At 63.8% G+C, this 103,951-nt stretch carries 99 protein-coding genes, 2 tRNA genes and 4 pseudogenes; 63 read left to right on the forward strand and 42 right to left on the reverse strand.

What is annotated here, in order from left to right; genetic code table 11:
• The first annotated feature begins 353 nt into the window (after positions 1-353).
• The 4 genes from grxC to FAZ21_RS10965 all read left to right on the forward strand — a co-directional run bounded on the left by grxC (position 354) and on the right by FAZ21_RS10965 (position 2,611).
• Entirely contained in the window at positions 354-614 is a 261-nt protein-coding gene (gene grxC / locus FAZ21_RS10950) for a glutaredoxin 3 (protein WP_136773489.1), read from the forward strand.
• 98 nt (positions 615-712) lie between these two features.
• On the forward strand, positions 713-1,195 hold the full coding sequence (gene secB / locus FAZ21_RS10955) for a protein-export chaperone SecB (protein ID WP_136773490.1): 483 nt from the start codon (positions 713-715) through the stop codon (positions 1,193-1,195).
• Entirely contained in the window at positions 1,170-1,622 is a 453-nt protein-coding gene (locus FAZ21_RS10960; protein ID WP_136773491.1) for an SH3 domain-containing protein, read from the forward strand. The genes secB and FAZ21_RS10960 overlap by 26 nt, the downstream gene beginning before the upstream one ends.
• A complete protein-coding gene (locus tag FAZ21_RS10965) occupies positions 1,619-2,611 on the forward strand; it encodes an NAD(P)H-dependent glycerol-3-phosphate dehydrogenase (RefSeq protein WP_136773492.1) in 993 nt (330 codons plus the stop codon). Before FAZ21_RS10960 ends, FAZ21_RS10965 begins: the two co-directional genes overlap by 4 nt.
• Positions 2,612-2,686: 75 nt before the next feature.
• Here FAZ21_RS10965 and FAZ21_RS10970 read toward each other — a convergent pair whose 3' ends face one another.
• The 5 genes from FAZ21_RS10970 to FAZ21_RS10990 all read right to left on the reverse strand — a co-directional run bounded on the left by FAZ21_RS10970 (position 2,687) and on the right by FAZ21_RS10990 (position 6,463).
• Positions 2,687-3,328 (reverse strand): hypothetical protein, encoded by a 642-nt coding sequence (locus FAZ21_RS10970; protein ID WP_136773493.1) that lies wholly within the window; start codon positions 3,326-3,328, stop codon positions 2,687-2,689.
• 165 nt (positions 3,329-3,493) lie between these two features.
• Entirely contained in the window at positions 3,494-4,261 is a 768-nt protein-coding gene (gene bioH, locus FAZ21_RS10975; protein WP_136773494.1) for a pimeloyl-ACP methyl ester esterase BioH, read from the reverse strand.
• Positions 4,261-5,400 carry an 8-amino-7-oxononanoate synthase gene (gene bioF / locus FAZ21_RS10980; RefSeq protein ID WP_136773495.1) on the reverse strand — a complete coding sequence of 380 codons (1,140 nt, stop codon included), beginning with the start codon at positions 5,398-5,400 and terminating at the stop codon, positions 4,261-4,263. The genes bioH and bioF overlap by 1 nt, the downstream gene beginning before the upstream one ends.
• Positions 5,401-5,462: 62 nt before the next feature.
• Positions 5,463-5,774, reverse strand: a complete 312-nt coding sequence (locus tag FAZ21_RS10985; protein WP_136773496.1) for an AzlD domain-containing protein — start codon at positions 5,772-5,774, stop codon at positions 5,463-5,465.
• Positions 5,771-6,463 carry an AzlC family ABC transporter permease gene (locus FAZ21_RS10990; protein WP_169307361.1) on the reverse strand — a complete coding sequence of 231 codons (693 nt, stop codon included), beginning with the start codon at positions 6,461-6,463 and terminating at the stop codon, positions 5,771-5,773. The genes FAZ21_RS10985 and FAZ21_RS10990 overlap by 4 nt, the downstream gene beginning before the upstream one ends.
• Positions 6,464-6,799: 336 nt before the next feature.
• Here FAZ21_RS10990 and FAZ21_RS10995 point away from each other — a divergent pair, with 336 nt between their 5' ends.
• Positions 6,800-7,339, forward strand: coding sequence for a chorismate--pyruvate lyase family protein (locus FAZ21_RS10995; RefSeq protein WP_136773497.1), 540 nt, complete (start codon positions 6,800-6,802; stop codon positions 7,337-7,339).
• The gene (gene ubiA / locus FAZ21_RS11000) at positions 7,336-8,202 is read left to right on the forward strand and encodes a 4-hydroxybenzoate octaprenyltransferase (RefSeq protein ID WP_136773498.1); all 867 of its coding nucleotides are present in this window, start codon (positions 7,336-7,338) and stop codon (positions 8,200-8,202) included. Before FAZ21_RS10995 ends, ubiA begins: the two co-directional genes overlap by 4 nt.
• A 68-nt stretch (positions 8,203-8,270) precedes the next feature.
• On the opposite strand, the gene FAZ21_RS11005 is transcribed toward ubiA, so the two are convergent.
• The 3 genes from FAZ21_RS11005 to FAZ21_RS11015 form a co-directional block, all read right to left on the reverse strand.
• Positions 8,271-9,893 carry a methyl-accepting chemotaxis protein gene (locus FAZ21_RS11005; RefSeq protein ID WP_136773499.1) on the reverse strand — a complete coding sequence of 541 codons (1,623 nt, stop codon included), beginning with the start codon at positions 9,891-9,893 and terminating at the stop codon, positions 8,271-8,273.
• Between the two features lie 187 nt (positions 9,894-10,080).
• Positions 10,081-11,145, reverse strand: a complete 1,065-nt coding sequence (locus FAZ21_RS11010) for a FecR family protein (protein WP_136773500.1) — start codon at positions 11,143-11,145, stop codon at positions 10,081-10,083.
• 97 nt (positions 11,146-11,242) lie between these two features.
• Complete coding sequence (locus FAZ21_RS11015; RefSeq protein ID WP_136773501.1) at positions 11,243-11,758, reverse strand: sigma-70 family RNA polymerase sigma factor; 516 nt, start codon at positions 11,756-11,758, stop codon at positions 11,243-11,245.
• 451 nt (positions 11,759-12,209) lie between these two features.
• Here FAZ21_RS11015 and FAZ21_RS11020 point away from each other — a divergent pair, with 451 nt between their 5' ends.
• Entirely contained in the window at positions 12,210-12,944 is a 735-nt protein-coding gene (locus FAZ21_RS11020) for a hypothetical protein (protein WP_136773502.1), read from the forward strand.
• Positions 12,945-12,992: 48 nt separating this feature from the next.
• Here FAZ21_RS11020 and FAZ21_RS11025 read toward each other — a convergent pair whose 3' ends face one another.
• From FAZ21_RS11025 to FAZ21_RS11035, 3 genes are read right to left on the reverse strand one after another with little or no spacing between them, the layout of a single operon-like run.
• A complete protein-coding gene (locus tag FAZ21_RS11025) occupies positions 12,993-13,367 on the reverse strand; it encodes an ArsR/SmtB family transcription factor (RefSeq protein ID WP_136773503.1) in 375 nt (124 codons plus the stop codon).
• Positions 13,348-13,821 carry an SRPBCC family protein gene (locus tag FAZ21_RS11030; RefSeq protein WP_136773504.1) on the reverse strand — a complete coding sequence of 158 codons (474 nt, stop codon included), beginning with the start codon at positions 13,819-13,821 and terminating at the stop codon, positions 13,348-13,350. Before FAZ21_RS11030 ends, FAZ21_RS11025 begins: the two co-directional genes overlap by 20 nt.
• A gap of 20 nt (positions 13,822-13,841) precedes the next feature.
• The gene (locus FAZ21_RS11035) at positions 13,842-14,306 is read right to left on the reverse strand and encodes an SRPBCC family protein (RefSeq protein WP_136773505.1); all 465 of its coding nucleotides are present in this window, start codon (positions 14,304-14,306) and stop codon (positions 13,842-13,844) included.
• Between the two features lie 365 nt (positions 14,307-14,671).
• On the opposite strand from FAZ21_RS11035, the gene FAZ21_RS11040 reads away from it, so the two are divergent.
• Positions 14,672-15,979 (forward strand): SUMF1/EgtB/PvdO family nonheme iron enzyme, encoded by a 1,308-nt coding sequence (locus FAZ21_RS11040; RefSeq protein ID WP_136773506.1) that lies wholly within the window; start codon positions 14,672-14,674, stop codon positions 15,977-15,979.
• 83 nt (positions 15,980-16,062) lie between these two features.
• Here FAZ21_RS11040 and FAZ21_RS11045 read toward each other — a convergent pair whose 3' ends face one another.
• On the reverse strand, positions 16,063-16,455 hold the full coding sequence (locus FAZ21_RS11045) for a helix-turn-helix transcriptional regulator (protein ID WP_136773507.1): 393 nt from the start codon (positions 16,453-16,455) through the stop codon (positions 16,063-16,065).
• A gap of 288 nt (positions 16,456-16,743) precedes the next feature.
• On the opposite strand from FAZ21_RS11045, the gene FAZ21_RS11050 reads away from it, so the two are divergent.
• The 3 genes from FAZ21_RS11050 (at position 16,744) to FAZ21_RS11060 (ending at position 19,974) form a co-directional block, all read left to right on the forward strand.
• Complete coding sequence (locus FAZ21_RS11050) at positions 16,744-17,499, forward strand: GNAT family N-acetyltransferase (RefSeq protein WP_169307362.1); 756 nt, start codon at positions 16,744-16,746, stop codon at positions 17,497-17,499.
• Between the two features lie 113 nt (positions 17,500-17,612).
• The gene (locus FAZ21_RS11055) at positions 17,613-17,852 is read left to right on the forward strand and encodes a hypothetical protein (protein WP_136773509.1); all 240 of its coding nucleotides are present in this window, start codon (positions 17,613-17,615) and stop codon (positions 17,850-17,852) included.
• Positions 17,853-18,219: 367 nt separating this feature from the next.
• Positions 18,220-19,974: a GGDEF domain-containing protein gene (locus FAZ21_RS11060; protein ID WP_169307363.1), complete on the forward strand. Its 1,755-nt coding sequence runs from the start codon at positions 18,220-18,222 to the stop codon at positions 19,972-19,974.
• 24 nt (positions 19,975-19,998) lie between these two features.
• Here the strand turns inward: FAZ21_RS11060 and FAZ21_RS11065 are convergent, their stop codons facing one another.
• The 8 genes and pseudogenes from FAZ21_RS11065 to glgB form a co-directional block, all read right to left on the reverse strand.
• Complete coding sequence (locus tag FAZ21_RS11065) at positions 19,999-20,718, reverse strand: sugar isomerase domain-containing protein (RefSeq protein WP_169307364.1); 720 nt, start codon at positions 20,716-20,718, stop codon at positions 19,999-20,001.
• Positions 20,719-20,751: 33 nt separating this feature from the next.
• Complete coding sequence (locus FAZ21_RS11070) at positions 20,752-21,303, reverse strand: NUDIX domain-containing protein (RefSeq protein ID WP_136773512.1); 552 nt, start codon at positions 21,301-21,303, stop codon at positions 20,752-20,754.
• Between the two features lie 58 nt (positions 21,304-21,361).
• Positions 21,362-23,809 carry a glycogen/starch/alpha-glucan family phosphorylase gene (gene glgP / locus FAZ21_RS11075; protein ID WP_136773513.1) on the reverse strand — a complete coding sequence of 816 codons (2,448 nt, stop codon included), beginning with the start codon at positions 23,807-23,809 and terminating at the stop codon, positions 21,362-21,364.
• A gap of 84 nt (positions 23,810-23,893) precedes the next feature.
• Positions 23,894-25,318, reverse strand: a complete 1,425-nt coding sequence (gene glgA / locus FAZ21_RS11080; RefSeq protein WP_136773514.1) for a glycogen synthase GlgA — start codon at positions 25,316-25,318, stop codon at positions 23,894-23,896.
• Positions 25,319-25,448: 130 nt separating this feature from the next.
• On the reverse strand, positions 25,449-26,732 hold the full coding sequence (gene glgC, locus FAZ21_RS11085; RefSeq protein WP_136773515.1) for a glucose-1-phosphate adenylyltransferase: 1,284 nt from the start codon (positions 26,730-26,732) through the stop codon (positions 25,449-25,451).
• Between the two features lie 76 nt (positions 26,733-26,808).
• Positions 26,809-28,440 carry an alpha-D-glucose phosphate-specific phosphoglucomutase gene (locus FAZ21_RS11090; protein ID WP_136773516.1) on the reverse strand — a complete coding sequence of 544 codons (1,632 nt, stop codon included), beginning with the start codon at positions 28,438-28,440 and terminating at the stop codon, positions 26,809-26,811.
• On the reverse strand, positions 28,437-30,497 hold the full coding sequence (glgX, locus tag FAZ21_RS11095; RefSeq protein WP_136773517.1) for a glycogen debranching protein GlgX: 2,061 nt from the start codon (positions 30,495-30,497) through the stop codon (positions 28,437-28,439). Before glgX ends, FAZ21_RS11090 begins: the two co-directional genes overlap by 4 nt.
• 1 nt (position 30,498) lies before the next feature.
• Positions 30,499-32,664, reverse strand: a pseudogene (gene glgB, locus FAZ21_RS11100) (1,4-alpha-glucan branching protein GlgB); the annotation flags it as partial.
• A gap of 204 nt (positions 32,665-32,868) precedes the next feature.
• Between glgB and FAZ21_RS11105 the strand changes: the two are divergent.
• The 12 genes from FAZ21_RS11105 to FAZ21_RS11160 all read left to right on the forward strand — a co-directional run bounded on the left by FAZ21_RS11105 (position 32,869) and on the right by FAZ21_RS11160 (position 42,906).
• Positions 32,869-34,494, forward strand: a complete 1,626-nt coding sequence (locus FAZ21_RS11105) for an alpha-amylase family glycosyl hydrolase (RefSeq protein ID WP_136773518.1) — start codon at positions 32,869-32,871, stop codon at positions 34,492-34,494.
• Between the two features lie 146 nt (positions 34,495-34,640).
• Entirely contained in the window at positions 34,641-35,396 is a 756-nt protein-coding gene (gene cysE, locus FAZ21_RS11110) for a serine O-acetyltransferase (RefSeq protein ID WP_136773519.1), read from the forward strand.
• A 110-nt stretch (positions 35,397-35,506) separates the two neighbouring features.
• Positions 35,507-36,001, forward strand: coding sequence for a Fe-S cluster assembly transcriptional regulator IscR (iscR, locus tag FAZ21_RS11115; RefSeq protein WP_136773520.1), 495 nt, complete (start codon positions 35,507-35,509; stop codon positions 35,999-36,001).
• Positions 36,002-36,074: 73 nt separating this feature from the next.
• Complete coding sequence (locus FAZ21_RS11120) at positions 36,075-37,283, forward strand: IscS subfamily cysteine desulfurase (RefSeq protein ID WP_136773521.1); 1,209 nt, start codon at positions 36,075-36,077, stop codon at positions 37,281-37,283.
• Positions 37,284-37,415: 132 nt separating this feature from the next.
• A complete protein-coding gene (gene iscU, locus FAZ21_RS11125; protein WP_136773522.1) occupies positions 37,416-37,796 on the forward strand; it encodes a Fe-S cluster assembly scaffold IscU in 381 nt (126 codons plus the stop codon).
• Positions 37,797-37,817: 21 nt separating this feature from the next.
• Positions 37,818-38,141 (forward strand): iron-sulfur cluster assembly protein IscA, encoded by a 324-nt coding sequence (iscA, locus tag FAZ21_RS11130; RefSeq protein ID WP_136773523.1) that lies wholly within the window; start codon positions 37,818-37,820, stop codon positions 38,139-38,141.
• A gap of 123 nt (positions 38,142-38,264) precedes the next feature.
• Positions 38,265-38,795 carry a Fe-S protein assembly co-chaperone HscB gene (gene hscB, locus FAZ21_RS11135; RefSeq protein WP_136773524.1) on the forward strand — a complete coding sequence of 177 codons (531 nt, stop codon included), beginning with the start codon at positions 38,265-38,267 and terminating at the stop codon, positions 38,793-38,795.
• A 57-nt stretch (positions 38,796-38,852) separates the two neighbouring features.
• Positions 38,853-40,709: a Fe-S protein assembly chaperone HscA gene (hscA, locus tag FAZ21_RS11140; protein ID WP_136773525.1), complete on the forward strand. Its 1,857-nt coding sequence runs from the start codon at positions 38,853-38,855 to the stop codon at positions 40,707-40,709.
• A gap of 16 nt (positions 40,710-40,725) precedes the next feature.
• A complete protein-coding gene (gene fdx, locus FAZ21_RS11145) occupies positions 40,726-41,064 on the forward strand; it encodes an ISC system 2Fe-2S type ferredoxin (RefSeq protein ID WP_136773526.1) in 339 nt (112 codons plus the stop codon).
• Positions 41,064-41,549: a YbaK/EbsC family protein gene (locus tag FAZ21_RS11150; RefSeq protein WP_169307366.1), complete on the forward strand. Its 486-nt coding sequence runs from the start codon at positions 41,064-41,066 to the stop codon at positions 41,547-41,549. The genes fdx and FAZ21_RS11150 overlap by 1 nt, the downstream gene beginning before the upstream one ends.
• The gene (gene iscX, locus FAZ21_RS11155; protein WP_136773527.1) at positions 41,546-41,740 is read left to right on the forward strand and encodes a Fe-S cluster assembly protein IscX; all 195 of its coding nucleotides are present in this window, start codon (positions 41,546-41,548) and stop codon (positions 41,738-41,740) included. Before FAZ21_RS11150 ends, iscX begins: the two co-directional genes overlap by 4 nt.
• A 185-nt stretch (positions 41,741-41,925) precedes the next feature.
• Positions 41,926-42,906 (forward strand): HD-GYP domain-containing protein, encoded by a 981-nt coding sequence (locus FAZ21_RS11160; RefSeq protein ID WP_136773528.1) that lies wholly within the window; start codon positions 41,926-41,928, stop codon positions 42,904-42,906.
• A 67-nt stretch (positions 42,907-42,973) separates the two neighbouring features.
• Here FAZ21_RS11160 and FAZ21_RS11165 read toward each other — a convergent pair whose 3' ends face one another.
• On the reverse strand, positions 42,974-43,495 hold the full coding sequence (locus FAZ21_RS11165) for an EF-hand domain-containing protein (protein WP_136773529.1): 522 nt from the start codon (positions 43,493-43,495) through the stop codon (positions 42,974-42,976).
• 119 nt (positions 43,496-43,614) lie between these two features.
• Between FAZ21_RS11165 and FAZ21_RS11170 the strand changes: the two genes are divergently transcribed.
• Both FAZ21_RS11170 and FAZ21_RS11175 read left to right on the forward strand, forming a co-directional pair.
• Positions 43,615-43,926: a DUF2322 family protein gene (locus tag FAZ21_RS11170; protein ID WP_136773530.1), complete on the forward strand. Its 312-nt coding sequence runs from the start codon at positions 43,615-43,617 to the stop codon at positions 43,924-43,926.
• 55 nt (positions 43,927-43,981) lie between these two features.
• A tRNA-Thr gene (locus FAZ21_RS11175) sits at positions 43,982-44,057 on the forward strand.
• Positions 44,058-44,518: 461 nt separating this feature from the next.
• Here the strand turns inward: FAZ21_RS11175 and FAZ21_RS11180 are convergent.
• Complete coding sequence (locus FAZ21_RS11180) at positions 44,519-44,827, reverse strand: hypothetical protein (RefSeq protein ID WP_136773531.1); 309 nt, start codon at positions 44,825-44,827, stop codon at positions 44,519-44,521.
• Between the two features lie 374 nt (positions 44,828-45,201).
• Between FAZ21_RS11180 and FAZ21_RS11185 the strand changes: the two genes are divergently transcribed.
• On the forward strand, positions 45,202-45,615 hold the full coding sequence (locus FAZ21_RS11185; protein ID WP_136773532.1) for a hypothetical protein: 414 nt from the start codon (positions 45,202-45,204) through the stop codon (positions 45,613-45,615).
• Positions 45,616-45,644: 29 nt separating this feature from the next.
• Here FAZ21_RS11185 and FAZ21_RS11190 read toward each other — a convergent pair whose 3' ends face one another.
• Positions 45,645-46,178 carry a S24 family peptidase gene (locus FAZ21_RS11190; RefSeq protein WP_246038608.1) on the reverse strand — a complete coding sequence of 178 codons (534 nt, stop codon included), beginning with the start codon at positions 46,176-46,178 and terminating at the stop codon, positions 45,645-45,647.
• A gap of 3 nt (positions 46,179-46,181) precedes the next feature.
• A pseudogene (locus FAZ21_RS21260) lies at positions 46,182-46,352 on the reverse strand (helix-turn-helix domain-containing protein); the annotation flags it as partial.
• 384 nt (positions 46,353-46,736) lie between these two features.
• Between FAZ21_RS21260 and FAZ21_RS11195 the strand changes: the two are divergent.
• The 22 genes from FAZ21_RS11195 (at position 46,737) to FAZ21_RS11300 (ending at position 68,962) form a co-directional block, all read left to right on the forward strand.
• A complete protein-coding gene (locus FAZ21_RS11195) occupies positions 46,737-47,234 on the forward strand; it encodes a phage regulatory CII family protein (protein ID WP_136773534.1) in 498 nt (165 codons plus the stop codon).
• Positions 47,231-47,596, forward strand: a complete 366-nt coding sequence (locus FAZ21_RS11200; protein WP_136773535.1) for a hypothetical protein — start codon at positions 47,231-47,233, stop codon at positions 47,594-47,596. The genes FAZ21_RS11195 and FAZ21_RS11200 overlap by 4 nt, the downstream gene beginning before the upstream one ends.
• Positions 47,597-47,734: 138 nt before the next feature.
• Complete coding sequence (locus FAZ21_RS11205; protein ID WP_136773536.1) at positions 47,735-47,932, forward strand: hypothetical protein; 198 nt, start codon at positions 47,735-47,737, stop codon at positions 47,930-47,932.
• Positions 47,933-48,237: 305 nt separating this feature from the next.
• Positions 48,238-48,504, forward strand: coding sequence for a DUF7696 family protein (locus FAZ21_RS11210; protein WP_136773537.1), 267 nt, complete (start codon positions 48,238-48,240; stop codon positions 48,502-48,504).
• A 25-nt stretch (positions 48,505-48,529) separates the two neighbouring features.
• Entirely contained in the window at positions 48,530-48,769 is a 240-nt protein-coding gene (locus FAZ21_RS11215) for a hypothetical protein (protein ID WP_136773538.1), read from the forward strand.
• 60 nt (positions 48,770-48,829) lie between these two features.
• Positions 48,830-51,571 carry a DUF5906 domain-containing protein gene (locus tag FAZ21_RS11220; protein ID WP_136773539.1) on the forward strand — a complete coding sequence of 914 codons (2,742 nt, stop codon included), beginning with the start codon at positions 48,830-48,832 and terminating at the stop codon, positions 51,569-51,571.
• 828 nt (positions 51,572-52,399) lie between these two features.
• Entirely contained in the window at positions 52,400-52,810 is a 411-nt protein-coding gene (locus FAZ21_RS11225) for a hypothetical protein (RefSeq protein ID WP_136773540.1), read from the forward strand.
• Positions 52,811-52,930: 120 nt separating this feature from the next.
• Positions 52,931-53,110 carry a hypothetical protein gene (locus tag FAZ21_RS20580; protein ID WP_211243439.1) on the forward strand — a complete coding sequence of 60 codons (180 nt, stop codon included), beginning with the start codon at positions 52,931-52,933 and terminating at the stop codon, positions 53,108-53,110.
• Between the two features lie 64 nt (positions 53,111-53,174).
• Positions 53,175-53,348 (forward strand): helix-turn-helix domain-containing protein, encoded by a 174-nt coding sequence (locus tag FAZ21_RS11235; protein ID WP_211243440.1) that lies wholly within the window; start codon positions 53,175-53,177, stop codon positions 53,346-53,348.
• Positions 53,349-53,717: 369 nt separating this feature from the next.
• On the forward strand, positions 53,718-54,581 hold the full coding sequence (locus FAZ21_RS11240; RefSeq protein WP_136773542.1) for a peptidase M76 family protein: 864 nt from the start codon (positions 53,718-53,720) through the stop codon (positions 54,579-54,581).
• Positions 54,582-54,796: 215 nt separating this feature from the next.
• The gene (locus FAZ21_RS11245) at positions 54,797-55,063 is read left to right on the forward strand and encodes a hypothetical protein (RefSeq protein ID WP_136773543.1); all 267 of its coding nucleotides are present in this window, start codon (positions 54,797-54,799) and stop codon (positions 55,061-55,063) included.
• The gene (locus FAZ21_RS11250; protein WP_136773544.1) at positions 55,060-55,494 is read left to right on the forward strand and encodes a hypothetical protein; all 435 of its coding nucleotides are present in this window, start codon (positions 55,060-55,062) and stop codon (positions 55,492-55,494) included. Before FAZ21_RS11245 ends, FAZ21_RS11250 begins: the two co-directional genes overlap by 4 nt.
• Positions 55,495-55,526: 32 nt before the next feature.
• Entirely contained in the window at positions 55,527-56,273 is a 747-nt protein-coding gene (locus tag FAZ21_RS11255; protein WP_136773545.1) for a phage tail tube protein, read from the forward strand.
• A 291-nt stretch (positions 56,274-56,564) separates the two neighbouring features.
• On the forward strand, positions 56,565-60,509 hold the full coding sequence (locus tag FAZ21_RS11260) for a phage tail tape measure protein (protein ID WP_136773546.1): 3,945 nt from the start codon (positions 56,565-56,567) through the stop codon (positions 60,507-60,509).
• On the forward strand, positions 60,509-60,898 hold the full coding sequence (locus FAZ21_RS11265) for a hypothetical protein (protein WP_136773547.1): 390 nt from the start codon (positions 60,509-60,511) through the stop codon (positions 60,896-60,898). Before FAZ21_RS11260 ends, FAZ21_RS11265 begins: the two co-directional genes overlap by 1 nt.
• Before the next feature lies 1 nt (position 60,899).
• Complete coding sequence (locus FAZ21_RS11270; RefSeq protein ID WP_136773548.1) at positions 60,900-62,909, forward strand: hypothetical protein; 2,010 nt, start codon at positions 60,900-60,902, stop codon at positions 62,907-62,909.
• A gap of 4 nt (positions 62,910-62,913) precedes the next feature.
• Positions 62,914-64,524 carry a hypothetical protein gene (locus FAZ21_RS11275; protein WP_136773549.1) on the forward strand — a complete coding sequence of 537 codons (1,611 nt, stop codon included), beginning with the start codon at positions 62,914-62,916 and terminating at the stop codon, positions 64,522-64,524.
• Between the two features lie 13 nt (positions 64,525-64,537).
• Positions 64,538-65,695 (forward strand): hypothetical protein, encoded by a 1,158-nt coding sequence (locus FAZ21_RS11280; RefSeq protein ID WP_136773550.1) that lies wholly within the window; start codon positions 64,538-64,540, stop codon positions 65,693-65,695.
• Positions 65,695-66,465 (forward strand): discoidin domain-containing protein, encoded by a 771-nt coding sequence (locus FAZ21_RS11285; protein ID WP_169307367.1) that lies wholly within the window; start codon positions 65,695-65,697, stop codon positions 66,463-66,465. Before FAZ21_RS11280 ends, FAZ21_RS11285 begins: the two co-directional genes overlap by 1 nt.
• Positions 66,462-66,863 (forward strand): hypothetical protein, encoded by a 402-nt coding sequence (locus tag FAZ21_RS11290; protein ID WP_136773552.1) that lies wholly within the window; start codon positions 66,462-66,464, stop codon positions 66,861-66,863. The genes FAZ21_RS11285 and FAZ21_RS11290 overlap by 4 nt, the downstream gene beginning before the upstream one ends.
• On the forward strand, positions 66,856-68,748 hold the full coding sequence (locus FAZ21_RS11295) for a hypothetical protein (RefSeq protein ID WP_136773553.1): 1,893 nt from the start codon (positions 66,856-66,858) through the stop codon (positions 68,746-68,748). Before FAZ21_RS11290 ends, FAZ21_RS11295 begins: the two co-directional genes overlap by 8 nt.
• Entirely contained in the window at positions 68,741-68,962 is a 222-nt protein-coding gene (locus tag FAZ21_RS11300; RefSeq protein WP_136773554.1) for a hypothetical protein, read from the forward strand. The genes FAZ21_RS11295 and FAZ21_RS11300 overlap by 8 nt, the downstream gene beginning before the upstream one ends.
• Positions 68,963-69,262: 300 nt before the next feature.
• On the opposite strand, the gene FAZ21_RS11305 is transcribed toward FAZ21_RS11300, so the two are convergent.
• The gene (locus tag FAZ21_RS11305) at positions 69,263-70,327 is read right to left on the reverse strand and encodes a DUF928 domain-containing protein (RefSeq protein WP_136773555.1); all 1,065 of its coding nucleotides are present in this window, start codon (positions 70,325-70,327) and stop codon (positions 69,263-69,265) included.
• 46 nt (positions 70,328-70,373) lie between these two features.
• Between FAZ21_RS11305 and FAZ21_RS11310 the strand changes: the two genes are divergently transcribed.
• Complete coding sequence (locus FAZ21_RS11310) at positions 70,374-71,705, forward strand: caspase family protein (RefSeq protein ID WP_169307368.1); 1,332 nt, start codon at positions 70,374-70,376, stop codon at positions 71,703-71,705.
• A gap of 102 nt (positions 71,706-71,807) precedes the next feature.
• On the opposite strand, the gene FAZ21_RS11315 is transcribed toward FAZ21_RS11310, so the two are convergent.
• The 4 genes from FAZ21_RS11315 to FAZ21_RS11330 form a co-directional block, all read right to left on the reverse strand.
• On the reverse strand, positions 71,808-72,677 hold the full coding sequence (locus FAZ21_RS11315) for a hypothetical protein (RefSeq protein WP_136773557.1): 870 nt from the start codon (positions 72,675-72,677) through the stop codon (positions 71,808-71,810).
• A 217-nt stretch (positions 72,678-72,894) separates the two neighbouring features.
• Positions 72,895-73,656, reverse strand: coding sequence for a hypothetical protein (locus FAZ21_RS11320; protein ID WP_136773558.1), 762 nt, complete (start codon positions 73,654-73,656; stop codon positions 72,895-72,897).
• Positions 73,657-73,711: 55 nt separating this feature from the next.
• Positions 73,712-74,389, reverse strand: coding sequence for a hypothetical protein (locus FAZ21_RS11325; RefSeq protein WP_136773559.1), 678 nt, complete (start codon positions 74,387-74,389; stop codon positions 73,712-73,714).
• A 148-nt stretch (positions 74,390-74,537) separates the two neighbouring features.
• Complete coding sequence (locus tag FAZ21_RS11330; protein WP_136773560.1) at positions 74,538-75,140, reverse strand: response regulator transcription factor; 603 nt, start codon at positions 75,138-75,140, stop codon at positions 74,538-74,540.
• 17 nt (positions 75,141-75,157) lie between these two features.
• Here FAZ21_RS11330 and FAZ21_RS11335 point away from each other — a divergent pair, with 17 nt between their 5' ends.
• From FAZ21_RS11335 to FAZ21_RS11345, 3 genes are all read left to right on the forward strand, one after another.
• Entirely contained in the window at positions 75,158-75,778 is a 621-nt protein-coding gene (locus FAZ21_RS11335) for a CHASE domain-containing protein (RefSeq protein WP_136773561.1), read from the forward strand.
• Between the two features lie 89 nt (positions 75,779-75,867).
• Entirely contained in the window at positions 75,868-76,833 is a 966-nt protein-coding gene (locus tag FAZ21_RS11340) for a sensor histidine kinase (protein ID WP_169307369.1), read from the forward strand.
• 178 nt (positions 76,834-77,011) lie between these two features.
• Positions 77,012-77,512 (forward strand): DinB family protein, encoded by a 501-nt coding sequence (locus FAZ21_RS11345; protein ID WP_136773563.1) that lies wholly within the window; start codon positions 77,012-77,014, stop codon positions 77,510-77,512.
• A gap of 304 nt (positions 77,513-77,816) precedes the next feature.
• On the opposite strand, the gene FAZ21_RS11350 is transcribed toward FAZ21_RS11345, so the two are convergent.
• The 6 genes and pseudogenes from FAZ21_RS11350 to FAZ21_RS11365 all read right to left on the reverse strand — a co-directional run bounded on the left by FAZ21_RS11350 (position 77,817) and on the right by FAZ21_RS11365 (position 81,186).
• On the reverse strand, positions 77,817-78,554 hold the full coding sequence (locus FAZ21_RS11350; protein WP_136773564.1) for a hypothetical protein: 738 nt from the start codon (positions 78,552-78,554) through the stop codon (positions 77,817-77,819).
• A gap of 458 nt (positions 78,555-79,012) precedes the next feature.
• Entirely contained in the window at positions 79,013-79,414 is a 402-nt protein-coding gene (locus FAZ21_RS11355) for a DUF4124 domain-containing protein (protein WP_136773565.1), read from the reverse strand.
• A 598-nt stretch (positions 79,415-80,012) separates the two neighbouring features.
• Entirely contained in the window at positions 80,013-80,147 is a 135-nt protein-coding gene (locus FAZ21_RS21080) for a hypothetical protein (protein WP_281279761.1), read from the reverse strand.
• Positions 80,148-80,153: 6 nt separating this feature from the next.
• Positions 80,154-80,264: pseudogene (locus FAZ21_RS21265) on the reverse strand (DUF2059 domain-containing protein); the annotation flags it as partial.
• Complete coding sequence (locus tag FAZ21_RS20855) at positions 80,252-80,539, reverse strand: hypothetical protein (RefSeq protein WP_246038610.1); 288 nt, start codon at positions 80,537-80,539, stop codon at positions 80,252-80,254. The gene FAZ21_RS20855 and the pseudogene FAZ21_RS21265, both read right to left, overlap by 13 nt.
• Before the next feature lie 65 nt (positions 80,540-80,604).
• The gene (locus tag FAZ21_RS11365; protein WP_136773567.1) at positions 80,605-81,186 is read right to left on the reverse strand and encodes an LbetaH domain-containing protein; all 582 of its coding nucleotides are present in this window, start codon (positions 81,184-81,186) and stop codon (positions 80,605-80,607) included.
• Between the two features lie 422 nt (positions 81,187-81,608).
• Between FAZ21_RS11365 and FAZ21_RS11370 the strand changes: the two genes are divergently transcribed.
• The 3 genes from FAZ21_RS11370 to FAZ21_RS11380 all read left to right on the forward strand — a co-directional run bounded on the left by FAZ21_RS11370 (position 81,609) and on the right by FAZ21_RS11380 (position 86,279).
• Complete coding sequence (locus FAZ21_RS11370; RefSeq protein WP_136773568.1) at positions 81,609-81,923, forward strand: hypothetical protein; 315 nt, start codon at positions 81,609-81,611, stop codon at positions 81,921-81,923.
• A gap of 28 nt (positions 81,924-81,951) precedes the next feature.
• The gene (locus tag FAZ21_RS11375) at positions 81,952-84,243 is read left to right on the forward strand and encodes a nitric-oxide reductase large subunit (RefSeq protein WP_136773569.1); all 2,292 of its coding nucleotides are present in this window, start codon (positions 81,952-81,954) and stop codon (positions 84,241-84,243) included.
• A gap of 431 nt (positions 84,244-84,674) precedes the next feature.
• Positions 84,675-86,279 (forward strand): methyl-accepting chemotaxis protein, encoded by a 1,605-nt coding sequence (locus tag FAZ21_RS11380; protein ID WP_169307371.1) that lies wholly within the window; start codon positions 84,675-84,677, stop codon positions 86,277-86,279.
• 351 nt (positions 86,280-86,630) lie between these two features.
• Here the strand turns inward: FAZ21_RS11380 and FAZ21_RS11385 are convergent, their stop codons facing one another.
• From FAZ21_RS11385 to FAZ21_RS11410, 6 genes and pseudogenes are all read right to left on the reverse strand, one after another.
• A complete protein-coding gene (locus FAZ21_RS11385) occupies positions 86,631-87,284 on the reverse strand; it encodes a hypothetical protein (RefSeq protein ID WP_136773571.1) in 654 nt (217 codons plus the stop codon).
• A 241-nt stretch (positions 87,285-87,525) separates the two neighbouring features.
• Positions 87,526-87,808, reverse strand: a pseudogene (locus FAZ21_RS11390) (integrase core domain-containing protein); the annotation flags it as partial.
• Positions 87,809-88,219: 411 nt separating this feature from the next.
• Positions 88,220-88,313 (reverse strand) — tRNA-Ser (locus FAZ21_RS11395).
• 165 nt (positions 88,314-88,478) lie between these two features.
• The gene (locus tag FAZ21_RS11400; protein ID WP_136773573.1) at positions 88,479-89,702 is read right to left on the reverse strand and encodes an aspartate kinase; all 1,224 of its coding nucleotides are present in this window, start codon (positions 89,700-89,702) and stop codon (positions 88,479-88,481) included.
• Positions 89,703-89,808: 106 nt separating this feature from the next.
• Complete coding sequence (alr, locus tag FAZ21_RS11405; RefSeq protein ID WP_136773574.1) at positions 89,809-90,879, reverse strand: alanine racemase; 1,071 nt, start codon at positions 90,877-90,879, stop codon at positions 89,809-89,811.
• Entirely contained in the window at positions 90,876-91,502 is a 627-nt protein-coding gene (locus FAZ21_RS11410) for a DedA family protein (RefSeq protein ID WP_136773586.1), read from the reverse strand. Before FAZ21_RS11410 ends, alr begins: the two co-directional genes overlap by 4 nt.
• Positions 91,503-91,690: 188 nt before the next feature.
• Here FAZ21_RS11410 and lplT point away from each other — a divergent pair, with 188 nt between their 5' ends.
• The 6 genes from lplT (at position 91,691) to FAZ21_RS11440 (ending at position 100,857) form a co-directional block, all read left to right on the forward strand.
• On the forward strand, positions 91,691-92,995 hold the full coding sequence (gene lplT / locus FAZ21_RS11415) for a lysophospholipid transporter LplT (protein ID WP_136773575.1): 1,305 nt from the start codon (positions 91,691-91,693) through the stop codon (positions 92,993-92,995).
• Complete coding sequence (locus FAZ21_RS11420) at positions 92,988-94,139, forward strand: efflux RND transporter periplasmic adaptor subunit (protein WP_136773576.1); 1,152 nt, start codon at positions 92,988-92,990, stop codon at positions 94,137-94,139. Before lplT ends, FAZ21_RS11420 begins: the two co-directional genes overlap by 8 nt.
• Positions 94,136-97,228 (forward strand): efflux RND transporter permease subunit, encoded by a 3,093-nt coding sequence (locus FAZ21_RS11425; RefSeq protein WP_136773577.1) that lies wholly within the window; start codon positions 94,136-94,138, stop codon positions 97,226-97,228. Before FAZ21_RS11420 ends, FAZ21_RS11425 begins: the two co-directional genes overlap by 4 nt.
• A 317-nt stretch (positions 97,229-97,545) precedes the next feature.
• Positions 97,546-98,682, forward strand: a complete 1,137-nt coding sequence (locus tag FAZ21_RS11430; RefSeq protein WP_169307373.1) for a porin — start codon at positions 97,546-97,548, stop codon at positions 98,680-98,682.
• Between the two features lie 300 nt (positions 98,683-98,982).
• Entirely contained in the window at positions 98,983-99,876 is an 894-nt protein-coding gene (locus tag FAZ21_RS11435; protein WP_136773579.1) for a helix-turn-helix domain-containing protein, read from the forward strand.
• Between the two features lie 99 nt (positions 99,877-99,975).
• On the forward strand, positions 99,976-100,857 hold the full coding sequence (locus tag FAZ21_RS11440) for an AraC family transcriptional regulator (protein WP_136773580.1): 882 nt from the start codon (positions 99,976-99,978) through the stop codon (positions 100,855-100,857).
• A 6-nt stretch (positions 100,858-100,863) separates the two neighbouring features.
• Here the strand turns inward: FAZ21_RS11440 and FAZ21_RS11445 are convergent, their stop codons facing one another.
• A complete protein-coding gene (locus FAZ21_RS11445) occupies positions 100,864-102,612 on the reverse strand; it encodes an ATP-binding protein (RefSeq protein ID WP_136773581.1) in 1,749 nt (582 codons plus the stop codon).
• Positions 102,613-102,893: 281 nt separating this feature from the next.
• Between FAZ21_RS11445 and FAZ21_RS11450 the strand changes: the two genes are divergently transcribed.
• Together FAZ21_RS11450 and FAZ21_RS11455 are read left to right on the forward strand one after the other, a co-directional pair.
• Positions 102,894-103,256 (forward strand): DUF2946 family protein, encoded by a 363-nt coding sequence (locus FAZ21_RS11450; protein ID WP_136773582.1) that lies wholly within the window; start codon positions 102,894-102,896, stop codon positions 103,254-103,256.
• Positions 103,257-103,311: 55 nt separating this feature from the next.
• A partial coding sequence (locus tag FAZ21_RS11455; RefSeq protein ID WP_211243441.1) for a TolC family protein occupies positions 103,312-103,951 on the forward strand: 640 nt, incomplete at its 3' end.

Raw genomic sequence — 103,951 nt, forward strand, 5'->3', positions numbered from 1 at the left:
CGCATCGGCTGTAATTTGTTAAAGATCGGTTGCTTCGGACACTGCGCTTTTGAAACCTGCTAAACTCTTCGTTTCGCCTCGTTCTGCGCTGTGTCTGCTGCGGAGAAACCGAACTATACGGACGGCCCCTCATACCGTCAACACCCCGCTTCAACAAAATTGCCGGATGTTCGATAAGCGGCTGATTCATCAGGAATTATCCGCATCATTCTTTTCCTCCCCCTCCCGCACCGCCGATCTGCGCCCCTCGCGCGTTATATATATGCAAATTGCCGGCTCGAGCGCCCGACTTGAGAATCGGCCTTGCCGCCTCAAGCTATGGGGGGTCGATGTTTGCCTGGATGGTGCTCCCCATGAATAAAGTCCTGATGTACTGCACCGCCGTCTGCCCGTTCTGCGTGATGGCGGAGCGCCTGTTGCTGCAACGTGGGGTAACCACCATCGAAAAGGTGCGCGTCGATCTCGACACGACACAACGACAGGCCATGATGCAGCGAACCGGCCGGCGGACCGTGCCGCAGATCTACATCGGCGAAACCCACGTGGGTGGCTACGACGATTTATCGGCGCTCGACCGCGCGGGCGGGCTGCTGCCGCTGCTCACGGATGGCTGAACTGTCCGCTGTAACGGAATCGTGCGATGATTCCGGCCAGTTCCGGCGGGGCTGCCTTGCCGAGATCAAACTAAAACCAGACCTAGGAAGGAATCGCGATGAGCGAAGAAGCGCAACAAGAAGTTCAACAGCCGGTGTTTGCCATCCAGAAGCTGTACACCAAGGATATCTCGCTGGAAGTACCGAACACGCCCGCCGCGTTCATGGAAAACGAGCAGCCCGAGTTCAATGTCCAGTTCCGCAACAACGCACGCGGTTTCGACAATGGCTTCTATGAAGCCGCGCTGACGGTGACGGCTTCGGCCAAGGTTGGCGAGCGCACCGTGTTCCTGGTCGAGGTAACCCAGGCCGGCCTGTTCAGCATCGAGAACATCCCCGAGCCCGAACTCGATCCGCTGCTGGGCATTGGCTGCCCCAGCATTCTGTTCCCCTACCTGCGCGAAGCCGTCAGCGATCTGACCACCCGCGCCGGTTTCCCGCCGCTGTTGCTGCAACCGATCAACTTCGAAGCGATCTACCTGCAACAACGTCAGGCGCAGGCCGCACAGCAAGCCGATGGCGACGCTACCGTCACTCACTAAATCCGTCCTGTTGCTGGCCTGCGTCTTCGTGGCGCAGGCGGCAACGGCGGTCGATTTCCGCTCCGCGTCGCGGCATGGGGTGCTGCTTTACCAGCAACCCCAGGATGCCGCCGCCAAGTTGTTCGTCGTCAGCCGCGGTACGCCGCTGGAAGTGCTGACCGAGCAAGGCGAGTGGTTGCGCGTGCGGGATCGTCAGGGTTCGCTGGCCTGGGTGAAGAAGGCGGATCTGTCCGCCACCCGCCAGGTCGAAGTCCTTCGCTCGACCAGTGTCCATGGTCAAGCCGACAGCGCCTCTCCGGTTGTCTTCAAAGCCGAGCCAGGTTTGCTGCTCAACCTTCTGGATAACGCCCGCAACGGCTGGTTGCGTGTGAAGCATCAGGGCGGCCAGGAAGGTTTCATCCGTATCGAGGAAGTCTGGGGCGCATGAAACTTGCTGTTTTAGGGGCCGGGGCCTGGGGCACCGCGTTGGCGATCCGTTTCGCCGATCGGCATGCTGTCCATCTATGGAGCCGCGAGGTCGAGCAGGTCGCGGAACTGACTGTCGATCGCGAGAACCGGCGCTATCTGCCCGGTGCCGCGTTTCCCGCTACGCTTTCCATCACCGCCGATCTGGCCGAGGCCATTCAGGATGCTGGCGTGGTGCTGATCGTCACGCCGATGGCGGGGCTGCGCCCCACGCTGGAGCGGCTGGTCGAGCTGGGTAGCCGAGCACCGGTCCTCTGGGCCTGCAAGGGACTCGAAGCAGGATCGATGCTGTTTCCGCATCAGGTCGCCGAGCAGGTGCTGGATGCCGGGATCGCACGCGGGATGTTGTCCGGCCCGAGCTTTGCCCAGGAAGTGGCCAAGGGCATGCCGGCGGCGGTCACCATTGCGGCCAACGATGGCGATTTCGCGCGCCAGACGGTGGAAGCGCTCAATACCCCGGTGCTGCGCCTGTATGCCAGCGACGATCTGGTCGGCGTGGAAATCGGCGCCGCGGTGAAGAATGTGCTGGCCATTGCGGCCGGTGTCTGCGATGGCCTCAACTATGGGCTGAATGCCCGCGCCGCGCTGCTGACGCGCGGCCTGGCCGAGATGGCGCGCTTTGGCGCCGCGCTCGGCGCCAGGCAGGAAACCTTCATGGGGTTGGCGGGCATCGGCGACCTGATGCTGACCGCCACGGGCGATCTGTCGCGCAACCGTCGGGTTGGTCTGATGCTGGCGCAAGGGCTGAACCTCGACGACATTCTGGTCAACCTGGGGCATGTCGCCGAGGGCGTGCCGACCGCGCGTGAAGTGCTGCGTCAGGCCCAGCAACTGGGGGTCGACATGCCGATCACCCGTGCCGTATGCCGTCTGCTGTTCGACGGCGACCGGGTCGAGGATATTGTCGCCACCTTGCTGGAACGCGCGCCCAAAATGGAACGCGCCGACTGATCTGGCCGGCGCGCCATCGATGCGGGTTGGATTCGTTGGTTCGTTACACAGCGCTGCGCAACGAACCGTTCCGGGTCAGACCTTGTTGTCCGTGCCGCTATCTGCCTGCTGGTTCGACGGGGCGCCGGGCAGGCCGTCCTTCTTCCAGCTATCGAACTTGGCCATGATCGCGTCGTAGGTCTTGTTGCTGACATCGGGTAGCGTACCGCCCAGGATCTCCCTGGCGTCGTCAAAGCCCTTCTGCACCGCAGCGCGTATCTTTTCCAGCTTCTCCGGGTCGCCGCCAATCGCGAATTCGGCAAAAGCCAGGATGCGCTCGGACACCTTCTTCACGCCCCATTCGCCATCGTCGGAGATCGCCGCCTGCGCATCGGCGCGGGTCTTGTCGTCGATCTGCACCCAGTTGCCGCTGGCCGCGGTGGATGCCGCCCAGCCTTGCTTGCCCAGCACGCCGCGCAGCAGTTCCGTCAGTTGCCCCGCCTTGCGCTCCGAATCCTCGACCAGTTGCGCGAGTTCGGGACGTTCCTTCGCCAGTCGAGCGCGCGGGTTATCGTAGGTCAGTTCGGCGGCCTTGCCGCTGCCGACGCTGACCTTCTCCTGCACCGCCGCGCCCTGGGCGACCGTTCCTTCACTCTTGGTCTCGCCGGTCTTGCCAGTCTTGGTGGCGGCGCTGGGATAAGTCCCCTGCCCGCCGACCGATGAAATTCCGTTTGCCATGCTACGCCTCCTTGCAAATACCCCCGTCCACTGGCATATCGGCCATATCTTGCCGCACTTGAGACCGCTTATCTGTAGGACAGCAACCACGGCAATGATTCAATCATTCAGGCTTAGGGCGTGTCGTCACATCTCATTCGTAGCATGGCGCCGGGTGGCGGCCACTCAGATCGCGGCCAGAAAGCGGTGCTGCGTATCGACGAAGGCTGCCGAGTGCGATACGAAGGGCGCGTGCGCCGCCCCCCGATGCACGACGAACTCCGCACCGCGCTGCTGCGCCGCCAGCCAGGTGCCGGCCCCCAATGGGGTCAGCATGTCGCGATCGCCGTACTGGAGCAACAACGGCAGATCCAGCTCGTGAACCCGTACGCGCAGATCGGTGGTGCGCAACAGCTCCAGTCCGGCGCGCAACGCGTCCATCCGCGGCTCGCCGTGCGAGAACAGTTCATCGGTCAGCTCACGGGCAACGGCGCGGGCATCGGCATCGCCCATGGCCTGCAACGAGATGAAACGCTTCAAGGTACCGCGCCAATCGTGCTCCAGGTTCTCCGCGAATTGCCGCATCGTCGTCAGCGGCATGGCCGGTGCCCAGTCCGGGCGTTGCGCGAAGCACGGTGAACTGGCGGTCAAGGTCAGCGAACGCACTTTCTCGGGCCGGCTCAGTGCCCACTGCAAGGCCACCGCGCCCCCCAGCGACCAGCCCACTACGTGGACCGGCCAGGGGAAGGCCTGGTCCAGCAGGGCGACGCAGCCTTCCAGCGTCAGGGGGTTCAACGGCGCACTGCCGCCGTGGCCCGGCAAGTCCACTAGATGGCAGCAATAGTCGCCGGCCAGTTGCCGCGCAGTGCCGCGCCAGATGGCGCCGTTCATGGCCCAGCCATGCAGAAAGACCACGTCCGGGCCATGCCCGACGACTTCGCTGTACAGATTCATCAGGATTCCAGTTGGCGCAGCGCTGCGATCAGCGTGCTCAGGTGTTCGGGCTGGTGAGCGGCGCTCAGGGTGATGCGCAAGCGTGCGCTGGGAACGGTCGGCGGGCGGATCGCGGCGACCAGCAGGCCCTGGTCGGCCAGGCGCGCCGACCAGCGCAATGCCGTGGCGCTGTCGGGCGCCAGCAGCGGCTGGATCGGCGTGGTGGATGCGAGCAGACGCAGCGCGCTATCCGCAAGCCCTTGCCGCAGTTGCGCCACATGGCTTGCCAGCCGCGCCCGCCGCCAGTCGTCGCCCGCGATGCAATGCAGGCTGCATCGCAACGTTTCGGCCAGCATCGGCGGCGCGGCAGTGGTGTAGACATAGGGCCGCGCGAAATTGACGAGGTAATCGATCACCACCGTCTCGGCGGCGATCGCCGCCCCCGCGACACCGGCCGCCTTGCCCAGCGTCGCCATATAGATCAGGCGCTTGGCGTCGAGGCCGGCCGCGCTGCCACGCCCCTGGCCCAGCACACCGAAACCATGGGCATCATCCACGTAGAGCCACGCGTCGTGACGTTCCGCCAATGCCAGCAAGGCGGGAAGCGGCGCCAGATCACCGTCCATGCTGAACACGCCGTCCACCACGATCAGCTTGCGTCGCGCCTTGCTGGTTACCAGCAAGCGTTCCAGCGCATCCAGATCGTTATGCGGATAGCGCCGGAAATCGGCACGCGACAGCAAGCAGGCGTCGTTGAGCGAGGCGTGGTTCAGTTTGTCGGCGAAGACGGCGTCCTCGCGCCCCACCAGAGCGCAGATCGCGGCCAGGTTGGCCTGATAGCCGCTGGCCAGCGTCAGCGCGGCCGGCTTGCCGACAAAGGCGGCGAACTCGTCCTCGAAGGCCTGATGGGCAGCGGTGTGCCCCGTCACCAGATGCGATGCGCCGGAGCCGGCGCCCCAGCGCGCGGCACCGGCCTGCGCGGCCGCGATCAGTGCCGGGTCGCTGGCCAGCCCGAGGTAATCGTTGCTGCTGAAATTGAGCAATGGCCGGCCATCGATGCGCGCCTGCGCGCCGGGCGGGCTCTCCAGCACGCGACGGCGACGGTAAAGGTCGGCGGCGCGGCGGGCGGCGAGTTCGGCGGCGAGCGAGTCGAAAGACATGGTGGTTACGGCGGGAGGAAGGTTGGCATTGTAGCGGATGGCCGCCCGATGGACGGGGCTGCCTACAGCAGCCAGCGCCAGACGACGAACACGGCCAGTCCGGCGCCGATACCCAGCAGCAGGCGATGCCAGCGCCAGACAATGACGCCAGTGACCAGCGCCCCCGCCAGTTGCGGGTTGTTCCAGGAGGTGACCAGCGCGCCGTGTTGCAACAGCACCGCCGGGGCGACGATGGCGGACAACACAGCGATGGGTACGTAGTCGAGCGCGCGGCGGATCGAATCGGGGAAGCGATGGCTGTCGCCCAGCCATAAGCCGGCACGCACGCCGTAGGTGACCAGGAACATGCCTGCGATCATCCAGTAGGTGCTCATCGGCGGCGCTCCAGCGTGAGCCCGGCCGCGATGCCCGACAATGCCGCCAGCATCAGGCCCAGTTTGTAGGGCAGCCCGTCGGCCGCGACCGCGACGGTACCCGCCGCCAGCGCCGCGCCCAGTTGCGATCGCCCCTTGAGCAACGGCACCACGATCCCGACAAAGGTGGCGACCATGGCGAACTCCAGCCCCCAGTCCGCCATGCCGGGAATGGCATGCCCCAGCAGCACGCCCGCCAGGGTCCAGGTGATCCAGTTGCCATACATTGCCAGCGCGGAGCCGAGGTAGTAACGCGGCAGCTTCACCGGCGTGCCTTCGTTCAGCTTGTGGTAGACGATGGCAAAGGTTTCGTCGGTCAGGAAAAAGGCGCAGAAGGCGCGATACGCACGCGGCCAGCCGGTGACGTGGCGCCATAACGTCGCGCTGTACAGCGCATGCCGCAGGTTGACGATGAAGGTGGTGGCGACGATGACCCAGGCGCCGCTACCGGCTGCCAGCAGCGTGATGGCGATGAACTGGCTGGCGCCGCCGTAGACGAACAGCGACATCGCCAGGGTTTCCCATGGGGATAACCCTGCCGGCCCCGCCAGCGTGCCGAAGATCAGACCGAAGGGCGCCGCGCCCACCAGCATCGGAATGGTGTCGCGCGCGCCGGCCCCGAAGCCGGCGAGGAGTTCATGTTTGGGCATGGCGCGATGATACCGTCGCGCGCCGCAATACCCATCCCCGCTTTCCCTAGGGCGGATGCGAAAAGCAAATCCGGGGACACAGAGGACAGGGAGGGCACAGAGTACGCAGAGAAAACCGAAGGACGAGTGATTTATATCCTTCTGGGTTTCTCCGAGTCCTCTGTGTTCTCTGTGCGCTCTGTGTCCCCAGATGTTGCCTTCACTTGTCTTCACCACCCCGCCAATCCTTGCCGCTGCATGCCCCCGACATGCAACCCCGCCCTTTTCCGGGACGCTGGCGGAGCACGGCCGGGCCGCGTGGCATAATGCCGGCTCGCGTTTTACCCCTGTCGCCCCATGCCCCACCAGCACCGCTGGCATCATCCGCTCTGCCTCGCCCCCCGCCCGCTACGCCCCTGGCTGACCGAATCCGGCTCGCTCACCGCGCGCCTGATCGCCCACTACCCGTGCTTCAAGGTACGGGTACTGGCGCAAGGGCTGGCGCGGCCACATGACGACGAGCGCGCGACGCTGGGCCTGCCGCGCGCCAATGTGCGGGTGCCAAGCCGCGAGGTGCTGCTGTGTTCGGGCGATACGCCGCTGGTGTTCGCGCATAGCGTGACCACGCCGGCCGCGGTGCGACGCGGGTTTCGCAAGTTCCGCCATATCGGCGGGCGCTCGCTCGGTTCGATGCTGTTCGCGTCGCCCACCATCGCGCGCAGCATGCTGGCATGGCGCCGGGTGGATGCGCGCCACCCCTTGTGGCGCAAGGCACGCGCGGTGGTCGGCCCGTTGCCGGCACGGCTGTGGGCACGGCGCTCGGTGTTCTACACCGGGCCGGATCGCCTGCTGGTGACCGAAGTGTTCCTGCCGCCGCTTTTCCAGGAGTCCCGATGAATCTTGCCGCCAAACTCGATCAATACCTGCGCCTGACACGGTTGAACAAGCCCATCGGGATCCTGCTGCTGATGTGGCCGACGCTGTGGGGGCTGTGGTTTGCCGGGCAGGGCCGGCCGGAGTGGTGGGTGGCGCTGATTTTCGTCGTCGGCACGGTGCTGATGCGCTCGGCCGGCTGCATCGTGAACGATTATGCCGACCGGGATTACGACGGCCACGTGGCCCGTACCGCGCAACGCCCGCTGGCCACGCGCGAAGTGTCGGTCAAGGAGGCGCTGTGGCTGGCCACGGCGCTGGTCGTCGTCTCGTTCCTGCTGATCCTGCCGTTGAATCCGTTGACCCGCTGGCTGTCGGTGCCGGCGGTGTTCCTGGCGGCCAGTTACCCGTTTACCAAGCGCTTTTTCGCGATTCCGCAGGCGTATCTCGGTATCGCCTTCGGCTTCGGCATCCCGATGTCGTTCACGGCGCTGACTGGCGAAGTACCGCTGGCCGCCTGGGTGCTGCTGCTGGCGAATGTGTTCTGGAGCGTGGCCTACGATACCGCCTACGCGATGTGCGACCGCGAGGACGATCTGAAGATCGGCATCAAGACCGCCGCCATCACCTTCGGGCGTTTCGATGTCGCGGCCATCCTGCTGTGCCATGGGGTGTTTCTGGCATTGATGGCCTGGGTGGGGCTGGCATTCGGCCGGGGTGCGTTCTATTTCGCCGGCCTGCTCGGCGGCGCCGTCCTGGTGGCGTTCGATCAGTATCCGCGCATCCGGCAGCGCGATCCGCAGCGCTGCTTTTCCGCCTTCCTGGCCAACAACCGCATCGGCGGCGTGATTTTCGCGGGGCTGGTGTTCGACTATCTGTTCCTGTGAAAGCGCGGCAACCGGGTGCCTGGCGCTTTTTCGGCCCAGCGCTGCCGTGAAACATTGGATGGCACGCCCTAGACCTGGAACCGCACCACCTGCCCCTGTAGCGAGCGTGCAAGCGCATCCAGTTCTTCGCTGGCCCGGCTGACGCCCGCCACTTCGGCTTCGCTTTCCCCCATCAACGACGCAATGTCGCGCACGCCGGCCGCCGAATCGCCTATGGCGCCCGACTGATGCCGGGCGGCGGCGGCGATGTCATGCGCGTTGCGCAACATGTCGTCGGTACCGGCCACGATGCGCTGCTGTGCGCTGGCGGCGCCGGCCAGGCGTTCGGCACCATTCGAAACCTGGCTGCTCAGCGATTCGATGGCCGCCACCGTGTCCCGCATGCAATGACGGATTTCGTCGGTGATGCGCGAGATATCGCCGGTGCTCACGGCGGTGCGCTCGGCCAGTTTGCGCACTTCGTCGGCCACCACGGCGAAACCGCGTCCTTGCTCGCCGGCCCGCGCGGCCTCGATGGCCGCATTGAGCGCCAGCAGGTTGGTCTGATCGGCGATCTCGCGAATGGAGGTCGTCACCAGGTTGATGCGTTCGGCCGATTCCGCCAGTTGATTGATGCGTTCCACCGAGGTGGTGGCGGTATGGCGCAGGTCATCGTTGATCTGCATGGCCGCCTGCATGGCCTGCGCCGAATCGCGCGCCAGCGCGGCGGCATCGCCCGCCAGGGTGGCGGAGCTGGCGATCCGTTGCGTGACTTCTTCCACCGAGCCCACCAGCGCGCCGGAATCCTCGGCCAGCGAACGGGCCCGTGCGCTGGCCGCCTGCATCCGCTGCCGTGCGCTATCGGTCTGGCCGGCCAGTTGCGTGGCGGTCGCTGCCACGCGCTGCGCCGACTCCTGGGTCACGCCGATCAGCGACGACAACTGCGTGAGCAAGGCGTTGATCGAGCGCGCGATGTCGTCGGTTTCGTCGCGGCCGTGATCCACGCATCGCCGCGACAGATCGTTCCCCAGGGTGAGCATGAAGGTCTGGATGCGACGCAACGGTGGCAGGATGCTGCGGCACATCGCCCAGGACAGCCCTATCAGCAGCAGGACTCCCGCCACGGTGCCCCCCCAGGCCATGGTCAGCGCCGTCCTGCTCTGGGCGACTTCCGCCGCCAGCGCCTCCTGCGCGCGCCCGTCGATCAGATCGGAAAACCGCCCCATGCTGTCTTCCAGCTTGGTGAAGCTGGCCATGACCGGTTCGTAGAACCCGCCTTCGTCCTGACCTGCCCGATAACGCGCGATCAAGGTGCCCGCCTGCTGCACGTACTGCTCCAGATCGGGTTTCAGCGCCGCCAGCGCATTGCGTTCCGACTCGGACAGCGGCAGCGCTTCATTGGCGGCGACGTTTTTGCGCAACCGTTCCACGTGGGCCTTGAACTCGTTTTCCAGCGCCTGGAACTGCTGCGGCGTGGTATCCGCTTTCTGCGCGAAGTGCGCGGCCGCCAGGACATCGGCGCGGATTGCATCGTGCATCATGTCCGCGTCGCCCTGCTGCCGCTGCGCGCTGATGCTGATCGCCCCGGCCTGGATGCCCGCGGTCAGATTCTGGATACTCCAGAGCCCGATCAGGCCCAGCGCCAGGACGAACAAGGTGGCAAGGCAACCAAAGGCGATCAGGCGGGCACGGATGGTCAACGGTAACGACATGAAGTGCGTCCATGGCTATAGAAAATGCTTATCGGTTTATAGCCAAACGTAATCACTCGTGCGGTTGGAATGGGCACTTGCTTGCCCTGAGCCGGAAGCGAAACAAGCCGGAGCGTGCCAGCGTCGCACGCTTGGTGCTTGGTGCGTTTTCGGCCCAGCGCTGCCGCGATGCATGTGATGACGCGCCCTAGCGCCGTTCGATCTCGGTGCCGCCCGCGCCCGGCGTGAGCTTTACTGGCAGAACCCTGGGCAACGCGCGGGCAAAGCGGGCGGCCTGCGCGATGTCGAAGCTGCCCGTCACGCGGAGCGCGGCAACCTCCGGCTGGCGGATATGCAGCCCGGTGTCGCCGTAGCGGGCGAACTCCGCCAGGGCCTGGCCCAGTGGGACGTTGTCGAAAATCACCCGCCCTTCCCGCCACGGCGCGATCTGATCCGGCAATACGGCGCGCACCGGTGCCAGCACCTCGTCGACAGCGGCCACTGCCTGCCCCGGCGTCAACAGGACGCCTGGGCCCACCGCGTGGCCGTCGCGCCAGGGCTGTACGCGCACCTTGCCCTGCTCCACTTCCACTTCGACGTCGGCATCGATATGGCGCACCGAAAAGCGCGTACCCACCACGGTCACGCGTAGCGGGTCGGCGAACACCGAGAACGGATGCCGCGCATCGTGCGCGACGTCGAACATCGCCTGCCCGCCGGCCAGGCGCACCTCGCGCCGATCGCGGTAATACGCGACGTCGAGCCGGGTGGCGGTATCCAGATGCACCCGCGTGCCATCCGGCAGCGTCACTTTGAGCATCTGGCCACGCTGGCTGGCGTAGTGCGCCAGATAGGTCGGCCGGGCAAGGTATTCGGTCATTGCCACCCCGCCCATGCCCCCCAGCGCGGCCAGCACCGTACAGGCGACCAGGCCTTGTTTCAGCCAGCCGGCGCGGCGCGGGCGCACGGGCATGTCATTCGCGGCCGGGCCGCTGGAAAGGCCACGACGCTGCGCCGGATGGCCCGATATACGCAACGCATCGATGCGTTCGGCGGGCAACGCATCCAGCGCCTGCCAGGTTTGCGCCATCGCGGCCAATGCCCTGCCATGGGCCGGGTCCTGCGCCAGCCATGTCTGCATGGCGCGCGCTTCGGCGGCATCGAGCCCGGCTTCCTGGCGCAGCAGCCAGGCGGCCGCCTGTTCATCCAGCGTGTAATGCGCGGCGGGATCGAACACGACCTCGGAAGCGGATCGCGGAGCGGGCTTGGTCATTGAGGACAGGACGCACGGTGGCGGGCGTGCCGATGGTAACGCCAACCGTTTGTCATTGCAGTACGGCGGCGTGGGGCGCTGCGTTCGACGCAACGCATCAGCACATCCGGCCGATTGCGCTGGCCGGCTCGGCATCCTGACCAGCCAGGCTGCGCCGGCAGACCAGCATGGCGTTGATGACGTGCTTTTCCACCATGTTGCGTGAGATCCCCATCCGCTCGGCGATCTCGGCGTGGCTCAGCCCGTCGAACTTGTGCAGGATGAACGCCTCCCGGCAGCGCGGTGGCAGCGCCTCGATGACGCCCAGCAGCGCCTCGGTACGCTGGCGCGTGGCATAGCGGGCCTCGGGCTCCTGCGCGGCGGGCGCCGCGAGTTCCATGCTGTCCAGGTCGTCGTGATCACGGACCTGTGCGCGGCGATGCTGGTCGATCACGATATTGCGCGCGGTGCGATACAACAGCGCGCGAGGTTCGCGCACCGATTCGCCACCGGTGGCGGGTTGCAGCGCCAGCACCCGGGCGAAGGTTTCCTGCACCACGTCGGCCGCCGCATCGCGGTCCGCCAGGGATCGGGAAATGAAATTCAGTAATTCTTGGTAGTAACGCTCGAACACGACGGCGGCGACATCCCAGTGCGATCAGCCGTTTTCCCGCTGCGCCACAAGTTTAGTTGGTAATCGTTCTTATTATCTCGTAGTAAGCTGACACTGTCGAGGCGCGCCGTTGCGGGAAAACCCGCATGGATCAGCGGCTTAAGCCGCCCCTCCACCGCTGCGACGCCTTTGATACGCGGGCGATATCGGCCCGACAAGGCTGTGTTCGATGCGCGCGGCGCGGCTGTCCGTCTGGCGGCTGGCGTTCGATCCGCTGTCGATTGCCTATGCTGAGCGAGTCGAGGCTGCATTCCTTTGGCATGTTCATCATCAGGCTGCTTCCACCGGTTCCTTGGCATAGCGCAATGGATGGCCGCCTGATCGGACGGTGAAAACCGCTCCGGTGACCACTATCGTCGCCGGGCATTTCACTCGCCCCGCAGTCGATGCGGGGCCAGCACAGGATCAGAAGATGCCCAACGTTGCCCTTCTCGCCATCGAATCCCCCTGGTGGCTACCGCGCCACAGCACCGGCGTGGCCAGCTCGATCCCGTTTTTCGAGGGCGTGGCGCGTTATCACAACGAGAAGCAGATCACCGTCAACCTGTACCCGGCCTCGTTCTTCGATGCCGCATCGCTGGATGGCGCCCTGCTCCACCTGTTCCAGACCCACGAGAACTATCAGTTGCTGTGGATTGGCGCGCACGGCGTCAGTGAGCGGGTGACGGAAGCGCAGGTGAACAAGGTGGCAAGTCTGGTGCGTCAATATGGAAAACGCGTCAAGGGCGTGATCCTGAGCGCCTGCGAAGGTGCGAGCATCGGCCAGATCGAACAGGCCATGGCCTGCGATGAAGAACGTCTGGAACACGATTTCTATGGGCCGAACTGGGTGATCGCCTATCGCCACTGTGTGAACTGGTTTTCATCGGCGCTGTTCGAAACCGCGCTGCTGCAAGGCGCCGCATCGGCCTACGCAGCGGGCGGCGTCAACAGCAAGCCCCGCATCCTCGACATGCTGGCCGCCGCAGCGGCCGGCTTCAGCCTGGATGGCCCGTTCGGCACGAACGATGCGGGCGAGCCGGTACCCCTGGGCGATACCCTGCGGCTGTGGGTCCGGCCGCAACGCGCGCAGCAGCCAATGGATGCCACCGAAGAACTGCTCGACGCCATCCGCACCTTGCAAGGCCAGCAGGCGGCCAACTGGTAACCCGCCCCCGCCAGCGGGGCCATGCCGATCCGGATAGGCGGGGCGCCGTCAGAGCGACTCGGCGAATACCTTGAGTTTCTGCAACGCGGTATCCCATTCGCGACCAATCGCCTCCAGCGTCTGCCGCGCGGCCTCGACTTGCGCCGGCTCCAGTTGCCACAGACGCTCGCGTCCCTGCTTCACATCGCGCACGACGCCGGCCTCCGCCAGCACGTGCAGGTGCTTGGTCACGCCCTGACGGCTGATCTGGGTGTTGGCGGTGAGCTGGGCAATGGAAAAGGCGCCGCCGGCGCAAAGCACGGCGACGAGTTTCAGGCGGGTGGGGTCGCCCAGCGCGGCAAAGACATGTGCCAGCGCTTCGCTCGACTGGGTGATGGCGGATACGCCGCGCGGCGTATCCGGATTACTGCTGTGTGCTGACATAACGGCTGAGATTGTCCATTTGCGCACTCCAGCCCTGGCCGTTCATGCGGAACGCTTCCATGCGGCGGTGTGGCGGCACATTGTCGAAACCGGATTCGACCACTTTGAGCAGGGTCGCCTCACCGGGGACATCCTGAAGGGTGAAGACCACGCGCGTCGGCGGTTCCAGCTCATAGTCCACGTTCGGATCGATGGCGAACGGGTGCCAATGATAGGACAGCAGGTGCTGCGGTTCGACCCGCTCGATCACTACGTCGAAAAAGACATGCTCGAAACCGGAAATGGTAATGCGCCCCCGTGTGCGCTGGCCGGGCTCGAACGCCTGCCCCTTGAGGTCGGCGCCAAACCAGGTGCCAAAGGTTTCGGCCTGCGAGAGCGCCCGCCATACCCGCTCGCGCGGCGCGTTGATGACGATGCTGCGTTCGATGCGGTCGGTATCCGTGGCCGTATTCATCTGCGTATCTCCTGTGCGTATCAATGCGCCGTCACCGCCTCGGGTTCATAGGGAGTGCCCTGGCCGGTCTTCACATAGTGTTGCAGGCTGGCCAGAAAATGCCGCCAGCCGTTGCTGCAAAGATCGTAGCACTCGAACTCCGGCACCAGGCCGATGTGCTCGAACGCCAGCCGGGTGCCGCCCGCGCCGTCCGGGGCAAGGCGGAAGACCAGTTGAGTGCCGACCCATTCGTCGCGGCGAGTGGCGTGCCCGAAGTCGAGATGCGCAACGGTGCAAAGCCAACGTACTTCGCGCTCCGACTCCAGATGTTCGATGCGCATGTGCTTGTAGTGCGGCCCGAAGCGAAACTGCGACGTACCGCCCACCCCGGTGGCGACGTCGCAATCCCCGGTCCACCAGCCTCGCAGGCCGGCGGGCGTGGTAAGCGCGGCATAGACGGCGGCCGGGCTGGCCTCCAGGGTAAGGCTTTGCTGGTAGTGACTCATGGCGTGCTCCTTTTACGCAACCATATGGTTGCCAATTGGCAGTATGCAACGCGCCATCAAAAAAGCAACCAAAAGGTTGCTTTTTTGATGGCTGTCTTACCCGATGCCTGCTGTCGCCACGCTCCCGCGCCAGGCCGGGGCTGGCATACGCACTGTGGAGCCCCCGGCAATCGCCAGACAAACGGCGGATGGCCACCCGCATCAGCTTATCAGCAGATAACCATGAAGCTGTTGTTTTTTAACGAATTTTCCAAACAAAAGCCATGCCCCATTGAGCACGCGTCGCAGTGCTGGCACCTTGCTTCTGCCTGAGGAAAGACCGACGCCGATCGGCCCGGGCATCCCATCAAAACTGGAGGAATCCCATGAAGCAGCACGTACTCGCCGACGACGCCGTTCCACTATCGCCCCAGCGCGCGGGCGGAAAATGGCTCAAGCGGCTGTCCTATTCGATCCTGGCCGCGCTCGCGACGGCCGGCATGCAGGCGGCGCTGGCCGCCGCATGGAAAACGGGCGAAGCCTATGAGCAGGGCGATATCGTCAGCCACGGAGGTCAGGAATGGCAGGCGCGCTGGTGGAACCGTAACGACAGCCCCGGCGGATTGTCCGGGGCGTGGCAAGTGGCGCCCTCCGAGGACGCCCCGGCCTGGCAGGCTGCGAACACCTACCAGTCCGGCGAACTGACGCACTACGAGGGGCGGCTGTACCAGGCCCGCTGGTGGACGCGGGGCGATGTGCCCGGCGGCGCACACGGCGCCTGGCGTGCGCTGGGCACTGGGGTGACGCAGCGCCAGTTCGTACTGGTGCCGGGCGGCACCTTCACGATGGGCGCGACGATTGCCGGCCCTATCAACTACGACAATGAGTTCCCCACGCACCCCGTCACGCTGTCACCCTTTTACCTGAGCGCCACCGAGGTCACGTTCAGGCAGTTCGACCGCTATAGCCGCGCCACCGGGCAGCCGAAGATCAGCTCGCGGGATCTCGGGAATGTCGAACTGGGCCGGGGCGAGAACCCGGTGATCAATATCGCGTGGTTCGATGCCATCAAGTACATCAACTGGCTGAACCAGCAGCACGGCTGGCCCAAAGCCTACGACGAGACCAGCGGCGACCTGCTGGACGCCGCCGGCAGGCCCACCACCGATATCGCCCAGGTCGTGGGGTTCCGTCTGCCCACCGAGGCCGAATGGGAATACGCGGCGCGCGATCGCGGACAGGACATCATCAACGCCTGGGGCAATGGCCTGCCCCTGATCCAGGGCAAGCCCGCGGCCAATATCGCAGACCAGAGCCTGAAAGCGTATTTCGAGCCCATCAAAGGCCCACTTCCGGAGTGGATGGTGATCTGGGAAGTGAACGACGGCTATCCCGGCCTGGCGCCGGTGGGCAGCCTGATTCCGAATTCGCTGGGTCTCTACGATATGTCCGGCAACGCGTGGGAATGGACCACCGACCAGGAGCGCGTGTTCACCACTGCAGCACAGGTGAACCCGGTGGGACAGAGCGCCAGCCCGCAACGCATCCTGCGCGGGGCGAGCTGGGACAACGGCATGGAGATGCACCTGACCGACCGGGCACCGGAATGGCCCGATCGTTCCAGCCCGGCCACCGGGTTCCGCCTGGCGCGGTCCTATGTCGCCGGTAGCGGTTCCGGCAGCCACGGCCACTAGGCGCCGCCGAGCCGTACCAGGGCGCGACGTGCATCGCGGGCCGCACCGCCACCACTCACGGCCTGGGGCAAGCGGCCCCAGGCTCAACCCTTCTTGCGCACCTGTTCCACCTCGCCGTGCAAAATGGCGCTCTGGGGGTCGAGCCGGGAAGTCGGCGGCGGAGCGAGCGGTGTGGACTCGGAGCGCAAGGCGGCCAGTGCCGCGCCGCGCACCGGCGGCGATGCCGCAGCATAGGCGTCGAGGATGTCGTTCTGTTCCGAACTGAGCTGCGCCGGATGTCGAAGGCCGAGCACCACGAACTGGATATCCACGCCCAGCAGCGCCACTGCCGCGAGAAGCGCAGCATCGGGCACCCGCTCCCCGGTTTCGTAGTTGGTCTGGGTGCGTCGGGACACACCAGCCTTGGCGGCAAAGTCTTCCTGGCTCATGCCCAGGCGCAGGCGCTCTATCTTGAGCCGTTCGCCAATCGCGCTCATTTGTTCCCGTTTATCTTGACACGAGCAAATTAGTGCTCAAAAATGCAATGGCTGGGCAAATCGTCGGCGATCATAGCATTCGCCTCACGCAAACTCGGTGGGACGTCGCTCGTCTGGACGCTCGCCCAGTGCAAACCAAGGGTTTTAACCCTAGTGCACCAATCATGGCATCTGCCGGCTGTTTTGGCTCGGGTTGCGCGATGTTGCCCTGCGCAGCCGCGGCAAGCGCAACACACCGCACCATTCATGCGGCGCAAACCTGGTTTCCCACCAACAGGGATTTTCCTCATGATGATCGAACTGCGCCAGATTGCGGACATCGATCCTGATTCGCCTATCCCGTTTTGCGACCTGGCCTCGCCTGGCATCCTGGTGCTGGGCACGTTGGCCGATTCGCAAAGCCTGCTCAGCAGCGCCCTGGCGCTGGAGAAGGATTCGGAGCGCCAGATGCGCTTCGTCCTGCGCAACACGCTGACCTTGTTGCGCACGGCGGAGGAAACGCTGGAAACCGCCCTGGAAACCGCCAGCCGCCATGCCCGTCTGAGAACCCCGCATCCGTGCTTTACCCGCCCTTCCCGACAGGAGCCAGCCTTGTTCGTTCGCCCGCTTGCCATCACCGATGTGGATACGCTGGTGCCCGTGTTCATCCGCGCCTACAACGGTCCACCCTGGCACGATGCCTGGACCGAGGCCATGGCACGGCGCTACCTCGGGGGGCTGGCAGGCAACCCCCTGGCACGCGTGTTCGGCATCTTCGACGGGGAAACCCTGCAAGGCGGGCTGATCGCCCAGATCAAATACTGGTGGGAAGGCACCGAGGCATTCATCGATGAGCTGTTCATCGATCCGTCGCACCAGGGTCGCGGGCTGGGGCAAGCCTTGCTGGCCGGCGCGGAAACGATACTGATGGAAGAAGGCGTCACCGCGCTGACGCTGCTCACCCTGCGCGGCGGCGCCGCGGAGGGGTTTTACCGGCGCCAGCGGTTCGAAGCAAAGCAGGAACTGGGCTTCATGGTTCGCGTGTGTGAATTACAAAGCGGATAGGTAAGCTTTACCCACCCGGCGCGGCGAAGCCCGCTTCAGATGGCGCCTCCTGGATTGGCACGCTCCTTGCAACAGTGGACACGCATGCTTTGCCAATTTCAAGGAGTGACATCATGAAGCGCATCCTGACCTCGTTGCTGGCCGCCTCCGCCGTGATGGCCGCCACCGGTGCCATCGCCAACGACGCCGACACCTATCACCCCGAATCCAGCTCGATGAACCCGCCGATCGAACAGAGCCAGGATCTGCAAGTGGATCGCAGCTTCGGCAATTGGGGAACGTGGGATTCCAACCGGGACAACGCCGCCAGCCCGCGCACCAACGAATCGCTGGATAGCAATTCGGATCGTTGATCGCGCATGCAATACCCGATGGGGCGGCCCTGGGGCCGCCCCATTTTGTTGCAAGCCACCGCTGTCGCGGGTGGCCCGCCCCGACAGCCCATTGTCCGCCACGAAATGCGGGAGGATGCTGGGGCGAAACGAGTTTTGGACGTGGGAGCGAAGGTGGATTCGCCCTGCGGCGAACCAATATCAACCTTGGGAGGCAGCAATCGTGGAGCGGATGGGGATACGTCGCGTACCGCCCTGAAAGCCTTCCTGTCCACCCGCCGTGCAACGCGGCCCATGCCGACCGGGCAACCGTTTTCGGCACCTGATGGAAGTGCTTCCGGAGCAGCCATGCAATGGCTCGCCTTCCGGCCCCCCAGACAAGATTTCAATGCAAACCAAGCTCACGCTCAATCAGAAGTTCTGGATCAGTTCGATCCTGGTCATTGCTGTGTCCTGCACCCTGGCGGGGCAATGGGCCAGGAGCAACTATCAGGCTTACCAACTGGCGCAGCGCAGCCTGAAACACCTGACGCTCTATCAGACCGTCCTCTTGACCACCACCGGCATTTCCACCGAACGCGGGCTGATGCTGGCGCAAATGAGCCAGAGCCAGCCTTCCGACCATCTTCAGCAGGCATTGCACGCCCAACGGCGCTACAACGACCAGCGGTTCGACCGGCTGAACCGCTTGCTGAGCCAGAGCGGGCTGGCCAACGACCCGTTGATCCAGGACCGGTTGAAGCAGAGCCGCCGCGCGCTCGGGGCGGCACGTGCGGAGGCCGACAGGCTCTTCAGCCAGCCACGCGCAGCACGCCCGAAGCAGCGGATCACCGACAGCCTGCGGCAAATGATCGCCATCGTGGATGGCATGCGCACGGTGATCGACGATATCGGCACCCGCGCCATCGAATCGAACACGCGAATAACACGGGTCGTGGTGACCACCCGGACGATCACCCAATTGCGGGAATACGCCGGGCGAAGCCTGGCCCTGCTGGCGCCGCCGATGATGGAAGGCAAATGCCTGACCGGCGAGCAGCAAGGCCAGAGCGAGCAATTGCTGGGGCGCGTGAACGAATTGCAGGACCTGCTCGAAAGCCAGCTCCCCACCTATATGAACGAGGGTCTGGTCCGCAAGGCCAGGGCCGATGCCAATCGGCGCTATTTCAGCGATGTCTACGCCACCCTGGTGGAAGCCCGGCTTCAGTGCATGCTGAATGCCCCCTCCCCCATGTATCACGCATCCGAGTTCATCCTCCAGACCCAACCCAAGTTGCAATCGCTGGAGCGCCTGCGCGATGCCGTGTTCCAGATCGCCATCGAGGGGCTCCGCACCAGTCGCGAGGTCACGCGTCGCCAGATCATGCTGACCACTGCCATGACCATTGCCATCGGCCTGGCCCTGCTGGGGCAGGTGCTGCTCACGCGCCGCACCTTGATTGCTCCACTGCTGCGCGCCCGGAACGACATCATCGCCCTGGCCGAAGGCAATACCGGGTGCAACACGGCGACCTATCCCAGCGGCGTGGAGATGCGCGAACTGTTCCGGGCCATCGATATCCTGCGTAGCAGCCAGCAACGACGCAACATCCTGGAGCGCGAACGCGAAATCCTGACCACGCAACTCCAGCAGCAGGCGGAAACGGACGGGTTGACCGGGCTGATCAATCGCCGCGGGCTCGATAGCCAGTGCCAGCACCTGTTCGCCCGGAACGCGGTGCTGGGGCGTGCGGTGGGGCTGATCATGTTCGATATCGATCATTTCAAGCAGGTCAACGACGAACACGGCCACCTGGTCGGCGACCGGGTACTGCAAGCCGTGGCGCACATTGTGCGCAGGGTCTGCCGGGGGAACGATATCGTCGGGCGCTTCGGCGGCGAGGAGTTCGTCATCCTGGTGGAAGGGCTGGACGCGCCCGCCCTGCGCCACCTGGCCGAGAAAGTCCGGCGCGCCATCGCCGGAATGTCCATCACGCTCGAGAATGGCCAGCCCCTGACCGTGAGCGCCAGCTTCGGCGTGGCGCTAAGCCGCATCCATCCGCAAAGCACCTGGCCGCAACTGATCGAGATGGCCGACACCGCGCTGTACCTGGCCAAGAACGCGGGACGGGATCGGGTGATGATGGCGCCACCGGCCGACTGATGGCCGACTGGTGGCCGGCACGGTTCAGAGGTGGCGAATGCGCGGTTTGTAGCGGGCGAACAAGGCGTCGTTGCCGGTACGGCGATCGGTGTTCTGGCTCTGGTAGAGCGGCACCTCGATGCCGCGCTCGACGCAGCGGCGCACGGTTTCCGCCACCAGCGTCTGCGCGATGGCGATGCCCGACAGGCTGGAAAACGCCCCTGTGCCCAGGTCACCGTAGTGCAACAGCGCATCGCCATCGGGTGCGCCGTTGTCGATCACCAGATCGGCCACCTGATACAGCTTGGCCCCGCTGGCATGCCGCGCGGTATTGGCCTGCGACTGCTGCAACGAGGTTATGGCGATGCAGTACACGCTCTCCCTGCGCGCACGCTGCGCCATTTCCACCACGCTGGCATTCAGGCCGGAATTGGAGACGATCAGCATCACATCACCGGCCGACACGCCGAACTCGTCCCACAGGATGTCGGCCAGGCCGGGCAGGCGTTCCATCCGGCTGCTGCGGGTGGCGCCCGCGCCATTGAGTATGGTGTCGTCCAGGATGGCGGCGGCATTGGCCAGCCCGCCGGCGCGGCCGAACAGCTCCATCGGGATCATGTGCGAATGACCGGTGCCGAAGGCATAGATCAGCCGATCCGCCGCCACGGCCTCCACCATCCGTTCAGCCGCCTGCGACAGCGCGTCCTGCTGCCGTTCGATCAGCGCCTGCACACGCGGCAGGCTGGCGGTGATGTAGTCGAGCATGAAAGTCTCCATTGAAGGCCGCGCCACGGGCGTTCAGCGCACCCCGAGTTTCTTTTCCAGCCAGAAGATGCCGGAGATGGTCTTGCCGTCGGTGATCCGGCCATCGAGCACGCCGGCCACCAGCTCCGCCAGCGGTACGGCCAGGGTTTCGACGAACTCGCCTTCATCCAGTTGCGCCTCGCCCGCGGTGAGGCCGCGCGCCAGGAAGAAATGGATTTCCTCGTCGGAATAGCTGATCAGCGGATGCACCACGCCCAGGTATTCCCACTCGCGTGCGGTATGGCCGGTTTCCTCCAGCAACTCGCGCTGGCCGCAGGCCAGCGGCGCTTCGTCGGGGTCGAGCTTGCCGGCGGGGAACTCCAGGAACACGCGATCGAGCGGATAGCGGAACTGGCGTTCCATCAGGATGCGCCCGTCGTCCAGCACCGGAATCACCATCACGGCGCCGGGGTGGACGACATATTCGCGGGTGGCGGTGCCGCCGTCGGGCAGGCGTACGGTGTCGCGGTTGATGTGCAGCAGCGCGCCATCGAATACGCGGGCGCCGTCGGTTCGGGTTTCGATCAGGTGGTCGTCTTGGGGCATGGGCGGCAGGGTTGGGTCGGGTGAAGGGGCGGCACCGCGCCGCCCCGGACTGCAAAGATTACAACCGGACCGGCGCCACGTTCCAGATTTCCGCCGCGTATTCGCGGATGGTGCGGTCGGCGCTGAACTGGCCCATGCCGGCAATGTTGTGGATGGCGCGGCGGGTCCACTCGTCCGGCTTGCGGTACAGCGCATCCACCTTGTCCTGCGTATCGACGTAGCTGCGGTAGTCGGCGAGCAACTGGTAATGGTCGCCCCAGTTCACCAGCACGTCGAACACCAGCCGGAAGCGCTCGGGGTCGTCCGGGCTGAAGTAGCCCGACGCCAGCATGTTCAGTACCTCGTGCAGCTCCACATCCTGCTCGTAGAACGCACGCGGGTTGTAGCCGTCGCGACGCAGTGCCTCGACCTGTTCGGTGGTGTTGCCGAAGATGAAGATGTTTTCCTCGCCAACCTGCTCGCGGATCTCGACATTGGCGCCGTCGAGCGTGCCGATGGTCAGCGCGCCATTCAGCGCGAATTTCATGTTGCCGGTGCCCGATGCCTCGGTGCCCGCGGTGGATATCTGTTCCGACAGATCGGCGGCCGGAATGATGATCTCGGCCAGCGATACGCCGTAGTTGGGGATGAATACCACCTTCAGCTTGTCGCCCACGCGCGGGTCGTTGTTGATCTTCACGCCCACATCGTTGATCAGTTTGATGATCAGCTTGGCCATGCGGTAGGCGCTGGCGGCCTTGCCGGCAAAGATCACTACGCGCGGGGTCCAGTCTTTTTCCGGATGCTTGAGGATGCGGTTGTAGCGGGTGATGACGTGCAGCACGTTCAACAACTGGCGCTTGTATTCGTGGATGCGCTTCACCTGCACATCGAACAGTGCATGCGGATCGATCACTCCGCCCAGGCGCCGCGCCACGAAGCGCGCCAGCCGTTGCTTGTTGTCGAACTTGGCCTCGGCCACTGCCTTGACGAAGGCGGGGTAATCCATGTGCTGCTTCAGTTCGGCCAGTTCATCCAGGTTGCTGCGCCAGGTCTTGCCGATGTAGTGGTCGATCACCGACGACAGCGCCGGGTTGGCCTGGGCCAGCCAGCGGCGCGGGGTGATGCCGTTGGTCTTGTTGGTGAAGCGCTCGGGATAAAGCTTGGCGAAGTCGGAGAAGATCGACTGCACCATCAGTTCGGAATGCAGCGCCGACACGCCGTTCACCTTGTGGCTGGCAACCACGGCCAGGTAGGCCATGCGCACGCGGCGCTCGCCGTGTTCGTCCACCAGTGACATGCGGCTGATGATGTCGCTGTTGTCGCCAAACCTGGCGCGCACTTCTTCCAGGAATTCGTCGTTGATGTCGAAGATCAGCTTGAGATGGCGCGGCAATACGCGGCCCATCATGTCCACCGGCCAGGTTTCCAGCGCTTCGCTCATCAGTGTGTGGTTGGTGTAGCTGAACACCTTTTTGGCAATGCCCCAGGCTTTGTCCCACTCGACGCTGTAGTCGTCGATCAGCATGCGCAGCAGTTCGGGAATCGCCAGCACCGGGTGCGTGTCGTTCAGGTGGATCGCCACCTTGTCGGCCAGGTTGTCCACGCTGTCGTAGGTGCGCATGTGCCGGTGCATGATGTCCTGCAGGCTGGCGGAGACGAAGAAGTACTCCTGCCGTAGCCGCAGTTCCTTGCCGGAATAAGTGGAGTCGTCCGGATACAGCACGCGCGAGACATTCTCCGACAGGTTCTTTTCTTCCACCGCGGCGAAGTAATCGCCCTGGTTGAACTTGGTCAGGTTGATTTCGTTGGACGAGCGCGCCGACCACAACCGCAGCGTGTTGGTGGCGAGCGTGTCGTAGCCCGGCACGATGTGATCGTGCGCCATCGCGAAGACATCCTGGGTTTCCACCCAGCGCACCTTGCGCCCTTCGTCCTGCAAACGGCCACCGAAGCGCACCAGGTACTGCACTTCGGAACGCGGGAACTCCCAGGGGTAACCGTTGGCCAGCCAGTAGTCCGGCGCTTCGATCTGGTTCCCTTCGATGATGCGCTGCTTGAACATGCCGTAGTCGTAGCGAATGCCATAGCCGTAGCCCGGCAGGCCCAGCGTGGCCATGGCGTCGAGGAAGCACGCGGCCAGCCGGCCGAGGCCGCCATTGCCCAGCGCGGCATCCGGTTCGATGGCGTCGATTTCGTCGTAGTCGATGCCCAGGCCGTCGAGCGCGCCCCGCACGTCGTCGTACAGGCCCAGCGCCAGCAGGGCGTTGGTCAGCGCACGCCCCATCAGGAACTCCATCGAGAGGTAGTACACGCGCTTGCTTTCCTGCGAGTACTGCGCGCGGGTGGTCCGCATCCAGCGTTCCACCAGCCGGTCGCGCACGGCGAGCATGGTGGCAAACAGCCAGTCGCGCGGTTGCGCGGTGATCGGGTCCTTGCCGATGGCGAACACCAGCTTGTTGGCAATGGAGCGCTTGAGCGATGCAACGTCGGTGCTGGGGGAGTCGTGTACGAAATCCACGGTCATGGGAAAGCTCCGCTTGGTGTAGTTCTTGAACTGGTGCCCGGTGCCTGCGCGGCCGGTCCGTCACTTTCGGGGTGACGGCGGTTTTTACGCAAGAAGGCTTTGATACAACGCCACGTATGCCGTCGCCGAAGCCGACCAGCCGAAATCCTGCTGCATGGCGTTGCGGCGCACGGCCTTCCAGTCGCGCGGCCGGCCCCACAACGCATAGGCACGACGAATGGCCGCGCTCAGGCCAGCCACGCTGAAGTCGTCGAAGACAAAACCGGTGGCGCTGTCGTCCGCCAGGTTTTCCAGGCTGCTGTCCACCACCGTGTCGCCCAGCCCGCCCACCCGCCGCACCAGCGGCAGCGCCCCGTACTTCAGGCCGTATAGCTGAGTCAGGCCGCAGGGCTCGTAGCGGCTGGGCACCATGATGACGTCCGCGCCGGCCATGATGCGATGCGAATGAGCTTCATCGTAGCCGATGGTAACGGCGACCCGCCCGGGATACGCGGCGACATTGGCGCGGAAGGCCGCTTCCATGTGCGGGTCACCGCTCCCCAGCAGGACGAACTGCCCGCCGCCTTCGATCAGGCGGGGCAGCGCTTCCAGCACCAGATGCAGGCCCTTTTGCTCGGTCAGCCGGCTGACCACGCCGAATATGGGCGCGTCGTCCTGGAGGTCGAGGCCATTGTCGCGTTGCAGCGCGGCGCGGCTCTTGGCCTTGCCGGCGGGCTTTTCCGCGGTGTACGGCACTTCGAGCAAGGGGTCGCTGGCCGGGTTCCACACCGCTTCGTCCACCCCGTTGAGGATGCCCGACAGGCTGGAACCACGATCGCGCAGCAGCCCGTCCAGCCCGCAGCCCTGGTCCGGCGTGGTGATTTCGCGGGCATAGCTGGGCGAGACGGTGGTGACGTGGTCGGCGTAGAACAGGCCGGCCTTCATGAACGACACATTGCCGTGGAACTCCACGCCGCTCACGTCGAAGAAATGCGGCGGCAGCGCCAGCTCGCCGAAGGTCCAGCCACCGAACACGCCCTGGTAGGCCAGGTTGTGCACGGTGAACACGCTGCGCGCCGGGCGACCGCGCGCCGCCAGGTAGGCCGGCGTCAGGCCGGCGTGCCAATCGTGCGCGTGCACCACGTCGGGCCGCCAGAAGCCGTCCAGCCCGCTGGCCAGTTCGGCCGCGATCCACGACAGCAGCGCAAAACGCCGGTGGTTGTCGCCGTAGTGTTCGTCGTAGGGGTTGCCCGGCCGGTCATACAGCCCCGGCGCGTCGATGACGTAAAGGCCGACCTCGGACCCCGGCAGCCGGGCGTACCAAAGGTGCACGCGGCCGAAGGGCGTATCGACATCGGATACGTCGCCTTCGCCGGCCAGCGCGGCGTTGATGGCGGGAAAGCCCGGCACCAGCACGCGCACGTCGACGCCAAGGCGGCTGAGTTGCGGCGGCAGGGCGCCGGTGACATCGGCCAGCCCGCCGGTCTTGAGCAGGGGATACAGTTCGGAGCAGACGTGCAGCACGCGCATGGGACGATCCTGATAGGAAGACCAGCGCACAGTGTGGGCGGCGCGCTTGTCAGCCGTATGAAATGCGGCGGGCATGGCCCGCCGACGGATAACGACGCCCCGCCCTGCCGGGCGAGGCGAACCGGCCTTGCTACTTTTGCAACCGCGCCAGCATGTCGCGGGTCACCAGCACCACGCCGCCTTCGCTGCGATAGAAGCGGCGGGAATCCTCCTCCGCGTTCTCGCCGATCACCGTGCCTTCGGGAATTTCGCAGGCCCGGTCGATCACGCAGCGGCGCAGGCGGCAATTCCGTCCCACCGTCACCTGCGGCAGGATCACCGACGAATCGATGGTGCAGAACGAATGCACCCGCACCTGCGAGAACAGCACCGAGTTGATCACCAGCGAGCCGGACACGATGCTGCCGCCCGACACCAGCGAGTTGAGCGTCATGCCGTGGCTGCCGTTATGGTCCTGGACGAACTTGGCCGGCGGCAACTGTTCCTGATAGGTGCGGATCGGCCAGTCCTGGTCGTAGACATCCAGTTCCGGCGTGACCGAGGCGAGATCGAGGTTGGCGGCCCAATAGGCATCCACCGTACCCACGTCGCGCCAGTAATCGCGCCCGTTGGGGTCGGACTTCACGCAAGACAGCGAGAACGGATGTGCGATGGCGCCGCCTTCCTTCACCACTTTGGGGATGATGTCTTTGCCGAAGTCGTGGTCGGATGTCTCGTTGGCGAGGTCGTCGTCCAGATGGCGGTAGAGGTAGTCCGCATTGAAGACATACACACCCATCGACGCCAGGGCGATATCCGGCTTGCCCGGCATGGACGGCGGATCGGCGGGTTTTTCCAGGAAATCGGTGATGCGGCGCTCTTCGTCGATATGCATCACGCCGAAGGCCGTGGCCTCCATGCGCGGCACTTCGATGCAGGCCACCGTGCATTGCGCGCCGGACAGCACGTGGTCCACCAGCATGCGGGCGTAGTCCATCTTGTAGATATGGTCGCCGGCCAGGATCACCACGTATTCCGGGCGGTAGCTGCGGATGATGTCCATGTTCTGGTACACGGCGTCGGCGGTGCCGCGATACCAGTGTTCCTCGTCCACGCGCTGCTGCGCCGGCAGCAGGTCGACGAACTCGTTCATTTCGTTGCGCAGGAATGACCAGCCCTTTTGCAAATGCCGCAACAGCGAGTGCGATTTGTACTGCGTCACCACGCCGATGCGGCGGATGCCGGAGTTCAGGCAGTTGGACAGCGCGAAATCGATGATGCGGAACTTGCCGCCGAAATACACCGCCGGTTTGGCGCGGTGATCGGTCAGCGCCTTCAGGCGCGAGCCGCGGCCGCCGGCCAGCACCAGGGCCACCGCCTTGTTCGGCAGTTGGCGCGCCAGTGTGGCTTTGTCGATCAGTTGAGATTCTTCCATGCGACCTTCTCCCTATTCACGTGAGGGGTCCGACGGTACGTTGCCACCGGACCAGCAGTAATCGTGCCTGTAAAAATCAGGTCACAACGGTTGGTTCGGTATGGCCCGTATATCCAGCGATGTCGGCCAGTTCGCGCGAGATGGCGATCAGGTCGGCCAGCGCCTGCTGGGTGGGAACGGTGTGTTGCGCGGCATCCGGTTGATAACGTTCAAGATAGACCCGCAACGTGGCGCCTTCGGTACCCGTGCCGGACAGCCGGTACACCACGCGCGAGCCCCCCGCGAACACGATGCGCACGCCCTGCTTTTGCGACACCGAACCATCGACCGGATCGGTGTAGGCGAAGTCGTCCGCCTGTTCCACCGTGAGCCCGCGCAGCGTCTGGCCCGGCAAGGCGGCGAGCCGGTCGCGCAGCGCGGCCATCAGCGCGTCGGCCCGGTCGGTGGCGATGCCTTCGAAATCGTGGCGGCTGTAGAAATGGCGACCGAAGCGCGCCCAGTGTTCCTCGACGATTCGGTTGACACTCTTGCCGGTGGCGGCCAGCAGATTCAGCCAGCACAGCACCGCCCACAGGCCGTCTTTCTCGCGCACGTGATCGGAACCGGTGCCGTAGCTTTCCTCGCCACACAGCGTGACCTTGCCGGCATCGAGCAGGTTGCCGAAGAATTTCCAGCCGGTGGGCGTTTCGAACGCGGGGATGCCCAGGTGTCGCGCCACGGCATCGACCGCGCACGAGGTGGGCATGGAGCGCGCCACGCCTTTCAGACCACCGGCATAGGCCGGCACCAGCGTGGCATTGGCGGCCAGGATCGCCAGGCTGTCCGACGGCGACACCACCAGCTTGCGGCCGACGATCATGTTGCGGTCGGCGTCGCCATCGCTGGCGCCGCCGAAGTCGGGTGCGTCGTTGCCGTCCATCAGGCCGATCAGCTCGGTGGCGTACGCCGGGTTGGGATCGGGATGCCCGCCGCCGAAATCGGGCAAAGGCGTGCCGTTGATGACGGTGCCGCGCCGCGCACCCAGCGTCTGCTCCAGCAGGCGGATCGCGTAGGGGCCGGAAATCGCATGCATCGCGTCGAAGCAGGCAGTATGGCCGGCGGCGAACCAGGCACGGATGGCGGCGAAATCGAATAGCGATTCCATCAGTTCGGCGTAGTCGGCCACCGGATCGATCACCGCTACCTGCATGGCGCCCAGCGTGCTGTCGCCGACGATGTCGATGTCTACGTCCGGCGCATCGACGATGCGGTACTCGCTGATCTGCAAGCTGCGCGCATAGATGGCTTCGGTCACTTTTTCCGGGGCCGGGCCGCCATTGTCGATGTTGTACTTGATGCCGAAATCGCCATCCGGTCCGCCGGGGTTGTGCGATGCCGACAGCACGATGCCGCCCGAGGTGCCGTACTTGCGGATCACCGCGCTGACCGCGGGGGTGGACAGCAATCCGCCCTGCCCCACCAGCACCCGCGCCGCGCCATTGGCGGCGGCCATCTTCAGGATGATCTGCACCGCCTCGCGGTTGTGGTAGCGGCCATCGCCGCCCAGCACCAGTGTCTTGCCGGCAACACCGCCCAGTGCGTCGAAAATGCTCTGGACGAAATTTTCCAGGTAATGCGGCTGCTGGAACACGCCCACTTTTTTGCGCAGGCCGGAGGTGCCGGGCTTCTGCCCTTCGAACGGCCGCGTGGCCACGGTCTTGATTGTCATATCGCTTCCTCGGAATGAAATGGGCTGGCGAAGAGGCCCGGCTCGCAGGCATCCTCGATCAAAACGGTCAGGCTACGCGCCGCCACGCGGCATTCGCCCTGGTGCAACGCGGAGTCGCGATCCTCGGTGCTGGCCAGCCGCACTCGCCAGCAACCCGGCGGTAGCCGGAATGGCACCTGGTTGGCGGAGGCGTTGATCAGCACCAGGAAAAACCCGGAGAGCTTCACACCCAGCGCGCGGCCGGCGTTGTCTTCCCAATCGTGGGGACGCAGCGGCTCGCCGGACGGGTTGAACCATTCGACGTCGGGAAAACCGCTTTCCCGCGCCTCGCCCTGCCACCATTCGCCGCTGGTCAGTACCGGGCACTGGCGGCGCAACTGCACCAGTTCCCCAATGAACTCGGCATGCAGTCCTTCGCCGGTACCCCAGTCCAGCCAGGTGATGTCGTTGTCCTGGCAATAGGCGTTGTTGTTGCCGCCCTGGCTTTGGCCCAGCTCGTCGCCGGCCAGCAACATCGGCGTACCGTGCGACAACAGTAGCGTGGCCAGCAGCGCCTTTTGCGCACGGTGGCGCACCAGGGCGATGCCCTCATCGGTGGTTGGGCCTTCTACGCCGCAGTTCCAGCTCTGGTTCTGGTTATGGCCGTCGCGGTTGTGCTCGCCGTTGGCGAGGTTGTGCTTGCGGTTGTAGCTGGTCAGGTCGGCCAGGGTGAAACCATCGTGCGCGGTGACGAAATTGACACTCGCCCATGGCTTGCGCATGTGATGCTGGAACAGGTCGCTGGAGGCTGCCAGCCGCTGGGCGAACTGCCCGCGCGTGACGCCGTCGTGCAGCCAGAAGCGGCGCATGGTGTCACGATACTGATCGTTCCATTCGGCCCAGCCCGGTGGGAAATGCCCGAGCTGGTAGCCGAACGGGCCGATATCCCAGGGTTCGGCGATCAGCTTGAGACGGCCGAGCAACGGGTCCTGTGCGATGGCCGACAGCAGCGGCGCGGCATCGGAAAAACGCGGCGTCCGCCCGAGTATGGGCGCCAGGTCGAAACGGAAGCCATCGACGCGGCAGGTGTCCGCCCAGTAGCGCAGGCTGTCCATCACCAGCTGGATCACGCGCGGATGGCCCAGGTTGAGCACGTTGCCGCATCCGGTCCAGTTTTCGTAGCCGCCCTGGCTGTCGAGAACGTAGTAGCTCTTGTTGTCCACGCCGCGCAGCGACAAGGTGGGGCCGAGGGCGTCGAGTTCGGCGTAGTGGTTGTAGACCACGTCGAGGATCACCTCGATGCCGGCCGCGTGCAGCGCCTTGACCGCATCGCGGAACTCCGACAGCGGCGTGCCGCCCTGGCCCGACCAGTAGTGCGCCTCCGGCGCGAAGAACGACAGCGTGTTGTAGCCCCAGTAGTTGGACAACCCCATGCGTTGCAGGCGCGGCTCGTCGGCATGCGCATGGATCGGCAGCAACTGCACGGCGGTGATGCCCATCCGCTTGAGGTGCGCGATCACCGCCGGGTGCGCCAGCCCGGCATAACTGCCGCGCAGCTCCGGCGGCAGCGCCGGATGGCGCATGGTCAGGCCCTTCACATGCGCTTCGTAGAGCACGGTGGCGGACCACGGCGTTTCCGGGTGGGCGTCGTCGCCCCAGTCGTACAGTTCGTCGATCACCCTGGCCTTCGGCGCCAGCGGGCCGTTGTCCACCGGGTCCGGGCTGTCGGGATCGCCCACGTCGTCGCCGTTGAAATCGGGATGATCGAGATAGCTGCCGATCACATCGCGGGCGTAGGGATCGAGCAGCAGTTTGTTGGCGTTGTGCCGATGCCCTTCGCGCGGCGCCCACGGGCCATGGACGCGGTAACCGTAGATCGCGCCCGCCGTCAGCCCTGGCACCACGCCGTGCCATACGCCATGCGTATTCGCCGGCAGGTCGTGGCGCGCGATCTCCTCGCGGCCATTGGCGTCGTACAGACACAGCACCACCCGCGTGGCGTTGCTGGCGAACAACGCGAAATTGACCCCCTCCTCCACGACGGTGGCGCCCAGCGGATACGGGTGACCGGGGGTCATTTCAGCCTCGTTGCAGGTAAATGGTGGCCAGCGGGGGAATGGTCAGCAGCAGCGATTGCGCCTGGTTGTGCGCCGCCACCGCCTCGGTTTCCGCAGCAACATTGCCGGTGTTGCTACCGCCATAGTAGCTGGAGTCGGTGTTCAGCAACTCCAGGTAGCGCCCGGCCTGCGGCACGCCGACACGGTAGCCGGTGCGCGGTACCGGCGTGAAATTGCAGACCACGATCACCGGCTCGCTGCCATCATCGGCATGGCGCACGAAGGCGTAGACCGAGTTGGCCGCGTCATCGCCGATCAGCCACTGGAAGCCCTTCGGATCGAAATCGACCGCGTGCAGCGCGCGCTGGGCACGGTAGACATGGTTGAGGTCGCGCACCAGCGATTGCACGCCGGCATGCCACGGGCCACCCGCATCCGGGTCCAGCAGGTGCCAGTCCAGGCTATCGTCGTGGTTCCATTCGCGCCCCTGGGCGAACTCGCCGCCCATGAACAGCAGCTTCTTGCCCGGATGCGCCCACATGAAGGCGTAGTAGGCGCGCAGGTTGGCGAACTGCTGCCAGGCATCGCCCGGCATGCGCGACAGCAGCGAACCCTTGCCGTGCACCACTTCGTCGTGCGATAGCGGCAACACGAAGTTCTCGGTGAAGGCGTACATCAGGCCGAAGGTCATCTGGTTGTGATGGTGCTGGCGATATACCGGGTCTTTCGCCATGTAGTTCAGCGTGTCGTGCATCCAGCCCATGTTCCACTTGAAGTGGAACCCCAGCCCGCCCATGTCCGGCGGCCGGCTCACCGCCGGGAACGCCGTCGATTCCTCGGCAATGGTGGTGGCCTCGGGGCGCTCGACCCCCACCGTCTGGTTCATGCGGCGCAGGAAATCGATGGCTTCCAGGTTCTCGCGCCCACCGAACTCGTTGGGCACCCATTCTCCCTCCTGGCGCGAGTAGTCGCGATACAGCATCGACGCCACCGCATCCACGCGCAGGCCGTCGATGCCATAACGTTCGATCCAGTACAGCGCATTGCCGATCAGGAAATTGCGCACTTCGTTGCGGCCAAAGTTGTAGATCAGCGTGTTCCAGTCCTGGTGGAAGCCTTCGCGTGGGTCCGAATGCTCGAACAGGTGCGAGCCGTCGAAATAGGCCAGCCCGAACTGATCGCTCGGGAAATGGCCGGGCACCCAGTCCAGCAATACGCCCAGCCCGGCGGTATGCGCGCGTTCGACGAAATAACGGAAGTCGGCGGGCGAACCGAAGCGGCTGGTCGGCGCATACAGCCCCAGCGGCTGATAACCCCACGAGCCGTCGAAGGGATGCTCGCTGACAGGCAACAGTTCCAGGTGGGTAAAGCCCATGTCCACCGCGTAAGGCACCAGGGTGTCGGCCAGTTCGCGGTAGGTCAGCCAGCGATTGCCGTCCTCCGGCGCGCGGCGCCAGGAACCCAGGTGTACCTCGTAGATCGAGACCGGCGCATCGAGCGCGTTGGCCTGGCGCCGCGCCTCGCTGGGCGCCACCCAGTCCGGCAGGCCGTTGATGCGCGACGCCGTGCCCGGCCGCAACTCGGCGGCAAAGGCGTAGGGATCGGCTTTCTGGTAGATCGCGCCGTAGCGGTCGGCGATCTCGAACTTGTAATTCAGGCCGGGCGACAGGTTGGGGATGAAGATCTCCCATATGCCACATTCGCGACGCAGCCGCATCACGTGGCGGCGGCCATCCCACATGTTGAAATCGCCCACCACCGATACGCGCTGCGCGTTGGGCGCCCAGACGGCGAAGGCGGTGCCGCCGATGCCTTCCAGTTCGCGCCAATGGGCGCCAAGACGTTCGTAGGGGCGCAGGTGCGTGCCTTCGGACAACAACCAGACATCCTGATCGCCCAGCACCGGTGGAAAGCGGTAAGGGTCTTCCAGTTCGACTTCCACGCCGTCCCAGGTGACGGCCAGGCGATAGGCGAAGCGTTGTTTGCGGCGGGCGATGGCGCCCTCGAAAAAGCCGCGCGGATCGGTGCATTGCAGCTCGGCGACCCGCCGGCCGGTCTTGGCGTCGATCACCGCCACGGCGGTCGCGCCCGGTTGCAGCGTGGCGACCGTCAGCCGGCCTTCCAGCTCATGCATGCCGAGCACGGCGAACGGGTCGGTGTGATTGGCACGCATTAGCGCATCGATCGTGGAAGCGGGAAGGTAATAAGGCATGTCGAAATCCGGGGAACTTGGGTTGGAATCGGCTGACGACCCGACATTGTTTTATAGCGCGTGGTGCAGAATTGATATTTGCTGCATTACAACATCAGTGCCACATTATCTCGTCGTGGCTTAAGCGACAACCGCAGTGAATGCGAGGTCAGCTTAAGCGTCAATTCAAGGAGGGCGGTGGTGAAAAAGACGCAATGGTGGCGTGGCGGGGTCATCTATCAGATTTACCCGCGCAGTTTTAAAGACAGCAATGGTGACGGTATCGGCGATCTGCCGGGTATCACCGAAAAGGTGGGCTACCTGAAGTCGTTGAACGTGGACGCGATCTGGATTTCGCCTTTTTTCAAATCGCCGATGAAGGATTTCGGCTATGACGTCGCCGACTATTGCGACGTCGATCCCTTGTTCGGCACGCTGGCCGATTTCGACGCGCTGCTGGCGGAAGTGCATCGCCATGATTTGAAACTGATTATCGACCAGGTGCTGTCGCACAGTTCCGACCTGCATCCCTGGTTCGTCGAATCGCGTTCCAGCCGCGACAATCCCAAGGCCGACTGGTATGTCTGGGCCGATCCGAACCCGGATGGCACCCCGCCGACCAACTGGCTGTCGGTGTTCGGCGGCAGCGCCTGGCAGTGGGACAGCCGGCGCCGACAGTTCTACATGCACAACTTCCTGGCCAGCCAGCCCGATCTGAATTTCCACCACCCGGAAGTCCAGCAGGCGCTGCTCGACGCGGTGGAGTTCTGGCTGAAACGCGGCGTCGATGGTTTTCGCTTCGATGCCTGCAACTACCATTTCCACGACAAGAAGCTGCGCAACAACCCGCCGGCCGAGCACGCGGACCACACTAATGTGTCCGATGTGAACCCCTACGGCATGCAAAGCCACCGCTACGACAAATCGCGCCCGCAGAATCTGCTGTTCCTGCAACGGCTACGCAAGCTGCTCGACCGTTACGGTGCCTGCAGCATGGGCGAAATCGGCGACGACGATTCGCTGGGAAGGCTGGCCGAATACACCGGCGGCGACGACAAGCTGAACCAGGCCTACAGCTTTACGCTGCTGACCGAGGATTTTTCCGCCAGCTTCATCGAGGAACAGGTGTCGCACATGGAGCGCGCCTTCCACCGCTACCAGGTACCCGGCTGGGTCTGCTGGTCGATCGGCAACCACGATGTCCCGCGTGTGCTGACGCGCTGGGGCAAGGATACCCAGGACCCCGCCTGCCCCAAGCTGCTGACCGCACTGGCCACTACGTTGCGCGGCTCCGCCTGCCTGTACCAGGGCGACGAGCTGGGCCTGCCCGAGGCGGACATCCCCTACGAGTTGCTGCAAGACCCCTACGGCAAGGCCTTCTGGCCCGACTTCAAGGGCCGCGATGGTTGCCGTACGCCCATGCCATGGCACAAGGACGCCCCGGCGGGCGGCTTTACCAATAGCCAGCCCTGGCTACCGGTGCCCGCCGCGCACCTGGCGCGCGCGGCGGATACCCAGGAAACACCGTCCGATTCCATCCTCAACTTCGTGCGCGCGTTCCTGGCCTGGCGTCGCGGCCAGCCGACGCTGATCCTGGGCGAGATCGAGTTCGTACGCGCGCCCGAGCCGTTGCTGATCCAGATTCGTACGCTGGGTAATCAGCGTCTTTGCGGCATGTTCAACCTGAGCGGCGCGCCGCAACGCTGGTCGCTGCCCAAGCAGTTGCAAGGTGCGCAGCCACTGGCGGGGCATGGTCTGTCCGGCGCGAGCATCGACGGCAAGGTATTGCAGTTCGCCCCCTGGGGCGGCGGTTTCTGGACCTTGTGAGCCGGTACGTCGAGGGGTTACGTCGAGGCCGCGGCAGCGACGTAACGCGCCAGTGGCGCGGGCCCCTCGCCGCGATGCCCCACCTTACACAGCGTGCGGAAAGTCGAGTAAAATACTCGGCCTTTCCCCCACCTCGCCTGCTCGCCATGCTCGACCGCCTGCGTGAAAACATCCGTGTGGTCTTCGACCGCGATCCCGCCGCCCGTACGGTCTGGGAAGTGGTCACCTGTTACCCCGGTTTTCACGCACTGAGCCTGCATCTGGTCTCCAACGGGCTGTGGCGACGCGACTGCAAGTGGCTGGCGCGCTTTGTCTCGCACCTGGGGCGCTTCTTCACCGGGATCGAGATCCACCCCGGCGCCACCATCGGCCGTCGCGTGTTCATCGACCACGGCATGGGTATCGTCATCGGCGAGACCGCCGAGATCGGCGACGATTGCACGCTGTACCACGGCGTCACGCTGGGCGGCACATCGTGGAACCACGGCAAGCGCCACCCCACGCTGGAAGCCGGCGTGATCGTCGGCGCCGGCGCCAAGATCCTGGGGCCGGTCACCATCGGCAGCGGGGCCAAGGTGGGCTCCAACGCGGTGGTGGTCAAGCCGGTTCCGCCCGGCGCCACCGCGGTCGGCATTCCAGCGCGGGTGATCGAGGCCGACGAGCAGCAGTCGGCGCGCGAGGAAAAGGCCGAGGCGCTGGGCTTCTCCGCCTACGGCATCTCCGGCGACATGAACGATCCGGTGGTCAAGGCCATCCACGGCATGCTCGACCACTCGGTCACCACCGATCACAAGATCGACGCCATCCTGAAGAAGCTGGAGCAACTGGGCATCGATTGTGCCGAGGAACGCGCCACGGCGGATCGTTTCGATCCCAACTATCTGAACAAGATCGTCGATTGAAGGCCCGCGCCGGCTCCGCAATACCCGAGTGAACGAGTCAGTCTTTTAGTTGACTAAAACACTAGGTTATTTTACGATACGCCCGAACCAAGCCACCCTGAGACACCGCGATGCGCCTTACCACCAAGGGCCGTTTTGCCGTTACCGCTATGCTGGACCTCGCCATGCGCGAAGCCAGCGGCCCGGTGACGCTGGCCGGGATCAGCGAGCGCCAGCATATCTCGCTGTCCTACCTGGAGCAGTTGTTCGGCAAACTGCGCCGCCGCGAGCTGGTGGACAGCGTGCGTGGTCCGGGCGGCGGCTATTGCCTGGCACGCCCGGCCGCCGAGATCACTGTGGCAGCCATCATCTGTGCCGTGGATGAACCGCTGGATGCCACGCAATGCGGTGGCAAGGAAAACTGTCTGGACGACCGTCGCTGCATGACGCACGACCTGTGGGCCAGTCTGAACCGCACCATCTACGACTACCTGTCGGGCATCACGCTGGCGCAGTTGCTGGCGGAGCAGCAGGAGAAGCAGCGCCGCAAGGCCGAATGTGCCGGCGTGCTGCATGACCAGCGCCACAAGAACATCGAACGTACCGGGGCGACCACGCCGTTGTAAGCGCCGGCCCCCGAACACGCACAGCATTGAATCGGCCCGGCAGGCCGAGACGAAAATTGGAGCAACCCGCCAGATGAAAACCCCGATCTACCTCGATTATTCCGCTACCACGCCGGTCGATCCGCGCGTGGCGCAACAGATGATTCCCTGGCTGACCGAGCATTTCGGCAACCCGGCGAGCCGTTCGCACGCCTTCGGCTGGGAAGCGGAAGCCGCGGTCGAGGAAGCGCGCGAACAGGTTGCGGCCTTGCTCAACTGCGACCCGAAGGAAATCGTCTGGACCTCCGGCGCCACCGAATCGGACAACCTGGCGCTCAAGGGCGCCGCGCATTTCTACCAGGACAAGGGCCGCCACCTGATCACGGTGAAGACCGAGCACAAGGCGGTGCTGGACACCATGCGCGAACTGGAGCGCGAAGGGTTCGAAGTCACCTACCTGAACGTCCAGGAGAACGGCCTGATCGATCTGGATGCGCTCCAGGCGGCCATCCGCCCGGATACCATCCTGGTATCGGTGATGTGGGTGAACAACGAAATCGGCGTGATCCAGGACATCGAAGCCATCGGCGAGCTGTGCCGCAGCAAGGGCATCATTTTCCATGTGGACGGCGCGCAGGCCACCGGCAAGATCGCGATCGATCTGTCGAAAGTGAAGGTCGATCTGCTGGCCCTGTCCGCGCACAAGACCTACGGCCCCAAGGGCATCGGCGCGCTGTATATCCGCCGCAAGCCGCGTGTGCGGCTGGAAGCGCAGATGCACGGCGGCGGCCACGAGCGCGGGTTCCGTTCCGGCACGCTGGCCACGCACCAGATCGTCGGCATGGGCGAGGCGTATCGCATTGCCCGCGAGGATCTGGGCACCGAGCTGGAACGCGTACGCATGCTGCGCGACCGGCTGTGGGCCGGCCTGTCGGACATCGAGGAAGTGCACCTGAATGGCGACCTGGAACGCCGCGTGCCGCACAACCTGAATGTCAGCTTCAACTTCGTCGAGGGCGAAAGCCTGATCATGGCGCTGAAGGACCTGGCGGTATCGAGCGGCTCGGCCTGTACCTCCGCCTCGCTGGAGCCCTCCTACGTGCTGCGCGCGCTGGGCCGCTCGGACGAACTGGCGCATTCGTCGATCCGCTTCACCATCGGCCGCTTCACCACGGTCGAAGACATCGACTTCACCATCAAGCTGATTCACGAAAAGATCGGCAAGCTGCGCGAACTGTCGCCGCTGTGGGAGATGTACAAGGACGGTATCGACCTGAACACCATCGAGTGGGCAGCGCACTGATTTGAGTGAGGCGTAAGGTGTGAGGGGCAAAACCCGAAGCACCCAGCGCCAGCGAATAGATATGGGATGGGCGAGCACGGAGCCGGGGTTGCACCTCACTCCTCTCCCCTCACCCCTCACTGGAGTAGCAACATGGCATACAGCGAAAAGGTCCTGGACCACTACGAACACCCCCGCAACGTCGGTTCCTTCGAGAAGGGCGACGAGACGGTCGGCACTGGCATGGTCGGCGCGCCGGCCTGTGGCGACGTGATGAAGCTACAGATCAAGGTGGGCGCCGATGGCGTGATCCAGGACGCCAAGTTCAAGACCTACGGCTGTGGGTCGGCCATCGCTTCGTCGTCGCTGATTACCGAGTGGGTGAAGGGCAAGACGCTGGACGAAGCGATGTCGATCAAGAACACCCAGATCGCCGAAGAGCTGGCGCTGCCGCCGGTGAAGATCCATTGCTCGATCCTGGCCGAGGACGCCATCAAGGCGGCGGTCGAGGACTATCGCAAGAAACACGGCTAACTACTGGTTCAAGGAGCTCCCATGGCACTCACCCTTTCCGAGCGCGCCGCCAGTCACGTCGCCGGCTTCCTCGCCCGACGCGGCAAGGGCCTGGGCGTGCGGCTGGCGGTCAAGACCGCCGGCTGCTCCGGCATGGCCTACAAGCTGGAGTTCGTCGATGTGGCCGCCGAAACCGATCTGGTGTTCGAAAGCCATGGCGTGCGCATCTACACCGATGCGAAATCGCTGCCCTATATCGACGGCACCGAGCTGGACTACGCCAAGGAAGGGCTGAACGAGGGGTTCCAGTTCAACAACCCCAACGTAAAGAACGAGTGCGGTTGCGGCGAAAGCTTCCACGTTTGATCTGACCGGCGCTCGCGCCCGAAGGGAGAAACGCAAGAGGGGGAGCGAAGCCCTTGCGGTGCGCCGCACCTGGAAATCGTTCCCTCCCCCGCGCTTCTCCCTTGTGCTTTCCCTGGCCGCAACATGACCTTCGATTTCTCCGCCTCCCATTTCGCCCTGTTCGAACAGCCCGAGCGCTTCGCCATCGACGCGCCCGCGCTGGACGCCCGCTATCGCGCTTTGCAGGCGCAATACCACCCCGACCGTTTCGCCAGCGGCAGCGACGCCGAGAAACGGCTCGCCCTGCAGATCGCCACGCGGGTGAACGAGGCCTATCAGATCCTCAAATCGCCACTGGCGCGCGGGCGCTACCTGCTGGGGCTGTTCGGCGTCGATACCCAGGAAGAAACCAATACGGCGATGCCGATGGACTTTCTGATCGCGCAGATGGAATGGCGCGAGCAGATCGCCGAGGCACGCGCCAGCGGCAATGTGGCGCGGCTGGAATCCCTGAACGCCGAGCTGCGCGACGACATTGCCGAACACGAAGCCGAGCTGGGCGCAGCGCTGGATGCCCGGACGCTGGATGCCGCCGCCATGGCGGTACGCAAGTTGCGTTTCCTGGAAAAACTGGACCAGGAAATCGGCGACGCCATCGAGGCCGCCCTGTTTTGATCGAACCGAAACGGGCGGATTGATCCGCCCGCCCCGCCCGAAGAGCACATCGACCCCATGGCACTACTGCAAATCTCCGAACCCGGCATGAGCGCCGCTCCACACCAGCATCGGCTGGCAGTGGGCATCGACCTGGGCACCACCAATTCGCTGGTCGCCACGGTCAAGAGCGGCAGCGCCACCTGTCTGCCGGACGAGGCCGGGCGCGCGCTGCTGCCGTCGGTCGTGCATTACGCGGCCGAGGGCGCGGTGACGGTGGGCTATCCGGCACAGGCACGCCAGAACCAGGACCCGGCCAACACCATCGTCTCGGTCAAGCGCTTCATGGGGCGTGGCCTGCATGACGTGGCCGACGCCGCCACGCCGTACCGCTTCGTCGATGAACCCGGCATGCTCAAGCTGGTCACCGCCGCCGGCGTCAAGAGCCCGGTCGCCGTGTCGGCCGATATCCTGCGCGCGCTGAAAAGCCGCGCCGAACAAAGCCTGGGCGGCGAGCTGGTGGGCGCTGTCATCACCGTGCCCGCTTATTTCGACGATGCCCAGCGCCAAGCGACCAAGGATGCCGCCACGCTGGCCGGCCTGAACGTGCTGCGCCTGCTGAACGAGCCCACCGCCGCCGCGATCGCCTACGGTCTGGACAACGCCGCCGAGGGCACCTACGTGGTGTACGACCTGGGCGGCGGCACGTTCGACGTGTCGGTACTGACGCTGTCGCGTGGCGTGTTCGAAGTACGCGCCACCAGTGGCGACTCGCACCTGGGCGGCGATGACTTCGACCACCGGCTGTATTGCTGGATCCTGGAGCAATCGGACCTGCGCAACCTGGGCGCGCGCGATACGCGCATGCTGCTCACCCGCGCGCGCGAAGCCAAGGAAACGCTGAGCGAACACGATGTCACCCAGATCACTGCCAAACTCAGCGACGGTACCGTAATCGACCTGGAACTCACTGCCGAGACCTTCCAGCAGATCACCGCGCACCTGATCCAGAAAACCATCGCGCCGCTGCGCCGCGCATTGCGCGATGCCCGCCTGACGCCCGAGGAGGTGAAAGGCGTGGTCATGGTCGGCGGCGCCACGCGCATGCCGCACGTGCGCCGCGCGGTGGGCGAGCTGTTCGGCCGCCCGCCACTGACCAACCTGGACCCCGACAAGGTAGTGGCACTGGGCGCCGCGATGCAGGCCAATGTCCTCGCTGGCAACAAGGGCGACGACGACTGGCTGCTGCTGGATGTGATCCCGCTGTCGCTGGGTCTGGAAACCATGGGCGGGCTGGTGGAGAAGGTCATCCCGCGTAACAGCACCATACCCACCGCCCGCGCGCAGGAATTCACCACTTTCAAGGACGGGCAGACCGCGATGGCGATCCATGTGCTGCAAGGCGAGCGCGAGCTGGTCAGCGACTGCCGCAGTCTGGCGCGCTTCGAGCTGCGCGGCATTCCGCCGATGGTGGCGGGCGCCGCCCGCATCCGCGTCACCTTCCAGGTGGATGCCGACGGCCTGCTGGCCGTCGCCGCCAGCGAGCAAAGCACCGGCGTGGCCGCCAGCATCACTGTCAAACCCAGCTATGGGCTATCCGACGACGAGATCGCCCGCATGCTCAGCGACTCGATGACCCATGCCGGCGACGACCTGCTGGCGCGCAAGCTGGCCGAAGCGCGCGTGGAAGGCGAATCGCTGGTCGATGCCACCGTGGCCGCGCTCGACAGCGACGGCGATCTGCTCGACGATGCCGAGCGCACCGCCGTGGAGACGCAGGTGGCCACGGTACGCACTGCGCTGGCCGGCGTGGACGCCGACCGCATCCGCCAGCAGGCCGAGGCACTGAACCAGGCCACCCAGGTTTTCGCCGCCCGCCGCATGGACCGCGCGGTCAGCCGCGGGCTCACCGGCCACAAGATCGAAGAGCTTTGATCCAGGAACCGAAGTCATGACCAAAATCACCGTGCTGCCGCACCCGGACCTCTGCCCCGAAGGCAAGGAACTGGAGGTGGAACCGGGCACCTCGATCTGCAACGCCCTGCTGTACAACGATATCTTCATCGAACATGCCTGCGAACAGTCGTGCGCCTGCACCACCTGTCATGTCGTGGTGCGCAAGGGCTTCGATAGCCTGGAAGCGGCCGAAGAGGAAGAGGAAGACCTGCTGGACAAGGCCTGGGGCCTGACCTCGGTATCGCGCCTGTCGTGCCAGGCCATGGTGGCGGACGAAGAGCTGGTGGTCGAGATTCCCAAATACACCATCAACCACGCCCGGGAAAACCACTGATGGCCTCGGATAGCCAGAACCGCGTCGTCGCCGCGCTCGGCGCAGCCGGCGTCCCGGCCGAGATCAGGGAGTTCGATGCGTCCACCCGCACCAGCGCCGATGCGGCCGCCGCCATTGGCTGCACTGTGGCGCAGATCGCCAAATCGGTGATCCTGCGGGCCAAGCAGACCGAACGCCATGTCCTGGTGGTTGCCAGCGGCGCCAATCGTGTCTGCGAGAAGACCGTGGCGCACCTGGTGGGCGAGAAGATCGGCCGCGCCGACGCCGATTTCGTCCGCGCCAAGACCGGCTATGTCATCGGCGGGGTATCGCCGGTGGCGCACGCCGAAACGCCGATCGTGCTGGTGGACGAAGACCTGATGCGGTACGACGAAATCTGGGCCGCCGCCGGGACGCCCAATAGCGTCTTTCGCCTGACCCCCGCCCAATTGCTGACGCTGACCGCCGGCCACGTCACCCGCGTGAAAGAGGAACAACAGCCATGAAATGGACCGACAGCCGCGAAATCGCCATCGAACTGGCCGAAGCCCATCCCGAGGTGGACCCGACCCGCATCAACTTCGTCGACCTGCGCAACTGGGTACTGGCATTGCCGGGCTTCGATGATGACCCCCGGCACAGCGGCGAAAAGATCCTCGAAGCCATCCAGATGAACTGGATCGACGAAGCGGATTGATTTGCGCGCCGCAGCAAAAATGCCGACAGGCGGGCATGCATGCCGACAGACCGTGTAGCCCGCACCAGCCTTGACCACCACGATTGGCCTCCGTTGGCATCCGTTTGCGGCTAAGACATGCCCGATTGACCCCGGTCCGGCATCTGATGCATAACACCGCATTGACGTTGTAATGTGCCGATGCGATGCAATCCCCACAAGCACCCGAAAACTCTCACGATCCGGCCATCGTCACGGCCGGGCGACTGGTACGCGATATCCGTACCGGGCTCGCCGTTGCGCTGGTGATGGCGCATGACGCCGGGGCCGGCGATTTCGTGCCGCGGCTGAGCGCCTTGGTCGAACAAGTGCAGAACGCCTGCGACCGCAGCCCCGATGTCGCTATCGCCATGATCCTGCTATGCCAGGAAGAGCCTTACGCCGTTCGCCATGCGGTGGACGTGGCACTGGTGGTGGAGCTGGCATTGCGCCGCGTCGGCCATGGCGCCAGCACACGGCGCTCCGTGGTTGCTGCCGCCCTGACCATGAACCTGGGCATGACCGAATTGCAGGACCAACTCGCCCAGCAGGATTTCCCCCCGACGCCGGATCAGCGCCAGCAGATCCAGATGCACCCGCAGCACGGTCGCGATCTGCTGCGCGCGCTGGGGGTCGCCGACACTCTCTGGCTGGACTGCGTGTTGCAGCACCACGAAATCCCCGATGGCAGCGGCTATCCGAACCGCCTGCGTGGCGAGCAGATCATGTTCGAGGCCCGTCTGATCGGGCTGGCGGACCGTTATTGCGCCCTGCTCACCCAGAGTGCCTGGCGCAACGCGCTGCGCCCGGACAGCGCACTGCAACAGACGCTGGCGGCCGGTGACATCGACAGCAAGCTGGGCCGGCTGCTGACGCAGACCCTGGGCGTCTATCCACCCGGCGCGGTGGTGCAATTGCTACGGGGCGAGATCGCCGTGGTGAAACGCCCCGGCCTGATCGAAAGCGCCCCGCTGGTGATGTCCCTGTTCGACGCGCACGGCCGCATCCTGGTCCATCGCGCAGAGCGCGATACCCGCCATGAGGAAAACACCGTGACCGGAGTGCTGGATTCGCAGAAAGTGGCACGTTACTTCCACCTGACCGAAGTCTGGGCCGAGGAAGCATCGGGCGCGCAACTGCGCCACTGAGCACGACCCATCCCCCAAAATGGAAACAGCCCCGGACGGGGCTGTTTTTCGTTGCCATGCCGCCGGATCAGTTACTCACCGGCGCCTTGCGATGCGGACGCCCCGCCTGGAACTCGGCCACGGTCACCACCCCGTTCTTGTCGGTATCCAGCGCATCGAAGCGCGACTCCACATGCTTGATGAAATCGGCACGGGTCACATCGCCGCGCAGCATCATCCCGGCATGGTGGAACCGGCCGTCACGCATGCCATGACGCCCGCCCTGGCGTTCCTCAGCGCTCAGCACGCCGTTCTTGTCGGCATCCATCCGCTGGAACCGCGCCTTGGCCATCTCCAGATACTGGCTCTCGGTGACGTCACCCCGCGGCTTGAACTGGCCGGCGTGAGTCTTCCAGGCCGCCTGGCGTTCTGCCTGCGTGACCACGCCATCCTTGTTGGCGTCCATGGCATCGAAGCGCGTCTCGGCAGCCTTGATGAAATCGGCCCGGCTGATATCGCGTAACGTGCCCTTGCCACCCCAGCCGTCACCCGCCATCGCGGCACCCGCTGCCAGCGCCACCACCATCACACCGATCGTCCAACGTTTCATGTTTCGCTCCTTCGTAGCAAAATCCCGGCTCGCGCCGGACCCTGGCTATAACGCCAGCCGACGCACCGGGTTGACGCCCGTTACAACACCGAGACAAATCAACACCACAAAGGACTGCCATGAAGTTCAGCGACCAGCTCGCCACCCTGCCCGCCATCGACCACCTGAGCGCCCTGGAACTGCTGGATGGCGACACCACGGTGGCGCGCATCGAAAACAAGCCCGGCCAGGCCGGCAGCCTGCGCGTCTACCACGCGCTGTACCAGGAATTCGGCGCACTCGACGCCATCGCCGCCGACCGCGGCCTGCGGCTGTATGCCGAACACACCGCCGATGCCGAAGCGAATCCCGGCAAACATCCCAACATCGACCGCCTGTTCGCACTGCGCGACGAAGGCAAGGCGCTGGCGGTACGGCTGATCGCCGTCTGACTGTCACTCACGGCGGTTGGCGCCGCTGCGGTGTTGACGTAGAATGCCGGACTTCGCCGGTGTAGCTCAGTTGGTAGAGCACCTGACTTGTAATCAGGGGGTCGCGAGTTCGATTCCTGCCGCCGGCACCAATAAAGCAATGGGCTGACTCGTCGGCCCGTTGCAGAGCCAGAAGAAAAGCAGAAGTTCTTCTAGTGCTCGCCAAGAAAAAGCCCGCTCAGAGCGGGCTTTTTCGTTTTCTATCGTGTCGTCTTACACGGCGGTGGCGTGACCCCGCCACCCGGACTCTCGCACTGTTTGATGTCGTCCTCAGTCTGGTCAACATGGCTGTGAGCTGCCCAAGGTTCATTTGCGGGGGAATGCCGCAACGCTTCTTCCATTGGCGGCCACGCAGCGGCCTTCCAGTCCAGGCCAAGCCCCAGGCGGCGACGGAATGTCAGGGAGCTACCGGGTGTGGGTTCGTCGCGGACCAGTTCACTGTTGCATTCGCGCTGATAGAGCACCCTGCTGGCCTGGCTCGCCTGACACCCGCGAGTGCCGCCAGCACCGAGCCGACCAGCTCGGGCTGCGTGGCGAGGCGGCCCGCAACTGTTCAAGTTTGCTCAGCCCCTGCATGCGCCCCGTCGTAGCAGGGGTCGTTCACCACAGCGAACTTGCTGGCTTCGTAGTGGCGGCCGATGTTGTCGGTGCAGCGCATGCGCCAGTCACGGATTTTCCAGTCGGCGAGCATCCGGTCGAATACATCGTGATTCCCACCATCGAACAGCCGGACCATCAGCAGTTCCGGCCGGGGTAGTTGAAGGTCGGGGGCCATGGTCAGGCCGCCTCGGGGCTGGTGTTCGTCGGCCTCAGCAGCCTGTTTGGCGTCACGCAGTTGTTGGGAGGGGAGCCTCTTTTCCATGTTGTTCTCCATATCGCAATATCGACTCATAAATTGCACTTGCAATACAAAGGTAAGGCATGGACATTGCATCCGTCAATCGCTTTTGCAATATAGTGAACGCCTAGCCGCTAGCCCTTCTGAGATGGTGGCCAGGACAAAGTCGTGCCGGCGAGGCTTATACGCTTCACCTCACGATAACCATATTTATAAAGTGGTCTTTGTCAGGGCGAGCAAAATACCGGTAAGATGCGAAAATCTTACTCCGTCTGGAAGTAGCCAGGATGTGGTGTATCCCCTGCCCGAAGTGTTCCTACGAACGTCAACCCACTGATACGGCGCCATCCAACGAGTGCCCACGTTGCGGCATCGTCTATGCCAAGTATCGGCCCCCGATGGATCGTACACCTCAGCGAAAATCCAACACTGGGTTGCGTTTTGCTTTGGTGCTTCTCGGCCTGACCTTGGTGGGGGCTTTAGCGCTTGTTGATGCGCCAGTCGCCACAAAAAGCCGTGATAGAGAAAAGAACACCACACCTGAATTTACCGCTGGCGTGGCGCGGGTCAATCTTTCCTATTCGATGAAGAATCCGGGCAGGGTGAAATTCCGCGACAGCTTTATGTCCCATGCCGCGCGGGGGCTGGCGTATTGCACACAGATGAACGCGCAGAATTCATTTGGCGCCTACACTGGGTTCAAACCCGCCATTGCGTTGAGTGACAACAGTATTATCCGGGCTGACCAATTGGATTCGGAGCGCTTCATGGCGTTGTGGAACTCCCATTGCTCCAACCCGGTACACAACTAGCTCAGCGACATCCCATCCGCTGGCCTGGGTTACATGCCGCCGCTGACGGCGACGATGCGGCCGATGATCTGCAATTCGTCCAGATGTTCGGCAGGAATGCGCCGTGCTGGATATTTGGCCTCGTTGTCCGAATGCAGGACCACGCCACCGCCCGCCTCTTTCAGCAGGCGTTTGATATAAAACTCGCCCTGCCAGATCAGGGCATAGACCTTGCCATCGCGGATGTCGGACTTGCGATAATCCACCACCAGGCTATCGCCGTCGCAGATGCGCGGTTCCATACTATCGCCTTCGGCAACGAGCGTCGCGGAATGCTCAGGGCTGATTTCCAGGCGATCCGCCCATGCTTTGCGGAACGCATTGCGCTGCCCCATTAGATCAATTTCCCACATGAGTTTGCCGTCGCCGCACGAGGCGCGGACATCCAGCCTGGGGATGAACACGTATTGCTCCTCCGCTAGTTCTTCTTCGTTTTCCCATACCTGCACGGGCCTGATCGAGGGCGGCGACGCTGCGCCAGCCTCGGCGTCGGTGCGCGGGCCAGTACCCTGTTCCAGCCACAAGGGCCGGCATTCCAGCGCGGCAGCCAAGGCTGCGATGTGCTGGCTGCCAGTGTTGCGCCCGGATTCGGCGGTGGCGATGGTGCTTTGCTTCAGTCCTGCCCGTTGGGCGACCTGTTGCTGGGTGAGTCCAAGGTCTTTGCGGCGGGCTCGAACGCGTTCGGCGAAGGTAGTCATATCGCGATTGTAATATCACAAAAAGTTGCATTGGCGATTTACATTTGATCGCATATGCGATATTTTGATCGCATGGACTGGCCCGCACTCATTCAAACCCTGGTAGCCCGTGGGCTGACCCACGAGCAGATTGCTCGGCAAGCCGGCTGCATGCCATCGCAGATCAGCACGCTGGCAAATGGTAAACGCGGTAAGCAGGTTTCCTGGGACATGGGAAATACGCTACTGCGGCTTGAGGGCGACACCCGTTCCTGGGTGCCGCCAGCGGCCAAGCCGCCCTAATCCCCCTTTTTCCTCCTCTGTGGCGTGTCTCCTACGCCCTGGTTCCCCGTGCCCGTTTCCACAGGCCGGGCTTTTTATTCCTGTTGCTGACGAGGCCCGTTGATGAGCCATGAATCCCGAAGAAGAGGGGTACGCGGTACGGTTGTTAAGTACCTGGTGCCATTTAAGCCGGCCGCTGCGATCTATCACGCGATCCGCGATGACGCCGGTGGCGCGCCGGCGCGAGCGCCGCGCCTGGAGCAATCGGCCCAGGCGCTGACGCGCAAGGTGTCGCCCATCTGTGGCATGCGCTCTCTGCGGCTGGATGAGACCGATACGCTGCTGGCAATGACGGGCAATCCGCGCATTTTGCGGGCGCTGGCGGTCCGCCACGGAGGCGCGGTGGTGGAGATATCCGGGGGTGACGTTGAGTTCGATGCACCACTGTTTACGCCGGTAGTGGGGCTGGCCAACGGATATGGCGATCTGGCGTCGACGCTGGCCGATCGCGTGGGGGGACGCCGCGGGTTCGCGCTGCGGCGCTGGCCCGCGTGCCACCGGCGCCAGCGGGCCTTTGCGATGCGATTGCGTTTGACCAAAGCCGATGGTGGCCGACCATGACTGACCCGTTGACCCAGGCGGTGGCGAGCACTGAGGCACGATGGTCAGCCAGTCCCGCCAGTGCCCAGCTATGGGCCGGTGTCATCCATCTTGCGATCCAGGATCTGCACTGGTATGTGCGGCGTTACGTCACCCGTGTGGACCAGTCGGCGCAGGCGTGCAATTGGGATCTGGTGCAGATGGAGCGCGATGGGCAGGACGCGCTGCGGTTTCTGTTTGGCCAGGACCGCGCGGCGCACGCGGCCGGTGTCTGCGATGTGCTCGATCTGCGGCTGGGTGCGATTCGGCTGGCGCTGGCGCGGCAGCTCGGCACCGATGTGGCGACGCTGCGCCGAGCCGCCGATGACCACCAAACGCGATGATTCGCCGCGCTACTACGAGGTGTGCGGGCGGTTCCGAGATGCCCGCGCCATCCATCACCTGCTGCCACGCCGCCGCCCGCCCCCACTTCAAGCACTTGTTGATTGACCTCGATGCGCTCTGCACGGAGAAAAGACGCCATGGCTGACCGTTCGACCTACCGCGACCCCACGTTCGATGAAGTCGCGCGCCGCGAGGAGGCGGAACAGCGTGCGGCCACCCGCGCGGCCAAGCGCGCCGAGTACCTGGCGACACGCCGTGCCGATCCCATTTACCGCCGCATGCGCGCGAGGCGTATCCGGCGCCTGGTTGCCGCCGCAATGTCCGGGCAGTGTTAATTCCACCCCCTGTAACGTTGATGAGAGACCGACCATGATTCCAGGAGTGATCGATGCGCCCATGGGCGCCGGCAAAACGCGCAACGCGGATGTGCTCCACCGGCAGTTTCCCTGCCGTGTGTTGATGGTCGAGTGGGGCAGCAGATCGCCGCTCCCGCCCAATGCGCTTGCGCTGACCAGGTGAACCCGCAGTACGACGCGCGGCGGGTCCGCGCGATGTCGCTGGCGGAGCCACTACCTCGCTCATGAGCCGGTGTTATTGAGATCCCTGCTCGCTGGGTGAGGTTGCGCCGACCTAGCGCGGAGTGTGGCGCCAGCAGCGCGAGGCGCGGTATATCACGGCGCTGGCGCCGATTGATCGGCAATTGGCCTATCTGGATAAGGTGGGCCAGCGGTACAGCGCCGATGCCCGGCTCCAGCTCGAAACCCTGCACCTGCTCAACCTGGCCAGCCGCGCCGAGCGCAATCGCTATCTGGAGGCGGTGGGCCGCGCGAGCGGCGATCAGGCCCGCAGGGCGCTGGAATCGAGTGTGTTGACCCACTGGTCGCAGCGGCCCAGGCCAGTGAAGTAACTCTGGTAACGCGCGCAACCCCGCCATGGCAAAGCAACTGGACGATAGCAGTACGCTCGACCTGCCCGGCGTCGCTTGCCCACAAGGCCGCCGGCGCACCAGGAAAGCGCTGAGGCGAGTGGAGATCCAGTGGGCCTATCGACAAGCGCAAGACACCCCGTCGATGACGCCTCGAGCCCCACGCCGGCAAGACGACGGTCGAAGACCGTTGATTGAAAGCGTCAGTGAGTACGCCGCCTATCTGTGCCGCATTTTTGGCAAGTAACGCGATGCCCAGCAGTAACCATCGAAGGAAACGCCTAGCCAAAGGCGCAATGGGGGAAGTATGGCAAGCAGTTTGCAGAGCGTGATCGAGCAGTTTGTAGCGAAGGGCCTGCCGCCGATCCAGCCGCACGAGATCAAGGTCAATACGCCAAGGTGGCAGCGCTATGGCGCAAGGCCCAAGGGTGAGAAGCCGGCCTATTACAAGATCAGGACCTACCGGACCAAGGCCGGCAATGACTTGTACTTCGGCAATTTTGGCATCGGCGGCAGCCCGACGTACGAGATCGAGCCGGACCACGATCAGCGTATCTCCGACGCGGAGTGGGCTGAGCTGCAAGCCAAGCGACACGAAGCGGAGGAGAAAGACCGCCAGAAGCGGGCGGCCGAAGCCAGGCGGGCTGCCGGCCGGGCGCAGTATCAGTGGCAACGCGCTACCGACGATGGTGAATCGGCCTATGCGATACGCAAGGGCCTCGTGCCCGAGGGGGTGCGGTATTTCGAGGGGGTGATGCATGTGCCCCTCTACCGCTATGACGAGGAGCCTCCACGCCTGGTTGGCCTGCAGAAGATCACCCCGCAGAAGGACGAGGAAGGCCTCGACAAATTTTTGAATCGGGGCATGGACCCCACGGGCGCGGCGCTGCTGCTCGGGCAGCCTATCGACGGCCAGTTGATCATGGTCGCCGAGGGCTACGCGACCGGCATGAGTGCGCGTATGGGGTTGCAGCAGGCGGTCCCCGTGGCGGTAGCATTGAACTCGGGCAACCTCATTCACGTGGCCCGCGTCCTCCGCCGACGTTTTCCAGCCAGTCCAATCATGGTGCTCGCCGACGATGACTATTTGCCGACCAAGCGAGGCGAGGAAAACCACGCAGGCCGGAAGGCGGCACAACAGGTGGTGGGCAGCATGGCCGGCTGCCATTTCGTGTTGCCCACGTTTACGGCCAGCCGGCGCGCGACGCGCGACGATGAACTGCGGCCCCATCTGACCGATTTCAATGATCTACACTTGGCCGAAGGCCTGTCTATCGTGGCCGAGCAGTTGCGTAACGCGATTGCAGCCATGGAAGCCGGTCAGGCCTCGCCATTGCCCATGGCGCCGGAGGTGACAGCCAGCCCGATGGAGTATCCAGCCGTTGCCCTGCATTCTGGTGTTGGGGTTGATATTGCGGCCTCTCCCTCTTCTGGAGTGGAGGTAGCCACCGAGGGGAGTACGGAGGGGGTGGGTCTGGGCAGCGCTTTGCGTGATTTCGCGCTGATCCGGGGCAAGCGGCGCGTTTGGCATACCCGCGACCAGCTAGATATGACCTGGTCAGCGTTCGAGGCCCTGGTGGGCAAGCCGGTCGCGAAGGCGTGGCAGGAAAGCAAAGCCAAACGCCAGATCAAACAGGAGGATGTCGCGTCTATCCTGCGTATCCGTCGGCGCAAGCAGCGGGAAGAGGCCGAGCGCAGCGACGAAGAGTTCATGAGCTGTGTGGAGCGGTATATCTATCTCGATGGCTCCGATTCGGTATGGGATGCCAAATTGCGAGAGATCCTGCCGGCCAGCGCGGTACGCATGGCGATGGGCAAGGGCTACGACCTATGGGTGAACTCACCCCACCGGCTCATCATCCCAAAGCGGAATGTGGTGTTCGACCCCACGCAGCGCGTGAACGCCGACACGCACGTCAATCTGTTCCAAGGCCTGCCGATGGTACCGGCCAAGCTCACGCCGCAGCAGGTGGCCGAACAGGCCATTCCACCACAGTGTGCCGCACTGGTGGAGCTGAGCCAGCACCTCTGCAACTACGATGCTCTCGATTGGATATGGCTGATGCAGTGGCTGGCCTATCCGTTGCAGAACGTGGGCGCCAAGATGGCCACGGCGGTCCTGATGCATAGCAATGTAATGGGTTCGGGCAAAAGCTGGTTTTTCGAGGAAGTGATTAAACCGCTTTATGGCGACTATAGCGCCACGCTTGGCCAGCACCAACTGGATAGCCAGTACACGGGATGGCGGTCGCGCAAGTTGTTCTGCCTGTTCGAGGAGGTGTTCTCGGCAGACCAGCGCTATAGCCATACCGGCGTGCTGAAACACATGGTGACAGGGAAAACGCAGAACATTGAGAAGAAATTCGTCGATAGCTGGGAAGAATCGAACCATATGAATGCGGTGTTTCTCTCCAACCACGTGCAGCCATTCCATGTGGAATGGGGCGACCGGCGCTATCTGGTAATCTGGCCAAAGGCTGAAACGCCATTTGAACTGAAGCAGCGCGTGGATGCCGAATTGAAAGCCGATGGCCTGGCGTGGTTCTACGCCTATCTGCTGAATTTCCCGATGGAGCATTGCTATACCGACAGCGAGGGCGTCCAGCGGGCCGAGCAATTCCATGCGCACACCAAGCCCCCGCTCGGCGAGGCAAAGCTCCGGCTCATCGACTACGGCATGGCAGGGTGGGAGTTGTTCGTAAAGCAGTGGGAGTCCGGGGTACTCGACGTGCCGTTCGTGACTGGTATTACTCAGGATGTTTTTGCCCTGTATCACCACTGGGCACAGCGCAACAAAGAATCGTCGCGGCTCACACTGAACAAGTTTTCAACGCTGATCGGCACACATCGCACGATCACCAAGACGGTGAAGAAATTTCGCACCAAGACGGGGATCGAGGGCCGCAACACTGTTTTCAAGATTGGCCATCCCCCCAGGGGTACCACCGAGGCTGATTTCCTGGGTGCGCATATCGTCCGGTTTCGCGAGGCGACCATCCGCTATGGCGTGCCTGCCAGCGAGCTGGTGGCCATTGGTTACGACGATTGAGGATATGGGCTGTGACCGCATGACCCTGCCCGCAACCGCCGTATGCTGCCATTGACGCATCCAATGCGTTGTCTGCACTGAGGATCACATACGGGTTGTGCAAGGGTAGTAAGCGCTGACCAAGGGATTGTGCAAGGGCTCAAACCCAATAGCCGCGCGGGTTGTGCAAGGAGTGCAAGATGTTGGCCCATCGTCGCGCGTATGCGCGCCAAATATTGTTCCGGTCCATTTCAATGTGTTGATGGCGGGGAAGGAATATGGATGCGTTTCTTTCTTGCGCGGGCATGCAACCTACTCTTTGTACTCCTTGTACTCCTTGCACAAGCCACATGAATAAAGGATTCCTCCAGGTCCAAATCCTTGCACAACACCTTGCTCGGCCGTTGTCCTTCGTATGGCTGCAAGTGGGTGAACGATTTCTGAGGGGAAAACAGCAAGCCCAAGCACTAGAATTGCCCGTACTTACAAAGTCCGGCTCAACGCAGACCGGACTACGGAGGCCTCGAAGGGGATTGGCCAGAGGCATCGGGCATGTCCCACCCAGTAGGTTCTTCCAAGGCTGAAGCTCACTCGGGTAACTCTGCCCCTATCTTTTTCCTAGTGGCTGCGCGGGGAAAAAGGGCGCGCCGCGGTGAACGTTAAGTACCGTGGCAAACATTCAGCTCATTTCCCAAGCTGGGTACGCGGGCCGTCGCAACTGCGCCAAGTTCGCCCCACCCACCACGTTACCGCCGACACACCCGGCACCCACGCCAGCCGCTGTCGCATTCGCACCCCATCGCCCCCGGCGCCAGCCAGCGGCCACCGCGTCTTTTTCCAAGGCCTGACATGACCCACGCCCACACCGACCAGCACGACGCCGACCAACACCTCATCTGCGAGCAATGGGCTACGTGGTGCCACACCCGACGTTTCTATGGCCCGGCGCCCACCAATGGCAGCGCGCTCGGCAAGCTCTGCCGCGCACCGGCCAACCGCCCCGCCGGCGGGCCGGACGCCATCTCCAGCGCGCACCTGGCATCGCTGCACCTGGCCATCATCGCCCAGCCCCAGGCGCTGGATCGCCAGGTGTTCGAGCTGCATTACCTCTGGCGCGTGCGCAACATCAAACGTGCCGCCGACGAACTCGGCATCAGCCGCGCCCATTGGTACCGCCTGCTGAATGCGTTCCGCGCGCGCATCTTCAGTGCCGCCCATGCCATTCAGAGCGCCAACGATGCCGACTGGTTGCAGTGCTGACCAACCCATTGCGAAGCAAGAACGCCACGAAATCATCATGTGGAGGGCAACCCGCCCGCTCCACAGTGACGTGCTCCCCGGATCGGGCTGTCTGCGCAAATCCGCCGAGGCCGGGGCGGCATGGACAAGCGCAGCGGCATGCGCGTGATCTACTACAACGTGCGGGACAATGGGCAGGTCTGGTTGCCGATGGCCGCCCCCAAAACAAAGTTCGACAACCTCCCCCGCGCCATTCCTGAAGCAGCTGAAAGGGGAAATCGACCATGGATGACGAACTGCCGACATCGGTCCGCCAGATGAAAAGGAGCCAGGCGGCTGGGCTTTCCAGGCCCACATTGCAACCGAGGCCCGCAACCGGGGCGACATGTTCCAGGCCGATCTCGCCGCGCTGCTCGCCGTATCCATACATGCCTTCCAGGACTGGGAAAAAGGCTGGCGCAACCCCGCCTGCGTGGCTCAGACACTGGGGCACATTGTCTTGAACCCCCTCAATGCTGCGCCAACTACGCCCGGCCCTTTCCAGATGGGCTTTGATTGAAGCGCCTAGGGCAAGCGCGGCGGCTTTTTTAGTTCCCGCCGGCTTGGTCGGCAGGGCTTTTCCTTGGGCGCTGCACATGCCCGCCCCCCCAGTCGCTGAACCGGATCGCCAACCTGATGGCCCAGGCGCGCCACGTGCCCGGCCGATCGCCGCCCTACGCGCCGCCTACGGACCCGGCTCTGCCGTGCCCATTACTACCGTCTGCTGGGCAAGTTCCGTACGCGCATCTTCAGCGCCGCCCTCGCCATCCAATGTGCCAATGAATCGAGCCGACACCTATTGCATGATGGGTGCCCGCGCGCTACCCGATTTGGTAGAGCCATTGCTGTTGACTATTATTTAGCCTCATCATTTCATCGAGAACTGCTCATGGACGAAAAGCTTGAAACTGCTTTTTTGGCAAAACAAGCGGCGGAAACCCGTAAAGAGGCACAAAACATTGCGGGTGGCCGGCCCCTCGTTCGGGATGCAACCCAAAAGCTTCGTATGGCTACGATTTCGTTCAATGACCATGCTCAGCATTTGGCCAGCCCAACGGGCAGTCCTCACCTGGAATTAATTAAGGAAAAACTGGGGGATATCGGCTTGGGCCGGATGTTCCAGCGGCAAAAGATGGTCCATGAGCAGGCTGAAACAATGCGGGGACAGGATTTCTCAAAAAAAGATATTGGAGACATGATCCCCAAAAGAATGGCCCAACTCGGAAACAATCAAAACAGCCCCGTCAGCCGGTTGAAGGTGGAATCCAGTGGTGGCGTAGGTGCGGCGGAAAATTTCTATGACCCAACCGCAAACAAGGTCAAGGTATTTGATTCAAGATTATTGCCGTTTGCCACGCATGAACTGAGACATGCCTATGATCATTTAACGCAAAAATTGGACCTGAACAACCCGGAGCATCGGCTTGCCTCTGAATTCAATGCCTTCAGTTCGCAACAAAAGGCTGCCAATGAGCTGCATGTGCCATCAGGCTTTCAATTGCCCCCATTGGATCAGGCAAAAACATACGAACAAAAAACAAAGCTCAGGGACGTTTATCCCGGGACAGTGGAAAGCAGCCTCGCAGCAGTTAAAAAATGGCAACAAACGCCGGAGATCCAGCAGGCTCAGGAAAAGCGGCTCCATCCATTTCAGGCCCTAAAGGATTCGATCTCCTACCAGCGCAAGAATACCTGGGTGCAGGAAACCCCGTCCGGCCCCTGGGTCAAGAAGTCCCGTCCCAAGAGTGATTGAGCGGGCCCGAGCACCGCACACTGCCCGCTCTCCGACCAAAAAGTGTCTCCTCCAGAGGAGACAAAATAGCCCTGGCGAACAGGAGACACTTTCGCGGAAAATTGACTCAATTCAGATAGGCTGTGATTGAAGCGCCCAGGGCAACCGCGGCGCTTTTCACATCCATCAACGCCCCGCCAGGCTCAGCCGGCGGGGCTTTTTCTTGGGAGCTGCACATGTTGGATGTCAAACGGCGGGGTCGGATCGCCCAGGCGCGCGACGTGCCCGGCCGCCTGCTGCGCCATGCGGTAGCGGCAATGATGCGTACCGTTTCACGGGGGCGTCTGGCCGAACTGCGTTACCCGACCTCCGTGAGCCCGAACCCGTACGATGCCGTGGTCGAGATCAAAAGCGGCGTGCAGTGCCGCGTGCATGGCGAGCCGCTACGTGTGCTGGATGGGTGGGAATCCATCACCTATCTCGTCAGCCAGGAGGCCGCATGAACAGCACCCGCTACCGCTTGGTGTGCGCGGTCCACGCGCTGGTACAGCAGGTAGCAGCCGACGCTGGTCAGGCCACCGATTGCCTGCTCAACCCCGCGCTGCCGCTCGGCCCCACCCAGGACACCCCCGCACTGTTCGTGCTGGACCGGGGCGACGTGCTGATCGAGCAGCCGGGCCAACAGGAAAAGCGCCGCTGCAAGATTTTGCTCGGCGCCATCGCGTTCGGCCCCGATGCCTATGCGGACGCCGACACGCTGCATTTCGCCGCGCGCGGCGCCATCCGCCGGGCGCGTACGGCGCTGGTCCAATTGGGCCGCGTCGGCGTGCTGCGCGAAACCGAGGTCGAACCCGACTTCAAATCGGTCCAGGTGGATGGCGAAACCATCCTCAGCGCCCTGGAATTCGAATACACCGAAACCTACCCGGCTTGAGCGCTCAGGCCACTTTCAATTTGGAGACCATCATGGCAGAAGGTTTTATCGGCGCTGGCAACGTACTGATGCAGAACATCGGCGGCAGCGGCCCGGCTGGCTATTTCGACGCTGGCGAGTGCATCAAATTCGCCATCAAACCCAACAGTGAGCGCAAGGACATGGAGTCGCGCGGCCGTGACAGCTACGGCCAGGTCATGGCCACCGTGTCGCTGCAACGTCCAGCCGACATCAGCATCACATTCCGTAGCCCCAACAAGGACAACCTCGCCCAGCAATTCATGGGTGAAATCGTCGAGATCGAGCAGGGTGCCGCCACCGTCACCGACGAGGCCGCGACGCTGGTGCTCGGCCGCTATCACCAGTTGGCCAACCAGAACATCTCGGCCACCGACTTTGTGGTGACCAGCAGTGACGACACCACCACCTATGTCAAGGACCGCGACTACAAGATCAACTACCGCCTGGGCCTGATCCAGGCACTGGAGGGCGGCAGCATCCCGGTCGGCACCCCCGTCAAGATCGCCTACAGCGCGCTGGCCATGTCCGGCAGCCGCATCAACGGCGCGCGCAAAACGTCGATCCGTGTCGGCTTGCTGCTCGACGGCAAGAATCTGGCTGACGACAGCAACGTCTTGTGCGAGGCCTACGAGGCGGTGCTGGCGCCCGACGCCGAGTTCGATTTTCTTGGCGACGACTGGGCCGAGTTCACGCTGTCCGGCACGCTGGTCACGCCGTCCGGCCGCGTCTCGCCGTTCCACGTAGATCTACGCGACTGATCCCCGGCCGCAATCCCTGGCCCGCCGATGCGGGCCTTTTTTTTACCCGTCAGGAACGCCCCATGTCGCCCTCCAACCCGAAAGCCGCCCTCCGCTTGCTCCCCCACCCTACCCACGACGGGCGGTTGCACGCGCCCAGCGCCGAGATTCACGTTGCGCCCGCCGCCGCCGAATCCATGTTGCTGTGAGGCGTCGGCGAAATCACCCGGACCTGATCAAGAAACGCGTGGCGATGCCCCCCGCCCACCGACACGCAGTAACCCACCTCGCCCCTGAACGAACCGACACCCCATGGCCGTAGATCCGCAAATCCGCTATGACATCCCGGCGAATGCCGGCGGTACCGCCGACGTCCGCCAGCTCACCGCCGAGCTGGAAAAACTCGATGGCAGCATCGATCCGGCACTGGCCGCCCGCGTCCGCGAAACAGCGGACGCGCTACGTAGCCTGGGCGAACAGCGCGACGCCATCGCCGAATTTGTCGCGCTGAAAAGCGCGACCCAGCAGGCGCGACAGCAACTGGAGCAGGCCCAGGCAGCAGCGCAGAAAATGGGCGCCGAACTCGCCAATGTTGCCGAGCCGACCCGCGTGCAGGCCAGCCGCATGGAAAATCTGCGCGACGCGGTGCAGGTGGCCAAGCGCGAGGTGCAGGATCAATCGCGCGCGCTCGATCAGTCCCGCGCCAGCCTGCAACGCGCCGGCGTCGCCACCGACCAGCTCAGCGACGCCGAGCGCGGCCACCGCGCCACCCTCCAGGCCGCCCAGACTCAAGTGCGGGAACTGGTGGTGTGGCAGGAGAAGGCCACCCGCGCCGCGCAGCAAGCCGAAACCCAGGCACGCGCGCTGGCGCAGCAATACCAGGCCACCGACCGCGCCACCGACCAGTTGCGCGCCGATTCGGGCAGTCTGGCCGACTCGCTCGGCGGTATGGCCGGGCACACCGCCGCCGCCGGCGATGCCGTAGCGGGAATCACCGTGATGGTCGGCAACGCAGCCAAGGCCTCTGCCGCGTTTGGCCACAAGATGGCCGAGGTCGGGACCCAACTCGACGATAACGCGGGGCTGGACGGGCTGAGCGAACAGGTGCGCGCGCTCTCGGTCGAGCTGGGTGGAGACGTGATCCAGAATGCCCAGGGCTTGTACGACATTCTGCTCAGCGGCGTGGACGACGCCGGCGAGGCCATGGATCGCCTCACCGTCGCCAACAAGCTGGCGGTGGGCGGCGTCACCGACGTGACCACGGCCGCCGGTGGCCTGAACGCCGTCATGAATTCGTTTGGCGTATCGGCCGGCAGCGCCACCGACGTCGCCGATTCGTTTTTCATCGCAGCCAAGGCCGGCGCGACGTCGGTGGGCGAGCTGTCCACCCATATCGGCACCGTGGCGCCGCTGGCCGCCCAGGCCGGCGCCAGCTTCGACGAGCTGATCGCCGCCGCCGCCGCCCTCACCAACGGCGGCGTCAGCACCAGCCAGGCGCTGACACAGGTGCAGGGCATCCTCGCCGCCGTGGTTACGCCGACCAAGGAGGCGGCCCAGCTAGCGGATGAACTCGGCCTGCAATTCAACGTGGCCGCGTTGCAAAGCCAGGGCCTGGCGGGCTTCCTGCAAGACCTGCACACCAAAACCGGCGGCAACGCCGAACAGATGGCGCTGCTGTTCGGCCAAGTCGATGGCCTGAATGGCGCGCTGGCACTGACCGGCAATCAGGCCGGCAGCTTTGCCGGCACGCTGGAACAACTGCGCAACAAGGCCGGCGCCACCGAGGAGGCGTTCACGACCCTGTCCGACACTCCGGCCGCACGCGCGCAGCAATTCCAGTCGGCGCTGGGCGATCTACAGCTCAGCCTGGGTGATGCCGTCACCTCGCTGGCACCGCTGCTCGGTGGCATGACCGAACTACTGCATCGGTTCAACGGACTGGGCAGCGACACGAAGGCCGTGATTGCCGGTCTGGGCGCCACCGCGTGGGCAGCCGGCCCGTTGGTGCAGGCGTTCAATCAGCTGGTACAAGCGGCGCGTGCATTTCAAGGCCTGCTCGGCGCAGCCGGCCTCGCCGGTGGCCTGGGCGGTCTCACGGCGACGGCCGCCACCACGGTGCCGGCGCTGGGTTCGGTTTCCCGCGAACTCGATATCGCCGAGGCCAGCGCGCGTCGTGGCATGGACAGCATGGGGCGGCTGAGTACCGTGATGCGCGTCGCGGGCTGGGCCGGTGTCGCCATAGAGGTGGCACAGGTCGCCTCCGGTCTGTATCAACTGAAAGAGGCGACGGCCGCGGCCGCCGCCGCGCAACGCGAGGCCAGCACCAGCCAGGCCGTGACCGAGCAAAAGATCACCGCCGCGCTCAATGCCAACAGCGCCGCCGCGCAGCAGCAGATCCTGTCGCGCGAACAGCTCGCGCAGATGAGCGAAACCGAGCAGCAGGCGTATCAGCAGTCGCTGCAACAGGGCGCCGATTTCTGGAACGCCCGCGCCGTGCAGCAGCGTCGCGCCGGCGAGGACACCACCGAATCCAACCGGCGCCAGCAGGAATACCTCACCGCGCTGGCCGCCATGCCCGGCATGCTGGCGCAGATCCAGGAGACGCAAAGCGCCCAGGCCAACGAAGCCAGCGGCGCCTGGGGTCGGCAGCAGATCGCGGCCGGCGCACTGGCCACGCAACTGGAAGCGGCGGCCAACAGCGGCGACAAGGCCAGCGGCGCCATCCAGAATCTGATCACCAAGGAATCGCTGCTCGCACCCAATGGCGCCGCCACGCTGGCCGCCGCGATGCAGATGCTCAACGCCTCAGGCAGTCAGGCCGCGCAGGTGATCGGTACCCAACTCACCGCCGCGCTGGCCACGCTTTCCGCCGGTGAGCTGACCACCGTGCAGCGCAACCTGCAAGTCGCGTTCGACGGCGGTCGCCTCAGCGCCGAGCAGTTCGCTCTGGTCAACAATCAGGTGGTGGCCGCATCGCTGGCCAAGTTGGGGCTGGATGCGCAACAGGTGCTCACCGGCATCAGCAGCAAGGCCAGCGAAGCGATCCAGACGTTCGACCTGCTGGCCGCCAGTGGCGAGCTCAGTGGCTCCAAATTGGCGCTGGTATTCGACGCCGCGCTGCGGTCCGCCGACAGCGAGCAGGCCATCGACGCGCTGCGCGACCGGCTGGTGCAGATGGGCGTGCAGGGCACGCTGTCGGCCGATCAGGTGCGCATCGGCATGCAGCAATTGCAAGTGGCCACGCAACAGGTACGCGGCGCCACCGACGAAACCACCGGCGCCTTCGCCCGCCTGGGTATCCAGAGCAAGGCAGAGTTGCTGGCCATGTCCACCCAGATGCGCACCGATCTGCAAACCGCCGTGCGCTCCGGCCAGGTCAGCGTGGGTGAGCTGGAAGGGGCGTTCAACACCGCTTACCAGACCGCGATCAAGGCGGGCGACGGCTTTAGCAAGTCATGGATCGAACTCCAGGCCCCGGTGTACGGCATCAAGCTCCGGTTGAACGAGGTCGAAGCATCAGCCGGCCAGGCGGGGGACGCCGGGCGCAACGCCGGCGACAAGCTTGCTGAGGGCATGGACGAAGCCCGTGCCGCGATCGAGGCGGCCGACGAGGCCTATGGTCGCGCCAGTTGGCGCAATGCCGACGGTTCGCTCAAACCCGACGCCGGTGGCACCTCCGGCAAAGGCGAGGCCGCCGCGCCTGGCAGTAGCGACATGCGTACCGCCGGTACGCAGTGGTACGCCACCCGCATCCAGGCCGCCGCCGCGCTCAAATCCGCCGGGCACGACGAGGATGCCATCAGCCGCGTGATACGCATCGCTTACAACAGCGATGGCACGCCGAACCTGAATATCGTGCCCAAGAATTCCTGGGAGTCGTTTTCGACCTCGCTGCTCAAGCTACTGGATAAAGAGCTGTATGGCGGAGCCAAAAGCGGTGGTGACGGCATCAGGTTGCTCAAGAACACCCCATCGAACGGTGCCCAAAGCGGTGATGACGACACACCCCAGCGCCAGAGCACCCCGTCGAGCGATGCCGCCAGCGACGGCAGCCCCGCCGTCTCCACGCAAGCGATACCCAGCCCGCGCAGCGCGCCCACCCCGAAGGCGTCGGCGCCCGAGGCCACCCAGGTGTTCCGGGTGGAGGTGGTACGCGATGGGCGCGGCAACGGCTTCAACGTAGCCAGTGCAGCGGATGCGCTGGCCGCTCAATCGCTGCTCAAACAATTGGCCGAAGACGCCGCGAGGGCATTCTGATGATCACGATCTCCGACGGCGCGACCAGCGTCGCCATCCCTTATCTGCAATGGCGGGACGAACACCAGTGGCAACCGGTGCAGCAAGCCGTGGAGCCAACGCTGACCGGCTCGCTGCTGATCGATGTCGGCACCTGGCAGGCCGGCCGGCCGATCACGCTGGCCAGCGGCGACGCGTTCGGCTGGCTCGACGGCGCGACGCTGACGCAGTTGCAGGCCTGGGCGCGTATCCCCGGCCAGACATTGACACTGCAATTGCGCGACGCCACCCGCACCGTTCTGTTCCGCCACCACGACCGCCCGGCCATCGAGGCCCGCCCAGTACTGGATATCGATAGCCCCGCAATCACCGACTACTACGTCGTCACTCTCAAACTGATGGAGATGTAACGTGCCCATCCTCAGCGGCAACATTAAATTCCTGGCCACCCAGGTCATGGCCGACGTCCCCGAAGGCGGGGGGCGGCCGGTCAACACCGTGATCCCGGACGGCGCCAGCAACGCGATTTTCGACGACATCTCGGAGATCGCCCGCGCCGGCGGCCAGGTGTCGCTGCGCAAGGTGGCGCTGTCGGTCCAGACCGCCGACGTGGCCGGTTACTATGGCGCCAACCTGGTGCTGTCTCGCGTGCCGAGCGATCCGCGCGTCAGCGTGGCGATGTTCTCGACGGGCGACCTCTTTGACTACCGCGACGCTGCCAAGAGCCGCGTCGAGGCCTATCTGTTCGCCGGCCCGGAATGGGGTGGCCACCTGCTCGAAAACCACATCGCCGGGCAGTCGGTGATCCAGATCCTGCAACGCCCCGGCACCCCAGTGCCGGTGCCGGGGCAGACGCTGGTGCTGATTGTGGACGAGGGCAAGGCCGGCGAGCTGGTACAGTACGTGCGGGTGATCCGCGTGACCAGTACGTTGCGCACGTTCACGGCGTCGGAAGGCAGCAGCCATACCGACTTCCAGGCACTGGTGGTGTCGTGCGAGCTGAGCGATACGTTGCGTTCCGATTTCGTCGGCAGCCCACCGACGCGCACCTATAGTCGCAACGGCAGCGCTGCCAAGATTCGCGAAACCGTTGTCGCCGATGCGGCGCGTTACTACGGCGTATCCGCCCTGACCGCACCGACGTCCATCGGCGATCTGTCAGTGGACGTGGCCAGTATCTGGACGCAACTGGTGCCGTCGGCGCAGACCGACGTGCCCATCGCCGATGCATCGCCGGCCGGGACGCTGGTGGCGTTGCAGCCAACCACCCCTGCCGCGGTGACGTTGAATTCGTCAGCGCAGTTCGGGCCGGCCAACGCGCTCTATGTCGGACCGCTGCTGCCCGGCTCGCTATCGATCAACAGCGGCTCGGTCACGCTCACCGATCAGGACGGGCGGCTGATGGCCGGCTCGGCGGAGGTGGGCGCAGTCGATTACGCCAGCGGGGTGATCACCGTGGCCAGCGGCGGTAATAGCTACGGCGGCACTAAATCGATCACGCTGCGCCCGGCCGCGACCCCCGCCCAAGTCAGCGAGACCATCGCGCTGCCCGTCACCATCGAATCCCGCAGCGCTACGCTGTCGCTGATCGTCGATCCGGTGCCGGCACCCGCCACCCTGACCCTGAGCTACATGGCGCAGGGCCGCTGGTATGTGTTGCAGGAGCGCGGCAGTGGCCGACTAGCCGGCAGCGACGTCAGCCACGGCGCCGGCACGCTGTCGTTTCTGACCGGGGCGCTGGTGGTGACGCTGGGCGCGCTGCCCGACGTCGGCTCGTCGATTTTGCTGGGCTGGGGCCGGCCGCAACTGTCGGCCGAGGCGCTGGCGCCACACGCGGTGCAGTCGTATTTCGAGTGGGAGCTGGGCGGGCCGGTCTATCCCGGTACCCTGGCGCTGAGCTGGACCGATGGCGCCGCGCGCAGCGTCACCGACAACGGCAACGGCGCGCTGACCGGCTACGGCAGCGGCACGGTGGACTACGCCACCGGCCAGGTAGTGCTGACCCCGACCGTGCTGCCGCCGCCCACCACGCCATTGCAGATCACCTGGTCGGATGTCGCCGGCGAGGACATCCGCCCACCGACCCGCGCCGACGTGGCCGACTACATCGACGCCGCCACGGCGTTCCGCGCGGTACTGGCCGATGCCGCCGTGCTGCCCGGCTCGTTCGAGGGCCAGATGTTGCTGACCTGGCCGACCGGCGGCCTCGGCACGCCCACCGTCACCTACCACAGCCGGTTCCGCGTGCGCGACAACGGCAGCGGCGGCCTGCTGCTGGACCTGGCCAGCGGCGCGGTACCGCTCACCGGCGGCAGCATCGACTACGCCACCGGCGAGATCACCGTCCCCAAATCCGGCACGCTGCCGGTCCCCTACACCTACACCACCGGCAGCGCGTCGGTGATCACCTTCGGAGACTGACGCCATGGGTTCAACCCCCAACAGCTACGGCGGCGTGGCGTGGATGGTCCGTTATGGCAAATCGGACACGTCCGGCTACACCGTCAACGACCCCGCCCAGACGGCCGCAGTATCGGGCGTGCGCTACCGCACCCAGGCCAGCCAGGCGCAGGCCGGCCCTAACAAGAGCCTGGACAGCAGTTTCGGCACGCTGCACGCCAAAGTTTCCAAAGTGGCAAACGCCCGCATCGCTGGCGGCAGCCTGCGTGCCAAGCTGGCCGCCGTGCCGCTGATCGACCGTCTGGGCCGGGTGCTACGTGATGTGTCACCGGCCACCGGCAGCGGCATCGACAGCGGCCCCATCGATTATCAGGCGGGGCATCTGGCACTGACTGACTGGCCGGCCGGCAACCCCACGCTCCAGATCGAGGGTGGACTGCAACAGTTCGGCGACCAGTTGGTGGGCGCGGTATCGTTCCGCACCCCGGTGTCCCCGCTACGGCCATCCTCGCTCACCCTGGCCGCCACCAGCCAGGCCGGTACCACGCTGACCGCCTCGGCCAATGCCGACGGGGTGATCAACAGCGCCCAGGTGGTAGGGAGGGTGGATTACCAGAGCGGCGTGGCCAGGGTCTATTTTCGTCGCAGCGACGCGCCAGAGGCCGACCAGGTGTTGGACGTGTCGCACCTGGGCATCGCTGGCGTCACCACCATCGCGCCGCAAAACGTTTACGCCGAGACCGTGCGCTACAGCGCGGTCGGCTACACCTACCTGCCGCTCGATGCGGCGGTGCTGGGCCTGGACCCGGTACGCCTGCCCAGCGACGGCCGCGTGCCGATCTACCGCAAGGGCGGATTTGTCGTCGTCGGCAACGAGCAGACTTTTGGCCCCAATCACGTCAGCAACGGCCAGACCCTCAACCTGGGCCGCACCCGGCTGTCGCGGATCAAGGTGCTGGGCGCCGACGGCAGCGTGATTGCCACCGGCTACAGCACCGACCTCGATGCCGGCACCGTGACGTTTACCGACGTCACTGGCTACGCACAGCCCGTAACCGTGATCCACCGCATCGAGGACATGGCGATGGTCAGCGACGTGCAGATCAGCGGCCGGCTGTCATTCACGCGCCCGCTGACCCATGCCTATCCCGCTGGCAGCAGCGTCTCCAGTGCGTTGGTGCTGGGCGACCAGCGCGCGCGGGTGTCGGTGCTGTTCGATCAGCAAACCTGGAACAACACTTGGGCCGACGCGCCGACCGGCGCCGTGGCCCCGGCCACCTACGACGACGCCCGCGCCCCGCTGGGGGTGACCAACGCCGGCGCGCTGACCGAGCGCTGGGCGCTGGAGTTCACTGCGCCGACGCAATACCGCGTCACCGGCGAGCACGTCGGCCAGATCGCCACCGGCAACACCGGGGAGGATTGCAGCCCGGTCAACCCGGCGACGGGTGCGCCGTATTTCACGATCAAGGCAACCGGCTGGGGTTCAGGCTGGGCGGCCGGCAACGTGCTGCGCTTTAACACCGTCGGCGCACTCGGCCCGGTGTGGCTGGTGCGCACAGTGCAGCAGGGGCCGGAGACGGTCACCGACGATCGATTCGAGCTGATTGCACGCGGCGACGTGGATCGGCCGTAACAGGGGAGACAGCATGGTTCACTATTTCAGTTACGACATGCCAGGGGCGCCGGTGCTCAACGGCCAGCCGGGCAGCCTGATCGCGTTGCTCAACGCCTGCCTGGTGGAGGGCTGGGGCGCCACCGCCATCGATAGCCTGACCGTCGCCGGCGAGGTGGCCAGCGTGGTCTGTGGCGGCGGCCATCCGCTGCAACAGTACATGGTCGCCGGCATCAGCGGCGCCGCCCATGCCGGCCTCAACGGCCAATTCAAGGTCACCATGGCCAGCGGCAGCACGCTCCAGTTCGCCGCGCCCGGCGTGCCCGACGGCACGTATACCGGCACCGCCCAGGTGCGCGTGGCGCCCGTCGGCTGGGGCCGGCCCTACACCGGCAGCAACGTCGCCGTCTACCGCGCGCCGCTGGGCAATCGGTTTTGTCTGCGGGTGGACGATACGCTGTGGCACTCCGCCCAGGTGCGCGGCTACGAGGAGATGAGCACGGTCGACGACGGCGCGTATCCGTGCCCACCCAACGCGGTGGCGACGTTCCTCTACTGGGCCAAATCGGACGGCAACAACACCACCCGGCGCCGCTGGATGCTGTTCGCTGACGGCCGCACGCTGCTGCTGAGCGTCGCCTACCGCAGTGGGGACGATTACTACGGCGTGCGCTACGAAACCTACACCTGGGGCGAGTTCACCTCGTTCCGGCCCGCCGATGCGTTCAACTCATTGATCAATGGCATCAACACGCGCTACGAAACCAACGCCAACACCGGCGGCCTGTCGTTCAGCATCGGCCGTGTCTACGGGTCGGCAGGACTGCTACGCGGCATGCGTAGCTACACCGGTGCGCCCGGCGCCACGTTTGGCCAGACGGCCGCGAGTGTGCACGTGCAGTCGGGCAGCACCTCGACGTCGGACCATTACACCGGCCCCAACCCGGTGGATGGCCGCATCTACGCCAGCCCCATCCAGTTGCGCGAGGGCAACCTGTCGCCCGACCTGGACCGGCTGCCGCACCGGGGCCTGTTGCGTGGCGTCTATGCCATCCCGATGAATCTACCGGAGCCGATCTATCCGGTGGGTACCATCCTGCCCAACCCCGCCGGCACACCCGGTGCGGCGCTATTGATGCGCAGCTATGCCGGCGCATTGCTGATGGACATCACCGGGCCATGGAGCGCCTGATGACCCCCATCCCCCATCCCTGCGGCCTGGATTTTATGCGGCTGGCGCCGGACCTGAGCGGCTACGGCCAGATCGCCGGCGACGTCGCCATCGCCGGCACCCCGGAAACCCCGGCGCGACGCCTGGTGCGGCTGCACCGCCGCGATACCGGCGCCTGGGTGGCCGACACCCTATCGGCGGAGGACGGGCAATACCGGTTCGCGCTGATCGATCCGGCGCTCGAATACTATGTGGTGGCGTTCGATGGCCTGGCCGCCGTCTACAACGCCGAGATTGCCGACCGAGTGATCCCCGTCAGCGCGGCACCAGCGCCGCCCGCCAATACCGGCCGCTACTGGCGCATCCATATCACCGCCACCAATGGTGGTACCGCGTCGATCCAGGAGATCGAGCTGCGCGCGACGCCGGGCGGCGCCGACCTGACCACGCCCGCCACCCCGGTCACCGCCTCCAGCCAGTACAGCGGCAACCAGGCGGTGGCGGCGGTGGACAACCTGTTCGACTCCAACGTACGCGCCTGGGTCGCATCGTCGGCCAACCTGCCGCAATGGTTGACCTTCGACCTGGGCACCGCCGTCACTGTGGCAGAGGTGGCGATTGCTGCGCGGAACCACCCCAGCGGCCCGGTCAGCGCGCCCAGGGATTTCACGATCCAGTATTCCCGCGATGGCGACACCTGGAGCACCGCCGCCAGCTACAGCGGCGTGGGCGCCTGGCAGCCCGGTACCGACATAAGCGTGGGCAAACGATTCGCGGTGGTGCCCGAATGATCGGCTACGACAACCGCCTGATCGACGCCATGCTGTCCGGCGTGCTGGCCGCGCTGGACGGCGCCAGCAACCCGGCCAAAGTGGCGATCTACCCAGCGCCACGCCCGGCCGACGGCGTGCCCAACGCCGCGCCCCTGGTCACCGTCCCGCTGGCACGCCCGGCCGGCACGGTCGCCACCGGCAAACTGACCCTGGCGCCGTCCGCCGACGGCCTGGTGCTGGTCGAGGGCGACCCGGCCTGGTGCCGCATCTGCGACGGCAACGACCGGCTGCTGCTGGTGGCCGACGTCGCGCCGCAGAGCGCGCCCGGCAATGCTGAGATCATCCTCAACGCCGAACGCCTGTACGCCGGTGGCGCGGTGCGCATCGTCTCGGGCGAGATCGCCCCGCATGGCTGATGACCTGATCCGGCTGCGGTTCCGCCACGCCCGCATCGCGCAGCCAGGGCCGGTGCGTCTGGTGCTGGGTCCGGATGGCACGGGGCCGGTGATCCCACCGGTGGAGGCCCGCGTCGCGCTGATGCTGCCGGCGCTGGGCATGCTGCTGCGCGCGGTACGGCGCAGCGAGGCGACCATTACCGTGCGCCTGCCGCAACTGGGCGTACGCCTGGCCGCCGCCTGGGACAGCCAGACCGAGCGGCCTACCGTAGGCCAGACCGCCGGCCGCTGGCAACTCGCGTGCCCGTTACCCGTGGGTGCCGCCCAGGTCCATTGGTACGCCCGCTCGGTGCCGTTGGCGTGCGGCCAGTCGTGGCAAACGGCGCAGCCGTTGCGTACCGGCGCCACCGGCATGTACCGGATGTTGCTGGCCCGACCAATCACGCTGGTCAGCCGCTGGCAGGATGCCCAGCGCGCCCACACCAGCCATCTCGGCGGCTGGCAGGATCGCACCCGGCAACCGCTGCCGCTAGCCAGCGCCTGGCACGATGCAGACCGTGCCCACGCCGGCAGCGGAGATACTTGGCAGGATCGCGATCGGTTGCGCCAGCGGCGCAATGTGCTGTGGCAGGACGCCACCCCGCTGCATGCCCTGGCCAGCGACGCAGTGCAGGCCGCAACCCGCCAGCACCAGGGCCGCATCGCCCGGCACCAGGATGCCCGCCGTCCGCCGCCCGGCTTGGCCGTGATCGTCATTCCGATCCCGCCCACCCCGGACGACCGCTGCTACATCCCGCCAGCCGGCGATCTGGTGCGCCTGGTGTTCCGCGACCTGTCCCGCGCCACTACCAAGCTGCGCTTCCGCTGCCGCACCGAAGCGGCCGACCGCCACATCGTCCCACCCCGCAGGGCCTACCTCATGCTCAACCACGTCACCCTGGTCCGGCTGCCGGACCACACCCCGCTGCACTGCACCGGCCTGACCCTGGCGCTGGATGCCGATAGCTGGGCCTGGCAGTTCAACGCCAGCCTGGGCGGCGCCCAACTGGATGCCGTCGCCCCGAACAGCGACGGCTCGCCGGTCGAACTGCTGGCCAGCGTCAATGGCGTGTTGTTCCGCCTGCTGGTCGAGCGCATCAGCCGCGACCGCCAGTTCGGCAAATCCGCGCTCCGCATCAGCGGCCGCAGCCGCGCCGCACTGCTGGCCGAACCCTACGCCGCGCAGTACAGCTACAGTAGCCCGACCTATATCAATGCCCAGCAGGCCGCGCTGGCGGCGATCACGCTGCCCGGCCTGCCGGGCAATTGGTCGCTGGATTGGCAACTGGCCGACTGGCTGCTGCCGGCCGGTGTGTGGCAACACCAGGGTACGCCGCTATCCGCCGTGCTGCGCATCGCCCAAGCCGCCGGCGGCTACGTCCAGCCGCACCCCACCGACGACATCCTGCGCATCCTGCCGCGTTACCCCGTGGCGCCGTGGGACTGGACCGGCGCGGCCGCCGACCTGCAACTGCCGGCCGAGGCCGTCAGCCGCGAGGCCATCGACTGGCAGGAAACACCCGCCTACAACGAGGTCTACCTGTCGGGCGAAAGTGGCGGCATCCTGGCCCACGTGGTGCGCGACGGCACCACCGGCGGTCTGGCGGCGCCGATGATCACCGACGCCCTGATCACCGCGCCCGAGGTCGCCCGCCAGCGCGGCAGCGCCATCCTCGGCGCCGGCGGCCGCCGCAGCCGGCAGACGCTCACGCTCCAGGTGCTGCCCGAATCGGGAATCATCCTGCCGGGCACCACGTTGCGGTTCATGGACGGCGACACCCAGCACTATGGTGTGGTGCGCGGCGTCAACGTCAGCGCCGGCCTGCCAACCGTGCGTCAATCCATCGAGGTCGAAGCCCATGCCTAACCTGTACACCGAGTTCAAAAAGCTGATCCCGGATGCGCCGCTGCTGGTGGGCGACGTCATCACGGTGGTCGATGGTGGCGTACTGGTACGCCTGCCCGGGGGTGCCGAGATCCGGGCGCGTGGCGAGGCTGCGATGGGAGACAGGGTATTTGTGCGCGATGGCGCGGTGGAGGGGAAGGCGCCGACGCTGCCCGTAGTGGAGATTAGGGTATAGAGCCAAATGCGACCGGAGAATAAATTCAGGTCGCCCTCGTTATTGCCACGGCGCCAGTAACCCTTATAAGCCCCACCATTGTGGTTAAGATGCAAAAATATTTGGAAAATTCGAGAGCGCGGAGTATCAGGCTCGCCTTCTACCCCCTGCCCGGGGCATCGCCGTATTGGCCGCCGAACTATTCCTGCTTATCGTGCCTGTCGTACTGAGCCCTGATCAGCCGGGGGCTGGCGCTGGTCTTCGTGTTGCGGCAACGGCTTTGCCATCCCTAGCGAAATACGTGCTGAGTGCCAGCTGAATTTATTCGGCGGTTCGGTATGTCAGCGTGAGCGACTGATAAGTGCCGAGCGGCTGGTTTGCCCGCGATGCGGGATAGGCGGCTTTGGGTACGGGGAAAAAGCCGTTGGGTAGCGGCTGGATCTGCGGAAGTGGGAACTGAGCGCTGGCGGCCTCGATATCGAACGATTCGCGGCCGAAAGGTGAGCTGGCCCGCAAAACCATGGCCGAGCCGGGCAGAGGAAAGCGCATGGGCTGACCAGCCGGCAACAGGTTTGCCTGCAAGATCGCATTGGGCCAGACCTGGACTCTCTGGTTGTCCGCCCCCAGGTGAGTAATGCGCAGATAGCAGGGTTTATCGCAGGCAAGTGTCAGCCACACCGGATCACCAGCGTGGAACAACGTTGCTGGCAAGCTGGCTTGCAGGCCGAGTGGCAGATACGCCTCATCCTCGCCCGCCACGCTGTGCAGGCCTATCTGGCGCAGCAAGGCCACACGCTGTCGGCGCAATTGCTGGCTGCGCGGCTGACGGTCAATCTGGCGGCTGATCGCGTCGATGGCGTCGTACCATAGGCCGGCCCGTGCCAGGGCAGACACATCGTCGTTGACACGTGTTTCCTGGCGGGCAATCCGTCCGCTGGCCACCGTTGCCACCCCGCCATGTTCCCCTTGCACCCGCATCCGCCATTCGTAAACCGTTCCAGGTTGCAGGTGGGCTTCGCCCTTTTGCACGGTGATACTATGCAAACCGGCCCGCAGGCGCCGCAGCGGCTTCGTCAGGACAGGGATGTCGCCCTGCCAGAGCGAGAGCTCGGCTTCCTCGATGGGACCCGAGGCAAACCACCACAGTGTCGGCTGTGCAAGCCGGGTCAGCCCGGTATGGTCGGGGACCAGCAAGGTCAACTGGGCACCAATGGCCCGCGACGGCACTCCACGTTCGCTGACCACGCCGTCGTCCTGCGGCGCCCGGTACTCCGGTAGTGGGTTCTGCGCCGCGGCATGCACTGCCAGTAGCAAGGCCACCGCGCCAAGAATGCGCTTTCTCATTTTCTGTTGACTGAAAAACATGTCTATCCGGCTTTCCCGCAAGGTGTTTTACGGCCTGGCTCTGGGCGTGCAGCTCGTGCTGTGCCCAATGATATATGCCCAGGATCGGGGTATTGCAGCCACGGTCAGTCTGCCTGCCACCGCCCAACGGCAGGCGTTGGTGATCGGCAACAGTAGTTATCGGATCGGAGTCCTGGCCAATCCGGTCAACGACGCGCGGCTGCTTGCCGATGCCCTGCGCAGGACCGGATTCGCCGTTACCCTGGTGGAAAACAGTGATCGCCCGGCCATGCTGGCTGCCATTGCCCGCTTTGGCGATCTGCTCGATAAGGGTGGCACGGGCCTCTTCTATTATGCCGGGCACGGTTTGCAGGTGCGGGGAGAGAACTGGCTGATCCCGGTCGATGCCGACATCCGACGCGAGGAAGATGTACTGAACCACGGCGTGAATATCCAGGTTCTGCTCGACCGGATGCACGCCGCCGGCAATCCGCTGAACATGGTTTTCCTCGATGCTTGCCGCAACAACCCCTACACCCGGACCACCCGCGCGCTGGGGGGGCTGGCACGGCTAGACGGTGGGCTGGGCACCTTGATTGCCTTTTCCACCGCGCCTGGCCAGATTTCCGAAGACGGCGATGCCCACAGCCCCTTTGCCCAGGCGCTCGCCCAACAGATGCAGGTGCCGGGCTTGTCGATCGAAGAAACCCTCAAGCGGGTTCGCGGCGAGGTGCGACGCCAGACCCATGGCAAGCAGATCACCTGGGACAGCTCCAGCCTTGAAGGCAGCTTCTATTTCCTGCCCGGTGCCTTACCAGCGGCGATCTCGTCCGAAATCGACGAGGACATCCGCTACTGGGACAGCATCCGCGATACGGCCAGCCGGGGGGAGATGCAGAAATACTTGCAGCGCTATCCGCAAGGGCGTTTTGCCGAGCTGGCCCAACTCCGGCTGGCCAGCCGCCAGGTTTCTGCCGAGGGTCGCAAGCCGGCTTCGGCCAAGATGACCCGTGCTTACTTTCCCAACTATCAGGGTGCCGCCAACGTCGATGATGTGGAACGTGCCGATGCCCAGATGGAGCGCACCAACGCGCTGACCCAGCGCTGGAGCGAGCTTCTGGTTACGCCATTGCAGAAGCTGGGGGCTCTGAGCAACGAACGGACCAAGGCCGTCAATGCCAGCTCGCTCAGCTTTCTGGAAAAAAGTCGGGCGAGCACCAGCAATATCCATGAATCGACGACCCTTATCCAGATCGTGTCCAACGACCTGTTCGCCTTCCACCGCGAGGTCACGGAGCTGGTCCAGCGCAAGGAACTCGACGCGGCCGACATCCGCCTGGAAGAAGGCGCCCGTCGCGTGGCCGAGCTGGAGGCGCTGACCGCCAAAAAGCAGCAACAGCAGCAAGACGCGCTCCAGTAGCTCGATACCACCGTGGTCAGCCCGCTGACGGGCTGACCTGCACACCGGGTAGTCACGCCAGCGGCGCACCCTTGCGAGCGCGGGCAGCGGGGGCAAGCCGACTCAGTGCCAGCCTACAACCTGATCGCTCTCGAACTGCACTTCGATCTGGCGGCCATTGCCTTTCCAGACCCGGGTGATCGGCTTCTTGCCGAACAGCGATAGCGGGCTGACCTTCAACCCATCCGCCGTGCGACCGAACAGCGCCTCGACTTCCGGCAGCGTCATGCCGACGCGCAAGGTCGTGGCGGCGCCAGCGGCGGGCCTGGCGGCGGCCGGCGCCGCCGAGGTTGGGGCGGCCTTGCCGCCAGTGCAGGGCAAACGATCGGCACTCCAGCGCTTGCCTTGCAGGGTCAGTGTCGTCTGGTCCGGGCGCGAGGTGTCGTTGCCCTCCTCGGTGCACTGCCAGTCAACCTTGGCCGTGGTTGCATCGACCCACGTCACGGCGTTGGGCGCCGCGTGGCCGGTACGGCATTCACTCAGCTTGGCCGGCAAGGGAATGTCCTGCTGTTTCCCCGGCCTGCCTCTGAGCGGCAGTTTGCTGAGAATCAGGATATCCATGCCACCGCAATCGGACGGGTCGCCACTGGCACTGAGTATCCATTGCCGATCCGGCGAAACACTATTGGGCAGGTAGCTCCCCACCTGGACCTGGGCGCCACTTTCATGGTCGATCAGGTGCTCGCTGCCCCACTCGTAATTGCTTTCCCGCACGAAATGAAAACCGCTTGCCGGGTCGTAGCCCTCATAAGCAAAAATCTTCATTTCCTCGCCATCGGTGGGGTTGTTCTGGTATTGGATTTTCTTGCCCTTTCCAGCCAGAACGGTCAGGGTTTTGCCCTTGCGCACGAAGTTGGGATTGCCGCTTTTACTCAGGCATTTTTCAATACTGAAATCAGCGTCACCACCGTCGTCGCTGGCGGGGGGAGGCACGCACTGGCTCGGCACTCCGACTGGCTCGGCCGCCAAGGCAGGAAGGCTGATCAACAAGGGGGCAAGGCACAGCAAAGGGATGCAGCGCTTCAATACGGGCATGGCAATCGGTCCTGATCAGGCTGGCAACAGGGCAATGCCGTTGCCAGCGTGTTGAGTGAAGTGAAATGAATGTCGGGCCAATGCGGCGGGCGATGTATCCGCACGCGAATCAGTGTTATTGCTGGCGATATTGGCGGAAGCCGATCCAGGCGAGAAAAAGGCCGGCAATGAGCATGCAATAGAAACCGGCGCCCAGGCCCACCACATCGCTGAAGGCAATCGTGGGCAATTCACGTACGGCCCCGCCCCGGCCACTGAAGGCCGCCATCATATCGCCCAACATGGCGGTACGCCGGGCCAATCCCGCTTGTGCAGCCGAGACAATACGATAAGTGTCGTAAAAACCCACAAGTGTGGCCGTCAATGGCAGCCCGAGCAGCAAGGAAGTCAATCGGTGGCGAATGAACAAGGGCGCGATCATCGCGACGACCCCCACCCAGAACAACAGCAAGGTCAGCGTATTGCTGCTGCCAAACATATTCATCAGCCGGTCCAGGCTATGCAGGGGAACGGCCAGCCCCAGGCTCTTGAAGGTCACGAAGGTCAGCGCGGTACCACCGAGCAGAAACAGCGCATAGGCAACCAGTGTGGGAATGCCGTGCACGGCCAGCAGTTGCTGGCCGATATGGTTCCCGTGCTGACCGAGTGCCTTGCCTAACTGCCCGCCCATTTCAGCCAGTTGCTGCGCCTCGCCTGCGGCCGGATGCACTGCCAGGACGCCATCACCGCCCATTTCCAGTCGTACCGGGCCATTCAGCCGGGGAGATTCACTGCCCCGCCACAGGCTGACATCGAAGGGATAGGTCTGGCCATCGGCGTTGACGATGCCTTTGCCATCGTTCTGGTTGTAGTGAATGATTTTTCCGGTGCGGTTCATGACGACTCCTTGGTGGATGAATACAACAGGTGACGCTGGCCGAGCCCGAGCGGTATCAGGGCACAACCAGCGGTAAAGGGTTTTTGGTGAGATCGAGTACATCCGCGTGTTCGAGATTGGCCACGACGAGATTCCGGTCGGCAATATCGCGTACGCCCCGGGCACAAAGCCGCAAGGTCACCGGGTAGGCAAAGGTCGCCCCGTTCCGGGTGATGACGTCCTCGATGCGGCGGGCCAGTTGCTCGCTGGCGGGGCGGTATTCATGCGGCGGCGGATTGTTCAGCACGATGGCGTAACGGCCGGACTCGAACGCGAACTGCATCGGGGCTTCCAGCCCGGAAACGCGGAACACGCGCTGGTTCAGGTCGAAGTGCGAGAAGCTGACCCGGCTTTTGAGCGAGAAGCACGATTGCGATTGCCAGCGCGTCAGCAAGGCATCGATCTGTGGTGTCAGGGCATCGAGCAAAGACCGGCGCTGGAAGCTATTGCTGGTTTCGCGGTAGTCATTCGACATCGCCTCAGCCATGCGCTCGTAGGGGACGGGCAGGCGAGCTTGGCCGTAATACAAGGCCATCAGGCCGGCCTGATCGTCGAGCAAGGGGTAGCTCGCAGCGTTGCGGACAGGTGCGGACTCACGGGCAGAGGCCGCGAGCGGGGCGGGCTGAACGGGTGTGGCGGGGTGGCAGGCCGACAAAGCCACCACCAATCCGGACACGACAGCAATACGAAACATGAAGCCACCCCGCAAATGAACTGGGATGGATTCTAGAAATGCCGCGACCCGCGGCCCATTCGTATCACTACGCAGCCACTACGTAGGATTACGCAGACTCAACAGCAGGCAGTGATTTGGCTCACAGGAGGGATGAACCGCCGCAGGCTCAGCGTTCGCCCGCGAGGTGCAGCAGTTCGTTGAGCTGGGCCGGAGAATGGATGTCGAGTTTCTTGCCAAGATTGAGGCGGTGGGTTTCGACAGTGCGATAGCTGGTGCCCAATTGCTGGGCGATCTGCTTGGCCGACAGGCCGTCCGCCACCAGCGCCAGAACTTCGCGCTCGCGCGGGGTCAGCGTCTGCAAACGGATGCGATGCGCCAATACCTGCTCCTTCCCTTTGACGGCCGTGGCGATGGCCTGCGCAATCGCGGCAATCAGTTCGCTGGCCGGCTGGCCTTTTTCCAGAAAATTGACCGACCCTTCGCGCATGGCGCTGACCGCCAGCGGCACGCTGCCCTGTGCGGTGAGCATGATGAAAGGTGTCTGCACCGGTCTTGCCGCCAGCGCCCGCAGCACATCCATGCCGTTCAGGCCCGGCATGTGATAATCGCAAACGATGCACGCCAGCGACAGCCCACTCACCGCGACCAGGAATTCGGCCGCGCTACCAAAAGAATGGACGTGATAGCCTGCCGCATCCAGCTGAAAGCTCAAGGCATCGAGCAGCTCGGCGTCATCGTCGATCAGGGCAATTTCGTCTCGTGCAGCCACTGCAAAATCCTCGTACCGTGAAACGCTGGCAGGTCGTTCCCATTTCCTGGGCGCTGCTGATATTGGGCATCGTGTTATCCGCGCTCGGCGCCTGGCAAATCGGGCGCCAGCTCGACCGTGACGCCAAAGCCGCTTTCGACGAGTCGGGCCAACTGGCAAAAACAGCCATCGCACGGCGCCTGCAAGACTATCAGGCGGTGCTATCCAGTCTGCAAGGCCTCTACAACACGTATGGACTGGTTTCACAGCAGGAAGCCGAGCGTTTTCTGGCCCAGATCCAGCATTCAGACACAGTTGGCACCAATCGTCTGCCCGGCATCACGTTGCTCGACTATCTGGCGGCATCAACCGGGACCAGCGATCAGACGCAACCGGTCTATCACCCACCGCTGAATGCATTTACACCGAATGGTCAGCAGTCCACCGCCAACGCAACAATCACGCTGCAATTGCTCAACGGGAATCCCAGCATCAATCGTTTTGGCCGCATGGCCACCGTGCGTGGCCCTGGCGAATCGAGCAATCCTGGGCTGGCGTTACGGCTGCCAGTGTATCGCGCGGGAGCGCGTCTCGAAACGGCGGCCGAGCGACAACGGGCCTATCTGGGCACCGTCGGGGCCTGGTTCGATATCCCGTGATATTTCATGAAGCCATGGGGAGTGCAATCCATCGGCAATTGCGGCTGCAATTGTTCATGGATGCGCCAGCGCAGGCCGCGGGAGAAGCCATGCGCCGTATCCCGCTCTTCGACAGCCAGCCGGGTCCGACCGATGCCGCAACCTGGACGCAACACCACTCATTGCCCTTTGCGGGACATGAACTGCCGCTGACCATCAGCAGCCAGCCCGAGCATTGGCAACGCCAGCGCTGGCTGAGTAGCGCCGTGCTCCTGGCCGGGATAGCGCTCTCGGTACTGGTGTTCCTGCTGGTGCGGCAAAAGCTGGAACGCCGGCTGGCCGAACACCGTCTCGAACTGGCGCACTATTCGCGGGTGATCACCCTGGGTGAAATGTCCTCGGCCATCGCGCACGAACTGCGCCAGCCGCTGGCCGCCATCCTCGCCTACCTCGATGGTTGCCAGCGCAAGCTGCACCACCAGCGGCTCGAGGCCGGCGAGTTGCAAACGATCCTGGAAAAATCAGCCACCCAGGCCGAGCGCGCGCAAAGCATCATTGCCCGGGTTCAGGCGGCGGTGAAACGCGAAAAGGACAGCGCTCAGCCTCGGCAACAGATCCGGTTGCATACGCTGTTGGGGCATGTCCTCGCCCTTGCCCATGGCGAGGCGCAACAGGCGGGCGTCACGCTGGAAGTACAGGCAGTGCCGGACCATGCGCTGCTGGTTGCCGCCATGGATGTCGAACTGATCCTGCTCAACCTTATCCGCAACGCCATCCAGGCTACCCAGGGCCAGCCGGGTGCATGGGTCGGCCTCATCTGCCACCCCGAGCAGGACCGGCTACAGATTGAAGTCCGGGACAATGGGCCCGGCATCAGCGACACGATCATGGCCACACTCTTTGAAGCCCACCGGACCAGCAAGGAAGATGGCACCGGCATGGGCTTGCGCCTGAGCCGGTTCCTCGCCGAGGCCAACGCCGCGACGCTAACGGCTGGCAGGAATACGCCACGCGGCAGCGTATTCATACTGACGTTGCCGACCACGCTGGTGGATCGAACAAGCCAACTGGCCTGACTCGGGACATTCGAGGGAAGCGCCCGCTCGCTGCTTTAGCGGGCCAAGCCGGTTCCTCTGTTGAATGCAATGCCGTTGGGTAGCCGAGGCACGGTGGCCATGCGGTGCTTTACGCTAAGCTGATGCTGGAATCTGTCAGATCAATTCCAACGTCAGCCCCCTATCCAGAGGAAGTGTCATGTCGTTCACTACGCTGCAATCGCTTTTTGCCTACAAAGCGTGGGCCAATCGGGAGTTGTTCGAGCTACTGGCAACACTATCGCCAACTCATGCCGAGCAACTTCACGTCTGCATCCGTACGCTGAACCACATTTACGTTGTTGATCGGATCTTCCGTGCGCATCTGAGCGACGAAAGTTGCCCATTCGACGCCACCAACACCCAGGACACGCCGTCCCTCAGCCAACTACGCAGCGATGTCGAGACAACAGATGCCTGGTACGCAAGCTATGTGGCCACGCTTACCGGGCCGGCGCTATCTGAAGTATTGACTTTCACATTCACCGACGGCGACACAGGGCGAATGAGCCGGGAAGAGATCCTGCTGCACGTCATTACTCACGGCGGATATCACCGGGGCAATGTAGGCCAGGTGCTTAAGCCAATCGCGGTTGCTCCCCCTCGCGATATCTACACCAAGTTTCTGCATACCAGCGAACCCACGCGCAGAAAGGCCTGACTCCGGCCGCGAACATTGATTACCTCGCGCACCGCTTGCGGGCCGCGTTTCATGGCTTCCCCGGAGGTGGGATCGAGCCGCGCGAATTCCTGGGGCGGTCGTCGATCACGCTGCCCGAAAGCCCTTCGTGGCCGTCTCCCTCAATTCTGGCGTGTTGCAGGGTGGATGCCTGTTTTGGGTTCGCCGAGCATAGGCGGGCCAAGGAATCAAAACTTGACAAGAAAAGCTGGCGCACCGTCACTCTGATCGGCACGCCAGCTTTTTGATCGATCTAAAGTAATATCCCGACCAATGACTTTTCTTGTTACAGGCTGGGTTTGTTATTGGCTTGTTTGTCTTTCTTTTGTTGCTCCAGAGCCGCTTTCTTTTCACTTTCCCCGGTAAGCTGACTGTACATGGTGGCGATGTCAAAAATCGCAACGTCAAGTGAGCTAGTCAACTGCATATTGTATTCGTCCACGCTTCGACGATTTTTCAGAATGTCGTGGCCTGCAGCGTCCACTTTAATGAAGTAGCTGCACTTGTCGCCAAATTTTGTTGGCGCAACTTCCACGGCCGTATATGAATATTTTTCAGAAGAACACTCATTCGAGGTTTTTGTCAGACCGCTCTTTGAATATTCCCAAGACATATGAAGCCGATTCTCGTAGCTTCCATTGTTTCCCTTGGAGTCGTCAAGCGTTCCAGCAGCTCCATATTTTTCTTTCAACGCCGCGATCAGATTTTTGAAAGAAACTTGGTTGCCTTCCTTTGGTCTTTGATTGCGCACCACACCCCAGATGGTGTTTTTGTCAGTAACAAAAATAAAAAACTCATCAGATGGCTTGCGTTCTTTTTGATTGTTTGTGGCATACATGTATTGCAGCTTGCCATCATTGCCTTTGACTTCAATAATGGCATAGGCACTATTTACTGCTTTAAGCTTGCCTTTCAAGGCGTTTGCAGAGTATGGGTCACCTATTTTAATTCCAGATATATCCGGCGCGGCAAATGCGGCAGAAGAAAACAACAAAAAGGATAGTATGATACTTTTGATTTTCATATATTCGTTCTTTCTTCTAAATTAGTTGGCGTTCAATGCGAATTGAATTCTAAAATCTGATAAGCACGCACCAATATTTCGCAAGCTGTTGCGCGATAGAAATAATACAGTAAGTTATGACAATGTACACTTCCTGTGCATAAATGCGACAGCGCCAACCTGTATTCAAGACAATGGATCTGCTGCGCATGCTGGAACGGACGCGGTGGCTATTCGAGGATTTCGCGGATCTGCTGGATGGCCATCAAGCCGAAGCCGCCCACGGCTGCATACCACCTGGAGCGCCCGATGTCGTGGGCGGCAGCCTACGTGCGCACAACCCACGTCAACAGCGGTAAGACAGCAAGGCTCATCTCGCCACTTACCGCCTGATTCGCGCTGGGGATGCGCATTTCGCGCAGAGTACCTGCACATGGCGGGAACGCTGCTGGATGTGATCCGGCAGCGACGCGTTTAGGTCAATGCACCACGTTGTTCCGGAAATAGACGTAAGTGTTGCCGCCGGAGGACTCATATACCCACTGGACGTGGCCACCATTGTCGTTGATGTGATCCGGGGCCCCGAAGGCACGCCGCACATGGCTTGGGCTCATGCCCTTCAACACCAGGCCCCGCTCGGCCGCATCGGCGTAGAGACGCTGGATATTGTACTGATCCGTCTCCATTTTCAGGCGTACCGCGTTGTCGATATCGACGGGAGGCGCCTTGGCCTTCACTTGCTCCTGCGTGCCACCAACCCCGCCAGGGGCTGCGCATGGCAGATCGCTGAAAGTTATTTTTCCTTCGGTATCGGTGCATTTGAAAACAGCGTGGGCACAGGGGCTTAACGCCAGCATAGCCAGAATGAAAACGGTGCGCATGATAACCTGTCTTTATTAGTCAGGTATAAATGCTACTCCCGAATGCAATTGCCAGGCCAAGCAAGCGAAGTTGGGCCCTACTCCATCCCCCCCACTGACGGCGATGATGCGACCAATGTTTTGCAACGCGTCCAGGTGTTCAGCGGGAATGCGCCGTGCTGGATTTCACCACGCCGATGCCACCGAGGTGGCGGGCAGCGATGCAGATGGAACATGCGCAGTCATTCACATCAGATCGTTTTGCTCGGGCTTCAAACAAGTCGCAGCGTAGCGCCGGGGAATGTCGGCCGAAAGAAAAAGCATCGAATAGATGCGGGTCAATGATTGTCCCGCTTCAAGGACTCCATGATCTTCAGGGCTGCGTGCCGCGTCTTGGGTGCTTTGCAGGGCCGATCCCAGGCGGTCAGGACCTCGAAGAGGTCGGCAATGGCCATCATGCATGCACTCCAGCTCATCTCATCGCGCTTCAGCGCCGCGGATAGCCCCGGCCGCCCACGGTTTCGTGATGCGCGCCAGCGATTTCCGTCAGTCCACGCAGGTGCTTCGGTAGGGGCAACGTTGAAGGTCGATTCATCCTCAGGTCGCCCCTTATGTCCTGTTACTGCGCTTCCTCGGTCTGCTGCTGGGCATTGAACTCCTCGGTCGCCTCTCTCACCACCGTTGCCACCTTGCCCATCATCGGCACCAGCCGGCTTTGCAGTATCCCCGAGATGTTCTGCAACACCAGCGGCATCTTGTCGACCAGCGCCTGTCCCGCCGGGGTCTTGTAGAAGGCGATCAGACCGTCGATTTCCTCCTGGGTGAAGGTGTCGCGATACAGCTTGATATAGTCCGGCTTCAGTGGTCCCAGGTGAGGAACTCGCTCATGATCTGGTGCAGCTTCGGCTCCAGTGACACGAACAGCCGGGTGGCTTTTTCCTTTTCCTCGGGATTCAGGTTCTGGGCATCGATGCCCGCATCGAATGCGCTGCGCATGGTGCCGTCCACCTGGGCCAGCGCCCCTTTCAGCAATTGCTCCGACTTCGTCACGGCAAGCAGTTCTTCCACCGAGCGCTCGCTGGGCGGCGCGGCAATGCATGCGGTGGACAACACCAACAGGGCAGTTGCAAGGAGGCTTTTTTTCATGGGAATCCACCAGGAAGAGGGACCGGACCGATAAGCATAGCCGGAACGCTGTCCGGATTGCGGGATCAGAGCGGCGCCGCGTTCATCACGTCGGGCGTGCACTGGTTGCGTACGATGGCGGCGGGGTTGCCAGCCACTACCGAATAAGGCGGGATATCGTCGGTGATAAAAGCGCCGCCACCGATCCGGCTACCCCGACCGATGGTGACGCCCCCGACGATGATGGCGTTCGGCCCGACCCAGACTTCGTCCTCCAGCACCGGAAAACCAGTTACCCGCTCGCCATCGCGCGCGATGCGGTCGCGACGGCCCAGCGTCACGCCGTGAAACAGCGTGACGTTGTTACCGATCCGTGCCCCCTGATTGATCACCAGCCCCCAGCCATGCGTCAGGGCCAACCCGCCACCGGCATCGGTGCGCCAGGGGAAATCCATGGCGGCGCTGTGGGTGGCCCAGCGGTGCAGCAGTTTGAAGACCGGCAAAGTGATCCGGGCCATCCCCTTCCCGGCCGCCACGCCCTGGCACAGCCGCATCGTGACCACGACGCGGAAATTGCGACGCGAAACGAATCCCTTCAGCAGGCAGCCGATGCTGAATCGCCCGTACTGGCGGTGGGTGTCGGCCTTCAAGGCATTCCAGGGGGTCATCCGTGTCTCCGGGTTATCGTGGGTCGGCCATTCTATCGGCCATCGCAAGATGCATGAAATGGCCAGATCATCCTTGCCAAGGCTACAAAATATCCGTTTCGGCCTGGCGACAGCCAACCTCTGGCCCGCTGGAACCCACTGGCCGTCGGTGAAGGCGCGATACGGTTCACCTGGGTGCCGCAACGGCGTTGGCGTGACATGCGCTGAGGGTTGAGCCTGCGGCCCCTTCTTCCGGCGCCATGGCGCATTCGAGCACTCCGGATCGCCTCGGCCACCCATGGTAATTGTCACCCCAAAAGGTGAAATATACCTTTCCCAACCAAGGTCATTTTCACCCGAAGGTAACGTTAAGGCGTGGATTTGCTGGCTTGCAGCGATGGCATGGGTGTTGCTCAAAGGTAATCTCAACCAAGGAGACCACGATGAACCTGCCGGACCGCCACACGAGGCGGACTGCCTGCGACACCGATATCGCCACGGCGCCCGCTTCTCGTCACCGGCCCGATTTTCGCTGCGGCACCTTGCCCGGCGAAGCCTGGCTTCGCGATCCCGATGTGGTCTTACGCAGCGCGATGGCGAAGCAAGGGACCGGTGATTCGATGACCTCCCTGGGCGCCCACAAGAGCCCGCGCGTGCCCGATGGCGGCACACCGCCCCCACCAACGCCAATGCCAATGCCAATGCCGTACCTCCACCTGAAAAACAACATGCTGTTCTTTACCAACCCGCAGGCCTGACCGCTGCCCATTCCGACGAGACAACGCCATGGGTCCCTATCGTAAACACTGGTTCATCCTCATCGCCGTCGTGGCCGTGATGTTCGGCCTGCTCGGCTATTTTGGCCGTGAGGTCTATCGCCACGCGCCTCCCATTCCACAGCAGGTACAAGTGCAGAACGGCCCGGTTCTGTTCACCGCCGACGACATCCTCGACGGCCAGACGGCCTGGCAGTCGGTAGGCGGCATGCAGCTCGGCTCCATCTGGGGACACGGCGCCTACCAGGCGCCCGACTGGACCGCGGACTGGCTGCATCGCGAACTCGGCGCCTGGCTGGATCTGGCGGCGCAACAGACCCACGGCCAGCCTTATGCCGCGCTCGATGCGCCGCGGCAGGCGGCATTGCGCGCCGCATTGCAGCAGGAATATCGCGGCAACCGCACCGACCCCGCCACCGGAACGCTGGTGGTATCGCCCCGGCGCGCCGCAGCCATGCAGCAGACCGCGGCCTACTACGACCAGTTGTTTTCCGATACACCGTCGTTCCAGCGCAGCCGCCAGAACTTTGCGATGAAGGAAAACACCCTGCCCAGCGCCGAGCGCCGGGTTGCGCTGACCCGCTTCTTCTTCTGGACCGCCTGGGCCGCCGCCACCGCGCGACCGGGCCAGGATGTCACCTATACCAACAACTGGCCGCATGAGCCCTTGATCGGCAACCAGCCCAGCGCGGAAAACGTGGTGTGGTCCATCGTCAGCGTGGTGGTGCTCCTCGCCGGCATCGGCTTCCTGGTCTGGGGCTGGTCGTTCCTGCGGCGGCAGGATGAGGCGGAAGAAGCCGCGCCGGCCAGCGATCCGCTCGCTGCCGTGCCACTCACGCCATCGCAGCGCGCGCTCGGCAAATATCTGTTTCTGGTGGTGGCACTGTTCGTGTTCCAGGTCCTGCTGGGTGGCTTTACCGCGCACTACACGGTGGAAGGCCAGCAGTTCTATGGGATCGACGTATCGCAGTGGTTCCCCTACGCCCTCACCCGTACCTGGCACATCCAGAGCGCATTGTTCTGGATCGCCACCGGCTTTCTTGCCGCCGGGCTATTCCTGGTGCCGTTGATCAATGGCGGGCGCGACCCGAAATACCAGAAGCTGGGGGTCGATGTACTGTTCTGGGCCCTGGTGCTGGTGGTGGTCGGCTCGTTCATCGGCAACTACCTGGCCATCCGCCAGATCATGCCGGCCGAACTGAATTTCTGGTTGGGCCACCAGGGGTATGAATACGTCGACCTGGGCCGGCTGTGGCAGATCGCCAAATTCATCGGTCTGCTGCTGTGGCTGGGGCTGATGTTGCGCGGCATCGTGCCGGCGCTGCGCCAGCCAGGTGGCGACAAGAACCTGCTGGCGCTGCTCACCGCGTCGGTGGTGGCAATCGGCCTGTTCTACGGCGCCGGCTTCTTCTACGGCGAGCGTACCAGTCTGTCGATCATGGAGTACTGGCGCTGGTGGATCGTCCACCTGTGGGTGGAAGGCTTCTTCGAAGTATTCGCCACCACGGCGCTCGCCTTCATCTTCGCCACCATGGGCCTGGTCTCGCGGCCGATGGCCACGGCGGCCAGCCTGGCTTCGGCATCGCTGTTCATGCTGGGCGGCATTCCCGGCACTTTCCACCACCTGTACTTCGCCGGCACCACCACGCCGGTGATGGCGGTCGGCGCCAGCTTCAGCGCGCTGGAAGTGGTGCCGCTGATCGTGCTCGGCCACGAAGCCTGGGAAAACTGGCGGCTCAATCATCGCGCCCCATGGATGGCGCAGCTGCGCTGGCCGCTGATGTGCTTCGTCGCCGTGGCGTTCTGGAACATGCTGGGGGCGGGGGTGTTCGGCTTCATGATCAATCCCCCGATCTCGCTCTACTACGTGCAGGGGCTGAACACGACGCCGGTCCACGCCCACGCGGCGCTGTTCGGGGTGTATGGCTTCCTGGCGCTGGGGTTCACGCTACTGGTGCTGCGCTATGTGCGCCCCAACTTCGCGCTCGACAATCGCTGGATGGCGACGGCGTTCTGGTCGCTCAACATCGGCCTGGTGCTGATGATCGCCACCAGCCTGTTGCCGATCGGCATCATCCAGTTCCTGGCCAGCGTACGCGAAGGACTGTGGTATGCACGCAGCGAAGTATTCATGCAGCAGCCATTGCTCCAGACGCTACGCTGGGTGCGTACGGGGGGTGATCTAGTGTTCATCGGCGGTGCCGTGCTGTTCGCGGCCCAGGTGGTACGAGGGCTCTGGAACACGCCATCCACGGTGATTCCGGAACGGGTACCCACCGCGATGGCGCGGCAAGGGGCCTGATGCCGATCCGAGGGGCGCGCCGTCAGCGTGCCCCACGCGAAATACCAAGCAAGCTGACCGCCAAGGCGCCCTGCGGCGCCTTGGCGATTGGTACATGGTGCCGATCGGGGTGATACCGATCCGGACACCGATCGGATCGGCCAGGGTTCAATCGTGCGCCCGGCAATCAATAAATTTCCGCAAATAAAATCGAAAAAATCGATAAATTGATCATGTATTGATTGTGACAAAGCGGCTTTTCCGGGCCACCCCAATTGATAAGGCGCACCGTATGGTGCTCGATGGCCAATCATGCAAAGTGTTCATTTTTATTCAGACAAAACTGTATGTAATGGCGATACAAAAAGATACCAGCAGGGAAGGTGCGAAAATTCCAGCCGTAAGTTAGTCTCTTACAGCCATGCGATTTCGCGAATCGGCCAGGAGAGATGATGCGCAATAACCAGCCCGTCACCCATCACGAGATCCATGTTCCCAAAGATATTTATCTCGTTTCCCAGACCGATCTGAAAGGCATCATCACCGATGCCAACGACGCATTCGTCAAGATTTCCGGCTTCGAACGCAGTGAGCTCATCGGAAAATCCCATAATCTGGTGCGCCATCCGGATATGCCGGAAGTCGTTTTCGATGAATTGTGGGCCACCCTCAAATCCGGATTGCCTTGGCGTGGCATCGTCAAGAACCGGGCCAAATCCGGCGATTGCTACTGGGTCGACGCCCAGATCTGCCCCATCCAGCGCAATGGCGTTACCACCGGCTACATGAGCGTGCGCCGCAGCGCCTCGCGCGATGCCATCAGCGATGCCTCCCGGCTGTATGCGCAACTGGCCGGCTCGCGAAAAACCACGGCGGCCGTGCGTAAACACGGCGTTCAGGTACAAAGCGCCTTCTTCGGGTTGCAGATACTGGCCTTTTTGGCTTTCCTCGCGGCAATGCCGCTCGGGTCTTCTGCATGGCGGTGGCTATGCCTGGTGATTTGTCTTGCGGGTTTGCTGGCAAGCATGGCGCTATTGCGTTACCGGATATTCGGACCACTGACCCGATTGCACCACCAGGTGGGCCAGTTGGCGGAAGGCAATCTTTCCGAGCGAATTGCCATCGTCAAGCCGGACGAAGCCGGATTTTTGCAGAATCAATTGACTGTTCTGCAAATGCGCTGGCTCGTCAGCATTGATCATAATCAAAGCGCCATCAAAAGCGCGCTGACCAATATCGAGCAGGCGGCGCAACGTAGCGCCAGCATCAATGGCCAGATTCATGAGCAATACGGCCAGATATCCAGTACCGCGGCATCGACGGAACAATTTTCCCAGACCATTGCAGAAGTGGCCGGCAATGCGGCGGCCACCTCCGCAGCAGCCTCCGCGTCGCTGACGCAGGTATCGGAAGGCCGTATTGCAATGAAATACGGCGAGGATGCAATGCAGACGATTATCCAGACCGTGGGTGAATCCACCGTCCAGTTATCGAAACTGCACCAGGCAGTGGCGCAAATCGGAGATATCGCAATCACCATCAAGGAAATCTCCGATCAGACCAATCTATTGGCGCTCAATGCCGCCATCGAAGCGGCCCGCGCGGGCGAACAAGGGCGCGGTTTCGCCGTGGTGGCGGATGAAGTGAGAAAACTGGCGGAGCGCACCGGCAGCAGCACCCAGGAGATCGGCGTCAAGATCAACGCGATCCAGAAAATGGCCCTGCAAGTGGTGGACACGGTCGAAGCCGCGGGTGCCGCCGTTCAGGAAGGAGCCGGGCGCATCGTCGAAAGCGGCAGGCAGTTCGAAAGCGTCTCGCAATCGAGCAGCCACACCGTCGAACTTTCGGAACACATCGCCACTGCGGCGCAGCAGCAGAACCAGGCCAGCCAGGACATCGCACGAAACATGGAAAACATGGCCGGTCTGTCCCTGCGCAACCGGGATGATGTCGCCGGCCTGGCCGTCGAGCTGGACGCCCTGCGAGGTGGGTTGGCATTGATCCGGGATGGGCTGAATCAATTCCAGGTGATCGAATCGAGAGCGCTTGCCGGCTAATCCTGGCTTAGCGGGGCGAATGCCGCGGCGGCAAGGCCTGCCACCGCGTCTGCGCCCCTTCGGGGATGCAAACCCACTCCCGCTCGGTCGCAGCGCACCTGAAGGCGCTGGTCTCAGCATCCCACCGGTGCGCCCGCGCCGTATCCCGCACATCATCCAGAATGCACACGTCGGCGCCTGGCGCGAGTCACGCGCCTGGCCCGCAGGCCACTGGCTGAGGCGCCCGTTCATTGGGTTCGTCGTCGGCTTCGATCAGCACACGGCCATAGGGTACCAACACAGGCCATGACAATGGCGAAGCCAAGGCCTGTCTTGGTGTCCGCGTTGACCGACAGTTAGGCCGTACTGCGCCTAGAACTGCTTAAGCAAATAGTCGTAGGTTGATTCAAGTGCAACAACGTACGGTATCCTGCTGTCAGGAACCTTAAGAGGGGAAACGCTCCGAACAAAGACGCGTTTGCCATTGATTTCGACATCAAGCCAAGTGACAAGAGACGCGCCATTGTTGGGATTTTCTTGGACACTGGAGATGCCACGCTTCCACTCATTGTCTCCTGCTGTACTCGTAAAGAGCACTGGATCGATGACTGCTGCGGAACCACCAAGATCGTTGTTGGCTACAGACGAGGCGATAACTGCGCCGAGGACTCCAAACACTGATCCGATTGTTCCAGCGCGAAGTGATCCTTGCATGTTTTGGTACACCACAAAGTGGTGCACCTTTACGCTAGTAGGGGTGCTTTCCCCGAAGCGCTCATAAATACGATGTTGGAGCAAACGCATGGCGCTGGGATCCGTCGCGATGTTACCCAGCCGGTAGATTCCGTATCGCTCGCTGGTGATGATGTAGCTAAAAACCTCCTGCGTGTTTTCGTCGGCTGGATGAACGTCTTGGAAAGCTACAATTTGAGACTTGTCAAGATCATTAACGGAAAATTTTACCGGCGGTGCACTTGCACAAGCAGTCAAGAAAATAGGAATGGCAAGAGTGATTAGTCGTTTCATTGTGGTAGGTGCTCTATTTGAGCTCTTGGTGGAAGATGTGGCTGCATTGCGTCATACAGGCATAACGTTGGAAATCAGCCGCACCGATACGGTGCCGGCTGCATTGACTTGTTAGCCATTTTTCGACACTTGTGTGCCGAGAGTGGCTATCTGCTTTTTGCATTCATCAATTACCTCTTTGCTGATCTCTCTAACCTCTCTGGCTAGGGTATTGACCTTCCCCCACCCAGTGAACCACTAGTTAGTTAGCGATTTGCTCATGTTGGGGTTGATGGGTTTCCCGATACTGCATCGGGGTCTGGTACTGCAGGACACTATGCGGCCGGACATGATTGTAGTCCTGCCGCCAGGATTCGATCATGGCCCGGGCGTGGATCAGGTTGTGAAACACCGACTGATTCAGACACTCCTCGCGTAGCCGGCCGTTGAAGCTTTCGATAAAAGCATTTTCCACCGGTTTGCCGGGCCGGATGAATTGCAGCTTCACCCCCGTGGCGATGCGCCCATTCATCCAGTGCCCGACCGGTGACATTACGTATGGGGATTTGATCGGAGAGTATTGGCGGGACGTGATCACTGACGGACATGGCAGCTACTGGAACGCCAGCAAGCCGAGCCACCATCCCGCTTGGCATGGGGCGCTGGATGTGGGGATGATCGCGCATGATGACTGGGAGCGACGGCAGCACCTGTTGCTCAAGGTGCTGAGCTATCTGGCGAAGCCCGATCCCTGGCTTCAGCAAGGGGTGCCAGAGGGCCCCAAGCGCTTCAGGACGTTTGGGCGAGGGGATATGGTGAGGCTAGGAAAGGTCAAGCGAGGCAGGCCGAGGGTGAAGCGCAAGCCTGCGGGCCAAGCAACTCATGGGTAAAAACATGGGTAGCAAACCATGAGCAACAAAAAAGCCCTGAATAATCAGGGCTTTGCTGTTGGTTCCTGGCGGAGACGGAGGGATTCGAACCCTCGATACAGGTTTAAGCCCGTATGCCTCCTTAGCAGGGAGGTGATTTCAGCCACTCATCCACGTCTCCGCGAGGAAGCGGGATATTACCCTGCGGGCCAGGGAGCGTCAACGAAAAAGCCTGCCAAACAAAACGCCCGCGCCCCAAGCGGGGAAACGGGCGTCTGCCGGGTCGGCAAAACCGGAATGCCGGGCCGCCGGGCAGTACCCGGCGAAGCCCGTTCCAGCCTGGCGATTACTCGCGATCCAGACCGAATGCCTTGTGCAACACGCGCACGGCGAGTTCCAGATACTTTTCGTCCACGATCACCGAAATCTTGATTTCGGAGGTGGAGATCATCTGGATGTTGATGCCTTCCTCGGCCAGCGTGCGGAACATGGTGGAGGCCACGCCCACATGGCTGCGCATGCCGACGCCGACGATGGATACCTTGCAGATCTTGTCGTCGCCGGAGATGTTCAGCGCGCCGACGTGGGCCTGCACGCCTTCGAGCACCTTCACGGTACGGGTGAGGTCGTTCTTCGGCACGGTGAAGCTGAAGTCGGTGGTGCCGTCCTGGCCGACGTTCTGGATGATCATGTCCACGTCGATGTTGGCGTCGGCCACCGGGCCCAGAATCTGGTAGGCGATGCCGGGCTTGTCCGGAACGCCGATCACATTGATGCGCGCTTCGTCACGGTTGAACGCGATGCCGGAAACGACGGGCTTTTCCATGTTGGAATCTTCCTCGAAGGTAATCAGCGTGCCCTCGCCTTCTTCCTGGAAGGACGACAGCACGCGCAATTTCACGTTGTATTTGCCGGCAAACTCCACCGAGCGAATCTGGAGCACCTTGGAGCCCAGGCTGGCCATCTCGAGCATTTCCTCGAAGGTGATGGTCTTGAGCTTGCGGGCCTCGGGCACGACGCGCGGGTCGGTGGTATAGACACCATCGACATCGGTATAGATCTGGCATTCGTCGGCCTTGAGCGCGGCGGCCAGCGCCACGCCCGAGGTATCCGAGCCGCCACGCCCCAGGGTGGTGATGTTGCCTTCGGCATCGACGCCCTGGAAGCCGGCAACGATCACCACCCGGCCGACGGCCAGGTCGGCGCGCATGTTGTCGTCGTCGATCGACTGGATGCGGGCCTTGGTGAAGGTGGAATCGGTGAGGACCTTGACCTGGGCGCCGGTGTAGGAGCGGGCATCGACGCCCAGTTCCTTCAGCGCCATGGACAGCAGGCCGATGGTGACCTGTTCACCGGTGGAGATGACCACGTCCAGCTCGCGCGGGTCGGGGTTAGCCTGGATTTCCTTGGCGAGCGCGATCAGGCGGTTGGTTTCGCCGCTCATGGCGGAGACCACCACGACCAGATCGTGCCCTTGCGCCTTGAACTTGGCCACGCGACGGGCCACGTTCTTGATGCGCTCCGGCGAACCGACCGAGGTGCCGCCGTATTTCTGGACAATCAATGCCATGTTGCAACCTGTGGGTTGAGAGTGCGAATGCTGAATACGCCGCCCGCTTGCCGCGAGATTCGGCGAAACGGGCATTGTAAAGAAAGCGGCAGGGGTTTTCGAGCGGTTAGACCGTGAGGACAGGCACTCTGGGGGCGATTGCGCACATTAATTCGTAACCGATCGTACCGGCCGCCGCTGCGACCTCGTCGATGGGCAGCTTTGCGCCCCATAGTTCCACGGAGCAGCCAATGCCGGCCCCGGCCAGCGCAGTGAGGTCCACGGCCAGCATGTCCATGGATACGCGCCCCAGCAAGCGGGTGCGAACCCCATCCACCAGCACCGGCGTACCGGTGGGGGCGTGGCGCGGATAACCGTCGGCATAGCCGCAGGCCACGATGCCGATCGTCATCGGCCCATCGGCGACGAAGGTAGCGCCATATCCGACCGCATCGCCAGCCTGAACCCGCTGGGTGCCGATGATCTTCGAGCGTAGCGTCATTGCCGCCTGCAGGCCGAGATCGGCCGCGCTGCGTGCCGCAAACGGCGATGAGCCATACAGCACGATGCCGGGCCGCAGCCAATCGCGCCGGGTTTGCGGATAGGCGATCGAAGCCGCCGAGTTGGCCACCGAATGCCGCAGGTCCAGGCCCTCGGTTGCGGCATCGAAGCACGCCAGTTGCGCCGCGATGCCGCGCGCCGGGTCGTCGGCGGTGGCAAAGTGCGTCATCAGGGTGATGCCCGCGACATTGGCGCATGCCCCCAGGCGCGCCGCCACCTGCTTGGCATCGCCAGCGGGAAAGCCCAGTCGGTTCATGCCGCTGTTCAACTTGAGGAACACGTGCACCGGGCGATCCAGTGGCGTGGTTTCCAGCCAGGCGATCACCTGCGGCTCGTGAACCGCGAGCCATAGATCATGGCGCGCCGCCAACATCAGCTCGTCGTGGGAGAACACGCCTTCGAGTAGCAGGATGGGCTGCGTGACCCCCGCTTCGCGCAGGGCGATGGCGCCTTCGATCTCCAGGATCGCGAAACCATCGGCGTCGTGCAGCGCCTGCGCCACGCGCAACAGACCATGACCATAGGCATTGGCCTTGACCACGGCGAACGCGCGGCTGGTAGGCGCCAGCGATTTGATATTCAAATAATTACTGCGGATCGCGCCGACATGGATCAGCGCTTCGATGGGACGACTCACGACAAGGCCTCGCGGGCACGACGTTCACGGCGGCGGCGCCAGTACCAGACAGCCACCCCCATCAGGATCAGGGCGGAGAACACCAGGATGCCGGTCTGGCCACGCTTGAGCCATTTCAGCAGCCATTCGTGATTGTCGGCCCCGAAATGCCCCAGGTAGACCCATACCGGCACGCTGACCAGCGCGGCCAGGCCATCGAGCAGCAGGAAGCGCCAGTACGGCACGCACTGGCTCATGCCGGCGGTCAGGAAGATGGGGGAACGCAGGCCCGGCAGGAAGCGGGCAATGAAGAGTACGCGGTTACCGTAGCGCGCGAACTTGTCCTGCACCGCTTCGTAGCGGTCGGGGGTGAGGACATGCGCGACCCAGCGCCATTTCAGCGCACGGGTGCCGTAGTGCCGCCCCAGCCAGAACATGGTGGAATCGCCGATCAGCACCCCAGCCATGCCCACCGCGAACATGGTGTGGACGTTGGCGTAGCCCAGCCCGGAAATGATGCCGCCCGCAACCAGCGTGACGTCTTCGGGTATGGGGACGCCAAAGCCGCAGAACAGCAGGACGGTGAAGACCGCGACGTAACCGTAGTCGGTGAAAAAAGTGACGAGGTATTGCAGGATATCCATCAGGAACAACGCCTGGCGCGGATGGGCTGCGCGATGCGGGATCATAGCACGGCACGTTCCGCGAACACCCGGAACTTACATCCAGTCTGGTGCATGGACTGCCATATGGATCAGCCGGTTCCCGCCATCCAAAAACAGTGATGGATTCGTGTTATAACCCAGCGGACTAAAACTTAAGACAGGCGAGCATGGATCGCGGTTTCTTCCTGATTCTGGGAGCGCAATTTCTTTCCGCGCTCGCCGACAATGCCCTGTTCATCGCCGCGCTGGCGCTGCTCAAGGAGTTGCACGCCCCCGAATGGCATCTGTCGATGTTGTTGTGGAGTTTCACGGTTTCCTACGTGGTGCTCGCCCCCTTCGCCGGCGCCTTCGCCGACGCGCTGCACAAGGGGCAGGCGATGATGATCTGCAACGGCATCAAGATCGCGGGCTGTCTGGCGATGCTGGTGGGGCTGCCCCCGATTTTTGCCTATGCGCTGGTGGGGTTCGGCGCCGCCGCCTATTCCCCGGCCAAATACGGGCTGATCACCGAATACCTGCCGCACGAGAAACTGGTTGCCGCCAATGGCTGGCTGGAAGGCGCCACGGTTGCCGCCATCATCTTCGGCACCGTACTGGGCGGCGTGCTGGTGGGTGATCGCATCACCACCATGCTGCTCGGCTGGGGCGATCTGCTCGGGCGTTCCGAATGGCTGTCCCCCGCACAGTTCGCCATCCTGGTGATCCTGCTGGTCTATCTCGCCGCCGCGTGGATGAATCTGTACATCCCCAAGCTGCATATCCAGCTCAAGCCGCTGCGCATGAGGCCGATGGCGCTGATGCGCGAGTTCGGCCATTGCGTTGCCCGTCTGTGGCGCGATCCGCAGGGCCAGTTGTCGCTGGCGGTGACCACGCTGTTCTGGGGAGCCGGCGCCACCATGCGGCTGGTGGTGCTGAACTGGGCGGTGATCTGGCTGCATTTCAGCATGGAGCAGGCCACGCGGCTGGTAGCGGTGGTGGCTTTCGGCACCGCGTTCGGGGCCTTGATCGCCGGGCGCTGGATTCCCCTGAAGCGAGCCTTCACCGTGCTGCCGGCCGGCGTGGCCATGGGGGTGCTCGTTTGTTGCATGCTGTTTGTCAACCAGACGCCCATCGCCGCGTTACTGATGTTCCTGGTTGGTGGGCTGGCTGGATTCTTCGTCGTACCGCTCAACGCCATGTTGCAACACCGGGGCCACCTGTTGATGGGGGCCGGCCATTCGATCGCGGTACAGAACTTCAACGAGAACCTGGGGATACTGGTGATGGTGGGCATCCATGCGCTGCTGGTGCGGTTCATCAGCAGCCCGGTTCCCGCCGATGCGCCAGTGGCGGTGGTACGGCAGTTCCAGGCCAGCGGCCTGCCGCCGATGACACTGCTGATCGCCGGCTTCGGGCTGTTCGTGGCTGTGTCGATGATCTGGATCATCCGCCGCCATCGGCGGGGCATAAACGCGGGCATCATGCATGACTAACAACAAGATGATTCTGGCGACCATCCTGGTCGCGCTGCTTTCCGCCTGTTCCAAGACCAAGGAAGAACCGAACAAGTCCGGTCCGCCCAAGGTGGCCGCGGTCGAGGCCGAGCAACGCGACGTGCCGGTCACACTGTCCGCCCAGGGCAATGTGGTACCGATCAACCAGGTCGATATCCGGCCCAAGGTATCGAGCACCATCCGCACCGTGGAGATCAGCGAAGGCCAGAACGTAAAGGCCGGGCAGTTGCTGTTCACGCTGGATTCGCGCGAGGACGAAACCGTACTCCAGCGCAGCGCGGCGCTCATCCGCAAGACCGAAGCCGATCTGGTGCTGGCGCAGCAGACGCTGCGACGCAACCAGGAGCTGGCAAAATCCGGCTTCATCTCGCCCAGCGCGGTCGATACCGCGCAAAGCCAGGTGGATTCCCTGCGTGCCGATCTCGCCGCCGCGCGCTCGGACCTCAATACCAATACCGTCAAGGTATCGTACAACCGGATCACCGCGCCTTTCGCCGGCCGCGCAGGCGCCATCGCGGTCCACCCCGGCAGCCTGGTGCAGCCGGGCAGCGCGGAGCCGATGCTGACCCTGGTGCAGCTCGACCCGATCCAGATCGAATTCACCGCGCCCGAACGCGACCTGCCGCTGCTGCTGGCGACGCAAGCCAAGGGCAACCTGGTGGTGCGGGCACGACTGGCCGACGGCGGCGAGCGAGCGGGCCGCGTGGTGTTCATCGACAACACGGTCGATCGCAACGCCGGCACCATCAAGCTGAAAGCCGAGTTCGCCAACGCCGACCATCAATTGTGGCCCGGCCTGTTCGCCCGGGTGGAAGTGGATGCCGGCGTGCAGCGCAACGCCGTGCTGATCCCGGCCGAGGCCGTGATCAACGGTCCGGACCGCCGCTTCGTCTACGTGGTGCAAGCCGACGACACGGTCAAGGATCAGACCGTGACCATCGAGCGCATCGTCAACGAACGCGCGGTGGTCGAAGGCCTGCCCGCCGGTAGCAAGGTGATCAGCGAAGGCGGCCAGAACCTGCGCCCGGGCACCAAGGTCACCGTCACCCGCGCAGCCACCGCGCCACGCGACGCCACCGCCTCCACCCCGCGTAGCGCCGCCGCCAGTGAGGCCGGCGCATGAACATCTCCGAAGTCTGCATCCGCCGCCCGGTCGCCACCTACCTGGTATGGCTGGCGGTGGTGGTGGCCGGCGTCGCCGCGTGGTTCAAACTGCCGATCTCGGCATTGCCGACCTACGACACCCCCACCATCAACGTTGGGGCCAACCTGCCCGGCGCCAGCCCGGAAACCATGGCCACGTCGGTGGCAACCCCGCTGGAGAAGCAGTTCTCCACCATTCCCGGGCTGAACGTCATTACCTCGTCCAGTTCGCTGGGCCGCACCTCGATCACGCTGGAATTCGACACCAGCCGCGATATCGATGCGGCGGCAGTGGACGTGCAGGCCGCGCTGTACCGCGCCAATCGCGCGCTGCCGGACGATATGACCAGCCCGCCGTCGTATCGCAAGGTCAACCCGGCCGACGCGCCGATCCTGCTGATCTCGCTGGCGTCGCCCTCGCTATCGCTGGGCGAGCTGAACGATTACTCCGACAACCTGGTGGCCCCCGCCCTGTCGACCATCACCGGCGTGGCGCAGGTGAATGTGTTCGGCCAGAAAAAATACGCGGTGCGGATCGAGGTCGATCCCGACCGCCTCGCAGCGCGTGACCTGACGCTGCCCGAACTGTCCAGCGCGCTGAAGTCCGCCAACTCGAACTCGCCGGTCGGCCAGCTCGAAGGCAAGCGCCAGGTGCTGATCCTGCAAACCGACCAGCTCAAGCGCGCCGCCGATTTCGTCCCGTTGATCGTCGCGGTGAAGAACGGCCAGCCGGTGCGCCTGTCGGACGTGGCCAAGGTGTCCGACAGCGTCGAGAACATCAAGACCGGTAGCTGGGTGAATGGCGAGCGCTCCATCGTGCTGGCCGTGCAGCGCCAGCCGGGCGCCAACACCGTGGCGGTGGTCGATGCCATCCGGGCCATGATGCCGCGCCTCAAGGCCCAGCTACCCGGCTCGATCCAGATCCGCGAACTGAACGATCGCTCGGCGTCGGTGCGCGAGGCCATCCACGATGTGAACCTGACCCTGCTGCTGACCATCGCGCTGGTGGTGCTGGTGATCCTGCTGTTCCTGCGGCGGCTCTCGGCCACGCTGATTCCGTCGGTGTCGGTGCCGCTGTCCATCCTGGCCACCTTCGGCCTGATGTTGTGGCTGGGCTATAGCCTGGACAACATCTCGCTGATGGCGCTGACGGTGGCGGTGGGGCTGGTGGTGGACGATGCCATCGTGGTGCTGGAAAACATCGTGCGCCACATCGAGGAAGGCATGAAACCCTTCGAGGCCGCGATCCGCGGCGCGCGCGAAGTGGGCTTCACCGTGGTGTCGATCTCGATCTCGCTGGTGGCGGTGTTCATTCCCATTTTCTTCATGCCTGGCGTGATCGGCCGGCTGTTCCATGAATTCGCCGCCGTGGTATCGCTGGCCATCCTGGTATCGGCCGCCGTATCGCTGACGCTGGTGCCACTGCTGGCCTCGCGTTTCATCCGCCACGATCACGAAGCCGAGCAGAAGCGCCCACCGGCCTGGAGCCGTTTCTTCGAAGCACTGTTCGAGCGCACGCTGGCCGGCTACCGCCGCAGCCTGGACTGGAGCCTGGAACACCGCGCCATCGTGCTGCTGGTGGCGCTCGCCACCTTCGGCCTGACCGCCCTGCTCTACGTGATCTCGCCCAAGGGTTTTTTCCCGCAGGAGGACATCGGCCAGATCCAGGTCACCGTCGAAGGCCCGCAGGATGTCGCCTATGCATCGCTGCTGGCGGCGCAGCAGGAAATCGCGCGCCGGGTGGAGGCCAATCCCAACGTCGATTATCTGGTCTCCAACGTTGGCGACTCGGGCAATACCGGCCGCATGTTCATCAGCCTGAAGCCGCGCAGCGACCGGGCGCCGATGCCAGCCGTGCTCGACAGCCTGCGCAAGGCCACCGCCAACGTGCCCGGGGTGCAAGTCTATTACCGCGCCACGCAGAACCTGAGTGTCGGCGGGCGGCAATCGTCGTCCAGCTACCAGTACACGCTGCAATCGGTGCGCGCCGAAGGGCTGTACGACTGGGCGGACAAGCTGCTGGCCGAGCTGCGCAAATCCACCACCATGGTGGACGTAACCTCGGATGTGAAGAAGAACGGCCTTCAGGCACGCATGGTCATCGACACCGACCGCGCCCAATTGCTGGGCGTGGACATGCAGACCATCCGCGACACGCTCTATGCCGCCTTTGGCAGCCGCGAGGTCTCCACGCTGTATCTGCCGCAGGACAGCTACCCGGTGATCATGGAGCTATCCGAAGCGCATCGGCGCGACGAATCGGACATCGACCGCGTTTACGTGCGCAGCCGCGAAGGCTCGCTGGTGCCGCTGTCGTCGATCGTGCGCATCACCCGCGAGCCGGTGAACACCACGGTGAACCACCAGGCCCAGTTACCGGCGGTGACGATCTCGTTCAACCTGGCGCAGGGGCATTCCCTCTCGGACGCAGCCCGCGCGCTGGAAGACGCCAAGGCCCGCATCGCAATGCCGGAATCAATCTTCGGCGGCTTCGCCGGCGAAGCGGCGGTATTCCAGAACACGCAGAGCACCCAGCTCTGGCTGATCCTGATCGCGGTGGCGGTGATCTACCTGATCCTGGGCATGCTGTACGAAAGCTGGATCCACCCGGTGACGATCCTGGCCGGGATTCCATCGGCCGCCGTCGGCGCATTGCTTTCGCTACGGCTGGTGAACCTGGAACTCAGCTTCATCGCAATGGTGGGCATCCTGCTGCTGGTGGGCATCGTCAAGAAAAACGCGATCATGATGATCGACTTCGCACTGGAAGCGCAGCGCACCCGGCACATGCCGCCACGGGAAGCGATCCGCCAGGCGTGCCACCTGCGCTTCCGCCCGATCATGATGACCACCTTCGCCGCCGCCACCGGCGCCCTGCCGATCGCACTGGGCATCGGCGCCGGCGCCGAGCTGCGCCAGCCGCTGGGCGTGGCCGTGGTGGGCGGGCTGATCTTCTCGCAGTTGATCACGCTCTACATCACGCCCGCGCTGTACATTACTTTCGACAATCTTTCTTCCAGATGGCAAAGAGAGCGGCCATTGGCGCTCCATGACGAACTGCCGCGCTGACCGGATTCACTCCATTTCGCGCCAGCCATCTCTCAGCGCCCCGCCCTGCGGGGCGCATTCCATTTGACTTTTCGCGCCGCACCCCTGGCCGATCAGGCCGTCCCACCACCCAGATTCCTCTCGGCAACCGTTGTAAAAAAGTTGCTTAATCGACACCCCACCCGTCGATGATTAGTCCACGGTTGCGTAAGCGTGCACTATTTAGTCCGCAATTGCGGAAGCACCCACCGCCGGTGAAAACAACGCAGGACGTAGCGTTACCTTGCTGCCGCAGCCCAACGATTCGGGCCCGCCTATCTCATCAAGGGACAACACCAATGATCAAACGCATCGTTATTGCAGCCGCGGTATCCGCCTGCTTCGCCGCTCCGGCCTTCGCCGACGTCACGATCGGCGGCTCCGCCGAAATGGACTTGTTCTATCGTACCAACCAATCCGACGGCCGTGCCGCTGACGGCACTCTGCAAGATGCTGGTGGTCGCTTTCTGGAAGAAATTGCGATTGTCGTGAACGTTTCCGGCAACGACAAGCTGGACAGCGGCGCTACCCTGGAATGGAAGCTGGCTCAAAAGGTTGCTACCGACTACCGCTACGACAGCTGGGGTCAACGTGAAGCCTGGATTGGTTACAAGGGCGACTTCGGTTCGGTTCGCTTCGGTAACCAATTCTCGAACTTCTACCTGATGCAAGACTGGCCGTACGGCTGGAAGGGCCAAGGCAATCTGTGGGCTGATGCTGGTGCTCACTATGTTCAATATTCCCGCGGCATTAGCTATTTCTCGCCGGACTTCAATGGCTTCAACTTTGCTGCTCAGTATGATCTGGGTACCGGTGATGGCGATGCACAAGCCTATGAAGTCACCGCTAACTACAGCGTTGGTGGCCTCTCGATCAACGGCGGCATCTCGCACGGCGATGGTTACAGCGCAGGTTCCGAAGCTGTGAACTTTGGCCGTAATGGTGCTTGGGGTGTTGGTGGCAACTACAACGTTGCTGATGAACAGCCCGAGGCTACTGCGTACATGATCGGTGCTCGTTATGTATTTGGTGATTTCAACATCACTGGTGCATATCGTCACCATGAGTGGAAGAACGTGACTTGGGGTGGCTGGGGTGTTGCTCCGGCATCGGTTGCAGGCGGAAAGTCTGAAAACGATCAGTTCCTGATCCGTGGTGGCTATAACTTCGGTAAGCATGCGCTGAACCTGGGCTATCAGCTGTGGACTGAAATGGAAGTCGACGGTAACGACATCGATGATAGCGATGTTCAACAAGTTTCCTTCGAATGGGACTACAGCCTGTCGAAGAACTCTGTTGCCTTCCTGCAAGTTCGCTACAACATGATGGGTGACAACGCCGGTGTCGTGTTCCCGGGCGCCTATCAAATTGATGGCTGGAACGGTATCGACGACAACAACATGCGTATCCTGGTTGGCACCTGGACTGGCTTCTAAGCGGTCGAGCAATAGTTCGTAGCAATGCCAGGAAAGGGGCGGCGGCATCGCCGCCCCTTTCATCCATGGATAAGTAAAAGGCAGCACGGGCCTGGACCCAGACCGCGAAACAAGAAACACACGGGCCGCCACAAGCGCTCGTGATGTATTTAGCTGGCGATTTCTTCCTGCACGGCCGAGGGAAACAAAAGGAGCACGCGATTCATACCGAAGGAATAAATCGGTATTCGGCTCCGGTTTCACGGCCAGACCTGTACGCACGGTTTGCAGGCAGGTTCCACGCACCGTCCAAGACGGAACATGCTCAATTCACATCGCGCAGTACGCATTGAAAGCACGGTTGATATCATCAACCAGCGCTATTGCGAAGCGCTCACCCTGGAAGAATTGGCCTTTCGTGCCTGTTATTCGAGGTGGCATTTTCTTCGCGCCTTCGAAGAAGAAACCCACGAGACGCCTTTTGATTTCCTGCGTAAAAGACGTCTCTATGCCGCGGGGTATCGCCTGCTGTCGGACACGCTCCTTTCGATGGCCGACCTGTCCATCCAGACCGGTTTCCAATGTGCCAGTTCGTTCTCCAAAGGGTTTCGTCGCCAATTTGGCATGACGCCAAGCGAATGGCGTGCGGAAGGCTGGCGTGATTGGGCTGCACTTCAGCCATTGCAAGCACCGCCCCCCGCCGGTCAGGACACCCTGCCAAACACTCAACAAGAGTACGACGCCGACCGCGTCTACCAGATCGACCCACGCCATCTGCAAATCGAGATCGTCCCGGAGCAACCGGTGGCCTACAAGCGGTTTCGCGGCGTCTGGGGCGAAGCACTGCGCAATACGATCCAGAGCGCATTGCGCATCGCACCCTTGCCGCACCCCTGCTTTCTGGGTGTGCGCCAGGACCTGCTGCACCTGCGTGGCCCGACCGAATCCTGCTACGACGTATGCATCCCCGTCAGACCCGGTACCCAGCCCCCGGGGATTGTCAGTGTCGGGCGAGTGCTGGGTGGCCTGTACGCGGTATTCCGGCCGCAACTCGGCGACCCCTCCCTGAGCTGGCGCAGCCTTCTGCATAGCTGGCCCAGCCAGGGGCGCTTCGTTTTCGACCCCCGCAGATCGATGGTGGATCGCTATACCCAACACGGGGACATCCTGCACTGCGATGCCCAGTATCTGCCCATCATGCTAAGGCCAGTCTGAGCCCGGCAATGGGAGCCACGCTCCGGGCGCATTGACGATAGCGGACAACGACCGATATGCAGCATCATGCAGGCATAAAACGATCAAAAGCCCATCGTCATGTTCAGCTCCCATCGTGCAATCCGCATCGAACGTGCCGTCGATCTGATCCACCAGCGCTACAGCAATGAACTCACGCTGGATGAGATGGCCGCGCAGGCCTGCTATTCGAACTGGCATTTCGTCCGTGCCTTCGAGGCCGAGATCGGCGAGGCGCCGTTCGACTTCCTGCGCAAGCGCCGGCTGTATGCGGCGGCGTACCGGCTGCTGTCCGACGCGCGGATTTCGATATCGGAGCTATCCACCCGCTGCGGCTTCCAGTACGCGAGTTCATTCTCCAAGGGCTTTCGCAGGCAGTTCGGCATGACGGCGCGCGACTGGCGTGCCGGAGGGTGGCAACACTGGGTCGGCGAGCAACCCTGGCATGCCGCCACGCAAAACCAGCCGGCGCGGCACACGCTGCTGGAACACGACGCGGAACAGGTCCGTCTCGTCGATCCACAGAGTTTTTCCATCGAGATCGTCCCGGCCCAGCCGGTGGTCTACCGACGCCTGCGTGGCCTGTGGGGCGATTGCCTCAACGACGCTGCCCAGCAGACTTTGCGCGATTCGCCCTTGCCGCTACCGCTGTGCTACGGAGCGCGCCACGATTTTCTCCACCTGCGCGGGCCGGTGGAATCCTGCTATGACCTCTGCGTACCGGTAGCCTCCGATTACGCGGTTCCGCCCACCATGGGCCGCGCCAGCCTGTTCGGCGGCCGGTACGCGGTGCGGCGGCTGGCGCCGCATGAGCCCTACCTGAGCTGGCGCAGCGTACTGGCGAGCTGGCCCAACCGGGCGCGTCATGTATTCGACACGCGCCGGCCGATGATCGAACTCTACGGCTGGCAGGGGGAACACCTGTGCTGCACTGCGCTGTACCTGCCGCTGGCGATGAGCTGATCCGGCTCAGTCGGTGGCCACGCACTGCGCGGCGACCCGTGCCAGCAAGGCATCCAGCCGGTCCTGCTTGAGTGGTTTTTCCAGAAAGTCGTCGATGCCGGCCTGGAAGCAGGCTTCGCGATCGGCCTCCAGCGCATTGGCCGACAGCACCACGATCGCCTGGCGCGGCCGGCCATTGCCGGCCTCCAGCACGCGGATCAGCCGGCTGGCTTCGATGCCGCCCAGCTCGGGCATCTGCAAGTCCATCAGGATCACGTCGAACGACTGTGCCTCGCAGGCATGCACCGCCTCCAGACCATTGGCGACGCTGGTCACGCTGTGTCCGCCCAGCGCCAGGAAACGCTCCGCCACCAGTTGGTTGATCGGATTGTCCTCGGCCAGCAACACCTTGAGCGCGCGCGTCGGCGCCACCGGCGTGTCGGCGGGCTCCAGCTCGGCGTAGAAGCGGAACACGCTGCCGCCCCCCGGGTTGTCCTCCACCCAGATGCGCCCCTGCATCAGCGCGACCAGGCGCGATACGATGGACAGCCCCAGCCCGGTGCCGCCGAATTCGCGCGTGATCGAGCTGTTGCCCTGGGCGAAGGCTTCGAAAATGTGCTCGCGCAGATGGCGGGGCACGCCGATCCCGGTATCGCGCACCTCGGCCTGCAACAGATAACGGCCATCGCGCTGGCGCACCGTCGCCACATGCGCCGCCACGCCGCCGTGCTCGGTGAACTTGAGCGCATTGCCGATCAGGTTGACGAACACCTGCTTGAGCCGCGTGGCGTCACCGGTCAGTTGCGGCGGTACGTCGTCGGCCAGCGTGGAGGTGAACGTCAGGCCGCGCGTCTGCGCCATCGGCGCAAACATGCGCAGCAGGTCGCGCATCAGCTCGGTCGTCGAGAACGGCGCCGGGTCCAGCTCGAAGCGCCCGGCCTCGATCTTGGAAAAGTCGAGCACATCATTCACCAGCGTCAGCAGGGCATCGGCCGAGCCGCGCAGCACTTCCACCTGTTCGCGCGATTCCGCATCCAGTTGGTGCCGCGCCAGCAGTTGCGCCATCCCCAGGATGCCGTTCATGGGCGTACGGATTTCGTGGCTGATATTGGCGAGGAACTCGCCCTTGGCGTGGCTGGCCTCCTCGGCTTGCTGCTTCGCCAGGCGCAGGTCGGCCAGCAGGCGCGATTTGTCGGCGTCGAGCGCAATGGTCTCGGTCAGCACTTCGTTGTAATAGCTGGCACTCTTGAGCACGGCGTACAGGAACAGGACGCACATCATCCCGAACAGGTTGCCGACCATGCTGCCCTCGGCAAGCGCCAGCAAGGCGATCGGCATCACCAGCATCAGCGCGAACCCGACCAGCGCTGGCAGCACCGGCGCCAGGATCGGCACCGCGCCGGCCACCATGCCCGAATAGACGAAGGCGACGAAGTAGCGCACCACTTCGGGCGAACCGTACATGAAATAGAAGCCGCCGCCGCCCCACCACAGCCCCGCGAACAGGGTGCCGATCAGGTAGCGGCGCCGCCAGTAGGGCGCATCCGACACGGTTTCACCGCGATGGGTGAAGCGCTGTGCGATCACGAAGCGGTAGCCGGCGATCACCGCCACCACGGCCCACCAGATCAGCACGCCGACACGCGGCTGGGCCCACCAGAGCGCGCAGCTCAGCAGCGTGGCGTTGACGATGGTCGCGGCCTGCCCCAGCGCGGCGTTGCGGTAGAGCAATCGCGTGGTATAGAGAACGACCTGCGGGTCTTGGTGTAGGCTCATCGGCCGCCATCCTAGAAGAGGATTGCCGGCGCCGCCAGCAGCGGCGACGGGACTGTTCCACGCTGGTCGAGAGCGCGACGACGCCAGTATAGCGAGGGTTCCCGCAACGGCAGTAGGTGGAACGCGCCCTACCCTGGCGCCTGGCCTTGCCCGCCACAGCGGTGATCCCGGCCACCGGCGCCGTGCATCCTTCCGGCGGAGCGGGTTTCCGTCACCGCGTGTTTTGCGGTAAACATCGGCCCACCCTGCAACTTTTTGCGCCGCGCCCGCTCCCAATCGCCATGTTCGCCTGTCGTCGCTGGTTCCTGCTGCTGTTGATCGCGCTGTTGCCCATCCAGGGCATGGCCGCGTTCGCCATGCCGTGGCGGAGCGCGGAGCCACCGACCCAACAGACGGAGATGTCGGCACACTGCGATGACGGCACGGCCACCCGCGGCCACCCGTCCGAGCAGGGGTCTGGCGGCAAGCATCAATCCAGCCATGGCGCCTGTTTCGACTGCGGCCACTGCGCCGCGTGCTTCCCCCCGCTGGCCACCTTGCCGCCCCCCCACCCGCCCATGCCCGGCATGCCGCCGTTGCCGCAGGCACAACGCCTGACCTCGGCCGACCCCGGCTCGCCCTTCCGGCCACCGATCTCCGTGTAGACCGCCCCCATGCCGCCCCGGCGGCATGCCTGCGTTCGTCCACAGGAGATCAATCATGCATCCCGTTCCTTTCGCACGGCCTTGGTTGGCCGTGTGGCTGCTTGCGGCGGCGTTGACGCCCGCCGTGGCCGCCCCCGTCTGGCCGCCCGGCTTTGCCGGGCGCACCCTCGCCGACGCCCCCGCCATCGCGGCGCAACCGCTGACCCAGGACGCCGCGCTGCGTCGCGGGCTGGTGGGTGACGCCGCGCTTTACTCCCTCTACCGTGAACACGACATCGCCCCGGACGCGCTGCGCGATGCGTTGGCCCGCCTGCCCGAACCGCTGGCCTTGCGCCGCGATGTGCTCGGCGCTGCCAGCCTCGGCGAATCGGCCAGCTTCGAGCAACGCCTGATCGACGCCGCGGCGCAGATCAATGCGGCCTGGCTGGCACTGGCCAATGCCGAAAACGCCGTCGCCTATCGGCAGTCGCTCGTCGAAGCCGCTGGTGCGGCACGACAACTGGCCGAGGCACAGCAAGCCGCGGGCAATCTGTCGCAACTGGCCGCCAACGCCATGCTGCGGGACGCGGCCCGGGCGGAGGACGCTCTCGCCGAGGCTCAGGCGCAACACGCCGACGCACAGGATGCGCTGGCCGAGCGGCTGGGCCTGCCGCCCGGCACGCCCGTGCGCACCACCGGCCTGGCCACGTTGCCAG

It is taken from the genome of Chitiniphilus eburneus, from assembly GCF_005048205.1.
Taxonomy (GTDB): domain Bacteria; phylum Pseudomonadota; class Gammaproteobacteria; order Burkholderiales; family Chitinibacteraceae; genus Chitiniphilus; species Chitiniphilus eburneus.

Bases quoted from the DNA above. Each gene is read 5' to 3' on its own strand.
- grxC (WP_136773489.1), top strand. From the start codon at position 354: ATGAATAAAGTCCTGATGTACTGCACCGCCGTCTGCCCGTTCTGCGTG.
- secB (WP_136773490.1), top strand. From the start codon at position 713: ATGAGCGAAGAAGCGCAACAAGAAGTTCAACAGCCGGTGTTTGCCATC.
- FAZ21_RS10960 (WP_136773491.1), top strand. From the start codon at position 1,170: ATGGCGACGCTACCGTCACTCACTAAATCCGTCCTGTTGCTGGCCTGC.
- FAZ21_RS10965 (WP_136773492.1), top strand. From the start codon at position 1,619: ATGAAACTTGCTGTTTTAGGGGCCGGGGCCTGGGGCACCGCGTTGGCG.
- FAZ21_RS10970 (WP_136773493.1), bottom strand. From the start codon at position 3,328: ATGGCAAACGGAATTTCATCGGTCGGCGGGCAGGGGACTTATCCCAGC.
- bioH (WP_136773494.1), bottom strand. From the start codon at position 4,261: ATGAATCTGTACAGCGAAGTCGTCGGGCATGGCCCGGACGTGGTCTTT.
- bioF (WP_136773495.1), bottom strand. From the start codon at position 5,400: ATGTCTTTCGACTCGCTCGCCGCCGAACTCGCCGCCCGCCGCGCCGCC.
- FAZ21_RS10985 (WP_136773496.1), bottom strand. From the start codon at position 5,774: ATGAGCACCTACTGGATGATCGCAGGCATGTTCCTGGTCACCTACGGC.
- FAZ21_RS10990 (WP_169307361.1), bottom strand. From the start codon at position 6,463: ATGCCCAAACATGAACTCCTCGCCGGCTTCGGGGCCGGCGCGCGCGAC.
- FAZ21_RS10995 (WP_136773497.1), top strand. From the start codon at position 6,800: ATGCCCCACCAGCACCGCTGGCATCATCCGCTCTGCCTCGCCCCCCGC.
- ubiA (WP_136773498.1), top strand. From the start codon at position 7,336: ATGAATCTTGCCGCCAAACTCGATCAATACCTGCGCCTGACACGGTTG.
- FAZ21_RS11005 (WP_136773499.1), bottom strand. From the start codon at position 9,893: ATGTCGTTACCGTTGACCATCCGTGCCCGCCTGATCGCCTTTGGTTGC.
- FAZ21_RS11010 (WP_136773500.1), bottom strand. From the start codon at position 11,145: ATGACCAAGCCCGCTCCGCGATCCGCTTCCGAGGTCGTGTTCGATCCC.
- FAZ21_RS11020 (WP_136773502.1), top strand. From the start codon at position 12,210: ATGCCCAACGTTGCCCTTCTCGCCATCGAATCCCCCTGGTGGCTACCG.
- FAZ21_RS11025 (WP_136773503.1), bottom strand. From the start codon at position 13,367: ATGTCAGCACACAGCAGTAATCCGGATACGCCGCGCGGCGTATCCGCC.
- FAZ21_RS11030 (WP_136773504.1), bottom strand. From the start codon at position 13,821: ATGAATACGGCCACGGATACCGACCGCATCGAACGCAGCATCGTCATC.
- FAZ21_RS11035 (WP_136773505.1), bottom strand. From the start codon at position 14,306: ATGAGTCACTACCAGCAAAGCCTTACCCTGGAGGCCAGCCCGGCCGCC.
- FAZ21_RS11040 (WP_136773506.1), top strand. From the start codon at position 14,672: ATGAAGCAGCACGTACTCGCCGACGACGCCGTTCCACTATCGCCCCAG.
- FAZ21_RS11045 (WP_136773507.1), bottom strand. From the start codon at position 16,455: ATGAGCGCGATTGGCGAACGGCTCAAGATAGAGCGCCTGCGCCTGGGC.
- FAZ21_RS11050 (WP_169307362.1), top strand. From the start codon at position 16,744: ATGATGATCGAACTGCGCCAGATTGCGGACATCGATCCTGATTCGCCT.
- FAZ21_RS11055 (WP_136773509.1), top strand. From the start codon at position 17,613: ATGAAGCGCATCCTGACCTCGTTGCTGGCCGCCTCCGCCGTGATGGCC.
- FAZ21_RS11060 (WP_169307363.1), top strand. From the start codon at position 18,220: ATGCAAACCAAGCTCACGCTCAATCAGAAGTTCTGGATCAGTTCGATC.
- FAZ21_RS11065 (WP_169307364.1), bottom strand. From the start codon at position 20,718: ATGCTCGACTACATCACCGCCAGCCTGCCGCGTGTGCAGGCGCTGATC.
- FAZ21_RS11070 (WP_136773512.1), bottom strand. From the start codon at position 21,303: ATGCCCCAAGACGACCACCTGATCGAAACCCGAACCGACGGCGCCCGC.
- glgP (WP_136773513.1), bottom strand. From the start codon at position 23,809: ATGACCGTGGATTTCGTACACGACTCCCCCAGCACCGACGTTGCATCG.
- glgA (WP_136773514.1), bottom strand. From the start codon at position 25,318: ATGCGCGTGCTGCACGTCTGCTCCGAACTGTATCCCCTGCTCAAGACC.
- glgC (WP_136773515.1), bottom strand. From the start codon at position 26,732: ATGGAAGAATCTCAACTGATCGACAAAGCCACACTGGCGCGCCAACTG.
- FAZ21_RS11090 (WP_136773516.1), bottom strand. From the start codon at position 28,440: ATGACAATCAAGACCGTGGCCACGCGGCCGTTCGAAGGGCAGAAGCCC.
- glgX (WP_136773517.1), bottom strand. From the start codon at position 30,497: ATGACCCCCGGTCACCCGTATCCGCTGGGCGCCACCGTCGTGGAGGAG.
- cysE (WP_136773519.1), top strand. From the start codon at position 34,641: ATGCTCGACCGCCTGCGTGAAAACATCCGTGTGGTCTTCGACCGCGAT.
- iscR (WP_136773520.1), top strand. From the start codon at position 35,507: ATGCGCCTTACCACCAAGGGCCGTTTTGCCGTTACCGCTATGCTGGAC.
- FAZ21_RS11120 (WP_136773521.1), top strand. From the start codon at position 36,075: ATGAAAACCCCGATCTACCTCGATTATTCCGCTACCACGCCGGTCGAT.
- iscU (WP_136773522.1), top strand. From the start codon at position 37,416: ATGGCATACAGCGAAAAGGTCCTGGACCACTACGAACACCCCCGCAAC.
- iscA (WP_136773523.1), top strand. From the start codon at position 37,818: ATGGCACTCACCCTTTCCGAGCGCGCCGCCAGTCACGTCGCCGGCTTC.
- hscB (WP_136773524.1), top strand. From the start codon at position 38,265: ATGACCTTCGATTTCTCCGCCTCCCATTTCGCCCTGTTCGAACAGCCC.
- hscA (WP_136773525.1), top strand. From the start codon at position 38,853: ATGGCACTACTGCAAATCTCCGAACCCGGCATGAGCGCCGCTCCACAC.
- fdx (WP_136773526.1), top strand. From the start codon at position 40,726: ATGACCAAAATCACCGTGCTGCCGCACCCGGACCTCTGCCCCGAAGGC.
- FAZ21_RS11150 (WP_169307366.1), top strand. From the start codon at position 41,064: ATGGCCTCGGATAGCCAGAACCGCGTCGTCGCCGCGCTCGGCGCAGCC.
- iscX (WP_136773527.1), top strand. From the start codon at position 41,546: ATGAAATGGACCGACAGCCGCGAAATCGCCATCGAACTGGCCGAAGCC.
- FAZ21_RS11160 (WP_136773528.1), top strand. From the start codon at position 41,926: ATGCAATCCCCACAAGCACCCGAAAACTCTCACGATCCGGCCATCGTC.
- FAZ21_RS11165 (WP_136773529.1), bottom strand. From the start codon at position 43,495: ATGAAACGTTGGACGATCGGTGTGATGGTGGTGGCGCTGGCAGCGGGT.
- FAZ21_RS11170 (WP_136773530.1), top strand. From the start codon at position 43,615: ATGAAGTTCAGCGACCAGCTCGCCACCCTGCCCGCCATCGACCACCTG.
- FAZ21_RS11180 (WP_136773531.1), bottom strand. From the start codon at position 44,827: ATGGAAAAGAGGCTCCCCTCCCAACAACTGCGTGACGCCAAACAGGCT.
- FAZ21_RS11185 (WP_136773532.1), top strand. From the start codon at position 45,202: ATGGATCGTACACCTCAGCGAAAATCCAACACTGGGTTGCGTTTTGCT.
- FAZ21_RS11195 (WP_136773534.1), top strand. From the start codon at position 46,737: ATGAGCCATGAATCCCGAAGAAGAGGGGTACGCGGTACGGTTGTTAAG.
- FAZ21_RS11200 (WP_136773535.1), top strand. From the start codon at position 47,231: ATGACTGACCCGTTGACCCAGGCGGTGGCGAGCACTGAGGCACGATGG.
- FAZ21_RS11205 (WP_136773536.1), top strand. From the start codon at position 47,735: ATGGCTGACCGTTCGACCTACCGCGACCCCACGTTCGATGAAGTCGCG.
- FAZ21_RS11215 (WP_136773538.1), top strand. From the start codon at position 48,530: ATGGCAAAGCAACTGGACGATAGCAGTACGCTCGACCTGCCCGGCGTC.
- FAZ21_RS11220 (WP_136773539.1), top strand. From the start codon at position 48,830: ATGGCAAGCAGTTTGCAGAGCGTGATCGAGCAGTTTGTAGCGAAGGGC.
- FAZ21_RS11225 (WP_136773540.1), top strand. From the start codon at position 52,400: ATGACCCACGCCCACACCGACCAGCACGACGCCGACCAACACCTCATC.
- FAZ21_RS20580 (WP_211243439.1), top strand. From the start codon at position 52,931: ATGGACAAGCGCAGCGGCATGCGCGTGATCTACTACAACGTGCGGGAC.
- FAZ21_RS11235 (WP_211243440.1), top strand. From the start codon at position 53,175: ATGTTCCAGGCCGATCTCGCCGCGCTGCTCGCCGTATCCATACATGCC.
- FAZ21_RS11240 (WP_136773542.1), top strand. From the start codon at position 53,718: ATGGACGAAAAGCTTGAAACTGCTTTTTTGGCAAAACAAGCGGCGGAA.
- FAZ21_RS11245 (WP_136773543.1), top strand. From the start codon at position 54,797: ATGTTGGATGTCAAACGGCGGGGTCGGATCGCCCAGGCGCGCGACGTG.
- FAZ21_RS11250 (WP_136773544.1), top strand. From the start codon at position 55,060: ATGAACAGCACCCGCTACCGCTTGGTGTGCGCGGTCCACGCGCTGGTA.
- FAZ21_RS11255 (WP_136773545.1), top strand. From the start codon at position 55,527: ATGGCAGAAGGTTTTATCGGCGCTGGCAACGTACTGATGCAGAACATC.
- FAZ21_RS11260 (WP_136773546.1), top strand. From the start codon at position 56,565: ATGGCCGTAGATCCGCAAATCCGCTATGACATCCCGGCGAATGCCGGC.
- FAZ21_RS11265 (WP_136773547.1), top strand. From the start codon at position 60,509: ATGATCACGATCTCCGACGGCGCGACCAGCGTCGCCATCCCTTATCTG.
- FAZ21_RS11275 (WP_136773549.1), top strand. From the start codon at position 62,914: ATGGGTTCAACCCCCAACAGCTACGGCGGCGTGGCGTGGATGGTCCGT.
- FAZ21_RS11280 (WP_136773550.1), top strand. From the start codon at position 64,538: ATGGTTCACTATTTCAGTTACGACATGCCAGGGGCGCCGGTGCTCAAC.
- FAZ21_RS11285 (WP_169307367.1), top strand. From the start codon at position 65,695: ATGACCCCCATCCCCCATCCCTGCGGCCTGGATTTTATGCGGCTGGCG.
- FAZ21_RS11290 (WP_136773552.1), top strand. From the start codon at position 66,462: ATGATCGGCTACGACAACCGCCTGATCGACGCCATGCTGTCCGGCGTG.
- FAZ21_RS11295 (WP_136773553.1), top strand. From the start codon at position 66,856: ATGGCTGATGACCTGATCCGGCTGCGGTTCCGCCACGCCCGCATCGCG.
- FAZ21_RS11300 (WP_136773554.1), top strand. From the start codon at position 68,741: ATGCCTAACCTGTACACCGAGTTCAAAAAGCTGATCCCGGATGCGCCG.
- FAZ21_RS11310 (WP_169307368.1), top strand. From the start codon at position 70,374: ATGATATATGCCCAGGATCGGGGTATTGCAGCCACGGTCAGTCTGCCT.
- FAZ21_RS11320 (WP_136773558.1), bottom strand. From the start codon at position 73,656: ATGAACCGCACCGGAAAAATCATTCACTACAACCAGAACGATGGCAAA.
- FAZ21_RS11325 (WP_136773559.1), bottom strand. From the start codon at position 74,389: ATGTTTCGTATTGCTGTCGTGTCCGGATTGGTGGTGGCTTTGTCGGCC.
- FAZ21_RS11340 (WP_169307369.1), top strand. From the start codon at position 75,868: ATGCGCCGTATCCCGCTCTTCGACAGCCAGCCGGGTCCGACCGATGCC.
- FAZ21_RS11345 (WP_136773563.1), top strand. From the start codon at position 77,012: ATGTCGTTCACTACGCTGCAATCGCTTTTTGCCTACAAAGCGTGGGCC.
- FAZ21_RS11350 (WP_136773564.1), bottom strand. From the start codon at position 78,554: ATGAAAATCAAAAGTATCATACTATCCTTTTTGTTGTTTTCTTCTGCC.
- FAZ21_RS11355 (WP_136773565.1), bottom strand. From the start codon at position 79,414: ATGCGCACCGTTTTCATTCTGGCTATGCTGGCGTTAAGCCCCTGTGCC.
- FAZ21_RS21080 (WP_281279761.1), bottom strand. From the start codon at position 80,147: ATGCCGCTGGTGTTGCAGAACATCTCGGGGATACTGCAAAGCCGGCTG.
- FAZ21_RS20855 (WP_246038610.1), bottom strand. From the start codon at position 80,539: ATGAAAAAAAGCCTCCTTGCAACTGCCCTGTTGGTGTTGTCCACCGCA.
- FAZ21_RS11365 (WP_136773567.1), bottom strand. From the start codon at position 81,186: ATGACCCCCTGGAATGCCTTGAAGGCCGACACCCACCGCCAGTACGGG.
- FAZ21_RS11370 (WP_136773568.1), top strand. From the start codon at position 81,609: ATGAACCTGCCGGACCGCCACACGAGGCGGACTGCCTGCGACACCGAT.
- FAZ21_RS11375 (WP_136773569.1), top strand. From the start codon at position 81,952: ATGGGTCCCTATCGTAAACACTGGTTCATCCTCATCGCCGTCGTGGCC.
- FAZ21_RS11380 (WP_169307371.1), top strand. From the start codon at position 84,675: ATGCGCAATAACCAGCCCGTCACCCATCACGAGATCCATGTTCCCAAA.
- FAZ21_RS11385 (WP_136773571.1), bottom strand. From the start codon at position 87,284: ATGAAACGACTAATCACTCTTGCCATTCCTATTTTCTTGACTGCTTGT.
- FAZ21_RS11400 (WP_136773573.1), bottom strand. From the start codon at position 89,702: ATGGCATTGATTGTCCAGAAATACGGCGGCACCTCGGTCGGTTCGCCG.
- FAZ21_RS11410 (WP_136773586.1), bottom strand. From the start codon at position 91,502: ATGGATATCCTGCAATACCTCGTCACTTTTTTCACCGACTACGGTTAC.
- lplT (WP_136773575.1), top strand. From the start codon at position 91,691: ATGGATCGCGGTTTCTTCCTGATTCTGGGAGCGCAATTTCTTTCCGCG.
- FAZ21_RS11420 (WP_136773576.1), top strand. From the start codon at position 92,988: ATGACTAACAACAAGATGATTCTGGCGACCATCCTGGTCGCGCTGCTT.
- FAZ21_RS11425 (WP_136773577.1), top strand. From the start codon at position 94,136: ATGAACATCTCCGAAGTCTGCATCCGCCGCCCGGTCGCCACCTACCTG.
- FAZ21_RS11430 (WP_169307373.1), top strand. From the start codon at position 97,546: ATGATCAAACGCATCGTTATTGCAGCCGCGGTATCCGCCTGCTTCGCC.
- FAZ21_RS11435 (WP_136773579.1), top strand. From the start codon at position 98,983: ATGCTCAATTCACATCGCGCAGTACGCATTGAAAGCACGGTTGATATC.
- FAZ21_RS11440 (WP_136773580.1), top strand. From the start codon at position 99,976: ATGTTCAGCTCCCATCGTGCAATCCGCATCGAACGTGCCGTCGATCTG.
- FAZ21_RS11445 (WP_136773581.1), bottom strand. From the start codon at position 102,612: ATGAGCCTACACCAAGACCCGCAGGTCGTTCTCTATACCACGCGATTG.
- FAZ21_RS11450 (WP_136773582.1), top strand. From the start codon at position 102,894: ATGTTCGCCTGTCGTCGCTGGTTCCTGCTGCTGTTGATCGCGCTGTTG.